Origin of the sequence: Neisseria sp. P0014.S002 (assembly GCF_051958295.1) — a bacterium.
In the GTDB taxonomy this organism is placed as follows: Bacteria; Pseudomonadota; Gammaproteobacteria; order Burkholderiales; family Neisseriaceae; genus Neisseria; species Neisseria flavescens_B.
Genome location: NZ_JBQCVO010000001.1, coordinates 56,805 through 141,211, shown reverse-complemented (window position 1 = coordinate 141,211; position 84,407 = coordinate 56,805). Strand labels below are relative to the sequence as shown.

The window sequence follows — 84,407 nt, the reverse complement described above, 5'->3', positions numbered from 1 at the left end:
TGGAGCGGGAAACGAGTCTCGAACTCGCGACCTCAACCTTGGCAAGGTTGCGCTCTACCAACTGAGCTATTCCCGCATATTGAAAAAGAACAATCAACAAGTAATCAGTATGGAGCGGGAAACGAGTCTCGAACTCGCGACCTCAACCTTGGCAAGGTTGCGCTCTACCAACTGAGCTATTCCCGCTCTGATATTTGTTGCTTCGTATATCGAAGAAGACGCAATTATTATGGATTTAATCGTGTGCGTCAAGTGTTTTATTTTTATTTTTTTAAAAATTTTATTTGAATTCTTTCCACGCCATTTTCAGGTAGTAGCACATGGACCAAATGGTCAATACAGATGCTATAAACATCAATATGTTACCAATGAGATAGAAAGGGTCGCTATATTTGTCCGTACCGATAAGCAAAAGAAAGATGGCGATCATTTGGGCAGTGGTTTTGAATTTGCCGATAGTGGCCACTGCAACGCTGCCACGTTTGCCCATCTGTGCCATCCATTCGCGCAGGGCGGAAATAGTGATTTCTCGGCCGATAATAATCATGGCGAAGATGGCGTATGTTCTGCCAAGGCTGACGAGCAGGAGTAGGGCAACGGCAACCATGAGTTTGTCGGCAACGGGATCGAGGAATGCGCCAAAGTCGGAGGTTTGTTTCCAGCGGCGTGCCAAAAAGCCGTCAAACCAGTCTGTAACAGCTGCAAGTGCAAAGATGATGGCGGCTGTCCAGTTGACGGTTTGTGGTTGAATCCATGTGTTCGGTAAATAGAATAGGATGGTGAACACGGGGATTAATAGGACGCGCATCCAGGTAAGTAAAATAGGTATGTTCCAAGGCATGGTTTGGGATCTTTTGGATGATGTGTCGGGTTGTTCATTATAGCTTATTTGTTCACTCTGCTTTTTGAAGTGTTGTTTTTTTGCCGACAAGTATCTTGGGCATAGATTTTTGTCGTGTGGGTTGTGAAGAAAATCTGCTAAGGCCGTCTGAAAAATAGGCTGTTGCGGGGTGTAAATGTTTTTGGGTAGAAAAGTAGCTGCGAAATAGTGAGCAATAAGGTCTGCCTGCTGTTCGATATTTAATTGGTTGATGTGGGGTAAGGGGATAGGGTAGGCGTAAGCTTTGCGTTTCCTATATCCGCCTTTGAGCATGATGAATAGACCGGAAAGCCAAACTTTGTGACCGCGCTGGTGTTGCCAGACATGTGTCAGCTCATGAATCAGCCAGATTTTGTAGGCGATGCCGGCTTGAGTGAAATCATCAGGGCTGTGTTTACGAGGAAAGTATATGTTTCCATTGGGCGCAATGGCGGTATTGGCGTTGGGTATAAGTGGAATGCCGCGATATATTTTGATGTGGTGGAAGTTTATGCTGTCCGCAAAAACTTGTTTTGCCATACGGACTTCATTTTCGGTCAGTCTGCGCCAATCGGAAAAAATCATATTTGGAAGGGAATATAAGAGGGTATGAAGATTTCAGGCCGTCTGAAAGGTTTCAGACGGCCTGGGTCGGGATTTATTGTTCTGTTGAAGCGGCTTGTTTTCCGTTGTCGAACAATTTGTCCATGGGGGTCAGGTTGACTGCATTGCCTTGGCTGACTATCCATTTGTTTTCAACACGCCATACGCCTGAGGCATCTTCAACGCGCAAGTACCAATGATTGGTTGGGCGTAAAGGCTTAAAGACGGCTTCGTATTCCATGCGGCCGTTTTGTGGTTCGGCTGTTACGGCGCGCAGCTTGACGGTTTGGTCGTCAGCTTTGCGTGTCGGGTGCATCAGCAACAGGTTTAATGGCTGTTTGGGATCGAATTGTCCGCTGACGAATACTTTGGCGGCATTCATTTCCGGACTGATTAAAACCTGCACCTGAATCTGCCGTTTAACGGCTTCTTCATCGCGGTGAAGCTGGATTTCGATGTGTTTGCCGTCTTTATAGTAATCGTCGGAAACCAAGTCTGTCGTATGTTCTTTTGCGACGAAGAACATGGAAACGCTGGCGATAACGACAAAGATGGGACCTGCCATCAGCACCCAAGGCCAAATGTGTTTATACCAAGGCTTAGTGGAATTGGGTTGGGACACCGTTGTTATTCTCCAATAAAGGTTGCTTTTTCATTCAGGACAGTCGGTTCGGCATCAGCGTCATCGGTTTCACGATATGTGAAGGTAAATTCAATCGGCTGACTGCCTTTTTCGGCGTACTCAGGGAGGGTGGACACTTGAACCGGAATGGTCACGGTTTCGCGTGGTGCAATTTTAATACCGTTTTCTGGCAAGCCGGTCAAGGCGATATCATCAAAACCTTTGACTGTTGCAGTAACGGTCTGTTCATGTTCACTCTTATTAATGATGCGCAGGTTGTAGGCATTTTCCAACCAGCCTTGGCTGTTTTCACGCACCATCACACCGCGGTCTTTTAGAATATCCACTTCGATCATTTTACGGGTAGAAATGCCGGTTAAGAAAGCAATAATAACCACAAACAATACTGCACCATAACCTGCAACGCGAGGACGTTTCAAGCGTTTTTTGATGTCGCTTTCAGGGTATTCGTGTTCCAACGCGCCTTCGGTTGTATAACGGATCAAGCCGCGCTCGTAGCCCATTTTGTCCATGATTTCATCACAAGCGTCGATGCAGGCTGCACAACCGATACATTGGTATTGCAGGCCGTCGCGGATATCGATGCCGACGGGGCAGACTTGTACGCACATGGTGCAGTTGATACAGTCGCCCAAACCGCTGTCTTCTTTGTTGGCGGTTTTTTTGCGTGCACCGCGAGGTTCGCCGCGTTCGGTATCGTAGGAAATAATCAGCGTGTCTTTGTCAAACATCGCACTTTGGAAGCGTGCATACGGGCACATATGCAGACACACTTTTTCGCGCATAATGTGGGCAAAGAAGAAGGTCATGAATCCGTAAAACGCTGCGGCAAACATTGCGCCGCCGCCTGCTGCTCCGGTGAATAAATCGGGAACAAACTGGCGGATAGGGACAAACCAGCCTGCAAAAGTGATACCTGTCCACGCACAGACAAGGAAAATCAGTAGGTATTTGGTGGCCTTAATGCGGATTTTAGTAAAGTTCCAAGGCGATTTTTCCAGTTTTAAACGTTTGTTGCGGTCGCCTTCAACCAAGTTGTCGATCCAAAGCATGATTTCGGTGTAAACCGTTTGCGGGCAAGAATAGCCGCACCACAAACGGCCGGCAATGGTTGTCCACCAAAACAGGCCGAAAGCACAAATCATCAGCAGCAGGGCAAGATAAATCAAGTCGCCCATACCCAGTGACAGGCCGAAAATATAGAAATGGCGATCTGGGATGTTGAACAAGACAGCCTGACGGCCACTCCAGTTAAACCATGGAATCACATAAAACACAAATTGCGTGGCCAATACAGCGGCAATACGCAATTTGGCAAACCGGCCTTCTGCTTTTTTCGGATGGATGCGTTCGCCTTCAGGGTGGATCTGGATAACGCTGGCTCTTGGATTGAATGTTTTAGGAGGAGCGGTTTTGGCAGGTTTGTCTGTTGAGGAGGGAGTGTTTTCAGCTTGGTTTTCGGGTGACATAATCAGTGTTCCTTAATCGAAGTGCACACAAGCCTTTTGTCATGGTAGTAGTTTGATGTGAGTATTTTCAGACGGCCTTGGGCGTGCATATAAAATCATAACATTTGACTCTATGCAAAGCAAAAGCGGGGCTTGTCCTTAACAATAGTTGCGGTACTCCTGCCTCATACAAGGCCGTCTGAAAAGAGCAGTATTCAAAGACTTACGGAATAAGTGTAGGTTTATGCTTATAGTGATTTCCTATTTATCCGATAAAAAATTTACAACATACTGTTTCAAAACGAAATAACAGTTAATATCATCTATCCCGTCCGTTTCAGACGGCCTATTGGAAATCATGCCGCCTGACAATGCAAATATCAAAGGCTATTCTTGAAAGCACGGCTAATTCAGGCGATAATCGGCACACTTTTTCATATTTCCAATCTTGTCCAAGGAAGGTCAAACCATGTCTCAACTGGCAAACGCAATCCGTTTCCTCTCAGTCGATGCCGTACAGAAAGCCAACTCCGGCCACCCGGGTGCGCCTATGGGTATGGCGGAAATGGCGGAAGTATTGTGGACGAAGTTCCTCAATCATAATCCGGCCAACCCGAAATTCTACAACCGCGACCGTTTTGTCCTCTCCAATGGTCATGCCTCCATGATTCTTTACAGCCTGTTGCACCTGACCGGCTACAACGTTTCTATTGATGATCTGAAAAACTTCCGCCAACTGCACAGCAAAACCCCCGGCCATCCGGAATATGGCTACACCGACGGCGTGGAAACCACGACCGGTCCATTGGGACAAGGTATTGCCAACGCTGTGGGCATGGCTTTGGCCGAAAAAATCTTGGCTGCCGAATTCAATAAAGACGGTTTGAACATCGTTGACCACCACACCTACGTCTTCATGGGCGACGGTTGCATGATGGAAGGCGTATCGCATGAAGCCTGCTCGCTTGCCGGTACTTTGGGCTTGGGCAAACTGATTGTTTTATATGATGACAACAATATTTCTATTGACGGTAAAGTGGACGGCTGGTTTACCGAAAACATCCCGCAACGTTTTGAAAGCTACGGCTGGCATGTGATTCCAAATGTAAACGGTCATGACACTGATGCCATTCAGACGGCCATTGAAGCGGCCAAAGCTGAAACCGGCAAACCGTCCCTGATTTGCTGCAAAACCTTAATCGGTAAAGGTAGTGCCAATAAAGAGGGTAGCCATAAAACCCACGGTGCGCCTTTGGGTGCAGACGAGATCGAAGCCACGCGCAAACATTTGGGTTGGGCTTATCCTGCGTTTGAAATCCCTCAAGAAATCTATGCTGCATGGGATGCAAAAGAAAAAGGCGCGAAACTTGAGGCCGAATGGAACGAACTCTTCGCTCAATATCAAGCCAAATATCCTGCCGAAGCCGCAGAATTCGTGCGCCGTATGGATAAAAAACTGCCTGAAAACTTCGATGCTTATGTTCAAGCCGCATTGAAAGAAGTATGCGCCAAAGCGGAAACCATCGCCACCCGTAAAGCCAGCCAAAACAGCATTGAAATCTTGGCAAAAGAGTTGCCTGAGTTGGTGGGCGGTTCTGCCGACTTGACCCCGTCCAACCTGACTGACTGGTCAAACAGCGTTTCCGTTACCCGCGAACACGGCGGCAACTATATTCACTACGGCGTGCGCGAGTTCGGTATGGGCGCGATCATGAATGGCCTTACGCTGCATGGCGGTGTGAAACCCTTCGGCGCGACTTTCCTGATGTTCAGTGAATACGAGCGTAACGCCTTGCGTATGGCTTCGCTGATGAAAATCAACCCTGTATTTGTGTTCACCCACGACTCCATCGGTTTGGGCGAAGACGGTCCGACCCACCAACCTATCGAGCAAACTGCTACTCTGCGCTTGATTCCAAATATGGATGTATGGCGTCCATGTGATACCGTTGAATCTTTGGTAGCGTGGTCTGAAGCCGTTAAAGCGGCCGATCATCCGTCTAGCCTGATTTTCAGCCGTCAAAACCTGAAATTCCAAGCGCGTGATGAGCAACAGTTGAACGACATCAAACGCGGTGCTTACGTGATCAGTGAAGCTCAAGGCAATGCACAAGCTGTTGTAATCGCAACCGGTTCTGAAGTTGAATTGGCTTTGGAAGCACAAAAGGTATTGGCAGAACAAGGTATTGCTGTACGCGTTGTTTCCATGCCTTCTACCAATGTATTCGACCGCCAAGATGCTGCCTATAAAGCCACCGTTCTGCCGGAAGGCTTGCCACGCGTGGCCGTAGAAGCAGGACATGCCGACGGTTGGTATAAATACGTTGGTTTGAACGGTGCAGTGGTTGGTATCAACCGCTTCGGCGAGTCTGCACCTGCTGATTTGCTGTTCAAAGAATTCGGCTTTACCGTAGACAATGTGGTTGCCACTGTTAAATCCGTTTTGTAAATCAGATTTTTGATTGAGATAAAAAGGCCGTCTGAAATTTCAGACGGCCTTTTATTTTTCAGTCGGTTAAACAGTTTCTGCTTCAGGTTTGACCTTGCTTTTCTTAAACTTCAACACGGCTTCTTCTTTTGCTGCATCCCAGTCTATCCGCACAAAACCACCTTCGGCGAGTTTGCCGAACAGGAGTTCGTCGGCGAGCGGTTTGCGGATTTTTTCCTGAATCAGGCGGTTCATTGGGCGAGCGCCCATTTGCGGATCGAAACCTTTTTCCGCCAGATATTTGCGCAATGCCGGTGTGAATTCGGCTTCGACTTTTTTGTCGAGAAGTTGGTGTTCGAGCTGGAGCAGGAATTTGTCCACGACTTTGACGATGATGGGTTCGGACAAGGGCGCAAACGGGATAATCGCGTCCAAACGGTTGCGGAACTCGGGCGTGAAGAGTTTGTTGATTGCCTGCATTTCGTCGCCGCGTTCGCGTTTGGCAGTAAAGCCGAGGCTGGGTCGGCTGAGGCTTTCTGCGCCTGCATTGGTGGTCATAATCAGAATGACGTTGCGGAAATCGGCACTCTTGCCGTTGTTGTCGGTCAGTTTGCCTGCGTCCATGACTTGCAGGAGAACGTTGAAAATGTCGGGATGGGCTTTTTCGATTTCGTCCAAGAGCAACACACAATGCGACTGTTTGTTGACGGCTTCGGTTAAAAGGCCGCCTTGTTCAAAGCCGACGTAGCCCGGTGGTGCGCCGATGAGGCGCGATACGGCGTGGCGTTCCATGTATTCGGACATATCAAAGCGTTGCAGCGGTACGCCCATCGAGTAGGCAAGCTGTTTGGCGACTTCGGTTTTGCCGACGCCGGTCGGGCCGGAGAAGAGGAAGCTGCCTATCGGTTTGTCGGGCAGGGCGAGGCCGGAACGCGACATTTTGACGGCGGCAACCAGTGCATCGATGGCATTTTCTTGACCGTAAACCATGTTTTTCAAATCACGGCCGAGGAATTGCAACACTTGTTTGTCGTCGTGCGACACGGTTTTTTCGGGAATCCGCGCAACTTTGGCGATGACGGTTTCGATTTGCGCTTTGCCGATGACTTTTTTTTGTTTGGATTTAGGCAAAATCCGTTGCGCCGCACCTGCTTCGTCCATTACGTCGATGGCTTTGTCGGGCAGGAAACGCTCGTTGATGTAGCGGGCGGAGAGTTCGGCGGCGGCTTCAAGTGCGCCTTGCGTATAGCGGACTTGGTGGAAATCTTCAAACATCGGTTTCAAGCCGCGCAGGATTTGTACGGTTTCGGAAACGGTGGGTTCGACCACGTCAATTTTTTGGAAACGGCGGCTTAAGGCGTGGTCTTTGTCGAAAATGGTGCGGTATTCGTCGTAAGTGGTCGCGCCGATACAGCGCAGCGAGCCTTTCGCCAATGCGGGTTTGAGCAGGTTGGATGCGTCCATCGTGCCGCCGCTGGTGCTGCCCGCGCCGATGATGGTGTGGATTTCGTCGATAAACAAAATGGCGTGTGGGATTTTTTCGAGCTGTTTCAAGATGGATTTGACCCGCGCTTCAAAGTCGCCGCGGTATTTCGTTCCCGCCAAAAGTGAACCCATATCCAGTGCGTACACTTCGGCTTCTTTCAGTGCGTCGGGAATGTCGCCGTTGACGATTTGATGTGCCAAACCTTCCGCCAGCGCGGTTTTGCCCACGCCAGCTTCGCCGACCAAAAGCGGATTGTTTTTGCGGCGGCGGCACAGGATTTGCACCAGCCGTTCCATTTCGTGTTTGCGACCAATCAAAGGGTCGATACGGCCGGCTTTGACTTCGGCGTTGAGGTTGACGGTGTAGTCGGAAAGGGAGCCGGTTTTTTGTTCCGCTTCTTCGCCCTCGCGTCCCAGGCCGTCTGAATCATTGCCATCCTCGTCATCGGGCGCGCCATGGGCAATGCAACGTAAGACTTCAAAGCGTGTAATGGATTGCAATTTGAGGAAATAAACCGCATGGCTTTCGGATTCGCTCATCATGGCAACCAAAATATCCAAAGGCTCTACTGCGGCTTTCCCGGCAGACTGGGTATGCACCATTGCCCGTTGGATGACGCGTTGGAAGCCCAATGTCGGCTGTGTTTCGACCGTATCCAGAAGATGATCGGGAATTTGCGGCGTGTTTTCTGCAACGCTGGCCGCAAGCTGCTCGGATAGGACTTTCAAATCCGCACCACACAGTTTCAAGACGTTCGGCACAGCCGCATCTTCTTCTATCAGCACCAAAAGCAGGTGTTCCAAGCTGATAAACTCATAACGCGCGTTGCGTGCTTCACGGTAGAGCAGTTGCAGGATGTGTTCCAATTCGGGTGAAAGCATGGTTTAAACCTCTTCGACTATACATTTGAGCGGATGCCCTTCAGCTTTGGCGCGTTCCATGACCTGATGTTGCTTGGTTTGCGCAATATCGCGCGTGTAGGTGCCGCACAGGCCTTTGCCTTCGTGGTGCACCAGCAGCATAACGGCCACGGCCTGTTCCTGTGCAAGCATAAAGACTTCGGTCAGGATTTCGACGACAAATTCCATGGTGGTGTAATCGTCGTTCAATAAAAATACGCCGTAACGTTTCGGCGGCTGTGTGTTGATATCGCTGAGCAGGGTATCGGATTGGTGGTCGGTATTCGGATGGTTCATAATCTTAGGTTTCAGTTTTCAGACGGCTTGTTTTGATTGCAAACCGTTTTCTGTTGTATTTCGGCAATTTTTTTCTATTTTCCCACTTTTTTGAAAACATAGCTTGACGTTTTGTCTTAACAAATGTAAAAAGACGGTTAAGCAGAAGTTGGCACTCGACTGCGTATGCAATACGTGGGAGAAACGCTGAACGTTTTAGTTTGCTGTATGCCTTGTTTTGCTGATTTTGTTAATTTTTAAGTATAGGAAGTTTCTAATGGCAACCGGTATCGTAAAATGGTTTAACGACGCTAAAGGTTTTGGTTTCATCACTCCTGATGAAGGTGGCGAAGATTTGTTCGCTCACTTCTCAGCGATCAACATGGAAGGTTTCAAAACCCTGAAAGAAGGCCAACGCGTGTCTTTCGACGTAACCACCGGCCCTAAAGGCAAACAAGCTGCTAACATTCAAGCTGCTTAATCAAATGCGCGGCATAAGCCGTAAAATCATGGCGGGGTTTCCCGCCATTTTTTATGGACGTTCGGGTTAAAAATTATGAGTCAAAATTCATCTTATCAAAATGCTTTAAAGCAGCTAGACGAGCTTATCCGTCATTTTCGCAGCGAAGGCGAGGTCAGCTGCGCCGTTGCCGAGCGTGAAGACCAAATCTTGATCCGCCTTGCCGATTTGAAACTGGATTTGCGGCCTGAAGATGAAAAAGCCATTGCCGATATAGACTGCTTTTACCGCCGCCATGTTTTAAGCGAATAAACGTTTCAAAGGCGTTTGCCGTTTTATTTTTTAAGCATGCCTGATAAAATAGGCCGTCTGAAAAGTTTGTAAAGAATCAGCATAATGAGTATTGCCAATAATAAAAAAGCCTTTCACGATTTCTTTATTGAAGACCAAATCGAAGCCGGTATAGTATTGGAGGGATGGGAAGTCAAAGCCATCCGCGCTGCACGCGTGCAATTAAAAGAAAGCTATATCTACTGGAAAAAAGACGCATTTTATTTGGTGGGCTGCCACATTACCGCATTGCCCACTGCCTCGACACACGTCAAACCCGATCCTGTCCGCCCTCGTAAGTTGTTGTTGAAACAATCGGAAATCAACAAGTTAATCGGTAAAACCGAACGCGCCGGTTATACGATTGTGCCCTTAAACCTGCATTACACCCGAGGTAGAATCAAAGTGGAAATCGGTTTGGCCAAGGGTAAGAAACAGCACGATAAACGCCAAAGCCTGAAAGAAGCGGATTGGAAGCGTGAGAAACAGCGTTTAATGAAAAACGTACGTTGATTTTTTCAGACGGCCTTTTTGTAAAGGCCGTCTGAATATTTATTGTTTGAAAATTTTAAAAAGGAAAACAGATGAAAACCATGATTTTAGCGGCGGCTTCAGCCGTATTATTGCTGGGCGCGTGTTCCACTACGGAACAAAGAGTATTGAAACCTGAAGAGCTGACCAGCATCAAACATGTCTGCATCATTCAAAATGCAAAAGTAAGACCGCATGATTTGGATCGTGCTTTGTCTAAAGCTTTGGCAAAACGCGGCATTGGCAGCACTATTGTGACAGCGGATAACCGTGGCAAACTGTATGATTCTTCTTGCCCGTATAATCTGCGTTACAAAACCAAAGGCAATAACGAAATCTTGCGTAAAGGTGTATTTGTGTTGAGAAGCACGAAGTACGCGGTTTCTACTGTCAGCTACTCTTTGAATGATGAAAACCACTTCCGAACTAACCCTGACTTGGTGAAACAGGCTGAAGGCGTAGTGGCCAAATTGTTGGAAAAAAACAGCAAATAAAAGCCAGAATAAAAAACCGGCTTGCGTGATATGGAGAATATCGGGCAAGCCGGTTTTATTTTCAGACGGCCTTAGATGGATTTGATTTTTTCCCAAAGGGTTTTAACCGTACCTTGATAGTAGGTTTCGGAAGTGCAATAGACTGTTTCTAAAGCGCATTGTCCTTGTGAGCCGTATTTTTTGATACACTGGTTCAAGGCAATTTGATGCACGGTTTTGAAACGAGGGGAGGTAATGGCCACAACGTTTTGCGCAGTCAATTTGCCCATGGCTTTAGGGTAGGCAACAGCGATACAGGTGTTGTGCAGAGGGACAACTGTTTTACAGCCTGTTGCTTGGCCTGCGCCGATACCGGCTAAGGCATCTTGGCCTTTGCAGAATGTTTCGAGTTCGGCTGTCGCATCCAGTTGGGTGGCATTTTCTTTGGTGGTTTTGATTTGCAGCACTTCATTGCTGTCGGCAGGGTTTTGCCACATCGCCAGGTAGCCGTAAGTATCGGCAGCCAGGGCGGCAGGAGTCAGTGCGCAAAGGATAAGTGTCGTTAGTGTTTTTTTCATGTTTGTTCCCTGTTTGTTGGGTATTTGTCGTTATTATAAAGCAAAAGTACTTATTTGATATAAATTTGCTTTTAAAATGAATATTTGAGTGTGGTAATAGATTATAGGCCGTCTGAAATTTCAGACGGCCTTTTATTATGTTTTAAAGAATAGGGCGTAGCTTAGAGGCTTATACGCCGTGGCGGTCGAGCCAGCGTTCGGCATCCAGCGCGGCTTGGCAGCCGGAAGCTGCGCTGGTGATGGCTTGACGGTAGGTATGGTCTTTGACATCGCCTGCCGCCCATACGCCTTCGATATTGGTTGCGCCGACATTGTCGCCGGTACCGCCTTTGGTTTTCAGGTAGCCGGTTTCATCCATATCGAGTTGGCCTTTGAAGATATCGGTATTAGGTTTGTGGCCGATGGCGATGAAAACGCCTTTGACAGCGATTTCTTCAGTGCTGCCGTCATTGTGTTTCAGGCGCGCACCGGTAACGCCGCTTTCGTCGCCCAAGATTTCATCAACCGAGCTGTTGAGCTTGAGGATGATTTTGCCTTCTTCGACGCGTTGCATCAGTTTGTCCACCATGATTTTCTCGGCGCGGAAGCTGTCGCGGCGGTGAATCAGGGTAACGGTGTTGGCGATATTGGCAAGGTAGAGGGCTTCTTCCACAGCGGTATTGCCACCACCAACTACGGCAACATCTTGTTTTTTATAGAAGAAACCATCACAAGTTGCGCAGGCGGAAACGCCTTTTCCGGCAAAGGTTTCTTCGCTAGGCAAGCCTAAATATTTGGCGGATGCGCCGGTGGCAACGATGAGCGCATCGCAGGTGTATTCGCCCATATCGCCTTTGAGGGTAAAAGGACGGTTTTGCAAATCAACGGTGTGGATTTGGTCGAAAATCATTTCAGTACCGAAGCGTTCGGCATGAGCTTGGAAACGGGCCATCAGTTCCGGACCTTGTACGCCTTCGGCATCGGCAGGCCAGTTGTCCACTTCGGTGGTGGTCATCAGTTGTCCGCCTTGCTCAACGCCTGTAATGATTACAGGGTTGAGGTTGGCACGGGCGGCATAGACGGCGGCAGTATAGCCGGCAGGGCCGGAGCCGAGGATGATGAGTTTATGATGGTTGCTCATGATGGTTTCCTTGCTGATAAATGATTGAATTTTGTCGTATCTAAGCTTTCAGACGGCCTGAATTTTACTTGAATCTGCCGCCGTCTGAAATATGTTTGTTGCTTGGGTCTAGTGGCTGTCTTTCCATTGATAGTATTTTGAGCCGAGGAAAGAGCCGAGTTTGCGCAGGAAAGGCTGGGTAATAATGTTGCTGTGGCGCAGTTGCTCAAAAGGTTTCAGACGGCCGTCATCACCCATGATGGCTTCGGCAATCGCCAAACCGGCAATACCGGTAATCGCCATGCCGTGTCCGGAATAGCCTTGGGCGTAGAAAACGGTAGGGGCAAGGCGGCCGAAATGTGGGGCGAGGTTGCGCGTAATGTCGCATTCGCCGCCCCAAGAATGCTCGATTCTGACATCGGCAAGTTGCGGGAAAACTTTCAGCATGTCTTGGCGGACGAGTTCGGTCATGCAGTCAGGGTCATCGATAAACTCGTTGTCTTTGCCGCCGAAGAGCAGGCGGCCGTCGGCGCTGAGACGGTAGTAGTCGAGGACGTGGCGGTTGTCGCAGATGGCCATATTATTGCGGATCAGGTCTTTGGTGCGTTCGCCCAGAGGCTCGGTGGCGATGATAAAGGTGCTGACTGCAATGGCTTTTTGTTCCAATACTTTGAATTTTGGGTGTAAACCTGCATAAGTATTGACGGCATAAACGAGGTTTTTGCACTCAACGCTGCCATTGGGCGTATGAACCAGCCAGCCGTTATCGCATGGTTCGATACGTGTCATCGGGGATTGCTCAAAAAGTTGTGCGCCTGCATCGGCTGCTGCTTTGGCAATGCCTAGGGTATAGTTAAGCGGGTGTAAGTGGCCGGATAAAGGATCAAATTGCGCGCCTTGATACATATCGCTGACAAGTTGCTGCTTCAGCGTGGCTTTATCCCAAAGCTGGTAATGGCTTGCGCCATAATGTTTTTGGGCGTGTTCGTGCCATTGTTGCAATTCTTCCCAGTGCTGAGGACGTACGGCGACGGTAGCGTAGCCGCGTTGCCAATCGCATTGGATATTGTGTTTTTGAATGCGCGAGTCAACCAGTTCAACGGCTTGCAGAGATTGCTGCCAGAACCATTGGGCCTGTTCCAAACCGACTTGTTTTTCGATTTCTTCCATGCCGCAGGCAAAGTCGCTGATGACTTGTCCGCCGCTACGACCTGATGCGCCGAAACCGATACGGGCGGCTTCAAGTACGATGACTTCATGGTCGTTTTCGGCAAGTGGTAGAGCGGTGCATAAGCCGGACAGGCCGCCGCCGATAACGCAGGTTTCAGTTTTCAGACGGCCTTCAAGCGTCGGATAAGAAGGATGGGGATTGGCCGTGCTGACATAGTAGGAAGGAAGGTATTCTTTGAAGCTGGGATTGATCATGATTTGAGCTTTAGGTTGGTTTTCACTTCATTGAAATTGGTTTTCAGACGGCCTGGAATGTGGGTTTGGGTTCAGGCCGTCTGAAAGGATAAGATGCAGTTAATAAAACAGGCTGTTCCGACACTTTATCGGACAGCCTGTCTGCATGTTAGGCGGCTTTCTCGGCTGCCAATTTTTCTTGGCGGTAGGCTTCGGCAGCCTCGCGTTCCCGTTTGGTTGTCTGACGCATCATCCAGTAGTTGACGACAATCACCAGCGTACCGATGATACCGATCAGGATGGTTGCCAAAACGTTCATCTGAGGGTCAAGGCCGAGTTTGATTTTGGAGAAAATCACTTGCGGCAATGTCGATGAACCCGGACCTGACAGGAAGGAGGTAATCACCAAGTCGTCCAAAGACAGGGTAATGCCCAAGAGGAAGCCGGAAGCAATCGCAGGGGCAATCAGCGGCAGGGTAATCACGAAGAAAATCTTCAGCGGACGGGCGCCCAAGTCCATAGCCGCTTCTTCCAAGGATTGATCCAATTCCACCAAGCGCGAGCGGATAACGACGGTAATGTATGCCATGCAAAGCGTGGTGTGGCCGAGGAAGATGGTGAAGAAACCGCGATCGAAGTAGAGCGATTGCAGCAATTCACTGCCTTGCAGGAACATTTGCACCTGAATAATCAACAGCAGCATGGACAAACCGGTAATCACGTCAGGCATCACCATAGGCGCGGAAATCATACCGGCAAACAGGGTGCTGCCGCGGAAGCGCTTGATGCGCGCCATGGCGTAACCTGCCAATGTGCCGAGTGCTACGGCGGCAAGTGAGGAAACGATGGCGATACGCAATGACAGCCAGGCCGCTTCCAAGATGGTGTCGTTTCCCATCAATGCGCCGTACCATTTGGTTGAAAAACCGCCCCAAACGGTAACCAGTTTGGATTCATTGAAAGAATAGATGACCAAAACCACCAGCGGAATATAGAGGAATGCCAGCGAGAGCAGGAGCATCAGTTTCAAGAACCAGGATAATTTGGTTTTCTGCATTATTTGCCTCCTTCTTCCAATTCGCGGTTTTCATAGTGCTGGAACAGGGCAATTGGTACAACCAGCAGGGCAACCATAACGACGGCGACGGCAGAAGCCAGCGGCCAGTTGTTTTGGTCGAAGAATGCCTGCCACAAGACTTTACCGATCATCAGGTTTTCAGAACCACCCACCAATTCAGGAATTACAAATTCGCCGACGGCCGGCACGAAGACCAGCATAGAGCCTGCGATAATGCCTGTTTTGGATAAAGGCAGGGTAATGGTAAAGAATGATTTGATCGGACCTGCACCCAAGTCGGAAGCGGCCTCGAGCAGACGGTTGTCCAGTTTTACCAGTTGTGTGTACAGCGGCAAAATCATAAACGGCAGATAGGCGTAAACCATCACCAAATTCAGCGAGAAAGCATTGTAGAACAGGTCTAAAGGCTCGCTGATGATTCCATATTTGATTAAGAAATTGTTGATGATGCCGTTGTGACCCAATAAGCCCATCCATGCGTAAACACGCAACAGGAAAGAGGTCCAGAAAGGCAGCATGATTGCCAACAGCAGGCCGTTACGCGCAGCCGGATTGGCGCGTGAAATGGCATAAGCGGTCGGATAACCAATCAACAGGCAGATGATGGTTGTCGTCAGCGCGGTCTTAATCGAAGACCAGTAGGTCATCAAATAGATATTGCTGTTTTCACTGTCGCCAAACGGATTAAGCGTATTCCAAAAGTTTTGGAAGATGTCGGCGTAGTTCTGATAGCTGATGGCAATGTTCAGACGGCCTAAGTCTTCATCAATCGTTGTCAACGGCGTAAATGGCGGAATGGCGATTTCTTGTTCGGCAAAGCTGATTTTCAATACGATGGCGAACGGAATCAGAAACAAAATCAAAAGCCAAATATACGGCACGGCAATAACTGCACGCTGTCCAGGACGGCGGAACAGTTTCTTTTTCAGTTTTTTAAGGTCCATTGCATTTCCCTCAAATTAACTGTACAGAGGCGTAGGTTGGTTTTCAGGCCAGCTGATATAGACGGTCTCGTCCCAAGTCGGCGGAGTAATGTTGCGCACATACCAATAAGGTGCGGGAACTTGGCTCTTAACGACACGGCCGTTGGCGAGTTTGATGTGGTAAATCGCGAAGCTGCCCAGGTAGGCAATCTCTTTGACTGTACCTTGGGCCCAGTTGTGCGCGCCTAAGTGTTCCGGTTTCTCTTTGTGCAAATCAATGTCTTCAGGGCGGATGCTGATCCAAATTTCATGGTCGTTCGGAACGCCCAAACCGTGGTCGATGCGGACATGGTTTTCCAAGCCGTCACATTTGACGATGGAGAAATCGGCACGGTCATCAATGACGACACCGTCAAAAATATTGGTTTCGCCGATAAATTCGGCAGTAAAGCGGCTATTAGGATAATCGTACACGTCGCTAGGGGTGCCGACTTGGCGCAATTGGCCGTCGGACATAATGGCGATACGGGTAGCCATGGTCATCGCTTCTTCTTGGTCGTGGGTAACCATGATGCAGGTTACGCCGACTTGTTCCAGCGTGTTGACCAATTCCAGTTGGGTTTGTTGACGCAGTTTTTTATCGAGTGCGCCCAATGGTTCGTCAAGCAGCAGGATTTTAGGACGTTTCGCTAGGCTGCGCGCCAAAGCGATACGTTGCTGCTGGCCGCCGGAGAGTTGGTGCGGCTTACGTTTGGCGTATTTGGTCATTTGCACCAGGCGCAGCATTTCTTCGACACGGGCATCGATTTCACCTTTAGGCATTTTGTCTTGTTTCAGACCGAAAGCGATGTTTTGCTCAACGCTCATGTGCGGGAACAGGGCATAGCTTTGGAACATCATGTTGATTGGGCGCTCGTACGGAGCAAGCTTGGTAATGTCTTGGCCGTCGAGAATGATTTTGCCCTGATTTGGGCTTTCCATGCCTGCCAACATGCGCAGCAGCGTGGATTTGCCACTGCCTGAGCTACCTAAAAGGGCAAAGATTTCATGTTGATAAATGTCCAAGTCGATGTTATCGACAGCGTAATTGTCACCAAACTTTTTCACCAAGCCTTGGATTTGCAGATAAGGTTTGGCTGAAGACGCAGTGGTTGCGGTCATAATGGCAATACTCCAAAAAGAAAGACGAGTACCGGCAAAACGGATTTTCGAATGGGTGATAAAAAGCTGTTTGATTGCTGGCGGGAGTCGGACGGAGGCCGTCTGAAACTCTTGTAAAGCGCACGGGCAGCGTGGATAGAAAGCAGTTTAAGCCTAAGCTTTTGCTCTCGGCAAACTCGATATTATATTAGCCTAAGCCTCATAGGGGCAATATGAAATTACTTGTATCGGCTGATTTGAAACAAATAGGAAAGGAAAGGCAGGCAGGGGAACAGGATAGCGAAAATGGGTAACGTTGTTTTTCTGCACAAAGTGGCTTAATTGTTATTTATATGTCTTAAATAATTATTCAAAATAGAATAAAATACGCAAATTGCATTTGTTTGCTAAAACCATAATGGATGACGTTTTATATCGGGTGAGGCGGTTTTGCTCAGAATTGAAACTAAATCCGCTATATAAATAAAAGGGAAAACATGAGTATCAAAGAATGGCCCGAAGGGGAACGACCGCGCGAGAAGCTCTTGGCGCATGGTGCGGCGGCGTTGAGCGATGCGGAGTTGTTGGCAATTTTGCTGCGTGTCGGAACGCGTGGTATGAGCGCGGTCGATTTGGCGCGTTATTTGTTGGGTGAATTTGGCAGTTTGGGGAAGCTGATGAGTGCGGATGCCAAAACACTCGCTGCTTATAAGGGTATGGGTTTGGCGAGCTATACTCAGTTTGCCGTGGTCAAAGAAATCGGGCGGCGGATTTTGGGTGAAGATTTGCAGGAGCAGATTGTTTTGTCAAATCCGAAATCGGTTGCGGATTATCTGCGTCTGCATCTTGGACATGAAAAAATCGAGGTCAGCGTTGCTTTGCTGCTCAACCGTCAAAATCAATTGATTGGAGTACGGGAATTATCGCGCGGTACGGTGGCGGAAAATACGGTTTATATCCGTGAAATCGTCAAATTGGCATTGGATGAATACGCCGATAGTTTGATTTTGGCACACAATCATCCGGGCGGTTCGGCAAGGCCGTCTGAATCTGATGTGCAGTTTACAGAGCGTTTGAAACAGGCTTTAAGTTTGGTCGATATTACGCTGTTGGACCATTTTATTGTAACGGCAAAAGAAACCTGTTCTTTGCGCGAACAGGGCTATATGTAAGGATGAATGTTCAGACGGCCTCAGTAGGATTGGTTACCTTGCTGAGGCCGTCTGAAGGATTATTGCGTTACTTCGTCGGAGGACTCTTCCTTATAGATGATTTCTTCCGATTTTGGCTTTTCTTTGCTTTTTTCCTTCTCTTTTTCTTTATCCTTGTCTTTTTTACCGTCGGGAATGGCGGCATCAATCACTGCCCCCGTTCCTTTGACAACCAACTTTCCGGCAGTCAGGACGGTTGTGGCGGCCAAATCGACAGCCGCGCCTACGACGCAGCCGTTAAGCGTCAGGCAAAGGGCAAGTGCCGGAATCAGGCGATTGGTGCATCTCAATGACTGCATCCGCAGTGTCCTTCGTGATGATGGCCGCACCCGAGTGCTTCTTGCCAAGCATCATCATCGCCGTCAAATTCTTCAACTTCGTCAAATTCGCCGTTTTCTACCATGCTTACCAGCTCTTCCAAGCTTTCTGTGCCTTCTACCCAAAAGCAGGGAATATCGGGCGGTGTGTTGGGGGCAAGTAGGGCGGCTTGTTGGTCGTGCCAAGCAATCCAGTAGCCGTTTTGCGTTTGTACGAATACGGCATCGGGATGGATGGTTTCGTTTTCGGTATTGACCAGCATTCTGGCGGCGATATCGGTTTGAAAAGGTAAGGTTTGCATGATGGTTTGAGAATGTGGGAAAAGAAAGTATTGTAACATGGCAAAAACAAACGCACCGTCTGAGTCAGGCGGTGCGTTTGTGTCTCGGCAACTTGGGTACGGTCAGTTTAGAGTGTCAGCCGCACCGGGAATGTCATTCCGTCAAGATTATTTGTCGTCGTTAGCCAAAACGAAGCGGTAAATAGCCGCGCCAACTGCTGCGCCGGCAATAGGAGCCAACCAGAACAACCACAGTTGTTCAACAGCCCAACCGCCTTGGAACAAGGCAACACCGGTAGAACGTGCAGGGTTAACAGAAGTATTGGTTACAGGAATGCTGATCAAGTGAATCAGGGTCAAACCCAGGCCGATGGCGATAGGAGCGAAGCCGGCCGGAGCCAATTTGTCGGTAGAACCCATGATGATGATCAGGAAGAATGCGGTCAGTACGAATTCGATCAGCAAAGCAGCCATCATGTCGTAGCCGTTAGGAGAGTGTTCGCCGAAACCGTTGCTGGCAAAACCGGAAGCAACAGCATCAAAACCGGTTTTACCGGAAGCAATCAGATACAAAACGCCCGCAGCGGCAATCGCACCGATAACTTGGGATACGATGTAAGGCAACAAGTCTTTACCGTTGAAACGACCGCCGATGAAAAGGCCGACGGAAACGGCAGGATTGAAGTGGCCGCCGGAAATGTGGCCGACAGCATAAGCCATGGTCAGTACGGTCAAACCGAATGCCAAAGCGACACCGGCAAAGCCAATGCCAAGCTCAGGGTAAGCTGCTGCCAAAACCGCGCTGCCGCAGCCGCCAAATACCAGCCAGAAAGTGCCGAAAAATTCTGCAAAATATTTTTTCATTTGTTTTTCCTCGTAAAGGGTGGGGTGTTGCCGAAGGCATGAATCATAATAATATTGTTTCTAATCGAAAAATGGATTTACCTGTTTTTTCCGGCCTTGATAAAAGGCTGTCTGAAAATGGCGACAAATGGATAGGGAGATATATATGGCAGGTCAAATTTTGTTTATTGAGACTGGATTTATTTAATAGCGAAGTAAATGCCGTTAATGCAAAAGCATTTGGTTTTGTAGGTAATATTATTTACAGATTATTAATTTGATCAAAATCTCTGAACCCATTATCTGATTTAAAAAGGCCGTCTGAAAAGTTTTCAGACGGCCTTAATTTTAAACAAGAATAAATTAATCCAGATGGTCGTTACTTTGCGCCAAGATGGTACGGTTGCCGTTGTTTTCCGCCGGTGAAACAATGCCGTCGGCTTCCATTTGGTCAATCAGGCGGGCGGCGCGGTTGTAGCCGATCCGCAGTTGGCGTTGGATATTGGAAATGCTGGCTTTACGCGATTTTAAGACAACGGAAACGGCTTCGTCATACATGGGGTCAAGGTCGCTGTCGTTACTGCGGCTGGTGCCGGTAAAGTCCTCGGTCGAACCGCTGCTTAAAATATCGTCGATATAGTCAGGCGCACCGAATTGTTTCAGGTATTCCACGACGCGGTGTACTTCGTTGTCGGATGCGAATGCGCCGTGTACGCGTTGAGGATAGCCGGTACCGGGCGGCAGGAACAGCATATCGCCTTGGCCGAGCAGATTTTCTGCGCCCATTTGGTCAAGAATCGTGCGGCTGTCGATTTTGCTGGACACTTGGAAAGCAATGCGTGTCGGAATATTGGCTTTAATCAGGCCGGTAATGACATCCACGCTTGGGCGTTGAGTGGCAAGAATCAAATGGATGCCGGCTGCACGCGCTTTTTGGGCAAGACGGGCAATCAGTTCTTCAATTTTCTTGCCTGCAGTCATCATCAGGTCGGCAAACTCATCTACCACAACCACGATAAACGGCAGTTTCTCCAATGGCTCAGGATTTTCAGGCGTGAGGCTGAACGGGCTGCCGATTTTTTCGCCACGCGCGGCGGCTTCGGCAATTTTTTGGTTGAAACCGGCAAGATTGCGCACGCCCATAAAGCTCATCAGGCGGTAGCGTTTTTCCATTTCGTTGACGCACCAGTTCAGGGCGTTTGCTGCCAGCTTCATATCGGTCACGACAGGAGCGAGCAGGTGCGGAATGCCTTCATAAATGCTCAGCTCCAGCATTTTCGGGTCAATCATAATCATGCGCACGTCTTCAGGCGTTGCTTTGAAGAGCATGGACAGAATCATGGCATTCACGCCTACGGACTTACCCGAACCGGTCGTACCGGCAACCAGCAGATGCGGCGCTTTGGCCAAGTCTGTCACAACAGGCTGGCCGGTAATGTCTTGGCCGAGAGCGAGGGTCAGTTTGGATTTGGATTCGGTAAACGCAGGCGAATTGAAGATTTCGCTCAGGCGGATCATTTGGCGTTTCGGATTGGGCAATTCCAAGCCCATGCAGGTTTTGCCGGGGATGGTTTCCACCACGCGGATGGAAGCCACGCCAAGCGAGCGCGCCAAGTCTTTTTCAAGGTTCAAAACGGCACTGCCGCGCACGCCGACATCAGGTTCAATCTCGTAGCGCGTAATGACCGGGCCAGAATAGGAGTCCATCACTTTGACTTTAACTTTGAATTCCGCCAGTTTTTCTTCGATGGTAATGCTGTTTTCCAACAACTGTTCTTCAGTTTGCGAGGCGCTTGGGTCAAACTGCGGCGGCAGAAGCAGGGCAGTAGTCGGCAGGTGTGCCTCGGTAAGTGTTGTTGAAGTCGGAAGAACTACGCTTGGCGTACTCTCTTGAACGCTTGGTTCTACGCTTTGAACAGGTGTTTCAACGATTGTCTGTATATATTCAGACGGCCTTGCGATTGTTTCAACAGATTCAATGGGTTCAATGGTTTCAACCGCTTGAATAGCTTCTGCTTCCGGTTGTACAGGTGCTTCCGGCTCGCCATCGAATTCCGTTTCTTCGACGGCAGATTCGCTGATTAAATAATCGCGGATGCTGCGTTCAGGCTGGTTGCTGACGTGCGCATTGACTTGCGAATCAAAAATCGGTACTTGGATTTTATGTTCAAAAGTAGGCGGCTCGGGGATATCAATCGGCGCAATCGTGGTTTGGAAAACGGGCGGTTCGGGGATATCGGTTTTAGCCATAGGGACAACAGGTACGGCAGGCGGCTCGACTACGGTTGCGTTTGGCGCAGCAGGTCGGGAAATATAAGGGGATTTTTTAACAGGAGCAGCCGGTTTCGGACGTGACGGCGTTGCCGGTGCGGCAGGTTGTGGTGCAACAGCTTCCGTAGCAGCTTGTTTACGCGCCCATCTTTCGGCGGCAGCTTCGGTATGGCGAACTTGACGGCGCAAGCTGGCAGGACGGCTGATTTGTCCCAAGTTGGCCAGAATTTCGTCATTTTCGATAGTGCGCGGAGAGTAATCGCGCAAAGGGGCGACGGCCGCGGCCAGTTTGTGGCGGGCGGCGGTACGGCGGGCAAGGTTGTCGTGAATATCTTCCGCTTGGATTTCAGAAGGGAATGCCTGCATGGAAGTATAGGGTAGGATGGCTTCTTTTTCGGCAGTTCTTAAGGCTGTCTGAACGGTTTCGATATGCGGCGCATTGGCTTCTGCCACGCGGACATTATTGGCACGCGCCAAGGCACGCTCGCGTGTGCGGCGCAAGATAGGGTCGTTGTAGTCGATGATTTCCATGCCGGTCATCGGCAGGGATGAAGCACGCAATAATGGGGTTTCGACTTCGTCTTTGTAAATCGGCGCATTTTTTTCGGCCAAATGCTCGTTCCATTCTTCAACCGCTGCTTCGTGCAGGGAACGGGTGGCTTCTTCTAATGTGATTTCTTCAAAATTGCTGTTTTGCACCAAAGACGGGCTGTATTCGGGAGCTTCCATTTGTGCAAACGGTGTGATTTTAGGAATACGTTCCGGTTTGGCAGGTTTGCGGGTTTTAGGCGCAATTTTGATTTCTTCTTCGGTAGCTGCGATGTGTTCCGGCTCTTCGGTAACTGGCTCTGTTGTGTGCTCTTCATCTGTTTCGGCGCGTTGCGTTTTATTGTGTTCGAGCGCGGAAAGCAGGCGGATGCGGGCGATTTTATGGTTGTCGGCAGAACGCTTGTTCATGCTGAACAAACGTTTCAGGCTGTTCAGTTGGTCGGAAAAACCGACCTGGCTGTCTTCTTGGTTTATTTCTTGTTCGTCGCCACTGAGTCGGGCCAATTCTTGGCGCCACTTTTGCTCTTGTTTCTGGCGCCACCAGAACAAGCCGGCTATGACAGCCAGCAGAATTAAAGCCAATATTGTCCAAAGCATGCGTCCATCCCCTTAATTAAACGGCAAAGTCCGTTATTCTAACGCTTTTTTCGGGTAAACAAAACCAGCCGAAACAAGCTTTAACGGCAAAGGCAGACAGGATTGTCAAAGCTATGGCTTGAGACGCGTATAATAGGCCGTCTGAACATTTTGCGGATGAGATGATGATTTTTCAAAACGGATGGTTTCCCGTTGGTGTCGTGATGGCGGCATGGCCTGTGTTGCTGGTGATTTTTGCTTTGTGTGCAAAGCAGGCATGGGTGTCGGTATCGCAGCATCGTTCCGCATTCTTGGTGGCTGCCGTGATGTTGCCGCTGGCTTGGAGTTTGAATGCCTCCCCGGAAAGCGGACAACTGGCCGGCATGAGCTATCATTTGCTTGCCTTGAACCTGACGGCTTTAATGCTGGGCACCTCTGCCGCGTTCTGCCTTGGCGTTTTACTGTTTTTTCCATATTTGTGGCTTTGGGGCGATTGGCATATGTTCCCCATCAATGCCTTGTCCGTATTGCTTCCGCCTTTGTTGGTGAACTTGGGTTTCCGCTATTGGGTATCGCGTTTGCCTGCCAATATCTTTATCTTTATTTTTCTGAATGGTTTTTGGGCTGCGGCGGTCGGCATGGTGTTTACCGGCGTAATTTTGGTTGGTTTGCTGGACTGGGCGGATGTGTTTGATATGACAGTATTGTGGAAAACCGCCTTTCCTGTTTTCTTCTTAATCGCTTGGGCGGAGGCATTTTTGAGCGGTATTTCAACAGCCATTTTTATCGCGCTCAAGCCGCAATGGATTTGTACTTTTGATGACGACAGGTATTTGAAATCCGCGCCTAAGATTTGGCAATAAGATATGAAGGCATCCTTGCTTGGTTTTCAGACGGCCTAAATGTCCGAATGACCTGTTTTTGAATTGAATTTTTAACTTGTTATGTTTACTTATATTTTTCCCATTGTTTGTGGTGCCGCTATCGGGGCTGTATTGCGTTGGCTGTTTGGCTTGTTGCTGGTGTCTTCTGCGCCTTTTTCTATCGGTACATTGGCGGCAAACTGGCTGGGTGCGCTGTTGATTGGTGTGTTGGCGGAACTCTTAACCGATCCGCAATGGCGTTTGCTTTGGATTACCGGCTTTCTCGGCAGCTTAACCACATTTTCAGGTTTTTCAGTGGAGATGGTGGGTTTGATGCAGGCGCAACGTTGGGGTATGGCTTTGATGGCAACCTGTCTGCATGTTTTCGGTTCGTTTGGTTTGACGGCGCTGGGGATTAAATTGGCGCAGATTTGGAAGTAAACAAAAATAACAGGGTGCAAAATTGCACCCTGTTATTTTTTATAGGCATTTAATCAATGCCAATAGGTAAACAGACGGTTTCTTGACAATAGGGTTTGCCGGACTCGCTTAAGTGTGCCGGTTTGTAGGCGGCAAAGGTGTAGGTCAGGTCTGCGCGGAATGTGTCGGGATCGGCTTCGGCGGTGTCGCAGTTGAGGCCGGTGGGAATATCGAGGGCGACTTTCAGGCCGTCTGAATGATTGAGTTGGCGGCAGAGGGCGGCGATTTCGGTTTGAAGTGCGCCGCTGAAGCCTGTACCGAATATGCCTTCGATAATGATGTCGTAACCTTTTTTCAGACTGCCTTCCAGTTCTTGTGCGGATATCAATTTAATATGGGGCAAACCGTTGAGGCGTTCGCGATTGGTTTGAGCCAAAGGGGAGAGGTTTTCTCCGAGTGAAAACAGAATATCGATATGCCAACCTTGCGCCTGCATATATCTTGCCATGACTAGGCCGTCGCCGCCATTGTTGCCTTTGCCGCAAACGATCAGGGCGCGTCCGGCTTGGGGATGACGCTGCATGAGGTCTCGGGCGGCAGAGCTGCCGGCGTTTTCCATCAGTTGGTCGAAGCTCGTGCCTTTATCGACGGCTGCTTGTTCGCGTTCGCGCATTTGGGCGGCAGTATAGACTTTCATGATCGGCTCTCTTTGCAGGAAGTTATTGGTCGGCGGTATTCATCAGGCGCAAGGCTTTCAGACGGCCTATTTCTTTTTGATATTCCACCAGTCCGATAAATGTGCCGTCTCGGCTGTACACACGGATGGGCTGTTCGGCGGAAATGTTTTCAGTGAACTGGGGACGTTGGCCGTGTTTGAGCATGGTAACGGCGTAGTCGTTTAGCTCAAGTTTGGGGAAATGTTGCACCAAGACATCGCAAGGCAGCAGCAGGGCATCGCGTTCGGCTTCGTCCAATTCTGCCAAGGCTTCGAGCGTGTGGCTTTGGGCAATGGTAAAGCCGGCGGTTTCAGTACGGCGCAGGGCGGTCAGGTGGGCGAATGTGCCGATGTGTTTGGCGATGTCTTCGCTGAGGGTGCGGATATAGGTACCCTTGCTGCAACGTACGTCTATCACGGCTTTGGGTGCATCAAATTCAGTGATATCAATGGAGTAAATCGTAATATCGCGCGCTTTGCGTTCGATAACGATGCCCTTGCGTGCGTATTCGTACAGCGGCTTGCCTTCGTGTTTGAGGGCGGAAAACATGGGCGGAACTTGGCGGATATCGCCCGTTAAGGCGTGGCAGGCCGTCTGAAATTCGGACAATGAAATATCGGCGCGTGCGGTGGCGATGATTTCGCCTTCGGCATCGCCCGTGCTGCTGGCTTCGCCCAGTTTCAGCGTGGCGGTATAGGCTTTGTCGGCATCAATCAGATATTGGGCAAACTTGGTCGCTTCGCCGAAGCAAACAGGCAAAAGCCCTGTGGCCAAAGGATCGAGTACGCCGGTATGCCCGGCTTTTTCGGCACGGAACAAGCGCCGCGCTTTTTGCAGGGCGGTGTTGCTGGAAAGACCTTCGGGTTTGTCGAGAAGAAGAACGCCGTTGACCGGGCGTCTGGTGGGTTTGGCTGTCATATTAAGTAGGGGGAGTGTTAATGTTCAGGCCGTCTGAAAGCATTCAGACGGCCTGTGTGTTTTAATCAATCAGTCTTCAACCGGTTTTTCCGCCGCCACTTGGTCGATCAAGCTGGAAATGCTCATGCCGCGTTCGAGTGATTCGTCGTATTTGAAGTGCAGCTCAGGCGTTTTGAAGAGTTTGATGCGTTTGGCCAATTCGCTGCGCAAATGGCCTTTGGCGTGTTCCAAAGCTTCTTCGGTGATGTCGCGCGTGCTGTCGTCGAGGACGGTGTAGAACACGGTCGCGTGGCTGTAATCGCGGGTAACTTCGACTTCGTTGATGGTGATGAAGCCTGCGCGCGGATCTTTCAGGCCGGTGCGGACGAGTTCGGCCAGTTCGCGCATGATTTGTTCTTTGACACGGTCTTGGCGGGCGTAGCCGCGTTGGGGTTTTCTCATGGTTTTCCTTGATGTATGGCAGGCTGTCGTTTTCAGACGGCCTGCGGTTTGGATTTTGAACAGCTGCCTATTATAACGGAGCGCGGTTTATTGTGCTTGAACCGAGAAAGGCATATCGATTTTTTGCCATTGTGCGCTTTCGTAGTCCAGCGCATCGGCGATGAGGGGGTGTTGCTCCAGCCATTGGGCGTTGATGCGCAAGATGAAGCTGTGGTTGTTTTCATCGATGCGAAGCTGGGTTTGCGGCGGCAAATCGAGCGGCAGGCGCGAGCGGCAGAAGAGGGCGGCCAAACGCAGGGACAATACGGCACACCACATGATTTCGTTGTCGCCGATAATATCCGCCATTTTCTTGAGGTCGCCGCGATGGCCGATAACCAGTTGCGCCAAAATGGTTTGCTCTTTGCGTGAGAAGCCCGGCATATCGGCGTTTTCGAGAATGTAGGCGGAGTGTTTGTGATAACCGGTATGGGCGATATCCAAACCGATTTCATGTAGACGGCCTGCACGGCTGAGATATTGGTTCCACAGGGCAAGCTCTTGAACGGTTACGTTTTTGACGTGGCACAGGCTATTCATGAAGGCTTGCGCGGTATCGGCAACACGTTTGGCTTGGTTGAGGCTGACGTGGTAGCGTTTTTGGAACTCTGCCGTTGTCTGTTCGCGCATATCGACATTGAGGCTGCGGCCGATTAAGTCGTAGAACACGCCGTCGCGGAGGGCGGCCTCGGTAACGGTCATTTTGGTCAGCGAGAGTTCTTCAAAAGCCGCTATCATCACAGCCAATCCGCCTGCAAAAACTTCAATGCGTTCGGGTTTGAGGTTTTCAAATTTGGCTTTTTTTACCGAACCGGCCTCGATAATCCTATCGGCAAGATAACGCATGCCTTGGGCGGTAATGTCGGCTTCTTGCGGCAATTCGGCCGCCAAAACGTCGCGTATGGATTTTGCCGAACCGGACGTGCCGATGGCGAAATCCCAACCGGTACGCTTCATCATTTTGCTGATGCGTTGGATTTCGATACGCGCGGCGGAAACGGCGGCTTGGAAATCTTTGGCGGTCACTTTGTTTTGGAAGAAGCGCATGCTGTACGTTACGCAGCCCAAAGGCAGGCTTTCTGTGGTCAGCGGTTGCAAATCCGAGCCGATGACAAATTCGGTCGAGCCGCCACCAATGTCGATAACCAGCATTTTGTCGCCTTTGGGCGGCAGGGTATGCACTACGCCGGTGTAAATCAGACGCGCTTCTTCACGGCCGGCAATGACTTCGATGGGGAAACCCAGCGCCGCTTCGGCACGGGGCAGGAATTGGGCGATGTTTTTGGCAACGCGGAAAGTATTGGTGGCCACCACGCGCACGTTTTCGGGTTGGAATCCGCGCAGGCGTTCGCCAAATTTCGCCAAACATTCCAAGGCTTGTTCTTGAGAGGCTTCGCTCAGGTTTTTTTGTTCGTCCAAGCCGGCGGCAAAGCGAACCATTTGTTTGAACGAGTCGATGACTTTCAGCTGGCCGTTGTTGTTTTCACAAATTTGCAGGCGGAAACTGTTGGAACCCAAGTCGACGGAGGCTAAAACGTTGGCGGGAGTGGTGGTCATAAAAAATACCGGTTGATTAGAAAAACCTAAATGTTACTTGAGGCGGTATCACTTGACAATAAAAGCTATACAGCTCTTTGATTCTGCTCATAGATGTATTTTATAATGCTGACTTTAAGCAAGTATATCAAAGGCCGTCTGAACTTTTCAGACGGCCTAAAAAGAGAAAACACATGAAATCGGAAAACCAAGATTCCTTATTTTTATCGCGCCGCCGTCTGTTGCAAGTCGGCGGAGTCATGCTTTTGACGCCTGCGACCGCATGGGCGGGGGCGCAACGTGAAGAAACGCTGGCCGATGATGTGGCTTCCGTAATGCGCAGTTCGATCAATAGCGCCAGCCCTGCGCGGCTTGTGTTCGCCGATTCGAGGGAAGGGGAGCGTTGGTTGGCGGCGATGTCTTCCCGATTGGCACGTTTCATTCCCGATGAGGGCGAGCGCCGCCGCCTGTTGGTTAATATTCAATATGAAAGCAGTCGTGCCGGACTCAATACCCAAGTGATTTTGGGTTTGATTGAAGTGGAAAGCGCGTTTCGCCAATATGCGATTAGTGGCGTGGGCGCGCGCGGTTTGATGCAGGTGATGCCGTTTTGGAAAAACTATATTGGCAATCCGTCGCACAACCTTTTCGATATCCGCACCAATCTGCGCTATGGTTGCACCATTCTTCGCCATTACAACAATATCGAAAAAGGCAATATTGTCCGCGCTTTGGCAAGGTTTAACGGCAGTTTGGGTAGTAACAAATATCCGAATGCCGTGTTAGGCGCGTGGCGAAATAGATGGCAGTGGGGTTGATTCGAGATAAATGAGATAGGACAGATCTTGCGTGACGTTGGTTTTCAGTTGAAACCGTTTTATACCGATGGATCAGGTTTGCAATAAACGGTTTGCGATTTGACCCCATGCAATTCCTTTGAATCCTGTATAATCAGAGAATCTGTTAATTCATACTTTCAGACGGCCTTTCGCAAACTTAAGGCCGTCTGAAACATTATTTATGGCAAGAGATAACCGCATTCAAATGTTTCCGCACGAGTGGCGTGCCAGTACCACACTTTCCGGCGTTTACGCACTGCGTATGTTGGGGATGTTTTTGGTGTTGCCTGTTTTGGCGATGTATGCCGCTTCGTTGCCCGGCGCAGAAAACAATAAAGTGCTGGTCGGCATGGCGATGGGTATTTACGGGCTGACACAGGCTTTGCTGCAACTACCTTTGGGCATGGCTTCCGACAAGTTCGGCCGTAAAAAAGTGATTTATGCCGGCCTGATTGTGTTTGCGGCGGGTAGTTTTTTGGCCGCAGTTGCCGACAGCCTGCAGATGTTGGTTGCCGCGCGTGCCATTCAAGGCGCGGGTGCCGTCAGCGCGGCGGTAACGGCTTTGCTGGCGGATTTGACCCGTAACGAAGTGCGGACGCGTGCGATGGCGATGATCGGCCTAAGTATCGGCTTGACCTTCTCCGTCAGCCTAGTGCTTGCGCCGATGATTGCCAGCTTTATCGGCGTATCCGGCCTGTTTGCGTTGACCGGTATTCTGACTGTAATCAGTATCGGCGTGGTTGCCTGGATGACGCCTGATCCGGAAGTGTCAAAAATGCACGAAGACACGCAGGCGCAGCCTTCTCGTATGGGCGAGGTATTGAAAAACCGCCAGCTGCTCAATCTCGACTTCGGTATTTTTGCCTTGCATGCGGCGCAAATGGCTTTATTTACCGCATTACCGTTTGCCATGACACAGTTGGGTTTGGAAAAAATCCATCACTGGCAAGTCTATCTGCCCTCAACCATTACCGGCCTGATTATTATGGTGCCGCTGATTATCGTCGGCGAAACGCGCAACAAGCTCAAACAAGTGTTTATCCTTGGTATCGTCTGCATTGCCGCGGCGCAAATCGGTTTGCTGTTTGGAATGCACTCGGTATGGTTGATTACCGCTTATCTGATTGTTTATTTTATTGGTTTCAATGTATTGGAAGCCAGCCTGCCGTCTATGGTGTCGAAAATCGCTCCGTCCGATTTGAAAGGCACCGCGATGGGCGTATATAACACCATGCAGTCGGTCGGCTTGTTTGTCGGCGGCGCAACCGGTGGTTTATTGTTCCAAAAATACGGTTTTGTAGGCGTATTTGCCTTTTGTAGCGTATTGATGTTGCTGTGGCTGGTATTGGCAGTCATTTCGCCGGCACCGAAACCTGTCAAAAACCTCAGCTATCCGCTTAACGCCGAATGGCAACAAAATCCGGATTTGCTCTACCAAAAATTGACCGAAATTGAAGGCGTTGAAAGCATCAGCTTTAGCGCAGACAAACAAACCATTTATATCAAGGCCTTGCAAAAAGGATTCGACCAAGAGGCCGCCGAAAAAATTATCACAGGAGTGTAAAATGTCATTGAATAAAGTTATCCTCATCGGCCGCCTCGGCCGCGATCCCGAAGTCCGCTATATGCCTAACGGCGAGGCCGTCTGTAACTTCAGCGTTGCCACCAGCGAAACGTGGAACGACCGCAACGGCCAACGCGTAGAACGTACCGAATGGCACAACATCACCATGTACCGCAAACTCGCCGAAATCGCTGGTCAATACCTGCGTAAAGGCAGCCAAGTATATCTGGAAGGCCGTATCCAAAGCCGTAAATACCAAGGCAAAGACGGCATCGAGCGCACCGCTTACGACATCATCGCCAACGAAATGAAAATGCTCGGTGGCCGTAACGACAACAGCGGCGGTGCACCATACGATGACGGCCACAACCAAGGCGGTCATTCAAGCCAAAGCAGTTACCAACAAGCGCCACAGCAGCAATACCAATCTGCCTCAGCTCAAGAACCCCCAGCCGCCCCAGCCCGTCGTCCTGCTCCGGCACAACCGACCGCTCCGGTTGATGATATCGACGACGATATTCCTTTTTAATTATTGAGCAATACAAAAGGCCGTCTGAAAAATATACTTTCAGACGGCCTTTAAAATGATTTAAATGAAAATCCTACATTTGCACCGAGCCGCTGACGGTCAGGCTGATTTCTTCTAAACCCGGAGAGGCTGGTACGCCATCTTCTATTCCTGCAGCCATCTCTGCGACGGGGGCTGCCCGCAGCATTTTGGCGCGTGCGAAATCGCCGCCGACTTGGCGGTTGCCGATGTGGCCCAAGTTGAGTTTAACGATTTTGTAGCTGGAGAAGCCGAGCGTTTGGGCGAGGTTTTGGGCGCGGTCTTTGAAGCGCAGGATGACGGCCTTGCTCAGTTGGTCGACGGTTTCTTCGCGTTTTTCTTTGGATACGGAAAATGAGGAGCTTTCCAAAACGGCGATATTGATGCTGTCGGCAATCAGGCGGTTGAGTGCTTCAAAGTCTTTGCTTTCCACTTTGAAGTAGGCGTGTTCTTCCCAGCCGGTTTGAGTGCGTTTGTCGTTGGTGTATTGATAGCGCGGGGATGCGTTGCGCTCCATCAGCTCGGCTTTAAATTTGCTGTTTTGGGAGATTTTGTTGAACTGGTTGAATTTCTTCATGAAGGCTTGGTTGACGGCTTGACGGTCTTTGCCTTCTGCGTTGACGCTGAAATATGCGGTCATGGTATCTCGCGGTACTTCCATGTTGGCAGATTCGGAAAATTCAACGATGTTGTAGTTGAGGCTTTCTGCTGCTACGGGCAGGGAGGCGGCTAGCAGTAGGGCAATAAGGGCTGGACGGAGCATTTTGGTTTCCTTATAAGGGGATTTTAAAAAAGTAATTTAGCATGAAAGATGGAAATGTTGGCTTTGGCAAGCGTAAGGATTTGTATGGACTGAGGCCGTCTGAAAAGAAGTTACTTTGTATCCATCAGGCCGACTTCATGGGGATTGAGGCGGGCTTTTTCTTCTTGGCCTAAGCCGATCAATTTCCTCAAGCGGGTCATGTAGGCGTTGACATCTAGGCCCCGTCCGTAGCGTTGCGCTTCCCAGATGGTTTCTGCCAAGGCTTCCATCATATCGTGTTCAGCTTTGACCCAGTCGCCGTTGTAACGGGCGCAAAGTTGTTGGTGGATGGCACGGATGCCCGAGGGCTGGTCGATGGCGCTTTGCTCTTGTAGGGAAAGGTGTAGCGACATGTGCAGGAATGGGTTGCTTTCGCCGTCTTCGGGCAGCCATTCTTTATCTAAATATTGCTCGATGTCTTCGAGATAGTGTCCGTATTCGGGATGGGCTTCGATAATGCGTAAGGCTTTTTGCTGTAGGCCGTCCAATTGGAGCGGTGCGAGCCTGTGTTGCCAGACGTGGGCAAAAAATCGGCGGACATCGTGGGTGTTTACGTCATACATGATGGGTGTGATTTGATTTTGGGATATGTGATTATATAGCGATTGCGATAAAAAAGGCCGTCTGAAAAATATGTTTTCAAACGGCCTTTGTTTTGCAGGGTTTAGCGGCGGTCGATGATTCGGTAATACACTTCGCCGTCTTGGACATAGCCTAATTCGACGCGGGCAATTTCGGCGATGGCCTCTTGTCCGTGTGCCAAATCTTCAACTTCCGCATTGAGGAAATTGTTGCGCAAAGTGAGCGTTTGGTTTTTTTCCTCCTGACGGACGAGCTGCTCCTGCAATTCTTCCGTATGCCCGACGCTGCCTTTACCAAACCAAAGGCTGTACTGACAGCACAAAAGTGCGAAGGTTAAAACAAAAGTCACCCACTTCATATAATCAATATCCTATATTCTGCTTATTTGCCCAGTTGGTAGAATGCGGCTTTGCCAGGGTAGTAAGCGGCTTCGGCCAATTCTTCTTCAATGCGCAACAATTGGTTGTATTTCGCCATGCGGTCAGAACGGGACAGGGAGCCGGTTTTGATTTGCATACAGTTGGTAGCAACTGCCAAGTCGGCAATGGTGCTGTCTTCGGTTTCGCCGGAACGGTGGCTCATTACGCTGGCGTAGCGGTTGCGTTTGGCCAAGTCGACGGCTTGCAGGGTTTCGCTCAATGTACCGATTTGGTTGACTTTGACCAGCAATGCGTTTGCCACGCCTTTTTCGATGCCTTCAGCCAAGATTTTTGGATTGGTTACGAACAAGTCGTCGCCGACCAATTGAACTCGGCCTCCCAATTTTTCGGTCAGTAGTTTCCAGCCTTCCCAGTCGTTTTCGTCCATGCCGTCTTCGATGGAAATGATTGGGAATTCGTTAACCAGGCCTTCCAAGTATTCGGCAAATTCTGCGCTGGTGTAAGAGCGGCCTTCGGCTTCCAAGTGGTATTGGCCGTCTTTGTAGAACTCGCTGGATGCGCAGTCCAGGGCGAACAATACGTCTTCGCCTGCTTTGTAGCCTGCGGCTTCAGTTGCTTCTACGATCAGTTGCAGCGCTTCTTTGTGGCTGTTCAGGTTAGGTGCGAAACCGCCTTCGTCACCAACGGTGGTTGGGAAGCCTTTGCTGTCACACAGTTTTTTCAGTGCGTGGAAAATTTCGGCACCGCAACGCAGAGCTTCGCGGAAAGATTTTGCGCCGACAGGCATGATCATGAATTCTTGGATGTTCAGGCTGTTGTTGGCATGTTCGCCGCCGTTGATAACGTTCATCATCGGAACCGGCAGAGCCATTGGGCCTGCGCCGCCCAAGTAACGATACAGAGGCAGGCCTGCATCTTCAGCGGCTGCGCGTGCTACGGCCATAGAAACGGCCAAAGTCGCGTTGGCACCCAAGTTGCCTTTGTTTTCAGTACCGTCCAATTCGATCATGATTTGGTCGATATAAGATTGTTCGTTGGCATCGATACCGATGAGGGCTTGCGCGATTTGGTTGTTGACGTGGTCAACGGCTTTCAATACACCTTTGCCCAAGTAACGGGATTTGTCGCCGTCACGCAGTTCCAAAGCTTCTTTTTGGCCGGTTGATGCGCCGCTAGGTACGGCTGCGCGTCCCATGACGCCGGATTCCAACAATACGTCACACTCTACGGTAGGGTTGCCGCGGGAGTCCAAAATTTCGCGTGCAAAAATATCAACGATTGCGCTCATGAATATCTCCAAATAGGATGGTAAAAGAAAAGTAGCTTTGTTACGTTTCAGACGGCCTTAAGGATGATTGCCAAAGTCTGATGAATGTAAGACATTATACCGTCTTTGCCAAGTATGGCATCGGCGTCGGTATGAAACTGACTGTAAGTTTGTTTCACGTCAATATCGATCAAACAAACATAAGCCGTATAGTGTAACATTTTTTACCCTTTTTAGGGTGAAAAGCTGATTAAATAAGGCATAAGGCCGTCTGAAAAACGGATTAGCCTTCACCCAAAATCATCGAGCCTACGCCGTCATCGGTCAGCACTTCCAAGAGCAGGGCGTTGGGAACGCGGCCATCTATGATATGTGTGGCTTTGACGCCGCTTTTGGCGGCTTCGACGGCAGAGGCAATTTTAGGCAGCATACCGCCGTACAGCGTACCGTCTTCAATCAGTTCGTCAATGCGGCTTGGCGTCAGGGTGGTCAACAATCTGCCTTCTTTATCCAATACGCCGGGGATATTGGTCATCATCAGCAGTTTTTCGGCCTGAAGTTTTTCCGCCAGTTTGCCGGCAACCAAGTCGGCATTGATGTTGAACGCTTCGCCGTTTTGACCTACGCCGATGGGTGCGATGACCGGAATGCAGCCGCGTTCGACCAAGCCTTCCACCAAACGGGTATCGATGTCGGCCACTGTGCCGACTTGGCCGATGTCCACACCTTTTTGTTCGGGCGTGTCGATCAGGAGTTTTTCCGCTTTGATGAAGTGGTTGTCCCGGCCGGTAATGCCGACGGCACGACCGCCGAAGGTGGTAATCATGGAAACAATTTCTTTATTGACGTGTCCGCCTAAAACCATTTCTACAATGTCCATGGTTTCGCTGTCAGTCACGCGCATGCCTTGAACAAACTCACCTTTTTTGCCGACTTTTTCCAACATCTCATTGATTTGCGGGCCGCCGCCGTGAACGATGACGGGATGCAGGCCGATCAGTTTGAGCAGGACGACATCGCGTGCGAAACCCTCTTTTAAGGTAGGTTCGGTCATGGCGTTGCCGCCGTATTTGATGACGATGATGGAGCCGGAAAAACGGCGGATATAAGGTAAAGATTCAGCAAGGACGCGCGCCTTGATGGCAGGGGAGACAGATTGTTGCTGGGTCATGGTTTCAACCTTGTTCATGATTTCGGCCTTTATCTTAATCCCAAAGGCCGTCTGAAACAATATTTCCAAGCGCTTGAAATCCTGTTAAATCAGTTAAATGGTTGAAACCAGCCTCATGCAAACGGTAAAATGACGGTTTGCTTCGGCCTCTTCGCCGATTACTAAGGATACCCATGATGAAAATCAGCACCCAATTCGATGCCGGTTCGGTCGTTGTCAAAGACTTGAGCAACCCTGCCGATATCCGTCTCGCCCTGCCTCCCGACAATGCTTCGGAGTTTGCCCAATGGTTTTACTTCCGTTTGCAGGGTGCGGCCTATCAAAACTGCGTGATGCATTTTGAAAATGCGGCGGACGCTGCGTATCCTTTGGGCTGGGAGGACTATCAGGCTTGCGCCTCTTACGACCGCCAAAATTGGTTCCGTGTGCCGACCAGCTACGAAAACGGCGTGTTGACCATCAACCATACGCCTTTGTCCAACAGCGTTTACTACGCTTATTTCGAGCCTTATTCCCACGAGCAGCATTTGAACCTTTTGGGCGATGCGCAGGGCAGCGGTTTGTGCCGTATCGACGATTTGGGCAGTACCGTTCAAGGCCGAGACATCAATCTTCTGACCATCGGCAACCAAGTCGAAAGTGACATGAAAGTCTGGATTATCGCCCGTCAACATCCGGGCGAAACCATGGCGGAATGGTTTGTCGAAGGTTTGCTGGGCCGTTTGCTTGATCCGCAAGATCCGACCGCGCGTATGCTGCTTGACCGTGCGACTTTCTACATTGTGCCGAATATGAATCCGGACGGTTCGGTTTTGGGTAATTTGCGCACCAATGCCGCCGGCGCCAACCTCAACCGCGAATGGGAAAACCCGACTTTGGAGCGAAGCCCCGAAGTCTTTACCGTCCGCGAAAAAATGATGGAAACCGGCGTGGATTTGTTCTTGGATATTCACGGCGATGAAGGTCTGCCGTTTGTCTTTGTGGCCGGTACCGAAGGCGTGCCGAACTATAACGAGCGCATCGAAGCCTTAGAAGATCAATTCAAACTTGCGTTGCTCAATGCCAGCCCCGATTTCCAAGACGATTACGGCTATGACAAAGATGCGCCGGGTCAGGCAAACATGACTTTGGCGACCAACTGGGTCGGCAATCATTTCAACTGCCTTGCCTATACTTTGGAAATGCCGTTTAAAGACAATGCCAACCTGCCGGACGACGATTTCGGCTGGAACGGCCAACGTTCGCTGCGTTTGGGCGAGGCAATGTTGTCTGCTATTTTGAATGTGGTTGGCGATTTGCGTTAAACCATCCGACACCGCATACAGGCCGTCTGAAAGTTCAGGCTTTCAGACGGCCTTTGAGATAAGGAACACACATTATGATGATACATCCCCAGTTTGATCCGGTGCTGATCAGCATCGGCCCGCTTGCCATCCGCTGGTATGCCTTGAGCTATATCGTCGGCTTTATCCTGTTTACGATTTTGGGCCGCCGCCGTATAGCGCAGGGCAATTCTGTGTTTACCAAAGAAACACTCGACGATTTCCTGACTTGGGGTATCTTGGGTGTCATCTTGGGCGGCCGTATCGGCTACGTTTTGTTTTATAAATTTTCCGACTATCTGGCCAACCCGTTGGATATTTTCAAAGTTTGGGAAGGCGGTATGTCGTTTCACGGCGGCTTCTTGGGCGTGGTCGTTGCCATGTGGCTGTTTGGCCGCAAGCATAACATCAGTATTTTAAAATTGATGGATACCGTTGCACCGCTCGTACCGCTGGGCTTGGCTTCCGGCCGTATCGGCAACTTTATCAACGGCGAACTTTGGGGACGCGTGACCGAACTCAATGCTTTCTGGGCAATGGGTTTCCCGCAAGCGCGTTACGAAGATGCGGAAGCTGCGGCGCACAATCCTTTGTGGGCCGAATGGCTGCAACAATACGGTATGCTGCCGCGCCATCCGTCTCAGCTTTACCAGTTTGCCCTTGAAGGTATTTGCCTGTTTGTCATCGTTTGGATTTTCTCGAAAAAACCGCGTCCGGCCGGTCAAACGGCGGCATTGTTTTTGGGTGGCTACGGTTTGTTCCGCTTTATTGCCGAATTTGCCCGTCAGCCTGACGACTATCTCGGCCTGCTGACCTTGGGTTTGTCCATGGGTCAATGGTTGAGCGTGCCGATGATTGTATTGGGTGTGATTGGTTTTGTTTGGTTTGGCCGTAAAAACAGTATTGCCAAAGCATAAATAAAACAATAAATAAAGGCCGTCTGAAAACCTTTTCAGACGGCCTTTTTATGGCTTCAAGCAAACGGATTTCGGGTTTAACCGAAAAAGCCCATTTTGACTTGAATGAGTTTCTCCAGCTCCGGCAGGACGCGGCGGCGTGACACGAAGAAGATAATGTGGTCGCCGTCTTGCAGGATGGTTTCGGTGTGGTGTCCCATGATGACTTCGCCGGTTTCGCCGCGGACGATGGCGGCAATGTGGCAGTCGTTCGGCCATTTAATGCCGCTGATACGGCGGCCGACAATGGCGGAGGTATTTTTATCGCCGTGTACCACCACTTCAATGGCTTCGGCCGTACCGCGGCGCAAAGGATGGACGGCGACGATGTCGCCACGGCGGATGTGGGCGAGAATGGAGCCGATGGTAATCAGATGGGGGGAAACAACGATATCGATTTTGTTACCTTCAAGCAAATCAACGTAGCTTGAGCGGTTGACGATGGTGATTACGCGTTTGGCACCAAGGTTTTTCGCCAACAGGCTGGACATGATGTTGTTTTCGTCATCGTTGGTCAGCGCGCAGAAGACGTCGATTTCGTCGATGTATTCTTCGTCCAGCAGGGTTTCGTCGGTGGCGGAACCTTGCAGGACGAGTGTGTTGTCCAGATTTTCGGCCAGCCATTCGGCGCGCTGGGGTTTGTATTCGATGATCTTGATGTCGTATTTGGATTCGAGCTGCTTGGCAAGGCGGTAGCCGATGTTGCCACCGCCGGCGATCATGATGCGACGGGTGCGGGCTTCTTTCGGACGCAATTCGCGCATGATGGCTTCAACGCTGTTGATGTCGGCGGCAAACAGGACTTCATCGCCTTCGATGATGACGGTTTGCGGGGTGGGGACGATCAGGCGGTTGTTGCGGTAGATGGCGCAGATTTGGCAGTCCACACCTTCGGGCAGGTGCTGGTTGATGTCGGTAATTTCACGGCCGATCAGCAAACCGCCTTTGCGGGCTTGAACAATCACCATGCGGACTTGGTCGTTGGCAAAGCTGAGTACCTGCAATGAGCTGGTGTAGTTGAGCAGGCCGACAAGTTGTTCGGTAACCAGTTGTTCGGGGCTGATGGTTTCGGTAATGCCGAAGATATTGAGGCTGCCTTCTTCGGGTTTGTCGCTGCCGGCAACCGGATATTCGAGGTATTCGCTTGAGCGTACGCGTGCAATGCGGCTGGGGATGTTGAACAGGTCGGCGGCGATTTTGGAAGCAACGATGTTGGTTTCGTCGCTGCGGGTCAAGGCAAGCAGGAGGTCGGAGTCTGCCGCGCCTGCTTGTTCGAGGGTAAAGGGCGATGCGCCGTTGCCGACGATGGTTTGGACATCAAGGCGGCTGCTGATACGGTTGAGCGCTTTTTCGTCGATGTCGATAATAGTGACGTCGTTGCTGGGAACGGAGGCAAGGTTTTGGGCGACGGTCGAACCGACTTGGCCGCTGCCGAGGATGAGTATTTTCACGGTAATTGAGTGTGTTCGGTAAAAATGAAATTGTAACAAAAGGCCGTCTGAAATTGGAGTTTTCAGACGGCCTAAGTTTTAAATAAGCCAGAGGGTTACCAGTAGCCCAAAACTTTCCACCACAAGATGCCGACAGTGCAGAATATCAGGATTTCGAGCACGCTCATGATGAAGCCGGCTTTCCACCATTCGGTCATGCTCACATAGTTGGAGCCGTAAATGACAGGAGCGGAACCAGTGGCGTAGTGTGTCAGCGACATCATGATGCCGGTAGCTGATGCCATAACCAGGGCAAACAGCATCGGTGGTGCACCCAAGGCCAAGCCGGCGCCGTAGAATGCGCCGAACATGGCGGTAACGTGTGCCGTGCCGCTGGCGAAAACGTAGTGGGCGTAGAGGTAGGCCAGCATCAACAGGGCACAGCCGGCTTCCCAACTCAAGCCCATGTGGGCGATACCGCCTTGCATGGAGTCGGACAACCAACTGATGAGGCCCAGTTTGTTGAGGAAGTTTGCCATCATCACCAAGGCCGCAAACCAAACAATGGTATCCCACGCGCTTTTTTCTTTCAGCGCGTCGTCCCAAGTCAGTACGCCGGTCAACAGGCACAGGCTCAAGCCGAGGAAGGTGGTGGCGGTAGCGTCAACTTTCACGCCGAACAGCATCTCGGGAATACCCGCCCACAACAGCAGCAGAACCAGGAAAATACCGAGCATGATTTTTTCTTCACGCTTCATCGGCCCCATGGCAGCCAAATGCTCTTTTGCCAATGCAGTGGCGTTAGGGGTTTGTTTGATTTCAGGCGGATACAGGAAATACAGCACCAACGGCATCAGCAGCATAGCAAGCAGGCCGGGTACGACCATCGCCAAGAACCATGTGCCCCAAGAGAGTTGGATTTGCGAATTAGTGGCTTTGGCAACCAATTCGACTACCAGTGGATTAGGGGCGGTGGCGGTGATGAAAATCAGACAGGTAATCACGTTGGAGTGGAAGTTGACCAAAGAAAGGTATTTACCGATTTTGCCTTCCGTCCCTTTTTCAGGGTCGGAGTCGAAGCTCAGTGCGATGGATTTCATAATCGGATGCACGATGGCACCACCGCGCGCAGTATTACTCGGCGTTACCGGACCGATGACCAAGTCGGCCAGTGCCAAGCTGTAACCTACGCCCAGCGTACGTTTGCCGAAGAGGGAAATCAAGAGGTAACCGATACGCATACCCAAGCCGGTTTTCAACAGGCCGCGCGAGATGATGATGGCGATACCGATCATCCAGATGAGTGAGTTGTTGAGGCTGCTCAAAGCGTCTTTGGTTGCGTCGGCGGCTTTTTCGTTGGTCACGCCGGTCAGTGCAACCAAGGTAATGCCCAAAATTGCCATTGCGCCGATAGGCATGGCTTTGCCGATGATGCCGGTAATGATGCCGACAAACAATGCCAAAAGATGCCATGCGTCAGGCGAGACGCCTTGAGGAACGGGGATAACGAACCAGATAAGCAGCGTCAGCACAAGTGCGACCGCAGCAGGAATTGGCTTGAAGCCCATGTTGAATCTCCTAATTTGAGGATTGAAGTATTGGGAAATCGGTTTTCAGACGGCCTGAGTGTTGCTAAAGCCTGTCTGAACGTATTTTGGTAGGTTCGGAAAGTATTTTTCTTATTGGGCTTCTCTTCCATCTTGGAAAGAAGAGAAAGGGAGGCGGGTATCGTTTTTCAGACGGCCTTTACAGTAACAGGCCGTCTGAAAACAACGCCGTTTTACTCCTGTTCTTGCGGCAGGCCGTATTCTTCGGGGAAGGTACGCAGCGAGCTTTGCAACACGGTAACCGCGCCGTCAATCAAACCGCAACGGCCGCTTCGTGGCAGCAGTTGGCACAGGCTTTGCAGGGCGCGCAGGTCGTCGGGAGTGCCGATGCCGGTGTCCACGCGGTTGAGCAGGCGGGAAAGCTGGAATGTGCCGCCTTTACACGGCGGGCATTGACCGCATGAGTTGGAAGCAAAAAATTCCACATACTCGGCCACTTTACGTACCACGCTGGTGCCTTCTGAAATCACAATCATTGCACCGGTACCGAGGCTGGATTTGCGTTCGCGTACGGACACGAAGTCCAAAGGCACATCCAAATCTTTGACGGTCAAAAGCGTGTTTGACGGGCCGCCGGTAAATACAGCTTTAAACGTACGGCCTTCGAGCATACCGCCGCCATGATCGTAAATCAGCGATTGCAGGGTCGTGCCCATCGGCAGTTCGTACAGGCCCGGATTCAATACATCGCCGGAAAGCGAGTAGAGTTTCGTGCCTGCGGCATCGCCCAAACCCAGCGATTTGTACCATTCCGCGCCTTTGGCAAGGATTTGCGGGATGTTGGCGAAGGTTTCGGTGTTGTTGATTAAGGTCGGCTCGCCTTCGACACCGCTTTCGGCGGGGAACGGCGGCTTGCGGCGCGGGAACGGGAAACCGCCTTCCAACCATGAAATCACGGCAGTTTCTTCGCCGCCGATATAACGGCCTGAAGTTTCAACCAGTTGCAAATCCAAAGGTTTACCCAAGTAGTTTTCGATACGGATAAACAAGTCGCTGTTTTTCCATTGCTCGATGGCCGGCGTGATAGAAGCGATGGATTCGGTTTGATGAGGGTTGACGTACAAAATCGCTTTGTTGGCACGGCAGGCAACGGCGGCAATCAGGACGCCTTCGATGACTTGGTGCGGCGTATTTGCCAGCAGTACGCGGTCTTTAAATGTACCCGGTTCGTCTTCGTTGGCATTGCAGACGACGTATTTGTCGCCATTTTTGCTTTGGGCGGCAACGGCAGCCTCCCATTTGCGCCAAGTCGGGAAACCTGCACCGCCCATGCCGCAGAGGTTGGCGTCTTGCAGCTTGGAAACGATGCTTTGAGGCTCGGCAAGCGCCGCCAGCAGGCCTTCGCCGCCGCCGACTTTGCGCCACGCGGCCAAATCCGCGCCGACTTGGCGGGACGGGTGCAGTAAGTTTTGATTGGCTTGGTTCATGATTGTTGCTCCTGCAAACCGGCGTGTTCGCGCAAATCGAATTTGCCGTAGTAGGGATATAAAACAGGGGCTTTGATGTCGCTGGTCAGACCGGCACGGGTCATTTCGCGTTGCAGGTCGTGGACGTGACCGACACCGCCGCGTACTTTTTTCAGCGGCAGGCCGCAATTTGCCGCGGCTTTACCGGCACGTCGGCCGAAGCTGATAATGTCCAAAAGCGCGTTGCCCATTAGGCGGTTGCGGCCGTGAATACCGCCGGTTACTTCGCCGGCGCAATAGAGGCCTTCGACGCAGGTCGCGCCGTCGCCGTTGATTTCGATACCGCCGTTTTGATAGTGCAGGGTCGGATGAATCATGACCGGTTCAACAGCAGGGTCGATGCCGCATTTGTGGGCAACGTGGCCGAGTGTTACCAAACGGTTCAATACGTCAGGGTCGTTAGCAATCAGGCGCGGGGTGTCGAGGAACACGCCGACTTGACCGTCGCGTACCACGCCGCGGCCTTCGCGGCATTCGCGCAGAATCGCAGCGGCAACAACGTCGCGCGGTTGCAATTCGTCAACGAAACGCTCGCCCAAACCGTTGACCAGTTTGGTGCCTGCGGAGCGCACGGCTTCGGAAATCAGCGCGCCTGCCAAGTGTGGAGGGTGGGCAACGCCGGTCGGGTGGTATTGGAAAGAATCGACATCGCGCAGTTTGGCGCCGATACGGTAAGCCATCACCAGGCCGTCTGCAGTTGCGCCGTAGTGGTTGGAAGTGGCGAAACCTTGCAAATGTAGGCGTCCGCTGCCGCCGGTTGCCAATACCACGGCTTTGGCGTGAACCAATACCAAAGAGCGTTTTTCCAAATCGTACAAAATCGCGCCGACACAGCGGCCGTGTTCGTCTGATAATAATTCGATGGCGGGGTGACGGTTGAGCTGGGTGATGTTTTCATCGAGTTCGACTGCCTCGCGCAGTACGCGCATCATTTCGAGGCCGGTAAAGTCGCGGTAGCTCAGGATGCGCGGCACGGTCGTACCGCCTGCACGTTTGCGGCTCAACATGCCGTTGTTGTCTGCGCCTTTGGCCAAGTCAAAAGTCATGCCCAAGCCAATCAGCCAGCGGATGGCAGACGGCGCATCGGTAACCATTTGGGCAACCAATTCTTTTTTGCCGACGTTGTGGCCGCCTTTGATGGTGTCGTCAAAGTGTTGTTGCAGGCTGTCTTCCGCGCCGACAGCTGCCTGAATGCCGCCTTCTGCCATTACGGTATTGCTGTCGCCGATACGCAGCTTGTTCGCCATAATCACGCGCGCGCCTGCTTCGGTAGCAGATAACGCCGCCGCCGCACCCGCACCGCCGCCGCCAATGACCAATACGTCAGTGTTCAAGTGTTCCGCGCCCGACAAATCATAGTCGTCAATCAGAGGCTGACTGATTAAGAGTTTGGCCAAATCAGGATGGCAGTAATCGCCCGTGTTCGGACCGATGGGCAGTTTGACGCGCGCATTTGCCTGATAGTCGGGATGAAACTGACTCAACAATTCGTTTTTTTCCGGCAAGTCGCTACGCAATTCCAATGAGGAAGCGCGCAGATTGGCAAGGGCGGTTTCGTAGTCTATGCCTTGAATTTTTTTCGCCATCACATTGCCTCCTCTTCAAATTCGACTTTCATTTTGCCGCTGTCAATTTCGCGCAGGCGGCGCATCAAATCCACAGGGCGTAATGTACGCGCTGCTTTCATACGGCGTGCGAACAGGCCCAAGTGGTTCGGACGGATGTGTTCGGGGCAGGAGAGGGTGCAGAGGTTGCACATCACGCATTGGTCGAAGGTCAGCGCAGCCGCGCCGAAATCGCCGGAAACTACTTGTGCTACGCCGTTTTCCACTTGCAAACCTTTAGGACAGGCTCGGTTACAGCCGCCGCAATGGCGGCAGTTTTGCGCTTCAGGAAAGGCTTTGGCGGTATCATCCAACCAGTTCCAGCCATCACCAATTTCGCTGACGTCGTAATATTGGATGTGCTCCGGAATAAAGTAGTCCAAGAAGCTGACCTGCATGCCTTCTTCAACTTTGGTCTCGCATGCCAGTGCAGTGGTGACTTCGCGCTCGCCTTCTTTACGAATCATGCAGCGGCAGGAACCGCATACGCCTTGACCCATACAGCCGACATTGGCAGTAATCGCATTGCCTGAACGGGCATAGGCTTGGATGATTGACGAGTCGGCGGAAGCTTTGACTTCATGGCCGTCTATGGTCAGGGTTAACAAATTTTCACTCATGGTTTGTTCCTGTGAAATTGGAAGTTGGAATAGTGGATAATTTGATTAATTGTATTTTTATTACATCTATCGTGCGTGAGGAAATATCCAAGTCATTTACTCAGAAATTCTTTTAAAATCAATATTTATCTGTATGAGTCGAAGTGTATCAGAATTTAATGATTTTGATGATAAGGACAATCTAAGGTTTTATATAGGAAGGATTGTAAACAAAATATGCCTATTATTTAGACAAATTTATCTCAATTATTTGATTTTAATTATAAAATAAAATTACTTTTTTAGTATAAATTTTAAAATATTCGTCTATTTGCTAGTAAAAATCATTGTTATATATTAGATGATTTTGCATAGATTGTTGTATATATTGAATAATATTTAGGTGAGCAAGTAGGTGAAAAGGCTGTTATAAAATTTCATAAAATCAAACAAGTTTGATATCAGTCAAGAAGATTGAGGGAGAAAATGACATGGATTTTACAATTGTGTATTGTATTGGAAAATAAGAAAGGTTGTCTGAAATTTGGGTAGTTTCCCTTTAAATACAGTCTACTAAATTTCTTTCTCAGATACTTAAGGCAAATATTTTCAGACGGCCTTGAAATAAGATTATCATTTAAAAACAATGTAATTTTATTTCTATTTAAGCGAATGGCTAGTGGATATAGATTATCAATAACCAAGTGATTTAATGCGATATTAAATTTCATTTAAATCAATAGGGTATGAAAATGATATTGTCTGGGTCATTCATTTGAAAGCACTATTACACTATTGAAGGCCGTCTGAAAAAATCGGTCTCTTAAGAAATAAACAAACTCTCCCTACCATGACTCCGAAAAGGAACACAATCATGACCGTCATCAAGCAAGAAGACTTTATCCAAAGTATTTTCGATGCTTTCCAATTCATCAGCTACTACCATCCTAAAGACTACATTCAGGCTTTGTACAAGGCTTATCAAAAAGAAGAAAACCCAGCCGCCAAAGATGCGATGGCGCAGATTTTGGTCAATAGCCGTATGTGTGCAGAAGGCCATCGTCCTATTTGTCAGGATACCGGTATTGCAACCGTATTTTTGAAAGTGGGCATGGATGTACAGTGGGATGCCGAGATGAGCGTACAGGAAATGGTTAACGAAGGCGTACGCCGTGCATACACCTATCCTGACAACAAACTGCGCGCCTCCGTATTGGCCGACCCGGCTGGCAAACGTCAAAATACCAAAGACAACACACCTGCCGTTGTACATATGGAAATCGTGAAAGGTGACAAAGTCGAAGTCACTTGCGCAGCCAAAGGCGGCGGTTCTGAAAACAAAACCAAAGTTGCTATGCTCAACCCTTCAGACAATATCGTTGATTGGGTATTGAAAACTGTTCCTCAAATGGGTGCGGGCTGGTGTCCTCCGGGCATCTTGGGTATCGGTATCGGCGGTACGCCTGAAAAAGCAGTGTTGATGGCCAAAGAAAGCCTGATGAGCCATATCGATATTCAGGAACTCAAAGAAAAAGCCGATTCCGGTGCGGAATTGTCTACAACCGAAGCCCTGCGCTTGGAACTCTACAAAAAAGTAAATGCCTTGGGCATCGGCGCACAAGGCTTGGGCGGTTTGAGCACCGTGCTGGATGTCAAAATCCTTGACTACCCAACCCACGCGGCTTCCAAACCGATTGCTATGATTCCAAACTGCGCAGCTACCCGCCACATCGAATTTGAATTGGACGGCTCAGGCCCGGCCAAATTGGAAGCCCCATCTTTGGAAGATTGGCCAGATCTGACTTACAGCCCTGACAACGGCAAACGAGTCGATGTTAACAACCTGACCAAAGAAGAAGTGGCCACATGGAAAACCGGCGACGTATTGTTGCTAAACGGTAAAATCCTGACCGGCCGCGATGCCGCGCACAAACGTTTGGTTGATATGCTCAATAAAGGCGAAGAATTGCCGGTAGATTTCACCAACAAACTGATTTACTACGTCGGCCCGGTTGATCCAGTCCGTGACGAAGTTGTTGGCCCGGCCGGTCCGACTACTTCCACCCGTATGGATAAATTCACCCGCCAAATGCTGGAACAAACCGGCCTCTTGGGTATGATCGGTAAATCCGAACGCGGCGCAGCAACTTGCCAAGCCATTGCTGATAACAAAGCTGTTTACCTGATGGCTGTCGGCGGCGCGGCATATCTGGTTGCCAAAGCCATTAAAGCGTCTAAAGTCTTGGCTTTCCCAGAATTGGGTATGGAAGCGATTTACGAATTTGAAGTCAAAGACATGCCTGTTACCGTTGCGGTGGATAGCAACGGCGAATCGGTTCACGCCATTGCACCAAAACAATGGCAGGCAAAAATCGGTATTATTCCGGTTGAAGCTTGATATTTAGCTGAATAATCAATGGCCGTCTGAACGATTTCAGACGGCCTTTTTTTGCTTACAAATAATTCAAATGTTTTCAAACGAGTAAATTTCCCTTTCTAAAAAGGACTTGTCAAAATCAGCGTTTGAAACTAGAATTCACAGCTTATCGAGTCGGAGTGTGGCGCAGTCTGGTAGCGCACTTGCATGGGGTGCAAGGGGTCGAAGGTTCGAATCCTTTCATTCCGACCAAAGAATTTAAAAGAGCCGTTTTTAAAACGGCTCTTTTTTCGTTTGGATGATTTATCTGAATAATGTGTCCGAATGGATTTTAAAACTTAATACCAATGCCGTCTGAAACAAAACCTGCTTTTGAAAAAAGCAGGTTTTGTTATTTCTGAAGCAGAACTATTCGGCACTATCTTTCAGTGTGTCTTTATAAGTATAAAGATAAGACGCGCCGACAAAGAATCGCCACCGACGACATTGCCCAGAAATATGGGAATCATATTGAAGAAAAACTGGCCCCATGTGATGTTTGCGCCTGCCAAAATACCTGCGGGGATAACGAACATATTGGCGACAAGGTGTTGGAAGCCGTTTAATACGAAAATCATGACGGGGAACCAAATGGCCAGCATCCGTCCGGTTGTGTTTTTAGCGGCAAAGTGCAACCACGTGCCCATGCAGACCATCCAGTTACATGCGACCGCCGATACGAAAGCGCGGCCGAAATCCATATGGACTTTTGCTTCCGCCACGGCAATGGTTTTTTCTGCCATGCTGCCTTCAATCATACCGACATAGTATCCGAGGAAAAAAGCCATTGCCAGCGTGCCTACCAAATTGCCCATGCAGACGATAAGCCAGTTGCGCAGCAGCATTTTGAAGGAAATCCGTCCGGCCAATCTGCCTAAAGACATAATCATCATGTTGCTGGTTACCAGTTCGCCACCGCCAAGTAGGATACAAATCAAGGCGATAGGGAACACGGCTGCGCCGAGTAAAGTGGCAACACCGCCCCATTCGTGCGGAATGCCGCTGACTACTTTTAAATAGGCAAGATATCCGAAGCCGATGTATCCGCTGGCTAAAACGCTCAAGATTGCCAGTGTGGGAATGCTGGATTGTGCTTTGGCGCAGCTTTTGTCGAGAACAACCTGTAAAATTTCCTGTGGGTATAAATCGCGCGAAGCCATGATGTTCCTTAAAGTGGGTTGAGGAGGAAACGCCATTTCAAAAGTGGCGCGAACTGTCACGGTAGGGCAGTGTTATATGGAGCCGGTGTATGGTCTTTGTCTTATCAATCAGCCTGAATTAAACCTAAAAAACAGATACTTCGTCTTGCTTTAGCTAAAAAGAAATATTATTACATTTTGCTTCTGTATTAAAAAAGGCCGTCTGAACGTTGAGGTTTCAGACGGCCTTGTTTTGAATTTTTAACTTACAAATGAGCCAGCTTTGCATTGCCTTCGCGAGGAATAGGGCGCGGATTGCCTTGTGAATCGATGGCGACGTAAGTGAACACGGCTTCGGTGACCAGTTGGCGGTCTTCCGTTACCATATCGTTCATCAAAGTCTTCACCCACACTTCGATTTTCAGTTGCAAAGAAGTATTGCCTACGCGGACGCAATGACCGTAGCAGCACACGACGTTGCCAACCTTTACCGGTCTGATGAAATTCATTTCTTGAACGGCCACGGTTACAATTCGTCCCTGTGCGATTTCTGCCGCCAAAATACCGCCGCCCAGATCCATTTGCGACATAATCCAGCCGCCGAAGATATCCTGATTAGGATTGGTATCGCGCGGCATGGCTACCGTACGCAATAAAAGTTGTCCTTCGGGTGCAGCATGCGTTTGTTTGTTGTCAGCCATAAAAAATCCTGTCAAAAAAGTGCTATTTTACGCCATTTATGGCGATAAACCTATGTAGGCCGTCTGAAAAATCAGAAGGCAAAGTGTTACAATCAACATATTCATCAGACAAAGGAGAAAGCTCATGCATCCGATTCAAGAACCACGCAATAGCGGCCTTTTGCGCGTATCCGACATTCACGAAATTTACTGGGAAGAATCAGGCAATCCTGATGGACACCCCGTGATTTTCCTGCATGGTGGCCCCGGAGCAGGCGCGTCACCGGCCTGTCGCGGCTTTTTCAATCCAGAGCATTTTCGCATCGTCATTATCGACCAACGCGGTTGCGGACGCTCTAAACCGTATGCCTGTACCGAAGACAACACCACATGGGACTTGGTTGCCGATATTGAAAAAGTACGCGAAATGCTCGGTATCCAAAAATGGTTGGTTTTCGGAGGCTCATGGGGCAGCACCTTGTCGCTGACTTATGCCGAAACCCATCCCAAACGCGTCAGCGGCTTAGTTTTGCGCGGTATTTTCCTGTGCAGGCCGTCTGAAATGGCATGGTTGAACGAAGCAGGCGGCGTCAGCCAAATTTATCCGGCTCAATGGCAAAAATTCATTGCCCCCGTAGCCGAAAACAAACGCCAAACCCTAATTAAAGCCTACCATGAAATGCTGTTCAGCGAAGATGAAGCCACACGCCTCAAAGCGGCCAAATTATGGGCAGACTGGGAAAGCTACCTTATTCAGTTTGAACCTAAAGACGTGGATGAAGACCCGCAAGCCTCCCTTGCCATAGCAAGAATCGAAAACCATTACTTCGTAAACGAAGGCTGGTTGCAGGGCAATAAAGCCATCTTGGCAAACATCGACAAAATCCGCCATATCCCAACCATCATTGTCCAAGGCCGCTACGACCTATGCACCCCGATGCAAAGCGCATGGGAGCTCTCGCAAGCCTTCCCTGAAGCAGAATTGAGAATCGTCCAAGCAGGCCACTCTTCTTTTGATCCTTCGCTTTCTGAGGCTTTAGTGAAAGCAGTAGAGGATATTAGAAGCAAGTTATAAAGGTTGATAAATAACAATGCCGTCTGAAAAAGTTTCAGACGGCATTTTTAAATCAAAGCTTGCTAGATATTAAACGGTAAATGTTTATATGCAATATTATTGAGTATGAATACTACCTGGTATATGATTTATAAATTAACTAATTAGTGATGGTAAGCTTTACCATTGCTTGCATCTGTAAGGTAGATGGACAATATTAGTTTTTACAATCCCATCTAATGGAAACTTGTATGATTGCGAAATCATGGGTAACCAAGTTGCTGTTGAAACATGTAGAAAAATTGCTTGGGTAACATGTGTTTCTTAAAAATCTATAATTAATTTCATTTTAGGAAGTTGGATGACTGACAAAATTGCTCATGCTCGCCAGGACTCATCAAAAAATTGGCATTCCCATCCCCTGCAAAAACATCTACAAAAAGTCGCCCAACTCGCCAAGCGTTTTGCAGGGTGTTATGGGTCGTTGTTTGCTGAATATGCGGGGCTTTTGCACGATTTGGGGAAATTTCAGGAAGCTTTTCAGAAATATATCTGTAATGCATCCGGCTTTGAAAAAGAAAATGCCCATTTGGAAGATGTCGAATCTACCAAGTTGCGCAAAATTCCGCATTCCACTGCCGGTGCCAAATATGCAGTAGAGCACCTTAATCCGTTTTTTGGGCATTTGTTGGCGTATTTGATTGCCGGGCATCATGCTGGGCTGGCAGATTGGTATGACAAAGGCAGCCTGAAACTTCGTCTGCAACAGGCGGATGACGAGTTGGCGGCGTCTTTGTCGGGTTTGGTGGAAAGCAGTTTGTCCGAAGATTTTTTCCCGTTATCAGATGATGATCTGAAGCGGGATTTTTTTGCATTTTGGAAAGAAGGGGCAAAGCTGGAGGAATTGCATATTTGGCTGCGTTTTCTCTTTTCCTGCTTGGTGGATGCCGATTTTCTGGATACCGAAGCCTTTATGAACGGATATGCCGATGCGGATACTGCGCAGGCTGCCGGATTGCGCCCAAAATTTCCCGGTTTGGATGAGTTGCACCGACGATATGAGCAATATATGGCGCAACTGCATGAGAAATCAGATAAAGATTCATTCTTAAATCAAGAACGCTATGCCATTTTGCAGCAATCTTTTTCTGCCGCAGAAACCGACCGCACTTTGTTTTCTTTAACCGTGCCGACCGGTGGCGGTAAAACTTTGGCGAGCTTGGGGTTTGCTTTGAAACACGCACTGAAATTTGGCAAAAAACGTATTATCTATGCCATTCCTTTCACCAGTATTATCGAGCAGAACGCCAATGTTTTCCGCAAAGCATTAGGCTATGACGTGGTATTGGAACACCATAGCAATTTAGAAGTGAAAGAAGACAAGGAAACAGCGAAAACTCGTCTTGCTACGGAAAATTGGGATGCGCCGCTGATTGTTACCACCAACGTGCAACTGTTTGAAAGCCTGTTTGCGGCGAAAACCAGCCGCTGCCGTAAGATTCACAATATTGCCGACAGCGTGGTGATTTTGGATGAAGCCCAGCAGCTTCCGCGCGATTTCCAAAAGCCGATTACCGACATGATGCGGGTGTTGGCGCGTGATTATGGCGTTACCTTTGTGCTGTGTACGGCAACCCAACCGGAGCTTGGCAAAAATATCGACGCATTCGGTCGCACTATTTTGGAAGGGCTACCGGATGTGCGCGAAATTGTGGCAGACAAAATTGCCTTATCGGAAAAACTGCGCCGCGTCCGCATCAAAATGCCGCCGCCAAACGGCGAAACGCAAAGCTGGCAGGAAATTGCCGATGAAATAGCCGCGCGCCCGTGTGTTTTGGCAGTGGTCAATACGCGAAAACACGCCCAAAAACTCTCTGCCGCCCTGCCTTCTAACGGAATCAAGCTACATTTATCTGCCAATATGTGCGCCACACACCGCAGCGAAGTGATTGCGTTGGTTCGCCGATATTTGGCACTGTATCGCGCAGGCAGCCTGCACAAGCCCTTGTGGCTGGTCAGCACGCAGTTGATTGAAGCCGGCGTAGATTTGGATTTCCCTTGCGTTTATCGGGCGATGGCAGGGCTGGACAGCATTGCCCAGGCGGCGGGACGGTGCAACCGTGAAGGCAAACTGCCGCAGTTGGGCGAAGTAGTCGTATTCCGCGCCGAAGAAGGCGCGCCCAGCGGCAGCCTGAAACAGGGGCAGGACATTACCGAAGAGATGCTGAAAGCAGGGCTGCTTGATGACCCGCTTTCCCCGTTGGCATTTGCCGAATATTTCCGCCGATTCAACGGCAAAGGTGATGTGGACAAACACGGTATCACAACGCTTTTGACGGCAGAAGCATCAAATGAAAATCCACTGGCAATTAAATTCCGCACAGCTGCCGAACGTTTCCACCTGATTGATAACCAAGGCGTGGCACTCATTGTGCCGTTTATCCCGTTGGCTCATTGGGAAAAAGACGGCAGTCCGCAAATCGTCGAAGCAAACGAGCTGGACGATTTTTTCAGACGACATCTAGATGGTGTTGAAGTTTCAGAATGGCAGGATATTTTGGACAAACAACGCTTTCCGCAGCCGCCAGACAACTCCTTTGGGCAAACCGATCAACCACCGCTGCCCGAGCCGTTTGAAAGCTGGTTCAACTTGCTTGAAAGCGACCCGCTCAAACACAAATGGGTTTACCGCAAGCTGCAACGCTACACGATTACTGTGTACGAACACGAACTGAAAAAGTTGCCTGAACATGCCGTTTTTTCAAGAGCGGGATTGCTCGTGTTAGATAAGGGCTATTACAAAGCCGTGCTTGGCGCGGATTTTGACGATACGGCCTGGCTGCCTGAAAATTCGGTTTTATGAAAAATGCCCCTATTTCTAGGGGCATTTTGCCATTTTTAACATGGCATTATAGTTTCAACACACAGCCGCCCAGAAGCGACTGACCGCTAATAATCCATTTAATCAATTGTATGGAAAGAGGTTTAGCGCAGGTATATTTTACAGTTTATTGAAAAAATAAGCGAATCACACTTGACATGAATAGCATGGTAATATTAATATGGCTTTATAGAATTATTATAAGGAGTCGATATGAGTTTCATTTTAGAAATTAGCGGTGAGCTGGCGTGCTTCACCAGGCCGGAGCTTAAGGTGGAACGGGTTAGTTATCCCGTAATTACACCATCAGTAGCACGAAATATCCTAATGGCAATCTTGTGGAAACCCGCCATTCGATGGCGGATACAGAAGCTTGAGATTCTCAAACCGATTCAGTGGACGAATATCCGCCGCAACGAAGTGGGAACTAAGATGAGTGAGCGTAGCGGCTCGCTCTATATTGAAGATAACCGCCAGCAGCGCGCATCCATGCTGCTGAGAGACGTTGCCTACCGCATTCACGCCGATTTTGACATGACCAGTGAAGCGGGCGAGAGCGACAATTACGTCAAATTTGCCGAAATGTTCAAACGGCGCGCGAAAAAAGGGCAATATTTCCACCAGCCTTATTTGGGTTGCCGCGAGTTTCCCTGCCATTTCAGGCTACTTGAAAAGGCTGAAGACGGTTTGCCACGCGAAGACATTACCCAAGATTTCGGCTTTATGCTGTACGACATGGATTTCAGCAAATCCGATCCGCGCGATTCCAATAACGCCGAGCCCATGTTTTACCAATGCAAAGCGGTAAACGGCGTGATTACTGTGCCGCCTGCCGACAGCGAGGAGGTGAAACGATGATTCTGCACGCACTCACCCAATACTACCAACGTAAAGCCAAAAGCGATGGCGGTGTTGCCCCTGAAGGATTTGAAAACAAAGAAATCCCGTTCATTATTGTTATAGGCAAACAGGGCAAATTTATTCAGCTTGAAGATACCCGCGAGTTGAAAAATAAGAAAAAAGTTGCCCGCACTTTTTTAGTGCCGAAAGGTTTGGGCAGGAGCGGTTCAAAATCCTACGAAGTAAGCAATATTTTGTGGGATCACTACGGTTATGTGCTTGCCTATGCTGGAGAAAAAGGGCAGGAGCAGGCGGATAAACAGCATGTCAGCTTTACTGCCAATGTAAACGAATTGAAACAGGCGTTGCCCGATGATGCAGGTGTTGCCGCCGTTGCCGCCTTTCTGGCTTCTGCGGAAGAAAAAAGCAAAGTCATGCAGGCTGCAAATTGGGCAGAATGTGCCAAAGTCAAAGGCTGTAATCTCAGCTTCCGCTTGGTAGACGAGGCAGTAGATTTGGTTTGTCAATCAAAGGCAGTTCAGGCATATGTGAATCAAGCTAATCAGGCACAATCCGATAACGTCCCCAAAGGCATTTGCCTAGTAACTGGCAAACCTGCGCCGATTGCGCGGCTGCATAACGCCGTGAAAGGTGTGAATGCCAAGCCCGCCCCGTTTACATCGGTAAATCTGTCGGCTTTTGAATCATACGGCAAAGAGCAAGGCTTTATCTTTCCCGTGGGCGAACAAGCCATGTTCGAATACACCACCGCCTTAAACACCTTGCTTGCCGGTGAAAGCCGCTTCCGCATCGGCGATGTAACGGCTATCTGTTGGAGCGCGAAACCGACTCTGTTGGAAGAGAGTCTTGCTTCGCTGATTAGTGGCGGCGGCAAAGACAAGCCCGATGAGCATATCGATGCCGTTAAAACTCTTTATAAAAGCCTGTACAACGGCCAATACCAAAAACCGGACGGCAAAGAAAAATTCTACCTTATAGGTCTATCACCCAATTCCGCACGCATTGTCGTCCGCTTTTGGCATGAAACGACTGTCGCTGCCTTATCAGAAAGCATTGCGGCGTGGTATGACGATTTGCAGATGGTGCGTGGCGAAAACTCGCCATACCCCGAATATATGCCGTTGCCGCGCCTGCTGGGCAATTTGGTGTTGGACGGCAAAATGGAAAATCTGCCGTCCGATCTAATCGCCCAAGTAACCGATGCCGCACTCAACAACCGCGTTTTACCCGTCAGCCTGTTGCAGGCTGCTTTGCGGCGCAACAAGGCGGAACAGAAAATTACCTATGGCAGGGCAAGTCTGCTTAAAGCCTATATCAATCGCGCAATCCGCGCAGGTCGTCTGAAAAACATGAAGGAGCTAACTATGAGCTTAGATAGAAATCGCCAAGACATCGGCTATGTGCTGGGGCGGCTGTTTGCCGTACTGGAAAAAACACAGGCCGAAGCCAATCCTGGTTTGAACGCCACCATTGCTGACCGCTATTTCGGTTCGGCAAGCAGTACGCCGATTGCCGTATTTGGCACACTGATGCGCTTGTTGCCGCACCATTTGAACAAGCTGGAATTTGAAGGACGCGCTGTGCAACTGCAATGGGAAATCCGCCAGATTTTGGAACATTGTCAGAGATTTCCTAACCATTTGAATTTGGAACAGCAAGGCCTATTTGCCATCGGTTATTACCACGAAACCCAATTCCTGTTTACCAAAGACGCATTAAAAAACCTGTTCAACGAAGCGAAAACTGCATAAGGAGCAAACGCTATGACTATTGAAAAACGCTATGACTTTGTCTTTTTATTTGATGTGCAAGACGGCAATCCCAACGGCGATCCCGACGCAGGTAACCTGCCGCGTATCGACCCGCAAACTGGCGAAGGTTTGGTAACCGATGTTTGCCTGAAACGCAAAGTCCGCAATTTTATCCAAATGACTCAAAATGACGAACATCACGACATCTTCATCCGCGAAAAAGGTATATTGAACAACCTGATTGATGAGGCGCACGAGCAGGAAAACGTAAAAGGCAAAGAAAAGGGCGAAAAAACTGAAGCTGCTCGCCAATACATGTGTAGCCGTTATTACGACATCCGCACATTCGGCGCAGTGATGACTACCGGCAAAAATGCAGGACAAGTGCGCGGTCCCGTGCAACTGACTTTTTCTCGCTCTATCGATCCCGTCATGACCTTAGAACACAGCATTACCCGCATGGCGGTTACCAACGAAAAAGATGCCAGTGAAACCGGCGACAACCGTACCATGGGTCGCAAATTCACCGTTCCCTACGGTCTATACCGCTGCCATGGCTTTATTTCCGCTCACTTCGCCAAGCAAACCGGTTTTTCCGAAAGTGATTTAGAACTGTTTTGGCAGGCACTCGTCAATATGTTCGACCACGACCATTCCGCCGCACGCGGACAAATGAACGCACGCGGACTTTATGTGTTTGAACACAGCAATAATCTAGGTGATGTGCCTGCTGATAGTCTGTTCAAACGTATTCAGGTGGCCAAAAAAGACGGTGTGGAAGTAGCAAGGAGTTTTGACGACTACCTTGTCAGCGTGGACGATCAAAATCTTGGCGAAACCAAGCTGCTGCGTAAATTAGGCTAAAAATGACCGCACTTTCAACCGAAATCCAAAGGGAAAATCAGGACACGCGCCTGATTCCCCTTTCCGCTCTGCAACACTACGCCTTCTGCCCGCGCCAATGCGCGTTGATTCATAACGAGCAGGCGTGGGCGGAGAACTATTTGACCGCGCAGGGCAAGGCGCTGCATGAACGGGTGGATTCGGGTGAGCCGGAAACGCGCAAGGGTGTGCGCTTTGAGCGGACGGTGCATGTGTCGGCGGAGAAGCTGGGCATCAGCGGCGTGTTGGATTTGGTGGAAGTAGAAATGAAAACAGGCCATCTGAAACCCGTGGAATACAAACGCGGCAAGCCCAAACCTGACCCGATGGATGAAATCCAGCTTTGCGCCCAAGGCTTGTGCTTGGAAGAAATGACGGGGCAAACCATCTCTGAGGGCGCGCTGTGGTATATGCAAACCCGCCACCGCGTCCCCATCGTGTTTTTAGACGACCTGCGCGCCCAAACACTCGCCACCATCGCCGCTGTGCGCGAACTCCTAAACAGCGGCCAAACCCCGCCGCCCGACTACGGCAAACGCTGCAAAGCCTGCTCGTTAGCGGAGATTTGCCAGCCGGAATTGTTGGGGAAACGGGATAGGAGTGTGGGGTATGTGGAGGGGTTGTTTGGGGAGTAAGTTGTAGATTTTCAGATGATATTTTTTTTTAAAAACAGCTATAATTGGCTAAAATTTTCTTTTATAGACAGGTCATAATGTGATGAAACCTATTTTAAAATACCGTGGTGGAAAATCAAAAGAACTATCAGAAATTTTACCATTTATTCCTAATTTCACGGGCAGATATATCGAGCCGTTTTTAGGTGGTGGAGCAATGTTTTTTGAGTTAGGAAAAAAGAATTCCATTATTAACGATATTAATGAAAAATTAATTTCTTTTTATGTTAATCTTCAGTCGCATCATCAACAAGTACGCAAAGAATTGGAAGAATTGCAGTGTATTTATGAAACTAATAGGGAAAAATTTGAGTATTTAAAAAAATTAGCTCCCGATTCAAGAGCGCAAGATGATAATGAGGACCTCTATTATAAAATGAGAGAAATGTTTAATGGTGATTTATTAATGGAATATAATCCAGCTACTATTTATTATTTTATTAATAAAACGTCTTATTCGGGGATGATTCGCTATAATGCACAAGGAAAGTTTAATGTACCTTATGGGAGGTATAAAAATTTTAATACTAAATTAATTACTGATGAGCATATTGAATTATTAAAAAATACAGAAATTTATAATTCTGACTATTCTGAAATTTTTAATAAAGCTAATTCTAACGATTTTATATTTTTAGATCCTCCATATGATTGTGTATTTAATGATTATGGAAATATAGAGATGGATAGTGGCTTTTCTGAAGAAATGCACCGAAAGTTAGCAGAAGATTTTAATAATTTGCATACTCCTGCTTTAATGGTAATTGGCAAAACACCATTAACAGAAGAGTTATATGGTTCTCGTATTGTTCACGAATACGAAAAATCGTACGCCGTAAATATTAGAAATCGTTTTAAATCAGAATCTAAACATATTTTAGTGAGGAATTAGAATGGCATCACTATCTAAAAGTAAGCATCTTTTTGGATTTACTTCACCGAGAACATTGGAGAAAATTATTCCCGAACTGAGGTTGTTAGATGAAAAATTTAAAGGGAAAAAATGGAATACACAAACACAGATTAAATTTTTTGATACTTTATTTTTATCTAATTTTTATGAAGGGGAGAAAAGGCCAACAGATCCAGCTTTAGCAGCTAGAGATCGAATTACACGTGCACCCAAAGCACTTGGTTTTATTCAATTAACACCAGAGATTAACTTAACCAAAGCTGGCAAACAGCTTATTTCAGAGAAAAGATTAGATGAAATTTTTACCAAACAATTATTAAAATTTCAATTACCATCTCCTTACCACACTCAATCAAATACCATTGAATTTAATGTTAAACCTTATTTAGAGTTGTTGCGCCTCATTAAGGAGTTAGGTTCTATTTCTAAGCTAGAAATAGCCCTATTTTTCTTACAGCTAACAAACTTTAATAAATTTGATTTTATTAAAAATAAGATTCTTTCTTTTAGAGAACGTGGGAAAGAAAAAAGAACAAGCTGGAGAACTTTTGTTTCGGGTGAGTTTGTTGCAGAAATAAAAGAGATATTTCATCATGAGATTGTTAATAATCAATTTTACACACGAGAAAGTGAATACTCTACTTTTGAAAAATTCATAAAAACAAAAGAAAGTAATATGCGCGATTACGCAGATGCTTTTTTTAGATATATCCGTGCAACTGAGTTGGTTACAATTGACTCTAAAACTATGAGAATTAAGATTTCACCATCTAGAAAAGATGATGTAAATTTTATTTTGGAAAATATTGATAGACATCCAATGCATTTTGATAGTGTAAAGTCATTTCAAAATTATCTATTTGATCCTGACTCATTAAAACTATTTTTAGATAATAAAGATAGACTAATTGATAAGATAAAATTTTTATCAGCTGAACAAGTAGTATTAGAAAGTAAGACTATTGATGAGTTAAAAGACGATTTGGTTGCGCTAGAAACTGAGCGAAAGAATAAATTTGTAAGCAATAATATAATTAAATTAAAAGAAAATAAATTAGATGATTTGAATGATATTTATCTTATATTCAATAAAATTATTGATAAAGAGGTTCCTGATGCCCCCTTGTTTCTTGAGTGGAATGTTTGGCGTGCTTTTGCTGCTTTAAATCACACTAAAGAAATTGCTGGGAATTTTATTTTTGATTTAGATGGCATGCCACTTAATACTGCTCCAGGAAATAAGCCGGATATTGAAATTAATTATGGGGATTTTTCCTGCATTATTGAAGTAACAATGTCTCGTGGTGAAACTCAATTTAATATGGAAGGGTCGTCTGTTCCCCGGCACTATGGTGATTTGGTTAATAAATTACAGCATAACAAAGCATATTGTTTTTTTATTGCGCCTAAAATATCAGAAGCAACAAAGGCATTCTTTTTTAATCTGAATAAAATGCATACTAAAAGGTATGGTGGAAAAACTAAAATTATTCCTATGGATTTATATAGTTTCATTGAATTTTTCCGAGTTGGAATTGCAAAACAATTTTCACAAGTTTCTATTTTAGAAAACTGGTTGGAGCAACAATGGCTCTATAACCAAGAGGCAGAGGATGAAGATATTTGGTTTAGACGGATTCAAGATGGTATTCAGAATTGGATTTAAATATCTAATGGGCTAAAAATTTCCATTATTTATTGAGCCCGTTTGAAGGGCTAGTTACTTTTTCAGACTGTCTAAACTACGTTCAGAGGACGCGAGCGGAACACAGTTGCTACAAATAAGTGTAGATATTCCCTAAAACCTTTCAGAAAGGAATTTAAAAAATTTTGATTTAAAAATAAAAAATATATTAAAAATACGAGGATTTCAACCATGCGCAAACTACAAAACACGCTCTACATTACCACTCAAGGCAGCTATCTGCATAAGGAGCGGGAGACGTTGGTGGTGGAGCAGGAGCGTAAGAAGGTGGCGCAGTTGCCGGTGCATTCCATCGGACATATTTTCTGTTTTGGGAATGTGCTGGTGTCGCCGTTTTTGCTGGGGTTTTGCGGTGAAAATAATGTGAATTTAGCGTTTTTTACCGAAAATGGGCGTTATTTGGGGCGGCTTCAGGGGTGGCAAAGCGGCAATGTGCTGCTGCGTCGGGCGCAGTATCGGGTGTCGGAGCAAAATCCCGTGCCGATTGCGCGCAATATCATTGCGGCGAAGATTCAGGCGAGTAAGCGGGTGCTTCAGCGGCAGATTCGCAATTACGGCGAGAATGCAGCGATTCAAAGTGCGGTCGATGCTTTGAACATTTCGCTGCGGCAGTTGAAGGGCGCGGCGGAGCTGGACGTGGTACGTGGCATTGAGGGCGATGCGGCGGCGCGGTATTTCGGCGTGTTCGGGCAGCTTTTGAGTGAAAAAAGCGGTTTTTCTTTTGACGGGCGCAACCGCCGTCCGCCCAGAGACGGAGTGAATGCGCTGTTGTCGTTTGTGTACAGCATCTTGGGCAAGGACATCAGCGGCGCGCTGCAAGGCGTGGGGCTGGATCCACAGGTAGGTTTTCTGCACGCCGACCGACCGGGACGCGACAGTTTGGCGCAGGATATTTTGGAAGAATTCCGCGCGTGGTGGGCGGACAGATTGGTGCTTTCCTTGATTAATCGCGGGCAAATCAAACCGCAGGATTTCGTTACCGAGGCAAGCAGCGCGGTTAGCTTAAAAGCGGATGCGCGTAAGCTCTTGTTCCAAGCCTTGCAGGCAAAAAAACAGGAAAAAATCGTTCATCCGTTTTTGGGTGAAGAGGTGGAAATCGGGCTGCTGCCGTATATTCAGGCAATGCTGTTAGCGCGGCACTTGCGCGGAGATTTGGCGGAATATCCGCCGTTTTTGATGAGATAAACCATGTTAATGCTGATTACTTATGATATTTCTTTTGACGATCCAAATGGGCAAACGCGATTGCGCCGTATCGCAAAACATTGCTTAGATTACGGTGTGCGGGCGCAATATTCGGTATTTGAATGCGATGTCACGCCTGACCAATGGGTTGTTTTAAAAGACAAACTTTTGAAAACCTACAACCCCGAAACCGACAGCCTGCGCTTTTACCATTTAGGCAGCAAATGGCGGCGCAAAGTGGAACACCACGGCGCGAAACCAGCGGTGGATGTGTTTAAGGATACGTTGATTGTGTGAATCGCCAACCTGCAGTTCTCATGAAAATACGGCAGGGTTGGCGAATTGGGATTGTTCTTTAACAATCAGGATATTGCAAATGTGGGCGTAACAGAAAAGGCTGTGTTATACTCGCGTTCGCGCTTTTCTTGAGAGCTTAGCGAAATCAGGGCTGCGAAACCTGATGGAACAAGGCTTTTGAGAGAGGCGCCAGCCGCCTTCAGGCGGCTGTGTGTTGAAACAACGTCTTTGGTAGTGGTGTGCAGGAGCTTGCAGCCAGCCGCCTTCAGGCGGCTGTGTGTTGAAACTGAACGTCATGTCATCATCGATGGCTTTGACGGCCCAGCCGCCTTCAGGCGGCTGTGTGTTGAAACAAGATAGCCTGTGATTCAGGCAGAAAGTTAACAACCAGCCGCCTTCAGGCGGCTGTGTGTTGAAACGATATAAGAGGGGGGATGTAGGATAAGACAGGGGACCAGCCGCCTTCAGGCGGCTGTGTGTTGAAACCGATTTATCCGCCGTTTTATTTTTAAATCCGTTTCCAGCCGCCTTCAGGCGGCTGTGTGTTGAAACCTACACCATCAAGGGCGCACCGCTTGGGCAGATTCCCAGCCGCCTTCAGGCGGCTGTGTGTTGAAACACAATAAACTTGCTTTCAGGCGTTCCGTTTTTCGGCCAGCCGCCTTCAGGCGGCTGTGTGTTGAAACCCTGCTCCTGTCGAGGCTTGGATTCACGGTTTTCCAGCCGCCTTCAGGCGGCTGTGTGTTGAAACTTACTTAGCGATTATCGCCGATAACGGCGCGCTTACCAGCCGCCTTCAGGCGGCTGTGTGTTGAAACTCTCTTGTTTTTCATTATAGATGTTAATGATTTTCCAGCCGCCTTCAGGCGGCTGTGTGTTGAAACTTCCCCAAACGTCGAATTTATCGAACTGGACAAACCCAGCCGCCTTCAGGCGGCTGTGTGTTGAAACATCAATCCTGAAACTGGCGCAACTTGGTCGGGCACCAGCCGCCTTCAGGCGGCTGTGTGTTGAAACGTATCGTAGCTTGTTATATAAGATGTAGGATAGTCCAGCCGCCTTCAGGCGGCTGTGTGTTGAAACCAATAGGGGGCATATATAACACCCTCCACTCAACCAGCCGCCTTCAGGCGGCTGTGTGTTGAAACACGCGCTTTAATAATTTACTAGTAAAAATTTTACCCAGCCGCCTTCAGGCGGCTGTGTGTTGAAACCTTATGTGTACCGCCCTGTCCGACAGGGCGGTGTGGCCAGCCGCCTTCAGGCGGCTGTGTGTTGAAACTGATATTGGTTTGGAAGAAACCGTTTTCCGTTCTGCCAGCCGCCTTCAGGCGGCTGTGTGTTGAAACCGTGTAGGGTAAGCTCAAACGGTCGTAGATTTGCCAGCCGCCTTCAGGCGGCTGTGTGTTGAAACAATAGTTCCAGTCATACCCATTCCAGCTTCTGGACCAGCCGCCTTCAGGCGGCTGTGTGTTGAAACTTCGTAATCATCAAAATCGGACAGGTCGTACCATCCAGCCGCCTTCAGGCGGCTGTGTGTTGAAACCAATGGACAATATTATATTCAGCAATATCGCGTATCCAGCCGCCTTCAGGCGGCTGTGTGTTGAAACAGTAACGATCACGGATTTGGAGTTGTCTGAATTGCCAGCCGCCTTCAGGCGGCTGTGTGTTGAAACTATTGGTTAATGTCGGTATAGTCAATTTCCGCGTCCAGCCGCCTTCAGGCGGCTGTGTGTTGAAACAGCATAGGCCATCACGATTTGTCGGTCGAGTCCAGCCAGCCGCCTTCAGGCGGCTGTGTGTTGAAACCCCTGTCTGTCCTCAGAATTACGGCATATAAGCCCCCAGCCGCCTTCAGGCGGCTGTGTGTTGAAACATTAAACAACAGATCATTATTCAAGCTTACCCATCAGCCGCCTTCAGGCGGCTGTGTGTTGAAACTGTTTCAGGAAAGGCTTCAGCACCATATTCAAATCCAGCCGCCTTCAGGCGGCTGTGTGTTGAAACCGTTCGCGCTGCTAATTATGTGGCGGCTTATACCCAGCCGCCTTCAGGCGGCTGTGTGTTGAAACCTTGACATGCTGTCCGTCGGTGTGACTGACGGCGCCAGCCGCCTTCAGGCGGCTGTGTGTTGAAACTGACCCTGTTGCTATGTACAACAATAGCAATGTCCCAGCCGCCTTCAGGCGGCTGTGTGTTGAAACCTCATCATATGCCTATATGATTGGCGCGGAAGCTCCCAGCCGCCTTCAGGCGGCTGTGTGTTGAAACAAGACTGGAAAGGGAATAGGGGAATCGTCAGGTCCAGCCGCCTTCAGGCGGCTGTGTGTTGAAACTAATATTGCTTTAGGTTCGGCGGCGTTGGCCGGTGCCAGCCGCCTTCAGGCGGCTGTGTGTTGAAACCGCGTCCGCTTCACGTCTGACACAGTGGATTTTGCCAGCCGCCTTCAGGCGGCTGTGTGTTGAAACTTCATTGTGCCTAACCAGTTCCAAGCGTTCGAGTTCCAGCCGCCTTCAGGCGGCTGTGTGTTGAAACAAGAATATATTTAACCCATTTGAGTGAGTTACTCACCAGCCGCCTTCAGGCGGCTGTGTGTTGAAACTTTATGACGTCCATCCTTTGACGGATTTGCCCACCACCAGCCGCCTTCAGGCGGCTGTGTGTTGAAACTGCGGGTTATCACTGGACAGCATTGCATCCGCACCCAGCCGCCTTCAGGCGGCTGTGTGTTGAAACGTCACCAGTGGCTACGAAGCGGCCGATGTTGTTTTTCCAGCCGCCTTCAGGCGGCTGTGTGTTGAAACTGCTGCGGATTTGCCGCAAAAACCAAACTCAAATCCAGCCGCCTTCAGGCGGCTGTGTGTTGAAACGTCGCTTTATTGGGCGGCGAAGACTACGCCTTTGCCAGCCGCCTTCAGGCGGCTGTGTGTTGAAACGCTCTTGTATCGCGCCGTTCACGCGGCCGACCAAGCCAGCCGCCTTCAGGCGGCTGTGTGTTGAAACATATAAAATGGGGTTTATATAAAATGGCTTTTATCCAGCCGCCTTCAGGCGGCTGTGTGTTGAAACTCTCAAAGGCGCAAAGGGCGATAAAGGCGAGCCCCAGCCGCCTTCAGGCGGCTGTGTGTTGAAACAGCACCGGCACGCGCGTTGTCGAGTTTGCTAGTGGCCAGCCGCCTTCAGGCGGCTGTGTGTTGAAACCAGCGTGTCGAATATAAGCTGGCGTTTGTCAAATCCAGCCGCCTTCAGGCGGCTGTGTGTTGAAACGGAATAAATAAAACAAGGATAAAGTAAAATAAGTCCAGCCGCCTTCAGGCGGCTGTGTGTTGAAACATCCAACAGTTAAGCAAAGCCAAGCAACATTCAACCAGCCGCCTTCAGGCGGCTGTGTGTTGAAACTGTAATAGTTCACGGCTTCAACGTCTTCTGCTTTTCCAGCCGCCTTCAGGCGGCTGTGTGTTGAAACATGAAAACCAATGAGAAACCTGTCCATATTGTTGACCAGCCGCCTTCAGGCGGCTGTGTGTTGAAACAGTGAGTAACCTATCATTATCCTAAGGACAGAACCAGCCGCCTTCAGGCGGCTGTGTGTTGAAACGATTGTGGTGTCGATAAACTCTTCGAACGCGGAACCAGCCGCCTTCAGGCGGCTGTGTGTTGAAACTGGTTGTTGTTTTGGGCGGTTTTGGTGGGAATGACCAGCCGCCTTCAGGCGGCTGTGTGTTGAAACGATGCGATGTACTTATCGCATTCGCGGATTTGGTCCAGCCACCTTCAGGCGGCTGTGTGTTGAAACAACGGTAATCATTACGACATGCCGCTACTTATGTACCCAGCCGCCTTCAGGCGGCTGTGTGTTGAAACATGAATGACAACATTATCTCCTGTTTCGTCCGTTCCAGCCGCCTTCAGGCGGCTGTGTGTTGAAACTGTATCAGTTCAAAAAATACGTTTTGTGTGTTTTCCAGCCGCCTTCAGGCGGCTGTGTGTTGAAACAGGCAATCTAGCACCAATATGTTTACTAATGTATCCAGCCGCCTTCAGGCGGCTGTGTGTTGAAACAGATTGTTTCAAAATTGGGTGCATCTTATTTAAACCAGCCGCCTTCAGGCGGCTGTGTGTTGAAACCGCATTGTTGAGCGTCAGATGTTGCACGGCAATGCCAGCCGCCTTCAGGCGGCTGTGTGTTGAAACTTATTATGTAATAGCAAATCATGTCATTAAATCCCCAGCCGCCTTCAGGCGGCTGTGTGTTGAAACTGGCTCATTCTTCGGCCTATCTACCGAGAGAAACCCAGCCGCCTTCAGGCGGCTGTGTGTTGAAACTCTCCGAAATTTAAACAGGCTGTAAAGGATACAGCCAGCCGCCTTCAGGCGGCTGTGTGTTGAAACAATCATCATGTCTGCCTCTTTTTTACAGGCTGCACCAGCCGCCTTCAGGCGGCTGTGTGTTGAAACCAATAGGGGGGGATATATAACGCCGTCCTTATCCGCCAGCCGCCTTCAGGCGGCTGTGTGTTGAAACAATATCAGAATCATCAATGTCTTTGTATTCAAATCCAGCCGCCTTCAGGCGGCTGTGTGTTGAAACGCGGATAACAGACGGTTTATTTATCAAATGCCGTCCAGCCGCCTTCAGGCGGCTGTGTGTTGAAACCATTTTTTAGTATCTCCGTAGTTTCGCCTGTCGGCCAGCCGCCTTCAGGCGGCTGTGTGTTGAAACTCATTATGCAACGGTTGCACGAGAAAGACTTGGCCCAGCCGCCTTCAGGCGGCTGTGTGTTGAAACATTGCGTGGGCGATGGGGCGCGTGCCTGATTGTGCCAGCCGCCTTCAGGCGGCTGTGTGTTGAAACTCAGATTGAGTTACTGCGCCTTGAGATTCAATCAACCAGCCGCCTTCAGGCGGCTGTGTGTTGAAACTTAATATCATGCAGCGAGTAGATGCGAACCCCTCAGCCGCCTTCAGGCGGCTGTGTGTTGAAACTAAGCTATCCGACCGACTGAACCTGTTGACAGGACCCAGCCGCCTTCAGGCGGCTGTGTGTTGAAACTACATGATGAGTATGCTGTGGATTCAGCTTTGGGCCAGCCGCCTTCAGGCGGCTGTGTGTTGAAACATCTCTCGAGTTGGTCAAAATGAACCACTAGACAGCCAGCCGCCTTCAGGCGGCTGTGTGTTGAAACTTCCTCTAAGCTTAAAACTTCAACCGAAAGAACGCCAGCCGCCTTCAGGCGGCTGTGTGTTGAAACCATGATTTCATTAGGTGTGACTTTATGGTCTAATAGCCAGCCGCCTTCAGGCGGCTGTGTGTTGAAACCGTTTTCAGACGGCTGACTTCCGCCTGTTTTTTCCCAGCCGCCTTCAGGCGGCTGTGTGTTGAAATTTTACCAACTTTGGCTGTCAAATTGTCTATTCACCTCAGCCGCCTTTGGGTGGCTGTATGTTCAAATATTGCCTAAGCAGGCTACTTTTCTTTTGATCCTTCACTTTCTGGGGCTTTAGTGAAAGCAGTAGAGGATATTAGAAGCAAGTTATAAAGGTTAATCCATAGCAATGCCGTTTGAAAAAGTTTCAGACGGCATTATTTCTATTTGCATATTAAATTTAATATCATATTATCATTGCATGATATCAGTCTGAATTTTTTAGAATTTCAACATGAAACCCCTAAGTTACTACGTCCATTCCGTGCAAGATAAACTTGGTAATCTCTTACCTTACGAACTCTGGCAAACCTTGCAAAGCCATTCGGTCAATGTTGGTGAAATGGCGGCGGAGTTTACTCAGGTATTTGGTGCGCAGGAAATTGCCTGTCAGACGGGACAGCTTCATGACTTAGGGAAATATTCGGAACCATTTGACCGCCGATTACATGGTGGCCCTTCAGTTGATCATGCTACCGCCGGAGCGAAAATTGCAAAAAAACGCTTGCTTTAGAGTGGAGGTCAAAGTATAACCTGTTGTTATCTTACTTAGGCTAGATAACTTTAATTAATGAATTAAAAGGCAAAATTAATGGAAAATAAACAAACCAATTCAACCATCAAATCTCGTGCTGCGGTAGCATTCGCTCCAAATCAACCCTTACAAATTGTGGAAATCGATGTAGAAATGCCCCGCAAAGGCGAAGTGTTAATCCGCAATACCCACACGGGTGTGTGCCATACTGATGCATTTACGTTATCAGGAAGCGATCCTGAAGGCGTATTCCCTGTGGTGCTTGGACATGAAGGTGCGGGTGTGGTCGTTGCTGTGGGCGAAGGTGTGTCAAGCGTAAAACCGGGTGATCACGTCATTCCTCTTTATACCGCTGAATGTGGCGAATGTGAGTTTTGTCGTTCGGGTAAAACCAACTTATGTGTCTCAGTGCGTGATACACAAGGTAAAGGCTTAATGCCGGACGGCACAACGCGTTTTTCTTATCAAGGTCAGCCGATCTATCACTATATGGGCTGTTCGACTTTCAGTGAATACTCTGTTGTTGCAGAAGTTTCACTGGCAAAAATCAACCCGGAAGCCAATCATGAACAAGTATGCTTACTCGGCTGCGGCGTTACCACAGGTATTGGTGCGGTACATAACACAGCAAAAGTACAAGAAGGCGACTCTGTTGCCGTGTTTGGCTTGGGGGCTATTGGTTTAGCTGTCGTGCAAGGTGCGCGTCAAGCCAAAGCGGGTCGCATTATTGCTATTGATACCAATCCTTCAAAATTTGAGCTGGCGAAACAGTTTGGTGCAACTGACTGTTTGAACCCGAACGATTACGATAAACCGATCAAAGATGTGTTGTTAGACATCAATAAATGGGGCATTGATCACACCTTTGAATGTATCGGCAACGTAAACGTAATGCGTCAGGCATTAGAAAGTGCACACCGTGGTTGGGGACAATCCATTATCATCGGCGTAGCAGGTGCAGGCCAAGAAATTTCAACTCGTCCGTTCCAGTTGGTAACAGGTCGTGTTTGGAAAGGCACGGCATTTGGTGGTGTGAAAGGCCGCTCTGAACTTCCGAAAATGGTGGAAGACTCGATGAAAGGCGACATCGAGTTAGAACCATTTGTGACCCACACAATGACACTTGATCAAATCAATGAAGCCTTTGAGTTAATGCATGAAGGTAAATCGATCCGCGCTGTTATTCATTACTAAGGTACGCGATGAAACTGATTGAACAACATCAAATTTTTGGTGGTTCGCAACAAGTTTGGGAACATCATGCCCAAACGCTTCAATGCGAAATGAAATTTGCCGTCTATTTGCCGGATAATCAGGAGAATCGACCGCTTGGTGTGATTTATTGGCTTTCCGGCTTGACTTGCACTGAACAAAATTTCATTACCAAATCAGGTTTTCAGCGTTATGCGGCAGAACATCAAGTGATTGTGGTTGCACCTGATACCAGCCCTCGCGGAGAGCAAGTGCCGAACGATGCTGCTTACGATTTAGGGCAGGGTGCGGGCTTTTATCTGAATGCGACCGAGCAGCCTTGGGCGACGAATTATCAAATGTATGATTATATTTTGAACGAGTTGCCTGGTCTGATTGAGGAAAAATTTCTTACCAATGGTAAACGTTCCATTATGGGGCATTCAATGGGCGGACACGGCGCATTGGTATTGGCACTGCGAAACCGGAAACGTTATCAAAGTGTTTCTGCCTTTTCGCCTATTTTGTCGCCAAGCCTTGTGCCTTGGGGAGAAAAAGCCTTTTCTGCCTATTTAGGAAAAGATCGCGAAAAATGGCAGCAATATGATGCGAACTCGCTCATTCAACAAGGCTATAAAGTACAAGGTATGCGCATTGATCAGGGCTTGGAAGATGAGTTTTTGGCAACACAATTGCGTACCGAAGATTTTATCGAAACCTGTCGTGCGGCAAATCAACCGGCCGATGTGCGCTTCCATAAAGGCTACGATCATAGCTATTACTTCATTGCCAGTTTTATTGGTGAGCATATTGCCTATCATGCGGCATTTTTGAAGTAAGTCGAAGAAGTGATTTGTGAATCGACCAAACGTTGGTATGAACATTAATTTTTCATATTAACGAAAGTAAAAGGCATCAATCTGATGCCTTTTATTTTTATAAATAATAATAAAAGTACTATTAAAATAAGCTACTTCCTAGAATCAGCATGAGGAGGCCTTTGCAAAACCTCCTTGCTCACTCTACTTAAATATCTCCCCATTCCAATCCAAATCGCTGTAAATATTTCCTCAATCGGTCGCTGTCATTGACTTTTGCCCTTTCTGTTCGGGAGACGTTGAACAATGCACGGCCGGCAGCAGCCATGTTGGGATGTTTACGGCATTCGTCGATAACGTGTTGCAGTTGTAGTTTGTCGAACAAATCCAATGTGTCCCAATCGACTTTATCGGGGTAGTCTTGTGTTTTTTCAGACGGCCTTTTATGTAGGAGGCTGTCTGAAAAGGGTTCTTCCGACCATAGCCATTTGAGGCGTTCGATTTCGGCTTGGACTTGTTCTACCTGTATTCTGCCTTGCGGCGCGAGTGTGGCCAGGCGCATGATGCTGGCGGCGAGGTCGCGGAAATTACCGCGCCATGGTGCTTGGTTGGAGTGGGCGAAGTCGAGGTAGGCGGCCAGGGCTTCTTTGTTGAAGCGGGTGGTTCGGCCGAGTTCTTGCGAGGCTAGGGCAAGCTGGTGTTCGACGTTGGGTTCGATGTCTTCGCGACGGTTGGCGAGTGCAGGTAGTGGGTAATTCCAGATGTTGATACGGGCGAACAGGTCTTCTCGGAAGCGTCCGGCGCGAATTTCGTGGCGTAAGTCGCGGTTGGTGCCGGCGATGAGTTGGAAGTCGCTTTTGACTTCGCTGTCGCTGCCAACGGGATAAAAGTGTTTCTCTTCAATGGCTTTGAGTAACATGGCTTGTTCGTCCAAGCCCAATTCTCCAATTTCGTCTAAAAACAATACGCCGCCGTCGGCAGTTTTTAGATAGCCTTCACGTTTTTCTGCGGCGCCGGTAAAGGCGCCTTTTTTGTGGCCGAACAGGGCAGATGCTGCGCCGTCGCCGCGAAGGGTGGCGCAGTTTACATCGACAAATGTGCCTTTAATCAGATGGCGCGCTTTTTTCAACTCAAAAATCCTGCGTGCCAACATAGATTTGCCTGCGCCTGTCGGGCCGGAAAGCAGAATGGGGGAAGGGGAATTGAGTGCGACCTGTTCGATTTCGGCAATCATGCGGTTGAAAGCGGCGTTTTGGGTTGAGATGCCGCTTTTGAGGTAGAGCACTGCGTCATCGCGTACGGCGGCAAGGCGTTCTGCCAGTACGTCGTAACGAGCCAAGTCTAAATCGATGATTTCATAATTGCCAACATCGCCTGAAATCATGCTGCGTCTTTGATTTTTCGGTGGCGCAGTCTGGAGCAACACCCCCGGAATTTGACGCGATTCTACCAATAAGAACAGGCAGATTTGGGCAACGTGTGTACCTGTGGTGATGTGGGTGAGATAGATTTCTTCTTCAATATTAAATGTATAGCCTGCTGCCCAGTCGTGCAGCTTGGTGTAAACCTCGGAGAAGTCCCACGGGTTTGCCAGCTCCATAGATACGAGATTGACGACTGTGTGCGGCGATACTTGCTGAATATCGGCTTTTACATGATCTGCCAGTTCGCGGTATTTCTCCGCATAAAACAGCTCCATGCGGTCAAGATGAAAATCTTGACGCTGATTCATGGCGACATTCGGCCGCCATTTCAACCAACGCTCTTGATTGAAACCTTTATCCAGCACTGTACCGAGAAAGCTGATGGCGACTTGTTTTTTGTTACTCATCTTTTATTCCGTTTATTCTGTTCGAGTCTTAGACAGCCTTGTATTCAAGCTGCCCTCTTCATGTTTGAGATAGCCTGAAAAACTCTTCTTACTCAGGCGGTATCACTAACATAGGAATAACAAGCGTCCATTTTTCCAGCTTTTTAGTGCCGATTTTTTCTGGAATGCGTTGGCGAAATGATTCTCCGACTTCGTCTAAATAACGTACTCTGAAAGTATTGGCATAGGCGGTAGTTTTTGCCGGCAACGGTGGTAATTTGACGGTACGGGCAACTTCAATATCATCAGAAAGGAAAATATATCTGCCATCCTCCGTCCGTCTCATTTCCAATGGATCGTCTTTTTTCAGCTTCGCAGCAGCAAACAGGCGTTGCCTCACAGTTTCGACATTGTTGTGACAAACGATGAAGTCGATATCCAAATCACTCTTGCTGTCGGTTTCTCCCTCGACTGCCGTGTTTCGATAAGCCGCCAAATGTCTGTATTCGGTATTCAAATCAGGTAATTCAGTAAAGATTTGAGCCACTATTTCAATATCATCAGGTAGCTTTGCTATCCAAGGATGCTCTGGGGTAGTTTGCAGTAGAGTCAATGTTTCTATGGCACGAGTCATAGCGACGTAATAAAGCCTCTGTTCGGCTTCGTCAGCTCTCTGCCAACCTCCATCTAAAATGAAGACGTGCTTAAACTCCAATCCTTTGACTGCATGTGCCGTGCCTAGAAATATACCTTCCGAACGGGTTTCATTTTCATCACCTACATACTCGTAGAGCCAGCTTTTCAGAAAGGCGGACGAATATCGGTTAACAGTGCCACTACCGTTTTCAGACGACCCGCTGTCTTCTATGGGCAACGCTTTGATTTCTGTCTCACGACTCTCTGCAAGGTTATCCGACTTTTCAGGTAGCTTTTCATCTTGCAGTGGATATTCGTTTAAGAAATCAGTTTGTAATTGCCTAAACCAAACGCACCAACTACCACCACTTTTTTTCATTTGTTCACTAATAAGTTCTGAAAAAGCTTGTGATGTAAAGCCTTCGGTTTGTTTTTCAACGCCATCAATCAGGCGGACAAACTCACGGGTGTGGCGCAATTTGATTTTGCTGCTTTTGTCGGCACTCAAAAAATAAGGTATGCCGTTTTGTTCACACCATGCCTGCAGAGGTTTGAGACTGGCATTATGACGGGATAAAACTGCAATCTCATTCCATGCGACTGTACCCAAGGTTTTCAGACGACCTATTTCAGTGATAACAGCTTGTCCCTGTATGTTGCTGCTGCTACCGAACGGCAGGCTGATGTGGCGCACACGCCCCTGCCGTATGCTGTCTGTTGCAGCCCATACGCCACCGTTGGGCTGTGTTTGACGTTCAGGGTTGATAACAATCGGATGCAGTGTTTTCAGACGACCTGTCAGACCGTTTATCACGCTGTTGGCAGCGCTGATGATGTGCTGCGTACTGCGGTAGTTGTAGGTCAAATAGTCGGGTTGGGCAACGTCGTAGTCTTTTTGGAAACGGTGTATGTACTCGTTGCTCGTGCCATTGAAGGCGTAGATGTTTTGGTCATCGTCACCGACTGCCAGAATCGTCAGCTTGTCTTCTTCAGCCCGCTTCCTACCCGCAAGCGCAGAAACAAGCCGGTAGTGTTCTTCACTGATGTCTTGGTATTCATCTACCAGAATATAGCGGAAGCCTGCCATGATACGTTCGCGTGTTTCATCGTTACCATCATCGTTTTCAAGGTCGTCTGAAAGCATAGCGGCAGCCTGCCTGCACCATTCTTTAAATTGACTTTTGCCGTATTCTCGGTTGTTGCCGTCAAAGCGCACACCCAAAAGCCGCATTGCCATACCGTCATAAGTCATAACCGTAACGGCAGCAGCAAGAGGGCCGACCAGTCCGAACAGGCGACGCTTGACCTCCTGCGCCGCCAAACGGTTGAAAGTCAATACAATGATGGCGGATGCGGGAACATGTTGCACCCGTAAAAGGTAGGCAACACGGTGTACAATAACTCGCGTTTTTCCTGAACCCGGTCCGGCAAGAATAAGACGGTTGCTGCCACTTTGGTCGGTAACAACGGCTTTCTGCATCTCATTCAGCCCATCTGTAATTTCGCGCAGGGTTTGTGGCGATGCAGGCTCGTCCAATTCTTTCAGACGACCTTTAAACCATTTATTTTTAAAATTCTTTTCTTCCAAGCCAAAGTAATCACGCACCAAATTCAACCCTTCAGTAAGATTTTTCAGTGCGCGAAGGGCATATTCCTGCATCACATGGATTTGAAAGCGTTTTTCGCCGTAAAAAACGGAAAGCGGTTTATAGTCCTCCGCGAGATACTGGCGTTTAGCTGAGAGTGCTTTTGGATTGGGTGTGATAGTCATGGCATGTCTCAGAATGGTCATGCCGTGGTTGAGTTTGATAATGCCTTGTTTGTGCATAAACAGCAGTGTCTGCCTGAGTAGAAGCTCGCGACGGTCAGCCGGGATTTGTACCGATAATACCAAATCATCGGCAAGCTGCTGCACCAATTCACCCATACGGGTTTCAACCATTACGTCTTTCTGACGCACTCCATTGGTTTTTGCCATCAGGAATGGTAAAAGGCACAGACCGATATTACGGCGAAGTTCGGCATTGTTTTGTAGGTTTTCCCAACTGTCGCTTTTGGGATTCTTGAAACGTACTTTCAAAAGGTTGTTGCCAACATCACGGATTTGGAAACTTCCACTGCTGTTTGTTCGTTCTGCTGCTTTATCATCGGCAAGCGACTGCATCAGAAGTTTGATTTCAGCAGGATTGGTTTCTAAACCTACCTCATGCATTTGGTGGCAGACAGCGCTCAATGAGAGGTTTTGCCAAATACCTTGATCTGCTTCTGGAATTTCGTTTTTTAAAATCTGCCAGAGTTTTTCCTCACAGGCAATAACTTGTGCCAGACGTTTGTCGGCAGGCTTTATGTTATCGGTACGCAAAATGACGGTCATATGCGTATCGTTGGTAAGGATACCCAATTCCTCCAGCTTTTTTAGATGACCTCGCAATTCGGTGAAACTACATGCTGTTGCCTGCACCAAATCATCGGTACTCAAAGGCGCGTCCTCTGGCGCTTTAAACACAATTTCGGCAATGGTTTGGTAAATTTCCGAGATACGCTTGCTGAACTTGTTTTTTTCAATAATCGCTAGTGCCTCATCTAGATTCAGACGACCTGAACGTGCGGGGAAAATACGGGTTTGATTTTCCTTACGCTCCAATAAGTCTGCACGTTCCAACCATGCCAATACGGTTTTGACTTTGGTATCTGCCTGTCTATCATCGCTGTCAAAACTCATGTACTCCTCGGTGTCGCGCAAAATTTCGCCACCTGTTGCCACGATTTCACCGCAATGGTCTTTGCCGTATGCCGCCTGATTCAGCCAACCAACTTTCTTCCACACTGATTTCAAATCGCGCAATTCGATTTGCGACATTTTGCTGATGGAAAACTGTGTGTCCACGTCTTTGCCGTCATACAGCAACACGCATTTTGCCTCTGCCTGATCACGCCCTGCTCTGCCCGCTTCCTGCAAATAATTTTCCAGCGAGCCGGTGATTTCAGCGTGAATAACCAAGCGTACGTCAGGTTTATTCACGCCCATACCAAAGGCGTTGGTGGCGACAATAATGCGCAAACTACCGCCAATAAACTGGTTTTGAATATCGGCTTTTTCGTTGTTCCCCAAGCCTGCATGGAAATGCTCACATGCCCAGCCTTGTTCTTTCAGGTAAGCCGAATAGGTTTCCGCACTTTTCCGCCGTCCGACAAATACCACGGCTCCACCGCTTTGATGATCAAGTTCACGATGCAACAGCTCGTTGATTTTTTGTTTTTTAAGGCCATCTGAAATCTCCAGCACATCGTAAAACAGATTGTCGCGCTCGTTGTCACCAATAAATTGGCGGAATTCAATACCAGCCTCTTCACGGAAATGGTTAGTGATGTCGGCGAGGACATCGGGTTTGGCAGTAGCAGTAAAACAACTTACCGGAGCCACCGTACCGTTATTTTTGCTGTGTTCAGCGATAAATTTGACTGCGTATAGATAGTCTGGACGGAAGTCGTGTCCCCATTTCGACAGGCAATGTGCCTCATCGAATACCCAGCCGTTGATTTGGCGTTGCGAAATAGCGTTAATAAAACTGGTGTTGCGGAACTGTTCAGGCGCGACAAACAAAATGCCGATATCGCCCAAAGCTATTTTGTCTAAAATTTGGGCGCGTTCAACCACCTCAACCAAGCCGTTAAGCATAGCAGCGCAGGTAGCTCCTTTTTTCTCCAAACCGTCCAACTGATCTTTCATCAGCGATTGCAAAGGTGAAACAACTATTGTCAAGCCTCCGTTGCGGTAGTAGCGGTTGAGCGCTGGCAACTGATAACACAAGGATTTGCCGCCGCCCGTGGGCAGCACCGCCAGCGTATGCAACCCCTTCATACCTGATTGCACCACAGCACGTTGTCCACCATCAAATCCTTTCACATCGCGAAAAGTCGGTAGTTTGAAATAACGCTGTAACTGCGCCTCAGGATTGAGCGTATCCTGACAATAACGGCATTCCGTACTACCGCAATCATGGTCGCGCAATTCGGCAATCAGCCGAGCCGTATCGGGAAACTGGTGCCTCACCCACGGAGCTAACACAGAATTACCACCAGAGACATTTAACCAAGATAAGGCATAGCCGAGGGAAGAATATATGGAAGGATTGCGGATGTCAGTTTTCATTAACTCCAAAAAACGTGTGCGGCAGACTTTCAGACGACCTTGATCATTGTTGTCCTGCATCATCAACCAAATAGTGTCGATCAGTTTCTTGACATCCGGCGATGTATCACGCTTTGGAATCATAATGTCGTCTGAAAGACGATACGGCAGGGGTATATCAGACAGGGCTGTCCACAGCGCAAACTCCTCGGGCTTTTCGGCTTTGATTTTTCCAAAAGCCGTGCATTGGTCTTGAAAAAGCTGCCAGCAAGCGTGACAGTCGGCAAGTGGGGAATTAATTTCAGAAGAGATGATTTTATGGTTTTTGATTAGTCGGTGATACGGATTTTGCGGAAATGCCAAAGGCGAGAGCCACAGCGTATCGATAACAGGCACTTTAAGCCATGCGGCTTCGGGCACTACGGCCTTCAAATATTTCAAATCGTGCCCGAGGATGTTATGCCCCATCAGCCACTTTAATCCACTGGTCAGATGAGCCATTTCACACAAGGCGGTATGAAACCCCTTTTCTTCACGAAAAGCTTTTTCAAAAAACAAACCTGAGTCGGGGCGGAATGCACCGATTTTGAACGGCTTATCGGTTTTTGGATCGACTTCCAAATCAATGATAAGAACAGCGGGGATTTGTCCTCTTGTAGCAGTATTCATTTTTAGACGACCTCTAAACAATTTAAACAATTCTTTCCAGGACAAATGTGCCGTAATCATCGCCCAACGGCAGCTCGAAATCTGTATGCAGGATTTGGCGTTTTACTTGTACGGTTTCGTCAGTTTTCGGATTAAAACCTTCTTTTAAGGCCGTCTGAAAATACACACCGAAGCCATGTTTCTGCCACGCAGGCAGTTCGTTGAAATTGATATTGTTTTCAAATAACAAATCGTGCTTTTGCACGCGTTTCAGGCCGCTGACGGCATCTGTAGCGCGGGACACGCTTTCTCCTTTCTTGCGCAGCATCCAATAGCAGTGGGCGTTGAGCGCGTTGCGGTATGAGTCTTCGTGCCGCCAACGGAAATAATCAACCACCAGTTTTTCGTTCGGTAAAACGCAAACTCTGGCATCAAAAGCGGCGGGCCGCCCGTGTGCCACAGAAAAGGCGGCGCTGGCCTCACCAGCCAATACCGAAATGATTTTGCGCGTTTTGCGTTTGAACGTATCGTCATCTCGACGCAGCAATAGTGAAATTTCATCGCTTTCCGAATAGCCGTATGCCACATTGAAGCCACATTTCATTAAATGACGGACGGTGTGTGCCATCAGATCGCGGAAACGAATGTCGAACGGGGCTTCAAACTGCCAAATTTCCTTGGTTAGTCGTGTAAAACCGCGCCCGTCTAAGCGTACAACAATAAAATTTTCCTGTGGCACGCAAAAATCATAAGCGGTTTCGTATTGTCGCAATCGTTTGTCCAAATCATCGAATCTCATCATATATCCTTATATATCTTATTTTCTATATAACTATCTATAAATATATTTTTAGTATTCTACGCTTCTTACCAATAAAAGCTACTCTAAAATTTATTTTCTTTATATTCAAATGATTAAAAATTATTTTTATAAAAATTTTATTCTTGGCACGCTGTTGGCTATGTTGTGAATGTAACGATACAGCAGATGCTTCGGGAAATACAGTTACCGGAGAAAAATTTTCCGTAAATTTAGTTGCTGTGTGGTTACAGGGCGAATGCCAACAAGACTACATTTGGTTTAACAGGTTCGAATCCTGTCTCGTCTGATAGACGTTGAACGTCTTGTTTATTTAGTCGCCCACCCTTTTCCAATATGGCAGGCAAATGCCTAGGGAAACTACAACATGGATACCCTTGTGTCGCAGGTTCGAGTCCTGTCTCTGTTATCCAAAATAACAGAGTAGCTCAGCTGGTAGAGCGAAGGCATGTTTCCCTTAAAAACTTGTTGCGTGCCATATTATTTTTACGGCAGCAGGCGGATGCCTGAAGAGAGTACATTAACTTATCACGTTAAAACCGTTTCTCTTCATGTTTATCCGCTACGCTGCCCACATTTGAGGCCGTCTGAAATATTCGGACGAGCTGATATAAAAACTGTTTTCGGTACAGACGGCAAATGCCGAAGGAATTACAGCCTGCTAAGCGCGAGGTCGCGGGTTCGAATCCCGTCTCTGCCGCCAACTATGGCAGAGTAGCTCAGAGGATAGAGCGCGTAAAAATTTCTTCACTCTTCGTTGCCAGATGTGCCGCCCCTTATGGGCGAATGCCATTAGGATTACATTCCTTTTCTGCTAAAACCTGAATGATCCTAATAAAACTAGTCGCCCTACGGCAGTAGGCGGATGCCCGGAAGAGAATACATTAGCTTTCAGTTAAAACTGCTTCTCTTCATCTTTAGCCGCCACACTGCCACCCATTCAAGGCCGTCTGAAAAACAAAGCTAAAACAAGTTCAGACGGCCTCAAACCAACAATATGAAAGAAAATGAAAATGGCTAATACTAACTTGTTTCAATCTATTAAAAACCGTTTGACTAAAACCGATACCCATAATGAAGCCGGCGGCATCGCCTACACGCTGACGCCCAAACAACGGCTGGCACAGCTTGCGGCTACCGGTTGTCTGAACAATACCTACTATGCCGATGCACAAAGTCAGCTTGACCAAGTGTTGAAATTGGCAGAAAGCCTGGATGCCGAGTTTATCGCCAAAACTGCCGTATATGCCCGTCAAAAAGGTTTTATGAAAGATATGCCTGCGCTGTTGCTTGCCGTGTTGGCGCAAAAAGATGTGAACATGCTCGCCCGCGTATTCGACCAAGTAGTGGACAACGGTAAAATGTTGCGTAACTTCGCACAAATTATCCGCAGCGGCGCAGTCGGTAGAAAATCCTTCGGCAACCGTCCAAAAAAACTGATGCAGACTTGGCTTTTGACCGCCACTGAAAAACAACTGTTGAACGCCGCTATCGGCAATTCGCCGTCGCTGGCGGACGTGGTCAAAATGGTGCATCCCAAACCGCGTGAAGCATGGCGCGCCGCATGGTTTGCGTGGCTCATTGGCAAACCGTACGACCGCGAAGCATTGCCGCCCATTACCCGCGCTTTTGAAGACTACAAACAAAGCCGAGAAGGCGAATTGCCCAACGTTCCCTTCCAAATGCTCACTGCTTTAGACTTGAACAGCGGCGACTGGGCGCAAATCGCCCGCAACGGCTCATGGCAGCAGGTTCGTCAAAACCTGAACACTTTCCTGCGCCACGAAGTATTTGAGAAAAGTAAAAACATCAAAATGGTGGCAGAAAAATTGCGTGACGAAACCGCCATTACCCGCGCCCGCGTGCTGCCTTATCAGTTGCTGACTGCTTATCAGGTAACATCTGAACAGATGCCGTTTGAAATCCGCGAAGCCCTGCAAGATGCGATGGAAACCGCCGTACAAAACGTACCGGCAATCCAAGGCAAAGTCGTGGTTTGCCCGGACGTCTCCGGCTCCATGCACAGCCCGGCTACCGGCTATCGCGGCAGCGCGACCACCAAAACCCGCTGCATCGACATTGCCGCGCTCGTGTCCGCCGCCATGTTGCGTACCAATCCGCAAGCCCGCGTGATACCGTTTGAACAAATCACGGTAAACGTGAAGCTCAACCCGCGCGACAGCATCATGACCAATGCCGAAAAACTCGCCAATGTCGGTGGCGGAGGAACGGCTTGCAGCGCACCGCTTGCTATGTTGAACCGTGAAAAAGCTGACGTGGATTTGGTCGTTATCGTATCAGACAACGAAAGTTGGGCAGATGACAGCCAACGATGGGGTGGCAAAACCAGTCTGATGAAAGAATGGGACATCCTGAAAAAACGCTGTCCCGAAGCCAAACTCGTTTGCCTGGATATTCAGCCTTACACTACGGCTCAAGCACGAAACCGTCAGGATATCTTGAACATCGGCGGCTTCTCCGACCAAGTATTCTCCCTGATTGGTTCCTTTGCCGAACGAGGTATGGGTACAGATTTCTGGGTAGATGAGATTGAGAAAACGCCGTTGGCAGCTGTAAACTGAAGCTAAGGCCGTCTGAAAAAAGTAGAAATATATTTCAGACGGCCTATTTATTCAGGCAAGCTAAGAAAAAGAATAAGGAAACAAAATGCAAAAATTTATCTTAATCCGCGGTCATCAAGGTTCGGGAAAATCGACTTTTGCCGAACAAAAAGCTGCCAAATTTAAAGCGCAATATCCGGATGCGGAAGTTGTCCGTATTGAAAACGATTTGTTCATTACCGATGAATACGGTAAATATCGTTGGTCGGGAGAAGCGGTGGATAAGGCGCTGAAGCGCGGTAATGCCTTGATGACCGAAACTTTGAGACTTGGACGTCAAAATCCGAATCGAAATATTCTGATCATTAATTCCAATACCAACCAAAAAGCTTCGCGTTGCCGTCATTTATTGGATCAGGCGGAGAAAAGCGGTTTTAAAACAGAGGTCTATCGACTGCACAATTTCTATCCCAACCTACACGGCGTAAAAGAGCATGACGTGTTGGCGGCGTATATCAAGTTGAACCAAAACCGAGTGGCAAACGAAATCCACATCGAGGCCGTGCAGCCGGCAAATGCGGAACAGTTAGAAAAAATCGAACAGATGCAGGCTATCGAGCATAAGCCGCTGGTGTTTGATGAGGCGCAGCAAACCTTTGTGACCGATCACTATCTGCAACACGGCAGCCGTAACTTTACTGCCAAAGCATCCAAGCGTTATCCCGAATTACGCGTGTTGAAATACGCACGCAGCGTGTTCTATAACAACCGATTTGATGATGCTTTGCTGGAAATGCGCGGTTTGATTATCGACGCGCATAATCGAATCATCGTGCGCCCGTTTAAAAAAGTATTCAATTATTCGGAACGTATTGCCAAAGGCAGCCGCTATCCGATCAGAATCAGCGACGAGAGATTGGTGGACGCAGTGGTGAAAGTAAACGGCTTCCTCGGCTGCTGCACTTTCGTCTCGCTTTCAGACGGCCATCCGTCCCATGGCGCGACATTTGACGGCAAAGTGCTGTATTCGACTACAGGTTCGCTTGATAGCGCGTTTGCCGACATGACCGCCGCACACTGCGCGCAGTACGAAACCCTGTTCCGCGCTTATCCAAACCACACTTTTTTGTTTGAAATCACAGATGCGAAAGACGTTCACATCATCCGTGAAGAATTGGGCGAAACCTTAATCGGCTGCATTGACGTGGCTACCGGCCGTCAGTTTAGTGAAGCCGAATTGGACGAAATCGGCAAACAATACGGCGTCCACCGTCCTGAAACGCTGAAAAACATCACATTCGGCGAGCTGAAAGGCCGTCTGAAAAACGTGGAACACGAAGGCTTCATGGTGTTTGATGCCCAAACCGGCGAAATGCTGTTCAAACTCAAATCGCCGTATTACCTAATTTCCAAGTTTTTAGGACGAAGCAACGAGGGTAACATCGGACGCAAGCTCGACAAACGCCATGTTGATGAAGAATTTTATCCTTTAATCGATTACATCCACGAGCATCAGGAAGCGTTCAACGCTATGCCGGAATTGGATAAAATCGCGTTCATTCAGGCGTTTTTGAGACAGTTGTAAGGCCGTCTGAAAATATATGGAGCAACACGTATTTATTTTCCGCGCTCGTACGCTTCGATTTCGCCGACTTTAGGCGCATAGCCGCTGCTTGTGTCGTGGCGCAAATCCAACCAGATATCGACCAATGCCCAAGCGGCCGGGGCGGCAATCACGTTTTGCCCCATACATAAAACCTGAGCATCATAGTTTTCCACCGAGCCGCGGAGCGTGAGCAAATCGTGCGCCGTTGCCGCCCGTATGCCGCGCACTTTATTGGCGGCGATTGCCGTGCCCACGCCGGTACCGCAAATCAACAGCGCACGGTCGGCGCGTCCTGCGACGACTTCTTCGGCTGCGGCAAACGAGAGTTGCGGATAGCTTCCTTCAGGCGAGGATAAATCGACCAAGCTGCTGACGCGCGTGTCGTTTTGCAGATGCGCTTTGAGCGCGTCTTTCAATATTGCGCCGTTGGCCGGCGCGGCAATAACCAAACGCATAAAAACTCCTTGAAGCATACAATAAACATTATTCAGCATACGCCCGCGCGTGATACGATTCAAGCTTGCAACGCAGAAAGCACGGCATGAGCAAAACCTACTTCACATCAGACCTACATTTCTCACATAAAAACATCGCCAAATTCTGCCCGCAATTTCGACCGTTCGATAACGTGGAGCAGATGGATGAATTTTTAATCCGGACATGGAATGAAACCGTTACGTCTGAAGATACGGTGTACAACTTGGGCGATTTTTCCTTTGCCAAAGACCATAAGCAGATAGAGCGCGTTTTGTCGCGTTTGAACGGGCAACATCACTTGATTTACGGCAATCATGATCATGTGATTCGGCTGCATGCCGATTTTTTCCGCAGCCAGACCAAGCATGACGGCCATCCGCTGCTGTCGTCCATACGGCCGTATTTGAAACTCAAATTGCCGGAAATTAAGAATACGCTGGTTCTCTTTCACTATCCGATTCAGGAATGGGACGGCTGCTATCAGGGCTGGTATCACTTGTACGGCCATTTGCATGACAGGGTGGCGGAAATCAAAGGGCGTGCTTTAAATGTCGGATTTGATTTGCACGGCTGCTTTTTGACGGCGCAAGACGTCGATAGGTTTTTATGTGATTTGCCTAAAATTTCGTATTTTGGCGAAGTAGGTTTGAAAGCCAATTCACCGGAAGAAGCGGCAGAGCTGGTATCTCGGAAACTGGCGCAGTTAAATCAGGTATAATTTCAGACGGCCTTTGCGGATTTCCGGCAAAGGCCGTCTGAATATCAATTTCCCATTTTTGAGTGATACATGGAAAACCTTTTGGCTTACTTACTACAAAAAATCAGCCTCCCCAATCAATCCGGCAAGGACAAGTCATGAGCGGTAAGCCTTTGAAGTATCCCGTTTCCGCTTTGGTTGTTTTGCATGATAAAGACGGCAATATCCTGTTGATTGAACGCACGGCACCTCAAGGTTTTTGGCAGTCGGTTACCGGCAGCTTGGAAGAGGGCGAGAGCATCGAAGAAACCGCATGGCGCGAAGTGTGGGAAGAAACCGGTATCCGCCTTTCAGACGGCCAGCTGGAAAATTGGCATGACAGCACCGTTTATGAAATCTATCATCACTGGCGCCATCGCTATCCCAAAGGCGTTTTTGAAAACCGCGAACACATCTTCTCAGCCCAAATTCCGCGAGATACGCCCATTGTTCTGCAACCGGACGAACACGTTGCTTACGGCTGGTTTGGTGCGGAAGAAGCTGCGGAAAAAGTGTTTTCCCCTTCCAATAAACGCGCAATTTTAGAACTGGTCAAAAGGCTGAATGCCAAAAAGGCCGTCTGAATACGACAGTTTCACATTTTCAGACGGCCTTGGGTTTGCTATACTTTCGCCGTTTGACTCTCTTTAAAATCAAAGGAAACCATCATGGCAGACTTCAATAAAATCCTGACCCCGGGCGACGTGGACGGCGGCATCATCAACGTTGTCAACGAAATCCCCGCGGGCAGCAATCACAAAATCGAATGGAACCGCAAACTGGCCGCGTTCCAACTCGACCGTGTTGAACCGGCAATTTTCTCCAAACCGACCAACTACGGCTTCATTCCGCAAACTTTGGACGAAGACGGCGACGAATTGGACGTATTGCTGGTTACCGAGCAGCCTTTGGCAACCGGTATTTTCCTGGAAGCACGCGTTATCGGTGTGATGAAATTCGTTGACGATGGCGAAGTGGACGACAAAATCGTCTGTGTTCCAGCCGACGACCGCAACAACGGCAACGCCTACAAAACTTTGGCCGATTTGCCGCAACAACTGATCAAACAAATCGAGTTTCACTTCAACCACTACAAAGACCTAAAAAAAGCAGGTACCACTAAAGTTGAATCTTGGGGCGATGTAGAAGAAGCGAAACAAGTCATCAAAGAATCTATCGAACGTTGGAACAAACAAGCCTAATCGGTTTGTCCCGTTCAATATCAAGGCCGTCTGAAAGCAAAGTTCAGACGGCCTTTTTATGTTTCCAACCAATATAACAAAATCGTCTTTAAAACAAACAAACCATTCTTTCTCATTTTCAGACGGTCTCATTAAAGTAACGCCTATATCAAAAATAAGGAGTGCTTCAATGACTGCTACCACAACCGACCCACGAGCCAAGCTGCCTGAAACGCCTTTATCCGGCAACGAAGCCTTGAAAGAGCGCAGCGATTATCTGCACGGTACGATTAAGGAAGAGTTGAAAGACGATTTTACCGGCGGCTTTACCGCCGACAACTTTCAGCTTATCCGCTTCCACGGCATGTACGAACAGGACAACCGCGATATTCGTGCCGAGCGTACCGAACAAAAACTTGAGCCCTTAAAAAACATGATGTTGCGTTGCCGTTTGCCCGGCGGCATCATTACGCCGAAGCAGTGGCTGGGTATCGATAAATTTGCCGGTGAAAATACGATTTACGGCTCCATTCGCCTGACCAACCGTCAAACCTTCCAATACCACGGCATTCTGAAAACCGATTTAAAACAGGCACATCAGGCATTGCACAAACTAGGTTTGGATTCCATTGCCACAGCCAGCGATGTCAACCGTAATGTGTTGTGTACCAGCAATCCGGTGCAAAGCACGTTGCACCAAGAAGCCTATGAATGGGCGGCGCGCATCAGTATGCACCTTCTGCCGCGCACCATGGCATATGCCGATGTGTGGCTGGACGGCGAAAAAGTGTTCACGACCGAGCCGACCGAGCCGCGCAATAAAGAAATTGCCGATGAGGTTGAGCCGATTTTGGGTAAAACCTATTTGCCGCGCAAATTCAAAACTGCCGTCGTGATTCCGCCCGATAACGATGTGGACATTCATTCCAACGATTTGGGTTTTGTGGCGATTGCAGAAAATGGCAAGTTGGTGGGCTTCAATGTATTGGTCGGCGGCGGTTTATCCAGTGAACACGGTAATACCAAAACTTATCCAAACATTTCTTACGAATTTGGTTTCGTACCGCTCGAATACACCCTTAACGCCGCCGAAGCCGTCGTCAGCACCCAGCGCGACTGGGGCAACCGCAGCGACCGCAAAGCAGCGCGTACACGCTATACGCTGCAACGCGTCGGCGTGGATGTGTTCAAAGAAGAAGTCGAAAGACGCATGGGCATTAAGTTTGAACCCATCCGCCCTTACGAATTTACCCATCGCGGCGACCATATCGGCTGGGTACAAGGGCATGAAGGCAACTGGCATTTGACTTTGTTTATTGAAAACGGCCGTCTGCTTGATTATCCCGGCAGACCTTTAAAAACTGGCGTGCGTGAAATTGCCAAAATTCATCGCGGCGACTTCCGTCTGACTGCCAATCAAAATCTGGTGGTTGCCAATGTACCGCCGGAATTAAAAGATACGATTGATAAAATCGCCAAAGAACATGGATTAATCAGCAAATCGATTACCATCCAGCGTGAGAACTCGATGGCCTGCGTTGCCTTGCCGACTTGCCCGTTGGCAATGGCGGAGGCCGAACGTTTCCTGCCGACATTCTCCGATAAAATCGACG

66 protein-coding genes, 3 tRNA genes, 2 pseudogenes and 1 CRISPR repeat array (1 of these 72 only partly in view) are annotated in these 84,407 nt (G+C 48.8%); of the genes and pseudogenes, 34 read left to right on the top strand and 37 right to left on the bottom strand.

Translation table 11 applies throughout. From position 1 onward, the window contains the following. The 5 genes from ACTHSX_RS00625 to ccoG form a co-directional block, all read right to left on the bottom strand. Positions 1 to 76, bottom strand: a tRNA-Gly gene (locus ACTHSX_RS00625). Between the two features lie 34 nt (positions 77 to 110). After that, positions 111 to 186: transfer RNA gene (locus tag ACTHSX_RS00620), tRNA-Gly, on the bottom strand. A 94-nt stretch (positions 187 to 280) separates the two neighbouring features. Further along, on the bottom strand, positions 281 to 841 hold the full coding sequence (gene pgsA, locus ACTHSX_RS00615) for a CDP-diacylglycerol--glycerol-3-phosphate 3-phosphatidyltransferase (protein WP_070713474.1): 561 nt from the start codon (positions 839 to 841) through the stop codon (positions 281 to 283). 676 nt (positions 842 to 1,517) lie between these two features. After that, a complete protein-coding gene (locus tag ACTHSX_RS00610; protein ID WP_083315964.1) occupies positions 1,518 to 2,084 on the bottom strand; it encodes a FixH family protein in 567 nt (188 codons plus the stop codon). Positions 2,085 to 2,089: 5 nt separating this feature from the next. Further along, positions 2,090 to 3,574: a cytochrome c oxidase accessory protein CcoG gene (gene ccoG / locus ACTHSX_RS00605; RefSeq protein WP_440376606.1), complete on the bottom strand. Its 1,485-nt coding sequence runs from the start codon at positions 3,572 to 3,574 to the stop codon at positions 2,090 to 2,092. 448 nt (positions 3,575 to 4,022) lie between these two features. Between ccoG and tkt the strand changes: the two genes are divergently transcribed. Beyond that, entirely contained in the window at positions 4,023 to 6,002 is a 1,980-nt protein-coding gene (tkt, locus tag ACTHSX_RS00600) for a transketolase (RefSeq protein WP_440376607.1), read from the top strand. A gap of 66 nt (positions 6,003 to 6,068) precedes the next feature. Here tkt and clpA read toward each other — a convergent pair whose 3' ends face one another. Then, positions 6,069 to 8,348: an ATP-dependent Clp protease ATP-binding subunit ClpA gene (gene clpA, locus ACTHSX_RS00595; protein ID WP_440376608.1), complete on the bottom strand. Its 2,280-nt coding sequence runs from the start codon at positions 8,346 to 8,348 to the stop codon at positions 6,069 to 6,071. Between the two features lie 3 nt (positions 8,349 to 8,351). Beyond that, positions 8,352 to 8,663, bottom strand: coding sequence for an ATP-dependent Clp protease adapter ClpS (gene clpS / locus ACTHSX_RS00590; RefSeq protein ID WP_003679561.1), 312 nt, complete (start codon positions 8,661 to 8,663; stop codon positions 8,352 to 8,354). Between the two features lie 256 nt (positions 8,664 to 8,919). On the opposite strand from clpS, the gene ACTHSX_RS00585 reads away from it, so the two are divergent. The 4 genes from ACTHSX_RS00585 to ACTHSX_RS00570 all read left to right on the top strand — a co-directional run bounded on the left by ACTHSX_RS00585 (position 8,920) and on the right by ACTHSX_RS00570 (position 10,457). Then, positions 8,920 to 9,123 (top strand): cold-shock protein, encoded by a 204-nt coding sequence (locus ACTHSX_RS00585; RefSeq protein ID WP_002217533.1) that lies wholly within the window; start codon positions 8,920 to 8,922, stop codon positions 9,121 to 9,123. Positions 9,124 to 9,198: 75 nt separating this feature from the next. Beyond that, positions 9,199 to 9,414, top strand: a complete 216-nt coding sequence (locus tag ACTHSX_RS00580) for a branched-chain amino acid ABC transporter (protein WP_440376609.1) — start codon at positions 9,199 to 9,201, stop codon at positions 9,412 to 9,414. 84 nt (positions 9,415 to 9,498) lie between these two features. Continuing rightward, a complete protein-coding gene (gene smpB / locus ACTHSX_RS00575) occupies positions 9,499 to 9,945 on the top strand; it encodes an SsrA-binding protein SmpB (RefSeq protein WP_003679566.1) in 447 nt (148 codons plus the stop codon). A gap of 71 nt (positions 9,946 to 10,016) precedes the next feature. Beyond that, the gene (locus ACTHSX_RS00570) at positions 10,017 to 10,457 is read left to right on the top strand and encodes a hypothetical protein (RefSeq protein WP_003682952.1); all 441 of its coding nucleotides are present in this window, start codon (positions 10,017 to 10,019) and stop codon (positions 10,455 to 10,457) included. Between the two features lie 71 nt (positions 10,458 to 10,528). Here ACTHSX_RS00570 and ACTHSX_RS00565 read toward each other — a convergent pair whose 3' ends face one another. The 6 genes from ACTHSX_RS00565 to ACTHSX_RS00540 all read right to left on the bottom strand — a co-directional run bounded on the left by ACTHSX_RS00565 (position 10,529) and on the right by ACTHSX_RS00540 (position 16,679). Further along, entirely contained in the window at positions 10,529 to 11,014 is a 486-nt protein-coding gene (locus ACTHSX_RS00565) for a DUF4189 domain-containing protein (protein WP_137040593.1), read from the bottom strand. A 169-nt stretch (positions 11,015 to 11,183) separates the two neighbouring features. Beyond that, a complete protein-coding gene (gene trxB / locus ACTHSX_RS00560) occupies positions 11,184 to 12,134 on the bottom strand; it encodes a thioredoxin-disulfide reductase (RefSeq protein ID WP_049329772.1) in 951 nt (316 codons plus the stop codon). A gap of 108 nt (positions 12,135 to 12,242) precedes the next feature. Continuing rightward, entirely contained in the window at positions 12,243 to 13,538 is a 1,296-nt protein-coding gene (locus ACTHSX_RS00555) for an NAD(P)/FAD-dependent oxidoreductase (RefSeq protein ID WP_440376610.1), read from the bottom strand. A 148-nt stretch (positions 13,539 to 13,686) separates the two neighbouring features. After that, positions 13,687 to 14,574: an ABC transporter permease subunit gene (locus ACTHSX_RS00550; RefSeq protein ID WP_440376611.1), complete on the bottom strand. Its 888-nt coding sequence runs from the start codon at positions 14,572 to 14,574 to the stop codon at positions 13,687 to 13,689. Beyond that, a complete protein-coding gene (locus ACTHSX_RS00545) occupies positions 14,574 to 15,539 on the bottom strand; it encodes an ABC transporter permease subunit (RefSeq protein ID WP_004520792.1) in 966 nt (321 codons plus the stop codon). The genes ACTHSX_RS00550 and ACTHSX_RS00545 overlap by 1 nt, the downstream gene beginning before the upstream one ends. 15 nt (positions 15,540 to 15,554) lie before the next feature. Beyond that, a complete protein-coding gene (locus ACTHSX_RS00540) occupies positions 15,555 to 16,679 on the bottom strand; it encodes an ABC transporter ATP-binding protein (protein ID WP_063076462.1) in 1,125 nt (374 codons plus the stop codon). A 476-nt stretch (positions 16,680 to 17,155) separates the two neighbouring features. On the opposite strand from ACTHSX_RS00540, the gene radC reads away from it, so the two are divergent. After that, positions 17,156 to 17,830, top strand: coding sequence for a RadC family protein (gene radC, locus ACTHSX_RS00535; RefSeq protein WP_440376612.1), 675 nt, complete (start codon positions 17,156 to 17,158; stop codon positions 17,828 to 17,830). 59 nt (positions 17,831 to 17,889) lie between these two features. Here radC and ACTHSX_RS00530 read toward each other — a convergent pair whose 3' ends face one another. The 4 genes from ACTHSX_RS00530 to ACTHSX_RS00515 form a co-directional block, all read right to left on the bottom strand. Then, a complete protein-coding gene (locus ACTHSX_RS00530) occupies positions 17,890 to 18,168 on the bottom strand; it encodes an NF038104 family lipoprotein (protein ID WP_440376613.1) in 279 nt (92 codons plus the stop codon). Further along, positions 18,156 to 18,488, bottom strand: a complete 333-nt coding sequence (locus tag ACTHSX_RS00525; RefSeq protein WP_440376688.1) for a hypothetical protein — start codon at positions 18,486 to 18,488, stop codon at positions 18,156 to 18,158. Before ACTHSX_RS00525 ends, ACTHSX_RS00530 begins: the two co-directional genes overlap by 13 nt. A gap of 147 nt (positions 18,489 to 18,635) precedes the next feature. Then, entirely contained in the window at positions 18,636 to 19,331 is a 696-nt protein-coding gene (gene aqpZ / locus ACTHSX_RS00520; RefSeq protein WP_063067881.1) for an aquaporin Z, read from the bottom strand. A 342-nt stretch (positions 19,332 to 19,673) separates the two neighbouring features. Continuing rightward, a complete protein-coding gene (locus ACTHSX_RS00515; RefSeq protein ID WP_440376614.1) occupies positions 19,674 to 22,727 on the bottom strand; it encodes a DNA translocase FtsK in 3,054 nt (1,017 codons plus the stop codon). Between the two features lie 164 nt (positions 22,728 to 22,891). Between ACTHSX_RS00515 and ACTHSX_RS00510 the strand changes: the two genes are divergently transcribed. Beyond that, positions 22,892 to 23,569: an energy-coupling factor ABC transporter permease gene (locus tag ACTHSX_RS00510; protein WP_254321810.1), complete on the top strand. Its 678-nt coding sequence runs from the start codon at positions 22,892 to 22,894 to the stop codon at positions 23,567 to 23,569. Between the two features lie 81 nt (positions 23,570 to 23,650). Next, positions 23,651 to 24,010 carry a CrcB family protein gene (locus tag ACTHSX_RS00505; RefSeq protein ID WP_254321811.1) on the top strand — a complete coding sequence of 120 codons (360 nt, stop codon included), beginning with the start codon at positions 23,651 to 23,653 and terminating at the stop codon, positions 24,008 to 24,010. Between the two features lie 49 nt (positions 24,011 to 24,059). Here the strand turns inward: ACTHSX_RS00505 and ACTHSX_RS00500 are convergent, their stop codons facing one another. From ACTHSX_RS00500 to ppx, 4 genes are all read right to left on the bottom strand, one after another. Continuing rightward, positions 24,060 to 24,686 carry an NAD(P)H-hydrate epimerase gene (locus tag ACTHSX_RS00500; RefSeq protein WP_440376615.1) on the bottom strand — a complete coding sequence of 209 codons (627 nt, stop codon included), beginning with the start codon at positions 24,684 to 24,686 and terminating at the stop codon, positions 24,060 to 24,062. A gap of 22 nt (positions 24,687 to 24,708) precedes the next feature. Then, positions 24,709 to 25,623: a tRNA pseudouridine(55) synthase TruB gene (truB, locus tag ACTHSX_RS00495; RefSeq protein WP_440376616.1), complete on the bottom strand. Its 915-nt coding sequence runs from the start codon at positions 25,621 to 25,623 to the stop codon at positions 24,709 to 24,711. Between the two features lie 69 nt (positions 25,624 to 25,692). Beyond that, the gene (gene rbfA / locus ACTHSX_RS00490; protein ID WP_003685554.1) at positions 25,693 to 26,064 is read right to left on the bottom strand and encodes a 30S ribosome-binding factor RbfA; all 372 of its coding nucleotides are present in this window, start codon (positions 26,062 to 26,064) and stop codon (positions 25,693 to 25,695) included. A gap of 87 nt (positions 26,065 to 26,151) precedes the next feature. After that, positions 26,152 to 27,660, bottom strand: a complete 1,509-nt coding sequence (gene ppx, locus ACTHSX_RS00485; protein ID WP_440376617.1) for an exopolyphosphatase — start codon at positions 27,658 to 27,660, stop codon at positions 26,152 to 26,154. Positions 27,661 to 27,833: 173 nt separating this feature from the next. Between ppx and ACTHSX_RS00480 the strand changes: the two genes are divergently transcribed. The 3 genes from ACTHSX_RS00480 to ACTHSX_RS00470 all read left to right on the top strand — a co-directional run bounded on the left by ACTHSX_RS00480 (position 27,834) and on the right by ACTHSX_RS00470 (position 30,571). After that, a complete protein-coding gene (locus ACTHSX_RS00480; RefSeq protein WP_440376618.1) occupies positions 27,834 to 28,457 on the top strand; it encodes a lytic transglycosylase domain-containing protein in 624 nt (207 codons plus the stop codon). A gap of 202 nt (positions 28,458 to 28,659) precedes the next feature. Continuing rightward, positions 28,660 to 30,042: an MFS transporter gene (locus tag ACTHSX_RS00475; protein WP_311457809.1), complete on the top strand. Its 1,383-nt coding sequence runs from the start codon at positions 28,660 to 28,662 to the stop codon at positions 30,040 to 30,042. Position 30,043: 1 nt separating this feature from the next. Beyond that, positions 30,044 to 30,571, top strand: coding sequence for a single-stranded DNA-binding protein (locus ACTHSX_RS00470; protein WP_440376619.1), 528 nt, complete (start codon positions 30,044 to 30,046; stop codon positions 30,569 to 30,571). A 73-nt stretch (positions 30,572 to 30,644) separates the two neighbouring features. On the opposite strand, the gene ACTHSX_RS00465 is transcribed toward ACTHSX_RS00470, so the two are convergent. The 5 genes from ACTHSX_RS00465 to argB all read right to left on the bottom strand — a co-directional run bounded on the left by ACTHSX_RS00465 (position 30,645) and on the right by argB (position 34,791). Then, positions 30,645 to 31,352 carry an SIMPL domain-containing protein gene (locus ACTHSX_RS00465; protein WP_440376620.1) on the bottom strand — a complete coding sequence of 236 codons (708 nt, stop codon included), beginning with the start codon at positions 31,350 to 31,352 and terminating at the stop codon, positions 30,645 to 30,647. 110 nt (positions 31,353 to 31,462) lie between these two features. Beyond that, positions 31,463 to 31,954 (bottom strand): DUF1841 family protein, encoded by a 492-nt coding sequence (locus ACTHSX_RS00460; RefSeq protein ID WP_440376621.1) that lies wholly within the window; start codon positions 31,952 to 31,954, stop codon positions 31,463 to 31,465. Between the two features lie 101 nt (positions 31,955 to 32,055). After that, on the bottom strand, positions 32,056 to 32,331 hold the full coding sequence (gene ftsB, locus ACTHSX_RS00455; protein WP_003679613.1) for a cell division protein FtsB: 276 nt from the start codon (positions 32,329 to 32,331) through the stop codon (positions 32,056 to 32,058). A 23-nt stretch (positions 32,332 to 32,354) separates the two neighbouring features. After that, entirely contained in the window at positions 32,355 to 33,641 is a 1,287-nt protein-coding gene (gene eno / locus ACTHSX_RS00450; RefSeq protein WP_440376622.1) for a phosphopyruvate hydratase, read from the bottom strand. Between the two features lie 262 nt (positions 33,642 to 33,903). After that, on the bottom strand, positions 33,904 to 34,791 hold the full coding sequence (argB, locus tag ACTHSX_RS00445; protein ID WP_440376689.1) for an acetylglutamate kinase: 888 nt from the start codon (positions 34,789 to 34,791) through the stop codon (positions 33,904 to 33,906). 173 nt (positions 34,792 to 34,964) lie between these two features. On the opposite strand from argB, the gene ACTHSX_RS00440 reads away from it, so the two are divergent. Beyond that, positions 34,965 to 36,095: a M14 family metallopeptidase gene (locus ACTHSX_RS00440; protein WP_440376623.1), complete on the top strand. Its 1,131-nt coding sequence runs from the start codon at positions 34,965 to 34,967 to the stop codon at positions 36,093 to 36,095. A gap of 74 nt (positions 36,096 to 36,169) precedes the next feature. Beyond that, complete coding sequence (gene lgt / locus ACTHSX_RS00435; RefSeq protein WP_250580330.1) at positions 36,170 to 37,030, top strand: prolipoprotein diacylglyceryl transferase; 861 nt, start codon at positions 36,170 to 36,172, stop codon at positions 37,028 to 37,030. Positions 37,031 to 37,107: 77 nt separating this feature from the next. Here the strand turns inward: lgt and trkA are convergent, their stop codons facing one another. The 5 genes from trkA to ACTHSX_RS00410 all read right to left on the bottom strand — a co-directional run bounded on the left by trkA (position 37,108) and on the right by ACTHSX_RS00410 (position 43,796). Continuing rightward, entirely contained in the window at positions 37,108 to 38,520 is a 1,413-nt protein-coding gene (trkA, locus tag ACTHSX_RS00430) for a Trk system potassium transporter TrkA (RefSeq protein ID WP_440376624.1), read from the bottom strand. Positions 38,521 to 38,615: 95 nt separating this feature from the next. Continuing rightward, positions 38,616 to 40,067 carry a DASS family sodium-coupled anion symporter gene (locus ACTHSX_RS00425; RefSeq protein ID WP_440376625.1) on the bottom strand — a complete coding sequence of 484 codons (1,452 nt, stop codon included), beginning with the start codon at positions 40,065 to 40,067 and terminating at the stop codon, positions 38,616 to 38,618. A gap of 212 nt (positions 40,068 to 40,279) precedes the next feature. Further along, on the bottom strand, positions 40,280 to 41,533 hold the full coding sequence (locus ACTHSX_RS00420) for a complex I 51 kDa subunit family protein (protein WP_440376626.1): 1,254 nt from the start codon (positions 41,531 to 41,533) through the stop codon (positions 40,280 to 40,282). Then, entirely contained in the window at positions 41,530 to 43,158 is a 1,629-nt protein-coding gene (locus ACTHSX_RS00415) for an FAD-binding protein (RefSeq protein ID WP_440376627.1), read from the bottom strand. The genes ACTHSX_RS00420 and ACTHSX_RS00415 overlap by 4 nt, the downstream gene beginning before the upstream one ends. Continuing rightward, positions 43,158 to 43,796: a 2Fe-2S iron-sulfur cluster-binding protein gene (locus ACTHSX_RS00410; RefSeq protein WP_315113883.1), complete on the bottom strand. Its 639-nt coding sequence runs from the start codon at positions 43,794 to 43,796 to the stop codon at positions 43,158 to 43,160. Before ACTHSX_RS00410 ends, ACTHSX_RS00415 begins: the two co-directional genes overlap by 1 nt. An 853-nt stretch (positions 43,797 to 44,649) precedes the next feature. Between ACTHSX_RS00410 and ACTHSX_RS00405 the strand changes: the two genes are divergently transcribed. Further along, positions 44,650 to 46,173 carry a fumarate hydratase gene (locus ACTHSX_RS00405; RefSeq protein ID WP_003746217.1) on the top strand — a complete coding sequence of 508 codons (1,524 nt, stop codon included), beginning with the start codon at positions 44,650 to 44,652 and terminating at the stop codon, positions 46,171 to 46,173. A gap of 154 nt (positions 46,174 to 46,327) precedes the next feature. Then, positions 46,328 to 46,404, top strand: a tRNA-Pro gene (locus tag ACTHSX_RS00400). Between the two features lie 156 nt (positions 46,405 to 46,560). Here the strand turns inward: ACTHSX_RS00400 and ACTHSX_RS00395 are convergent. Both ACTHSX_RS00395 and yciA read right to left on the bottom strand, forming a co-directional pair. After that, positions 46,561 to 47,351 (bottom strand): annotated as a pseudogene (locus ACTHSX_RS00395) (formate/nitrite transporter family protein). Between the two features lie 245 nt (positions 47,352 to 47,596). Then, positions 47,597 to 48,031 (bottom strand): acyl-CoA thioester hydrolase YciA, encoded by a 435-nt coding sequence (gene yciA, locus ACTHSX_RS00390; RefSeq protein ID WP_063076484.1) that lies wholly within the window; start codon positions 48,029 to 48,031, stop codon positions 47,597 to 47,599. 124 nt (positions 48,032 to 48,155) lie between these two features. On the opposite strand from yciA, the gene pip reads away from it, so the two are divergent. The 13 genes and pseudogenes from pip (at position 48,156) to fghA (ending at position 68,208) form a co-directional block, all read left to right on the top strand. Continuing rightward, complete coding sequence (pip, locus tag ACTHSX_RS00385; protein WP_440376628.1) at positions 48,156 to 49,085, top strand: prolyl aminopeptidase; 930 nt, start codon at positions 48,156 to 48,158, stop codon at positions 49,083 to 49,085. 340 nt (positions 49,086 to 49,425) lie between these two features. Continuing rightward, positions 49,426 to 51,927: a CRISPR-associated helicase Cas3' gene (cas3, locus tag ACTHSX_RS00380; RefSeq protein WP_440376629.1), complete on the top strand. Its 2,502-nt coding sequence runs from the start codon at positions 49,426 to 49,428 to the stop codon at positions 51,925 to 51,927. Between the two features lie 231 nt (positions 51,928 to 52,158). Next, positions 52,159 to 52,803 carry a type I-C CRISPR-associated protein Cas5c gene (gene cas5c / locus ACTHSX_RS00375; RefSeq protein ID WP_440376630.1) on the top strand — a complete coding sequence of 215 codons (645 nt, stop codon included), beginning with the start codon at positions 52,159 to 52,161 and terminating at the stop codon, positions 52,801 to 52,803. Continuing rightward, a complete protein-coding gene (gene cas8c / locus ACTHSX_RS00370; protein WP_440376631.1) occupies positions 52,800 to 54,557 on the top strand; it encodes a type I-C CRISPR-associated protein Cas8c/Csd1 in 1,758 nt (585 codons plus the stop codon). The genes cas5c and cas8c overlap by 4 nt, the downstream gene beginning before the upstream one ends. A gap of 12 nt (positions 54,558 to 54,569) precedes the next feature. Next, positions 54,570 to 55,421: a type I-C CRISPR-associated protein Cas7/Csd2 gene (gene cas7c / locus ACTHSX_RS00365; protein ID WP_440376632.1), complete on the top strand. Its 852-nt coding sequence runs from the start codon at positions 54,570 to 54,572 to the stop codon at positions 55,419 to 55,421. 2 nt (positions 55,422 to 55,423) lie between these two features. Then, complete coding sequence (gene cas4, locus ACTHSX_RS00360; protein ID WP_440376633.1) at positions 55,424 to 56,074, top strand: CRISPR-associated protein Cas4; 651 nt, start codon at positions 55,424 to 55,426, stop codon at positions 56,072 to 56,074. Between the two features lie 82 nt (positions 56,075 to 56,156). Further along, a complete protein-coding gene (locus ACTHSX_RS00355) occupies positions 56,157 to 57,005 on the top strand; it encodes a DNA adenine methylase (RefSeq protein ID WP_440376634.1) in 849 nt (282 codons plus the stop codon). A gap of 1 nt (position 57,006) precedes the next feature. After that, positions 57,007 to 58,692 carry an AlwI family type II restriction endonuclease gene (locus tag ACTHSX_RS00350; RefSeq protein ID WP_440376635.1) on the top strand — a complete coding sequence of 562 codons (1,686 nt, stop codon included), beginning with the start codon at positions 57,007 to 57,009 and terminating at the stop codon, positions 58,690 to 58,692. Positions 58,693 to 58,902: 210 nt separating this feature from the next. Continuing rightward, positions 58,903 to 59,916: a type I-C CRISPR-associated endonuclease Cas1c gene (cas1c, locus tag ACTHSX_RS00345; protein WP_440376636.1), complete on the top strand. Its 1,014-nt coding sequence runs from the start codon at positions 58,903 to 58,905 to the stop codon at positions 59,914 to 59,916. A 3-nt stretch (positions 59,917 to 59,919) separates the two neighbouring features. Next, positions 59,920 to 60,213: a CRISPR-associated endonuclease Cas2 gene (gene cas2, locus ACTHSX_RS00340; protein ID WP_440376637.1), complete on the top strand. Its 294-nt coding sequence runs from the start codon at positions 59,920 to 59,922 to the stop codon at positions 60,211 to 60,213. 189 nt (positions 60,214 to 60,402) lie between these two features. Further along, positions 60,403 to 65,603: direct repeats of the CRISPR family, unit length 32 nt; unit sequence CCAGCCGCCTTCAGGCGGCTGTGTGTTGAAAC. Positions 65,604 to 65,878: 275 nt separating this feature from the next. Further along, positions 65,879 to 66,148, top strand: a pseudogene (locus ACTHSX_RS00335) (CRISPR-associated endonuclease Cas3''); the annotation flags it as partial. Between the two features lie 87 nt (positions 66,149 to 66,235). Further along, a complete protein-coding gene (locus tag ACTHSX_RS00330) occupies positions 66,236 to 67,372 on the top strand; it encodes an S-(hydroxymethyl)glutathione dehydrogenase/class III alcohol dehydrogenase (protein WP_063076866.1) in 1,137 nt (378 codons plus the stop codon). Between the two features lie 8 nt (positions 67,373 to 67,380). Further along, on the top strand, positions 67,381 to 68,208 hold the full coding sequence (gene fghA / locus ACTHSX_RS00325) for an S-formylglutathione hydrolase (RefSeq protein ID WP_440376638.1): 828 nt from the start codon (positions 67,381 to 67,383) through the stop codon (positions 68,206 to 68,208). Positions 68,209 to 68,395: 187 nt separating this feature from the next. On the opposite strand, the gene rtcR is transcribed toward fghA, so the two are convergent. From rtcR to ACTHSX_RS00310, 3 genes are all read right to left on the bottom strand, one after another. Next, positions 68,396 to 70,018, bottom strand: a complete 1,623-nt coding sequence (gene rtcR, locus ACTHSX_RS00320; RefSeq protein WP_440376639.1) for an RNA repair transcriptional activator RtcR — start codon at positions 70,016 to 70,018, stop codon at positions 68,396 to 68,398. A gap of 88 nt (positions 70,019 to 70,106) precedes the next feature. After that, positions 70,107 to 75,434, bottom strand: a complete 5,328-nt coding sequence (locus ACTHSX_RS00315) for a RecQ family ATP-dependent DNA helicase (protein WP_440376640.1) — start codon at positions 75,432 to 75,434, stop codon at positions 70,107 to 70,109. 22 nt (positions 75,435 to 75,456) lie between these two features. After that, positions 75,457 to 76,212: a tRNA(His) guanylyltransferase Thg1 family protein gene (locus ACTHSX_RS00310; protein ID WP_440376690.1), complete on the bottom strand. Its 756-nt coding sequence runs from the start codon at positions 76,210 to 76,212 to the stop codon at positions 75,457 to 75,459. A gap of 1,028 nt (positions 76,213 to 77,240) precedes the next feature. Here ACTHSX_RS00310 and ACTHSX_RS00305 point away from each other — a divergent pair. Next, positions 77,241 to 78,815 (top strand): vWA domain-containing protein, encoded by a 1,575-nt coding sequence (locus tag ACTHSX_RS00305; protein WP_440376641.1) that lies wholly within the window; start codon positions 77,241 to 77,243, stop codon positions 78,813 to 78,815. Positions 78,816 to 78,900: 85 nt separating this feature from the next. Continuing rightward, positions 78,901 to 80,379: an RNA ligase gene (locus ACTHSX_RS00300; protein ID WP_440376642.1), complete on the top strand. Its 1,479-nt coding sequence runs from the start codon at positions 78,901 to 78,903 to the stop codon at positions 80,377 to 80,379. A 32-nt stretch (positions 80,380 to 80,411) separates the two neighbouring features. On the opposite strand, the gene ACTHSX_RS00295 is transcribed toward ACTHSX_RS00300, so the two are convergent. Beyond that, positions 80,412 to 80,855, bottom strand: a complete 444-nt coding sequence (locus tag ACTHSX_RS00295) for an RpiB/LacA/LacB family sugar-phosphate isomerase (RefSeq protein ID WP_440376643.1) — start codon at positions 80,853 to 80,855, stop codon at positions 80,412 to 80,414. A gap of 86 nt (positions 80,856 to 80,941) precedes the next feature. Between ACTHSX_RS00295 and ACTHSX_RS00290 the strand changes: the two genes are divergently transcribed. From ACTHSX_RS00290 to cysI, 4 genes are all read left to right on the top strand, one after another. Beyond that, a complete protein-coding gene (locus ACTHSX_RS00290; RefSeq protein WP_440376644.1) occupies positions 80,942 to 81,595 on the top strand; it encodes a phosphoesterase in 654 nt (217 codons plus the stop codon). Positions 81,596 to 81,732: 137 nt separating this feature from the next. Continuing rightward, positions 81,733 to 82,197 carry a dihydroneopterin triphosphate diphosphatase gene (gene nudB, locus ACTHSX_RS00285; protein ID WP_440376645.1) on the top strand — a complete coding sequence of 155 codons (465 nt, stop codon included), beginning with the start codon at positions 81,733 to 81,735 and terminating at the stop codon, positions 82,195 to 82,197. Between the two features lie 84 nt (positions 82,198 to 82,281). Then, complete coding sequence (locus ACTHSX_RS00280; protein WP_440365120.1) at positions 82,282 to 82,815, top strand: inorganic diphosphatase; 534 nt, start codon at positions 82,282 to 82,284, stop codon at positions 82,813 to 82,815. Between the two features lie 169 nt (positions 82,816 to 82,984). Further along, positions 82,985 to 84,407, top strand: the 5' portion of a protein-coding gene (gene cysI, locus ACTHSX_RS00275; RefSeq protein WP_440376646.1) for an assimilatory sulfite reductase (NADPH) hemoprotein subunit. The gene runs 335 nt beyond the window's last position; the window shows 1,423 of its 1,758 coding nt (coding positions 1-1,423); its start codon is at positions 82,985 to 82,987; its stop codon lies off the right edge, out of view.

Coding starts and splice junctions, on each gene's coding strand:
- clpA (WP_440376608.1), bottom strand. CDS start 8,348: ATGCTTTCACCCGAATTGGAACACATCCTGCAACTGCTCTACCGTGAA.
- ACTHSX_RS00405 (WP_003746217.1), top strand. CDS start 44,650: ATGACCGTCATCAAGCAAGAAGACTTTATCCAAAGTATTTTCGATGCT.
- ACTHSX_RS00295 (WP_440376643.1), bottom strand. CDS start 80,855: ATGCGTTTGGTTATTGCCGCGCCGGCCAACGGCGCAATATTGAAAGAC.
- yciA (WP_063076484.1), bottom strand. CDS start 48,031: ATGGCTGACAACAAACAAACGCATGCTGCACCCGAAGGACAACTTTTA.
- ACTHSX_RS00425 (WP_440376625.1), bottom strand. CDS start 40,067: ATGGGCTTCAAGCCAATTCCTGCTGCGGTCGCACTTGTGCTGACGCTG.
- ACTHSX_RS00475 (WP_311457809.1), top strand. CDS start 28,660: ATGGCAAGAGATAACCGCATTCAAATGTTTCCGCACGAGTGGCGTGCC.
- ftsB (WP_003679613.1), bottom strand. CDS start 32,331: ATGAAGTGGGTGACTTTTGTTTTAACCTTCGCACTTTTGTGCTGTCAG.
- trxB (WP_049329772.1), bottom strand. CDS start 12,134: ATGAGCAACCATCATAAACTCATCATCCTCGGCTCCGGCCCTGCCGGC.
- ACTHSX_RS00440 (WP_440376623.1), top strand. CDS start 34,965: ATGATGAAAATCAGCACCCAATTCGATGCCGGTTCGGTCGTTGTCAAA.
- ACTHSX_RS00470 (WP_440376619.1), top strand. CDS start 30,044: ATGTCATTGAATAAAGTTATCCTCATCGGCCGCCTCGGCCGCGATCCC.
- ACTHSX_RS00515 (WP_440376614.1), bottom strand. CDS start 22,727: ATGCTTTGGACAATATTGGCTTTAATTCTGCTGGCTGTCATAGCCGGC.
- ACTHSX_RS00300 (WP_440376642.1), top strand. CDS start 78,901: ATGCAAAAATTTATCTTAATCCGCGGTCATCAAGGTTCGGGAAAATCG.
- clpS (WP_003679561.1), bottom strand. CDS start 8,663: ATGAACCATCCGAATACCGACCACCAATCCGATACCCTGCTCAGCGAT.
- lgt (WP_250580330.1), top strand. CDS start 36,170: ATGATGATACATCCCCAGTTTGATCCGGTGCTGATCAGCATCGGCCCG.
- cas2 (WP_440376637.1), top strand. CDS start 59,920: ATGTTAATGCTGATTACTTATGATATTTCTTTTGACGATCCAAATGGG.
- ACTHSX_RS00355 (WP_440376634.1), top strand. CDS start 56,157: ATGAAACCTATTTTAAAATACCGTGGTGGAAAATCAAAAGAACTATCA.
- ACTHSX_RS00585 (WP_002217533.1), top strand. CDS start 8,920: ATGGCAACCGGTATCGTAAAATGGTTTAACGACGCTAAAGGTTTTGGT.
- ACTHSX_RS00480 (WP_440376618.1), top strand. CDS start 27,834: ATGAAATCGGAAAACCAAGATTCCTTATTTTTATCGCGCCGCCGTCTG.
- ACTHSX_RS00580 (WP_440376609.1), top strand. CDS start 9,199: ATGAGTCAAAATTCATCTTATCAAAATGCTTTAAAGCAGCTAGACGAG.
- cas1c (WP_440376636.1), top strand. CDS start 58,903: ATGCGCAAACTACAAAACACGCTCTACATTACCACTCAAGGCAGCTAT.
- ACTHSX_RS00565 (WP_137040593.1), bottom strand. CDS start 11,014: ATGAAAAAAACACTAACGACACTTATCCTTTGCGCACTGACTCCTGCC.
- cas7c (WP_440376632.1), top strand. CDS start 54,570: ATGACTATTGAAAAACGCTATGACTTTGTCTTTTTATTTGATGTGCAA.
- eno (WP_440376622.1), bottom strand. CDS start 33,641: ATGAGCGCAATCGTTGATATTTTTGCACGCGAAATTTTGGACTCCCGC.
- ACTHSX_RS00570 (WP_003682952.1), top strand. CDS start 10,017: ATGAAAACCATGATTTTAGCGGCGGCTTCAGCCGTATTATTGCTGGGC.
- ACTHSX_RS00410 (WP_315113883.1), bottom strand. CDS start 43,796: ATGAGTGAAAATTTGTTAACCCTGACCATAGACGGCCATGAAGTCAAA.
- ccoG (WP_440376606.1), bottom strand. CDS start 3,574: ATGTCACCCGAAAACCAAGCTGAAAACACTCCCTCCTCAACAGACAAA.
- ACTHSX_RS00420 (WP_440376626.1), bottom strand. CDS start 41,533: ATGAACCAAGCCAATCAAAACTTACTGCACCCGTCCCGCCAAGTCGGC.
- ACTHSX_RS00505 (WP_254321811.1), top strand. CDS start 23,651: ATGTTTACTTATATTTTTCCCATTGTTTGTGGTGCCGCTATCGGGGCT.
- pip (WP_440376628.1), top strand. CDS start 48,156: ATGCATCCGATTCAAGAACCACGCAATAGCGGCCTTTTGCGCGTATCC.
- ACTHSX_RS00290 (WP_440376644.1), top strand. CDS start 80,942: ATGAGCAAAACCTACTTCACATCAGACCTACATTTCTCACATAAAAAC.
- smpB (WP_003679566.1), top strand. CDS start 9,499: ATGAGTATTGCCAATAATAAAAAAGCCTTTCACGATTTCTTTATTGAA.
- fghA (WP_440376638.1), top strand. CDS start 67,381: ATGAAACTGATTGAACAACATCAAATTTTTGGTGGTTCGCAACAAGTT.
- rtcR (WP_440376639.1), bottom strand. CDS start 70,018: ATGAGTAACAAAAAACAAGTCGCCATCAGCTTTCTCGGTACAGTGCTG.
- ACTHSX_RS00545 (WP_004520792.1), bottom strand. CDS start 15,539: ATGGACCTTAAAAAACTGAAAAAGAAACTGTTCCGCCGTCCTGGACAG.
- ACTHSX_RS00550 (WP_440376611.1), bottom strand. CDS start 14,574: ATGCAGAAAACCAAATTATCCTGGTTCTTGAAACTGATGCTCCTGCTC.
- ACTHSX_RS00350 (WP_440376635.1), top strand. CDS start 57,007: ATGGCATCACTATCTAAAAGTAAGCATCTTTTTGGATTTACTTCACCG.
- tkt (WP_440376607.1), top strand. CDS start 4,023: ATGTCTCAACTGGCAAACGCAATCCGTTTCCTCTCAGTCGATGCCGTA.
- ACTHSX_RS00555 (WP_440376610.1), bottom strand. CDS start 13,538: ATGATCAATCCCAGCTTCAAAGAATACCTTCCTTCCTACTATGTCAGC.
- rbfA (WP_003685554.1), bottom strand. CDS start 26,064: ATGAGAAAACCCCAACGCGGCTACGCCCGCCAAGACCGTGTCAAAGAA.
- ACTHSX_RS00510 (WP_254321810.1), top strand. CDS start 22,892: ATGATTTTTCAAAACGGATGGTTTCCCGTTGGTGTCGTGATGGCGGCA.
- ACTHSX_RS00330 (WP_063076866.1), top strand. CDS start 66,236: ATGGAAAATAAACAAACCAATTCAACCATCAAATCTCGTGCTGCGGTA.
- cas4 (WP_440376633.1), top strand. CDS start 55,424: ATGACCGCACTTTCAACCGAAATCCAAAGGGAAAATCAGGACACGCGC.
- ACTHSX_RS00540 (WP_063076462.1), bottom strand. CDS start 16,679: ATGACCGCAACCACTGCGTCTTCAGCCAAACCTTATCTGCAAATCCAA.
- ACTHSX_RS00310 (WP_440376690.1), bottom strand. CDS start 76,212: ATGAGATTCGATGATTTGGACAAACGATTGCGACAATACGAAACCGCT.
- cas3 (WP_440376629.1), top strand. CDS start 49,426: ATGACTGACAAAATTGCTCATGCTCGCCAGGACTCATCAAAAAATTGG.
- pgsA (WP_070713474.1), bottom strand. CDS start 841: ATGCCTTGGAACATACCTATTTTACTTACCTGGATGCGCGTCCTATTA.
- radC (WP_440376612.1), top strand. CDS start 17,156: ATGAGTATCAAAGAATGGCCCGAAGGGGAACGACCGCGCGAGAAGCTC.
- ppx (WP_440376617.1), bottom strand. CDS start 27,660: ATGACCACCACTCCCGCCAACGTTTTAGCCTCCGTCGACTTGGGTTCC.
- ACTHSX_RS00525 (WP_440376688.1), bottom strand. CDS start 18,488: ATGCAAACCTTACCTTTTCAAACCGATATCGCCGCCAGAATGCTGGTC.
- cas5c (WP_440376630.1), top strand. CDS start 52,159: ATGAGTTTCATTTTAGAAATTAGCGGTGAGCTGGCGTGCTTCACCAGG.
- argB (WP_440376689.1), bottom strand. CDS start 34,791: ATGACCCAGCAACAATCTGTCTCCCCTGCCATCAAGGCGCGCGTCCTT.
- ACTHSX_RS00500 (WP_440376615.1), bottom strand. CDS start 24,686: ATGAAAGTCTATACTGCCGCCCAAATGCGCGAACGCGAACAAGCAGCC.
- nudB (WP_440376645.1), top strand. CDS start 81,733: ATGAGCGGTAAGCCTTTGAAGTATCCCGTTTCCGCTTTGGTTGTTTTG.
- ACTHSX_RS00415 (WP_440376627.1), bottom strand. CDS start 43,158: ATGGCGAAAAAAATTCAAGGCATAGACTACGAAACCGCCCTTGCCAAT.
- ACTHSX_RS00460 (WP_440376621.1), bottom strand. CDS start 31,954: ATGTATGACGTAAACACCCACGATGTCCGCCGATTTTTTGCCCACGTC.
- ACTHSX_RS00465 (WP_440376620.1), bottom strand. CDS start 31,352: ATGCTCCGTCCAGCCCTTATTGCCCTACTGCTAGCCGCCTCCCTGCCC.
- aqpZ (WP_063067881.1), bottom strand. CDS start 19,331: ATGAAAAAATATTTTGCAGAATTTTTCGGCACTTTCTGGCTGGTATTT.
- ACTHSX_RS00280 (WP_440365120.1), top strand. CDS start 82,282: ATGGCAGACTTCAATAAAATCCTGACCCCGGGCGACGTGGACGGCGGC.
- ACTHSX_RS00530 (WP_440376613.1), bottom strand. CDS start 18,168: ATGCAGTCATTGAGATGCACCAATCGCCTGATTCCGGCACTTGCCCTT.
- cas8c (WP_440376631.1), top strand. CDS start 52,800: ATGATTCTGCACGCACTCACCCAATACTACCAACGTAAAGCCAAAAGC.
- ACTHSX_RS00315 (WP_440376640.1), bottom strand. CDS start 75,434: ATGAATACTGCTACAAGAGGACAAATCCCCGCTGTTCTTATCATTGAT.
- ACTHSX_RS00305 (WP_440376641.1), top strand. CDS start 77,241: ATGAAAATGGCTAATACTAACTTGTTTCAATCTATTAAAAACCGTTTG.
- truB (WP_440376616.1), bottom strand. CDS start 25,623: ATGACAGCCAAACCCACCAGACGCCCGGTCAACGGCGTTCTTCTTCTC.